This window comes from Curtobacterium sp. ME12 (assembly GCF_903970855.1).
Taxonomy (GTDB): Bacteria; Actinomycetota; Actinomycetes; order Actinomycetales; family Microbacteriaceae; genus Curtobacterium; species Curtobacterium poinsettiae_A.
This window is the reverse complement of record NZ_CAJCKD010000011.1, coordinates 1-99095: the sequence shown is the minus strand read 5'-3', so window position 1 is coordinate 99095 and position 99095 is coordinate 1. Positions and strand designations below refer to the sequence as shown.

The following is a 99095-nucleotide window of genomic DNA, read 5'->3' as shown; positions in this document are numbered from 1 at the left end:
CCTCACACGACGACGCCTCACTCTCACCTCTCATCCCCATCCCACACCACCTCCGGCGCATGTCACTCTGCTCCGCCGTCCGCGCAGGTACCCCCAGACCTGACCACTCGCCCACGCCCTGCCCCCCCCCCCCCCCCCCGTCCCTCCCGGTGCCCCCGCGCCCCCCCGTGCAGCCGGTACCGACGACGGCCTGGAGGCGCGGTGCGGGCCCGCCACGGGCCTCCCGGCCGTCGTCCCGCCGGTCGCAACACCCCGCTCACCTCCGCCGAGGGGTCACGAACCGTCGCCTGGCGGCGCCGCCGCCGACAGTTCGCGACCACTCGACGCCCGCAGGCGGGGTGTCCTGACCAGCCAGCGGCCGGGCCGTCAGCGTGTCGACAGGTGCCGCACAGACGTTCCAGGACCGCTCGCCGCTACGGTGGTGGCGTGTTCGGACGCCGCCGCTCCCCCAGTCCCCGCCCCGACGACAGTCCCGGTCTCGGCATCGGGGCCCTCGTGCAGGTCGTCGACACCGATCGGGGTGGCGAGCAGTGGGCCGACGAGCCGATCGGGGTGATCGTGGCTCCCGGCGGCAGCCAGATCGGAGGGACGCAGCGCACGTGGACCGTCGCCTTCGAGGAGCCCGTGTACACGAAGGACGGCCGCGGCCCCTTCGAGCGCGCGACCGTCCTGAGTCGTCAGCTGGTGCCGGTCACGACCGACAGCGGCGAGTAGTCCGGGTCAGGGACTCAGTACTCCTCGGAGCCGCTCTTCATCATGGCCGCGACGGCCATGCAGCACCCGACGCCGCCGAGGACGCCGACGCCGATGATGATCCCTGCGATGAGTTCGAGCATGGGTGGTGACTCCTTGGTTGCGTCGGCGTGTGGCTCCGCTCAGGTTACCGGATGCCGCGCATGAGCCGCAGCACCGGCTTGGCCAGGAGCAGCAGGACCACGCCCACCACGACGGCGACCAGGCCGAGGATCGTGAAGTACGGTGCCTCGTTCGTCGGGTCGTAGTAGCGGGACAGCACCCCGGTGACGGCGGTGCCGAGCGACACCGACAAGAAGAACAGCGCGACCATCTGCGTCTGGAACTTCGGCGGCGCGAGCTTCGTGGCGACGGACTGGCCGACGGGCGAGAGCAGCAGCTCCGCGAGTGTGAAGACCAGCAGGATGCCGACGAGCGCGAGCAGGGGCGTGCCGTTCTCGCCCGAGCCGGTGAACGGCAGGAAGAGCAGGAACGCGAGCCCCATGATCCCGGTGCCGAGCGCGAACTTCGTCGGGGTGGACGGCTGGCGGTCGCCGAGCTTGGTCCACAGCGCCGCGAAGACGCCGGACAGCACGATGATGAAGACCGGGTTGATCGACTGCACCCACGAGACCGGCATCTCCCAGCCGAACAGCGAGCGGTCGAGACGCTCGTCGGAGTAGACCGTCACGACGGTGAACTGCTGCTGGTAGAGCGACCAGAACACGGCACTGCCGATGAACAGCGGGATGAACGCGAAGACCCGCGACCGCTCGTCACGGGTGATGCCACTCGACAGGATCACGACGAAGTAGCCGATGGTGGCCAGCACGACAACCGCCACCACGACGGTGGGCAGGTTGCCGACGGTCAGCAGGCCGGTCAGCACGGCGACGACGATGACGACCAGCGCAACGACCACGCCGGCACCGATGAGCGGCAGGCGGCGGCGGTCGACGGGGTTCGCCACCTGGCGGACGACCTCGGGCAGCTTCCGCCGCCGGATCGCGTACTGCACCAGACCCGCGGCCATGCCGACGGCGGCCAGACCGAAGCCCCAGTGGAAGCCGAGCGAGCTCTGCAGCAGCCCGGTGAGCAGCGGTCCGAAGAACGCCCCGAGGTTCACGCCGAGGTAGTAGAGCGAGAAGCCGGCGTCGCGGCGCGGGTCCTCGCGGCTGTAGAGGCCGCCGACGATCGTCGTGGCGGTGGCCTTGAGTCCGCCGGAGCCGAGCGCGATGAGCACGAGGCCGACCCCGACCCCGGCCACCCCGGGGATGAGCGCGAGGGCGATGTGCCCGAGCATCACGACGATCGCGCTGCCGAACAGGGTCCGGTCCGCACCGATCAGCCGGTCGGCGATCCACGCCCCGATGATCGTGAACAGGTAGACCGCGCCGCCGTAGGCACCCATGATCCCGGTGGCGATGCCCTTGTCGATCCCCAGGCCGCCCTGCGTGACCGTGTAGTACATGTAGATGAGGACGATGCCCTGCATGCCGTAGAACGAGAACCGCTCCCAGAGCTCCACGGCGAACGGTGTCGAGAGCTCGAACGGTTGCCCGAAGAAGGTGCGTCCGGGACGGCTTCCGCGGTCCGCGGGGGTGGTACGTGACATGGCGGCCAGTCTGCCCCTGGCGGGGTGCGCACGCCGAATCGTCGAACACGGCTCAGGTCTTTGGAGGGTTCCCACGACCTCGTGACGGCACCGACGACACGGGCTTGTGCGGCCCGCACGGCGTTCCCGCCACTGTCGGCACCGGTGTCTAGCGTGGACGGTGCAACACGGACACCGCAGTTCAGGAGGACTCCGCCCATGGTCGACACCGCACCCGCCCAGCGCACCACCCCCGCCAGCGGCAACGACACCGCGACGGACGTCGACGCGCCGAACGCCGACGCCGCCGGCGACCCGGCAGCGGGCACCCCGACCGCCGGCACGGACACCGACGTCCGCATCGACGTCGAGCTGGTGCAGGAACTCCTGCTCGGACGCTGGGCCGAGGACCGCCGGATCTCCCGGCGGCTCGCGCTCGACCCCGCGATGCAGAAGATCGAGGGCCAGCCGATCCCCGAGCACCGGGCCCGCGTGCTCGAGCAGCTCCGGACCCTGGTGGACGCCGGGGCGATCCAGCGCCCCTACCCCGCCGAGTTCGGTGGCCAGAGCAACCACGGCGGCAACCTGGCGGCGTTCGAGGAGCTCGTCACCGCCGACCCGTCGATGCAGATCAAGGCCGGGGTGCAGTGGGGACTGTTCGGGTCCGCCGTGCACCACCTGGGCACCGAGGCGAACCACCGCGAGTTCCTGCCGGGCATCGTCTCGTTCGAGGTCCCCGGCTGCTTCGCGATGACCGAGACCGGCCACGGCTCGGACGTGCAGAGCATCGCCACGACGGCCACGTACGACCCCGCGACCGAGGAGTTCGAGATCCACACGCCGTTCCGCGGTGCCTGGAAGGACTACATCGGCAACGCGGCCCTGCACGGCCACGCCGCCGTCGTGTTCGCGAAGCTCGTGACCGCGGGCGTCGACCACGGCGTGCACGCCTTCTACGTCCCGCTCCGCGACGCCGACGGGGCGTTCCTGCCCGGCGTCAGCGGTGAGGACGACGGTCCGAAGGGCGGCCTGAACGGCATCGACAACGGCCGGCTCGCGTTCGACCACGTCCGGGTCCCGCGCACGAACCTGCTGAACCGCTACGGCGACGTCGCCGCGGACGGCACCTACTCGTCTCCGATCGCCTCGCCCGGCCGCCGGTTCTTCACGATGCTCGGCACCCTGGTGCAGGGCCGGGTCTCGCTCGACGGCGCCGCGGTCGTGGCGCAGAAGATCGCGCTGCAGATCGCCCTGACGTACGCGATGCAGCGCCGTCAGTTCCCGACCGGTGACGGCACCGAGGGCGTGCTGCTCGACTACGGCCGGCACCAGCGCCGTCTCATCCCGCGCCTGGCGACGGTGTTCGCGCAGTCGTTCGCGCACGAGAAGCTCCTGCGCACCTTCGACGACGTCTTCAGCGGGCGCGAGGACACCCCGGAGCGACGGGAGGACCTGGAGACCCAGGCGGCGGCGTTCAAGTCGATGTCGACCTGGTCGGCGCTCGACACCCTGCAGGAGGCCCGCGAGGCCTGCGGCGGTGCCGGGTTCCTCGCCGAGAACCGTCTGACCGGGCTCCGCGCCGACCTCGACGTCTACGTGACGTTCGAGGGCGACAACACCGTGCTGCTGCAGCTCGTCGGCAAGCGCCTGCTGACCGAGTTCCGTGCGAAGGCCCCGAAGGACCCGGCGTCGACCGCGAAGTTCGTGGCGGCCGTCGCGGCGTCGAAGCTGGCCGACGCGTCCGGGATCCGCCGCCTCGGCCAGACCGTGGCCGACCGCGGCTCGCTGGCCGCGAGCGTCGCCGACCTGCAGGACCCCCGCACGCAGCGCGAGCTGCTCGCCGGTCGGGTCGACACCATGGTCGCCGAGATCGGCATGCGCCTGGCGTCGGCCGGCAAGGACCGAGCCCGCGCCGCCCGACTGCTGAACCGCTCGCAGCACGAGCTCATCGAGGCGTCGAAGGCGCACGCCGAGCTCATGCAGTGGGACGCCTTCACCGAGGCGCTCGACGAGGTGACCGAGGGCGACACCCGTCGTGTGCTCGTCTGGCTGCGCGACCTGTTCGCGCTCGGCCTGCTCGAGCAGCACCTGGACTGGTACCTGCTGCACGGCCGTCTGTCGGCGCAGCGTGGCCGTGCGGTGTCGGCGTACATCGACCGGCTCGTCGCCCGGGTCCGGCCCATCGTGCCGCAACTGATCGAGACCTTCGGGTACGAGCCCGGTCACGTCCGCGCACCGATCGCGCTCGGTGCCGAGCAGGCCCGGCAGGACGAGGCACGCGCCTGGTTCGCCACCGAGGCCGCCGCGGGCCGGCTGCCCGAGCAGGAGAAGAAGCCCCGCCCGTGACGAACGCGCAGCGCCGTCCGTGAACGACGCGCGGCCGCGCCCGTGACGGGCGTGGCCGCGTCGGCCGCTAGGAGTCGGTCGGCTCCGGCGGAGTCGGGCCGCCCGCGGCAGCCCCACCGCGGGCCCCGAGCGCCGCGCGCAGCTGCGCCTCGGCGTCGTCACCGGCAGCGGCGGCCTCGGCGTTCGCCTCGGCGACCGCACGCACGACCTCTTCGCGCTGGATCTTCACGCCGCGCGGGGCGTCGATGCCGATCCGGACGCCGTCGCCCCGGGAGTCGAGCACCGTGATGACGATGTCGTCGCCGACGAGGATCCGCTCGCCGACCTTCCGCGTGAGTACCAGCACCCGTTCAGCCTAGCGACACGACGGGGAGCCCCAGCAGGTCCACCGACCCGGGCGTGGCGGTCTCGCCCGCACCGATCGCGACGACGCCGACCACGGGCAGCCTCGATGCCACCGCGTCCACCATCGCGGCCGAGTCCGCAGGCTTCCGCCCGACGTCGACCACGACCCACACCTGGTCGGCCTGCAGCGCGTCGCCGGTCACCCGGTCGTCCCACGCGGCGACGGCGAGCACGGCGTGACCGTCGCGGACACCGTCGGCCCGCGCCAGGATCGCCGCACGGCGGTCGGCGGCGTCCGTCGGCCGGAGCGCGTGCCGCACCGCGAAGAGCCCGGCGGCCGCGTCGACGTCGTTCGGCCGCCCGACCAGGAGCACCAGGTCACCGTCCGCGGACCGGACGGCCGGCGCGGTGGAACGGGCCACCGGTGCGGGCGAGGGCGCGTCGAGGACGCGGGACGGGCCTCCCGACCGGGTCTCGACGACCGGCTGCGCGACGGCCGCCGCCTGCGTGTCGACCGCCGTCTGCGCGTCGACGGCGGCCTGGAGGCGCGGGTCGACCCCGGCTGGCACGTCCGGATCGGACGGCGCGCGCGCCGGGCGCGGGGCGCTCGGCGTGATCCCGTCCGCCTGGAACCCGTCGAGCACCGACGCGAAGGCGTCGGCCCGCGTCGTCGCGGTGCCGTCGGTGCCCGCGATGCGTGCCTCGGCCGCCTCGGCGTCGGCGAGCAGTGCGGCGATGCCGACGCGCTGCACGGGCGAGTCGGCGATGGCCACACGGGCGACTGGCTGGTCCCCCGGTTCCGGCACCTCGACGGTGGCCTCGACGTGCGCCTTGCGGAACAGTCCGCCGAAGCCCGGCGTGGTCACGCGTTCGGCCGCGACGATGCGCGCACCCGCGCCGAACTCGGTCCGGACCGCGTCGCGGACCGACTCGAGCGTGGCGCCGCTACGCTGCAATCGGGTCGGCGGCACGGACCACTCCCACGGTCTCGATGGTGGCGCCCGCGGCGGTGGCTTCCTGGTACGACAGCACCGGGAGCCCGTTCGACTGGGCGGCGACCATGCGGTGCACGGCCGGTCGGAGCTGCGGGGCACAGACCAGGACGGCGGAGAGCCCCTGGTCCTCCACGGAGCGGACGGCGTCGCGGACGGAGCCCAGGACCTGCTCGATGCGGTGCGTGTCGAGCACGATCTGACTGCCCTGCTCGGACGGCCGGAGCCCCTCGAGCATCGACTGCTCGAGCATCGGGTCGATCATGATGACACGCAGGGTGCCGGCGTCGGTGTGCCGGGCGGCGAGGGCCGGCCCGAGGGCCGCACGGGCGGACTCGACGAGCCCCTCGGGGTCGGTCGACACCTTTGCGCGGAGCGTGAGGGCCTCGCAGATCCGTCCGAGGTCGTTGATCGGCACGCGCTCGGCGAGCAGGCCCTGCAGCACACGCTGCAGTTCGGCCATCGAGAGCATGCCGGGGACGAGTTCCTCGACCGCGGCAGGGTTGACCTGCTTGACGCCCTCGGTCAGGACCTTGACGTCCTCGCGGGTGAGCAGGCGTGCCGCGTTGTCGCCGATGACCGCCTGCAGGTGGGTGACGAGCACCGAGACCCGGTCGATCACGGTCGCGCCGGTCATCTCGGCGGCGTGCCGGAGCTCGGCGGGCACCCACTTGCCGGTCAGACCGAAGACCGGCTCGACGGTCGAGGTGCCGGGCAGGCCGTCCAGGTGGTCGCCGAGCGCCAGGACGCTGCGGGCGGGCGCGGTGCCCCGACCTGCCTCGACGCCGGCGATCCGGATGGCGTAGGTCGACGGCGGCAGGTCGATCGAGTCGCGGGTGCGCACCGGCGGGACGACGATGCCCATGTCGATCGCGATCTTGCGGCGGAGCGCACGCACCCGACCGAGCAGGTCGTCGGAGGCGCCGGACACCATGTCGACGAGGTCGGGCGCGAGCAGGATCTCGAGGGCGTGCACGCGCATCTGCTCGAGCAGGTCCTCCGGGGTGTCGCCGGTCGGTGCAGCCGCCGCGAGTGCCTGCTGCTGGGCGGCGTCGGCCTCGGCCCGGGCGGCGTTCCGGCCGATGCGCCAGCCCGTGACGAGCAGGGTCGCACCGACGAGCAGGAAGGGCAGGATCGGCATGCCCGGGATGAAGCCCATCGCGATCGCGGCGACACCGGCGATCATCAGCGCGTTCCGGGACTGCGACAGCTGCGTCGCGGCCGAGGAACCCATCTCGGACTCCGCGCCGGACCGGGTGACGATCATGCCGGTCGACACCGCCATGAGCAGCGCGGGGATCTGCGTGACCAGGCCGTCGCCGATCGTCAGGATGCCGTACTTCGACAGCGCGTCGGTGACGGACAGCCCGTTCTGCAGCATGCCGATCGCGATGCCGCCGACCAGGTTGATGATGATGATGAGGATGCCGGCGATCGCGTCGCCCTTGACGAACTTCGACGCACCGTCCATCGCGCCGTAGAAGTCGGCCTCGGCGGACACCGCGGCGCGGCGCTCCTTCGCCTGCTCGTCGGTGATGAGCCCGGCGTTCAGGTCGGCGTCGATCGCCATCTGCTTGCCCGGCATCGCGTCGAGGGTGAAGCGTGCCCCGACCTCGGCGACGCGCTCGGCGCCCTTCGTCACCACGACGAACTGGATGACGATGAGGATCAGGAAGATGACCGCGCCGATGATGATCGACCCGGAGACGGCGACGTGGCCGAACGCCTGGATGACGTCACCGGCGAACCCCTCGCCGAGCACCAGCCGGGTGGACGCCACGTTCAGGCCGAGCCGGAACAGCGTCGCGACGAGCAGCAGGGACGGGAACACCGAGAAGTCGAGCGGCTTCTTCACGAACAGCGTCGTGAGCAGGATCACCAGTGCCAGCAGGATGTTGATGATGATCAGGAAGTCGAGCAGGAAGGACGGCACCGGCAGGATCAGCAGCAGGATGATGCCGACGATGAACACCGGGACGACGAGCTTCGGCAGGTCCTTGCGGTTCATGCGGGGAGTCCTTCGGTCTGGTTCTCGGCGATGCGCGGTGTGCGGAGCTTGCGGGGGCGGAGGTCCCCGGTCAGGGTGGCGGGGTCGATGACGCTCGCGACCTCGTCCGGTGTGGTCGGTCGCGGCGGCGCGTGTGTGCCGGCCGCGGTGCCGCGGGCCTTGAGCGCCATCACGAAGGACAGGACGCGGGCCACCGGGGTGTACAGGTCGACGGGGATCTCGTGCCCGAGCTCGCACGCGGCGTGCAGTGCCCGGGTCAGCGGGACGTCGCGGACGATCGGCACCCGCTCCTCCTCGGCACGGGAGCGGATGACGTCGGCGACCGGGCCGGCCCCCTTCGCCACCACCCGTGGCGCGGACTTCCCGGGCTCGTACTTGATCGCGACGGCGTAGTGGGTGGGGTTCGTCATCACGACGTCCGCGGTGCCGATGGCCTGGATCATCCGGTTGCGGCTCATCGCGAGCTGACGGGACCGGCGCTGCGACTTCACCAACGGGTCGCCGTCGCTCCGCTTGTTCTCGTCCTTGACCTCGCGCTTGGTCATCATCGTGCGCTTCCGGTTGCGGCGGATCACGACGAACACGTCGAGTGCCGCGAGGACGAGCCCGGCGACGATCGCGGCGCGCAGCAGGGTGCCCGACCCGGCGGCGGCGGCCTCGAGCACGGCCGACAGCGGCAGCGAGCCGCTCGTCATCAGCACCGGCATGAGTCCCTGCACCGCGAACCACAGGACGAGCCCGACGACGGCGGTCTTCAGCAGCGCCTTCGCCCCGTTCCAGAGCGCCTGGGTGCCGAACACGCGCTTCAGTCCGGCGACGGGATCGAAATGGTCGGGCTGCGGCGTCATCTTGCGGAAGTGCACCCCGCCCTGCGTGACGGCGGCGGCGAGCACCGCGACCGCGACGACCGCGAGCATCGGGCCGAGGGTCGCCCCCATCGATCCGAGGGCGTCGGCGAGCAGGGCCTGCACGGCACCGAGCTCCGGGTCCTCGATGACCCGCTGCACGGCGAGGAGCTGGTCCTGCCCGGCGGCCGCGGCGTTGCCGATCGCGGCCGGGATCATGAGCGCCGCGACGGCGATCCCGATCCATGCCCCGAGGTCCTGCGAGCGACCGATCTGGCCCTTCTCGTGGACCTCGCGCATCCGCTGCTGGGTTGCCTGTTCGGAACGTTCCCCGCTGTCGGACACGTCGTCACCCCCGTCCCGTGATCGCCTCGACGGCGTCGCCGGTCAGCGACGACACCACCGAGGGCAGGGCCATGAAGAGCGCGCCGGCGAACAGGACGGTCAGGCCGATCTTGATCGGGAAGCCCATCTGGAACGCGTTGAGCGCCGGTGCCACGCGGGTCAGCAGCCCGAGGCCGACGTCGGCCAGGAACAGCACGACGACGAGCGGACCGGCGATCTGCAGGGTGGCGAGGAACATCTGCGACATCGCGGTCACGAGCATCGACGCGAGCCCGTCCACCGCGAAGGTGCCGGTGAGCGGCACGGCGTCGAACGACCGCACCAGACCACCGACGATGAGCTGGTAGCCGCCCGAGGTGAAGAGCAGCGCGAGCGCGGTCATCTGGAACAGGCGGGTGAACTGGGCGCCGTTGACCTGGGACTGCGGGTCGAACGCCTGCGCGAGCGTGAACCCGCCGAACAGGTCGATGAGCGCACCCGCCGACTGCACGGCGGCGAACACCAGGAACACCAGGAACCCGAGGGACAGCCCGACGACGAGCTGGGTGAGCAGGGCGAGCAGGAACGGCCCCGTGTCGAGTGACTCGTAGCCGACGGCGACGCGCGGGGCGACACCGATGGCGAGCCCCAGCCCGAGGATCACCTTGACCGTGCCGGGGAACGCCCGGTACGAGAACGGCGGTGCGATGACGAAGAACGCGACGAGCCGGACGCCGGCGAGCATGGTCGCCTCCAGACGGTCGGCGTCGATGCTGAGCTCCATCAACCGGCCCCGAGCAGCTTCGGGATCATGTCGAAGGCGACGTGCGTGAACGCGATCATCTCCGAGATCATCCAGTTGCCGCAGATCACCAGGGCGATCGCGACGGCGACGGCCTTCGGCACGAACGAGAGCGTGACCTCCTGGATCTGCGTCACCGACTGGAACAACGAGATCGCGAAGCCGACGACGAGCGAGGTGACGAGGACCGGGGCGGCGAGCTTGCCGGACACCAGGAGCGCCTGGAGCACGAGGTCGATGACGGCCTGCTGGTTCATGCGTGCCCCCTAGACAACGTGGTAGCTCTCGATGAGCGACGTGATGATGAGGCCCCAGCCGTCGACCAGCACGAAGAGCAGGATCTTGAACGGCAGCGAGATCATGACCGGCGGGAGCATCATCATGCCCATCGACATCAGGGCCGCGGAGACGACGAGGTCGATCACCAGGAACGGGATGAAGATGACGAACCCGATGATGAACGCGCTGCGGAGCTCGGAGATGATGAACGCCGGGATCACCGTCGTCATCGGCACGTCCGCCATCGACTTCGGGTTGTCGAGCCCGGCGGCGCGGGTGATCAGGGCGACGTCCTCGTCGCGGGTCTGGTGGAGCATGAAGGTCCGCAGGGGCTTCGTGCCGATCTCGACCGCCTGGTTGAAGTCGAGGTGCCCGGCCAGGTAGGGCTGCAGGGCGTCGTCGTTGATGTGCCCGAGCACCGGTGCCATCACGAACAGCGACAGGAACAGTGCCAGTCCGGCGATCACCTGGTTCGGCGGGATCGACTGCAGCCCGAGCGCGTTCCGCGTCATCGCGAGCACGACGAAGATCTTCGTGAACGACGTCATCATGAGCATCAGCGCGGGCGCGACGCTCAGCAGCGTGATGCCGATGAGCGTCACCACGGCCGACGACGGGGTGCCGTCCGGGCCGTTCACGCTGACGCTGAAGTCACCGGTCGCGGGGGCGGTCGGGGTCGCCGGGGCGGTGGGTTCGACGACACCGGCGGCGTGGGCACCGGTCGTCGTGAGCATCAGGAACCCGGCCACGACCGCCAGACCGAGCAGGACGAGGGCGACGAGTCGACCCGACCGTGCAAGCTGGTGCGGCCCTGCCGCGGTCACCCGGCCCGCCGGTTCCGCAGCGCCGCCGCGGCCTGGCGCCAGGTGTCGGCCGACAGGATCGAGCCCTGCAGCTGCTGCGCGGTCGGCACGGCGCGCTGCGGACGACGGTTGCGCGGGCGCATCGGCAGTGGCGCGACGGGGGTGGTCGCGTCGGCGGTGGTCGCGTCGGTCGCCCGGGTCACGTCGTCTGTGCCTGCCGGGAGGCCCGTGGCCGAGTCCGACTGCTGTGCGAGTTCGCGACCGAATGCGTCGGCCGACGGGGCGGGACGCACGGGCAGCGCCACCGGTCCGGTCACGATGGTGAGTTCCGGCGCGGGCGCCTGCCCGCTGGTGAGCAGGTTGACGCCGTGCTCGGACACGCCGAGCACGAGCCGCTCCCCCTCGACGTCGACCACGACGACGCTCGCCTTGCCACCGATGCCCTGCCGACCGACGACCTCGACGGTCGCCGCACGACGGCCAGACGGCTTGCCCGAGAAGCGCTTGCGGCTCGCGCGGTGCAGCACCCACATGAGGGCGAGCACGACGCCGAGCGAGAGCGCGACGCGGAGGGTGACGACCAGGGTGTCCACGTGCGGGTCAGACCGTTTCGGCGACGTCGAGGATGCGGGTGATCCGGACCGCGTAGTCCTGGTCGACGACGACGACCTCGCCGTGCGCGATGAGGCGGCCGTTCAGCAGGACGTCGGCGGGGGCGCCGGCACTGCGGTCGAGCTCGACGACGGCGCCGGGCTCCATGCCGAGCACGTCGCGGACCGACATCCGGGTGCGACCGATCTCGACCGTCAGGGTCATCTCGACGTTGTTGATCCGGCCGAGGTTGCCGGCGGGCAGGTTCGCCACGACCGGTGCGGACACCGTGCCGTTCTCGCGGACCCGGATGCCGAACCACCCGGCGGGCAGGCCACCGGCGGTCAGTTCGAACACGACGGTGTCCGGGTCGGCCAGCAGCGACGCGGACGACTCGCGGTTCGCCTCGCCGAGCACCCCGACGCCGAGGACCCCGGCCGCGGCCTCGAGCGACGGACGCAGCACGTCCGTGACGGCCACGATGCCGTGGTCGGTGCCCCCGGCGGCCGTGATCGACTCGAGGTCGGTGAGCACGAGCGCCAGGTCGGCCGACAGGCCGCCGACGAACGACGCGACCACGGCGTCCGTCGCGGCGTCGAGCACGACCGGTGTCGCGCCTCCAGGCAGGAGCACCGCGGTCAAGGGGGCGGCCGTCGGGAGCTGCGCCGCGAGCGACTCGGCCGCTGCGGTGTGGAGGGTGGTCGTTTCGGTCATCAGTGCTGCTCCGTGCTCGTGGTGGTGACGACGATGCCGGCGAGGCGCGAGCCGTTCGCGCCGACCGCGGCGGTGCCGACGGGTTCGCCGTCGACCGCGATGGTGAGGGGCCGGTGCTGCGGGTGCGGCAGCGGCAGGACGTCGCCGACCGCGAGCCGCAGGACCTGCGTCGGCAGGACCCCGGCCGGGGCGAAGCGCAGGCTGACGCCCACGGGCACGCTCTCGAGCTGCGCGTCGAGCAGGGCTCGGGCGTCGGCGGGCGACACGTGCGCGGCGGCCTCGCCGAGCTGCGGCAGGACGGCCTCGGCCGGCAGCGCCAGCGTGCCGGGGGCGATGCGGTCGCCGACCCGGATCGAGAACGAGGCGACGATCATCAGGTCGCCCTTCTGCGCGGCCTGGGCGAACTGGCTGTTGAACTGGAACCCGCCGACCGTGACGTCCTGCGCGAGCAGCCCGCCGAACGAGTAGCGGAGGTCGTCGAGGGCGTCCTCGACGATCTTGCGGACCAGGGCCTGCTCGATCGGCGTGAAGGTGCGGTCCGGCGTCGGCAGCGGCTTCGAGGCGCCCAGCGCGTGCGACACCCACGTCAGCGCGGCGTCGAGCGGGACCTGCAGCACGCCCTTCGGGGTCAGGCCGGTGATCGGCAGCAGCACCATGCCGGTGAGCGCGGGCAGCGACGCGGCGTACTCGTCGTACGTCGTCATCGCCACCTGCTCACAGGTGACCTGGCTGACCGCGCGGACCTTCGCCGTCAGCTGCGTGCCCCACTGGCGGGCGAACGTCTCGAAGGCGAGCTCGAGGACCCGGGCGTGCTCACGGGCCAGCGTCGACGGGCGCGCGAAGTCGTACACCTCGGGCGCTGGCAGGGTCTCGGTCACGGGTGCGTCTATCGGTCACCTGTGGGCCACCCGTCAGTGCTGTACCCCGTAGTGGGGCGGTGGCGTCAGCGCTGCTGCGCGCCGCGCGCTCCGTGGCTCAGACCTGTTGCACCCCTGTCTCGGCCCTGCCGCGCTCCCTGTCTCGGCCCTGCTGCGCTCCCTGTCTCAGCCCTGCTGCGCTCCGTCCTGTGCCTTCGCCAGCGCCGGCATGAGTGCGCTGACGTCCTGATCGGCGTTCGACAGGACCACGATGTCGACCCGACGGTTCAGCGCGAGGTCCTGTTCGGTGCCGCCCTTCGCCAGCGGTCGGCTCGACCCGAAGCCGACGCTCTGCACGTGGTCGCCGGGCATCCCGCCCCGCTCGACCAGGTCGCGCAGGACCCCGGTCGCCCGGGCGGCGCTGAGCTCCCAGTTGGTGGCGTACGGCGCGGTCGAGTTCCGCTGGTCGGCGTGCCCCTCGACGCTGACGTCGTGGTCGGAGGTCTTCAGCACCGGCGCGATGGCGTCCATGATCGACCGCGCCTGGTCGGACAGGTCCGCGCTGTTCGTGCCGAAGTACGTCTCGCTGCCGACCAGGCGGACGATGAGGCCGCGGGCATCGACCGTGAACTGGACGTTCTCGGTCTGGCCCGCACGCCGCAGGTTGTGCTGGATCGCACGCTCGAGCTTCGTCAGGTCGTCGAGCTCCCGCTTCGCCTCGGCGAGGTCCTGCTTCGTCGCAGTCGTCGGCACCACCGTCGACGCGGGGTCGACGTTGGTGTCCTTGGTACCCGACGAGGCGGTCGAGTGGTCGGCCTGGGACTTGTCCGTCGAGTAGCCGGAGCCGTCCTCGACCTGGTCCTTCGTCACGACCGTCCCGCTCGCGGTGTCGATCTTCTGCGAGTCGACCTCGCCGAAGCCGGTGGCGAGCGACTGCTTCAGCTGGATGTACTTCTCCTGGTCGACGGTGGACATCGCGAAGAGCACGAGGAACATGCACATCAGCACCGTGATCATGTCCATGTACGACGCCATCCAGCGCTCGTCGGGGTGCTCGGCCTCGTCGTGGGACTTCTTCGCGCGACCGCGGCCGCGGCCCCGGGGGTTGGCGCTCACAGTCAGGCCGCCAGCTGCTGGTCGTCGGCCGCGTCGGCCTTCTTGCCGGCCTTGCCGGCCTTGCCACCCGTGTCGGCGCGGGCGGCGGGCGGGACCATGGCCTTCAGCCGCTCACCGAGCAGGCGGGGCTGGCTGCCCGCCTGCACCGCGAGCAGCCCCTCCATCAGGAGCGTCTGGCGGTCCGACTCGAGCTGGGCGAGCTTGCGGAGCTTGCCGCCGATCGGCAGCCACATGAAGTTCGCGGTCAGCAGGCCCCACAGGGTGGCGACGAACGCGCTGGCGATCAGTGGCCCGAGCTCGTCCGGCTTGCCGAGGTTCGCGAGCACGTGGGTCAGCGAGACCACGGTGCCGATGATGCCGACGGTCGGGGCGAAGCCGCCGAGGCCCATGAAGAACGCGCTCGCGCTCCGGGTCGGAGCCGCGTTCGACTCGATCTCGTCCTCGAGCAGGATCCGCAGCTCGTCGCCGTCGGTGCCGTCCGCGATGTTCTGCAGTGCCTTCTTCATGAACGGGTCGTCGTGCTTGTCGGCCTCCTGCTCGAGGGCGAGCAGGCCGTTGGCGCGGGCGGTCTCGGCGAGACCGACGACGTCGTCGATGACCGACGCCGGCGGGGTGACCTTGCCGGTGAACGCCTTCGGGACCGCCTTGAAGCTGGCGATCGCGTCCTTCAGCGTGGTGCTCGCGATGCCGCAGCCGATGGTGGCGCCGAACACGAGCAGCATCGGGGCGGGCAGGAAGAGTCCACCGAGCTCGACGTGCTCCATCTGGACCATGCCGAACAGGGCGCCGAAGGCGAGCAGGATGCCGACGATCGTTGCGATGTCCACGTCAGCGACCCCCGTCCAGCGCGCGGCCGTGCTGCGTGGAGCGGAGCGCGGCGACCGGGGCGAGCGTGGGCTGCGGGCCGGTGTTCGTGTTCGAGCGGGGGGCCTGGTCGGTGCCGTAGGCCATGCCGACGATGCGTGCGCGGTACGCGGCGATCAGGTCGATGACGTCGGCCATCGACTCCCGCACGATGTACTTCGCGCCGTCGACCATGATGAGCGTCGTGTCCGGCGTCTCCTGGATGCGCTCCACGAGATCGGGGTTCACAGCGAATCCGCTGCCGTTCAGTCGTGTGACGACGATCATGGCCCGTCCTGGTTCTCGATCGTCCCGCCGCCGTCCGTGGGGCGGGATGCGGGCCCGTCCGTGGGCCTGCACGGAGGACTATCGGCGGGTGCGGCGGGTGCGTTAGCGGCCGTCACTAGCCTGGTTCGGTGATCGATGCCTCGGACCTGCTCGCCCACCCGCGTGGCCGGCGCTTCTGCCTGGAACTCGTCAGCGGTGTCCAGGACCCCGACGACCCGGCCGCCCAGCGACTCGGCGACCTGCTCTTCTGGGCGGAGCACCATCTCGGCGTCGAACGCGGCGACGGCCGAACGCTCTTCGGCATCGGTGGTGCGGTCGAACCCGAGCCGGCTCCGGACCTGGCAGCAGTGGCGAGCGCGCTCGCGGCGGTGTCCCTGCCGCCGGTGGGCGAGGACGACGTCGTGGTCGCGCTCGAGTCGACTGCGGACAGTGCGCTGTGGTGGCAACAACCCGATGCGCTGGACGCGCTCCTCGCTCGGACGGAACTGCTTGCCGCGCTCCGACGGCTCGCTCGGTGGGCTGTCGACAGCCCGGTCGTGCGCCGGCTCTTCGACCCGCAGGGCGGAGCATGGACCGTCGAGTTCGACGAGGACGACCAGCCCCGACGTCCGGGAGCGGCAGAGGCGCTCGCCGACTGGTCCCAGGAGCTGCGTCGTGAGGACTCCGGAGGGAACCCGGGGGTGGCCAGCGGGGTGTGGTGGACGACCCCGCCGTGGCCGCTCGCGCAGCACACGCGAGCGCCGTTCCCGTCCGCCGGGCCGCTGGCACTCTGGGCGGTCGAGGACTCCTTCGGGCAGGAACACGCCGTCGTCTCGGCCGTGCCCCCCGATGCCGCGGCGCGCGTGTGCACCGTCGACGGTCCCGCCGACTGGGCTGCGCTGTGCCGCCGATGGCCGCTCGACGTGACGCGGACCACCCGACGGAACGACTGGGCCGTGGCGACCGGACGGCAGGGTGACTGGGTGCTGCCGGACTGGTCCGCGGTGGCCACCGAGTACGACGTCGTGCACCTGACCGTCGCGGGCTGGTTCCGCACGTCCGGGCTCGCCGTGCCGGTCGACGGCAGCCGCGCGAGCGTCGTCGCAGGGTGGACGCCGGACTCCGCGTACCGGCTCACCGACCGGGGAGCCGGGGACGAGGCCGTCACGGGCGATCCCGAGACCTGGTCGCGTCCGGGCAACGCAGGGGCCTGGCGCCGTCTCAGGTGATCCCCAGGAGATCGCTGCATCCGATCGGGGTGCTCCGGCGGTAGTGGGGGTACGACGTCGAGGACGACGTCGTCCGCACCGGCCCGGACAGGCCCGAAGGAGACACGTCATGCGCAAGACACTCGCCACCGGCCTCAGCGCCGGTGTCCTGTTCGCCGCCGCTGCGGCCGTACTGCCCGCGACCGCTGCGACCGCCGCCACCGGCGAGGCGACGCTCTCGGTCCTCCACGCCGTGCCGGACGTCACCGTCGACGTCTACCTCGACGGCGAACGTGCCATCGACGACTTCACCCCGGGCACCCTCGCCGGCCCGATGATGGTGCCGGCCGGTGCACACCAGCTCGCGATCACCGCCTCGGACGCCACCGACGCGTCGAAGCCGATCATCGGCCCGGCGGACGTCTCGTTCGACGCCGGTGGCAACTACACCGCCGTTGCCCACGACGCCACGGACGGGTCGCCGACCGCCACGGTGTTCACCAACGACACCTCGGCCGTCGCGGCCGGCCAGGGACGCCTGGTCGTCCGCCACGTCGCCGCCGCACCGGCCGTCGACGTCCTCGCCGGTGGGAAGGCCGTCGTGTCGAACCTGTCGAACCCCGACGAGCAGGCACTCGAGCTGCCGGCCGGCACCGTGTCGGCGACCGTCGCCGCCACCGGGACCACCGACCCCGTGATCGGCCCGGCGGACGTCGCGGTCACCGCGGGCTCGTCGACCATCGTCTACGCCTGGGGCAGCCTGGACGACGACGACCTCGCCCTCGCCACGCAGACGATCGCGGACCTGGGTGGCACGCCGAACGGCGTCCCCGCCGGGAACGCCGGTCTCGTGGCCACGAACGACCAGGGCCCCCTGCCCCTGGTCGGCGCAGCGGCGGCCGCACTGGCCGCCGCTGCCGCGATCGGGGCCGTGGTGCTCCGCCGCCCGCACGCAGCGACCCGCCGCTGAACGTGCCACGCCCCGTGCGGTCCGCCACGGTGACGCTCGTCGTCGCCGTGGCGGCCGCCGCCCTGACCGGGTGCTCGTCGGCCGGGACCACCCCCGGCGGGCAGCCGTCCGTCCTGCCGACCACCACGCCCACACCGGTCCCGTCCGCGTTCTCGACCGAGGTACCGCAGCAGGCCGCGACCATCCCCCCGGTCCGGGACGCCCCCGCCCCGACCACCATCACCGTCGACCACGCCGGCATCAGCGCGCCGATCCGCCCCGAGGGGGTCGACGAGGACGGCGCGATGGCGCTCCCGCCCGACCCGGCGACCGCGGGCTGGTACCGCTTCGGTGCCGCACCGTCGTCCGCCGAGGGCACCGTCGTCATCGCGGCCCACGTCGACGCGGTCGGCTACGGCATCGGCCCGTTCTCACGGCTCGGCGACGCCCCGTCCGGCACCCGGGTCACCCTGACCGACGCGGACGGTGCCGAGACCACGTGGCGGATCGACTCCGTCAGCATGCTCGAGAAGCAGGGACTCCCCTGGGGCGAGGTGTTCCGTGACGACGGACCACGACGGCTCGTCCTGGTGACCTGCGGCGGGACCTTCGACGCAGCCACCGGACACTACGAGAGCAACCTCGTCGTCACCGCGGTCCCGGCCTGACCGTGGCGACGATCCGCCCCCTACGATCGGATCGTGGTCGACGACGACCACGCCAGCGACAGGAAGACGTGACGACCATCCTCCCGGACGACAGCGAGCTCTCCGACGCGTTCCGCGCCGGGGGCGAACACGCCCTGCGGGCCGTCTACGAACGGTGGTCGTCGCTCGTGTACTCGCTGGCCCTGCGTGCCCTGGCCGACCCGGCCGCCGCGGAGGACGTCACGCAGCAGGTCTTCGTGAAGGCCTGGCAGCGCAGCACGAGCTACGACCCCGGCCGCGCCCCGCTCGGCGCATGGCTGGTCGGCATCACCCGGAACTGCATCGCCGACGCGCAGAACGAGCGCCGACGGCACGCCAGCGCCGCCGACCCGGACGTGGTCGAGGAGACCACCCCGGCGCCGGAACCGGCCTTCGACCTGGCCGAGCGCGCACTCGTCGCCGGCGAGCTCGAGCGGCTCGACGAGGTCCCACGACGCGTGATGCGACTGGCGTTCTACGACGACCTCAGCCATCGTGAGATCGCCGAACGGCTCGAACTGCCGCTCGGCACCGTCAAGAGCCACATCCACCGAAGTCTGGCCCGGCTCCGAACACGTCTGGAGGTGATCGAATGAAGCACGTCGACGACGAGACGCTGGCGATGCTCGCGGTCTCCGACCAGGTCGCCGCGGACGACGTCGCCGAGCACCTGGCGTCCTGCGACCGGTGCCGCGACGAAGTGGCCGCGCTGCAGCGGGTCGCCGCGGTGACCCGTGCGTCCGAGGACGTCACGCTCGCGGCGCCCCCGGAGCACGTGTGGGACCGGATCGCGGCCGAGATCGCCCGGACGCCACAACAGGCTGCGGTGCCGGCGACCGAACCCGGACGAGCGGGCGAACACGCATCCGAAGGGGCGGCCGACGGGACCCGGTCTGGCGCCCAGCACCAGGCCGTGGCCCGCCGACCGCGATCCCGTCCCCGTCGTCGCCGAGCCCTCGCCACCGCGATCGCCAGCGTCGGCGTGCTCGCCGTCGTTCTCGGCATCGGTGTGGCGTCGGGGATCGTCCCCGGACTCCCCCGCGGCGACACCGAGACCGTCCTGGCGAACACCGAGCTCGAAGCGCTGCCCGGTTGGTCGGGGACGACCGGCCGTGCCGAGCTCGAACGTGACCGGGACGGCCGGGTGACCCTGCTCGTCGACCTGCACGGAGAGCGTGGTCGCTCCGGTACCGGTCCGCTGCGCGAGGTCTGGATGATGCGGTCGGACCTCGGCGGACTGGTGAGCGTCGGCTACCTCGACGGCGACCAGGGCCGCTTCACGGTGCCCGACGGCGTCGACACCGCGGAGTTCCCGGTCGTGGACGTCTCGGCCGAGGCCGACGACGGTGATCCGGCGCACTCCGGTGACTCCATCGTCCGGGGCACCCTGACCGATCCCTGAGCAGTTTCGTCCCCCGAAATTCCCAACTGTGACGTATTCGAGACCTCCGGGCGCGCGTCGGGGGTCGATCTTCCACTGGTTTATCTCATGAGCGTGTTAGCGTGGCGCGCATGACCGACACCACCACCGTCGTCTCGCCGGCATCTCCGGCGACCGCAGCACCCCTCCGTGAGGTCGGCGCCCTGATCCGGGGCGCCCGTAAGGGCCGCAGCATGACGCAGGCCCAACTCGCCGAACGCGTCGGCACCAGCCAGAGCGCGATCAACCGCATCGAGCAGGGCGGCCAGAACCTGTCCCTCGAGATGCTCACCCGCATCAGCGACGCCCTCGACCAGCAGATCGTCTCGATCGGCGGCGCCCCGCAGCGTGCCCACCTGCGCGTCCAGGGCGGCCGGAAGCTCAGCGGCTCCATCGCGGTGAACTCGAGCAAGAACGCCGCCGTGGCCCTGCTCTGCGCCTCGCTGCTCAACCGCGGCGTGACCCGACTGCACAAGGTCGCCCGGATCGTCGAGGTCGACCGCATCATCGACGTGCTCCGCAGCCTCGGCGCGAGCGTCACCTGGTCGGAGGACGGTGAGACCCTCGAGATCGTCGCCCCCGACGACCTGCACCTCGACGCGATCGACGCCGACGCCGCCCGCCGCACCCGCAGCGTGCTCATGTTCCTCGGCCCGCTCAGCGGCCGGTACGAGTCCTTCCGTCTGCCCTACGCCGGCGGCTGCGACCTCGGCACCCGAACGGTCGAGCCGCACCTCATCGCGCTCCGTCCGTTCGGCGTGGACGTCGAGGCGACCTCCGGTTGGTACGAGGTCGACGTCGCCAACCAGGCCGTCCCCACCAAGTCGGTCGTGCTCACCGAGCGCGGCGACACCGTGACCGAGAACGCGATCCTGGCCGCTGCTGCCCGCGACGGCGAGACCGTCATCCGGAACGCCAGCCCCAACTACATGGTGCAGGACCTCTGCTTCTTCCTCGAGCTGCTCGGGGTGCAGATCGAGGGCATCGGCACCACCACGCTGCGCATCACCGGCAAGAGCCGCATCGACGAGGTCGTGGACTACTGGCCGAGCGAGGACCCGGTCGAAGCGATGAGCCTGCTGACCGCCGGGATCGTCACCGCTTCGACCCTCACCGTGACCCGGGCACCGATCGAGTTCCTCGAGATCGAGCTCGCGACCCTGGCCGAGATGGGCCTGCGCTTCGACGTCACCGAGGAGTACGCCGCCGCCAACGGCCGCACCCGCCTCGTCGACATCACGGTGTACCCGTCCGAGCTGCACGCGCCGATCGACAAGATCCACGCGATGCCGTTCCCCGGCCTGAACATCGACAACCTGCCGTTCTTCGTGGTCATCGCGGCCATGGCGGAGGGCACGACGCTCGTGCACGACTGGGTCTACGAGGGCCGGGCGATCCACCTGCTCGACCTCACCCGCCTGGGCGCGAGCGTCACGCTGCGTGACCCGCACCGCCTCGACGTCACCGGGCCGACGCACTTCTCCGGTGCCGAGATCAGCTGCCCGCCGGCGCTGCGGCCCGCCGTGGTGATCCTGCTGGCGATGCTCGCGGCGAAGGGTGAGAGCGTCCTGCGCAACGTCGGCATCATCGCCCGTGGCTACGAGCAGCTGCAGGAGCGCCTCAACTCGCTCGGTGCGTCCATCGAGACGTTCCACGACTGACGCTGGACCCCCGCTCGACACCGGTGTTCGCGTGTTGAACACGCGCAGACCGCGGTTCAACACGCGAACACCGGTGTTTTGCGTTCCCCCCCCTTCCCCCGTCCCCGCAAGTGGGGACGGGGCGTCACCCGTTTGACGGGGTCCCCACGCGCCTCCAGGCCGATGCCCAGGAGCGCTCCATGCGCCGCCCAGCCCGACCGTGCTGGATGGGCAGATGGCCACGAGATCTCTCCTGACCGTCCCCCTGCTCATCACCGTCGCGGCCGCCGCGGCGGCCTGGCTGGTGCTCGGCCCCGCCGCAGCGCTGGCCTTCGTCGCCCTCGCGTGCCTCGAGATCGCGATGGCCGCGGACTCGTCCGTGCCGATGGCCGGCATCGCCGGCCGGCTGCACTCCCCCGCCCGGCGACTGTTCCTGTCGCTCGGGATCGTCGCGGGCGTGCTCGCGATGCGCCTGCTGCTGCCGCCGGCCGCCGTCGCGGTCGGTGACGCGACCGACCCGGCGAGCTCGGTGGAGGAAGCCGTCTTCGCGCCCGGCTCGTTCTCCGCGCACCTGGCCGAAGTGCGTCCCGCCCTCGCCGCCTTCGGCGCCGCGTTCATCTGGCAGGTCTTCGCCGAGTACCTGTTCAACACCGACCGCGCGTCCCGCAGGTCGTGGCTGGGCAGCCTGGAGGCGCGGCTCGCCTCCGTCGCGCGACCCCGCGTCTGGTCGCTGGTCACCGCTGCGACCGGGGTCGTCGTGACCTCCGTCCTCGTCGGGTCGCGTTCCGGGTGGGCCGCCGGTGCGCTGCTGCCGGTCGCGCTCGGCGGGGTGGCCGGCATCGCCGCGTACCTCGTGTCGAAGCGGACCGCGTCGTGGGCGCTGCGCAGCGGCCCCCTCGGCGGAGGGTCGGACACGGCGTCGATCGGGGTCGGCCGCGGAGCCTGGCGCATCCACCTGTACGCGTCGACGGTCGTGTTCGAGCGGGGGCTCGTCGTGTTCATGCTGTTCGAGATCCTCGACGGCGTGTACAGCCTGTCCGGGTCCGGGCCGCTCGGGTCGGACGGGCTCGGGGCACTCGAGCAGGCCGCGGTCGCCATCGGGGCGATCGGGGTGGGCGCGGTGTTCCTGGCCCGCCTGACCTCGCGGGTCGACGAGGCCGCTGGCCTCAAGCGGCTGCGGTACCTGAAGGCCGGTGCGGCGTACGTCCTCGGGGTGCTGTCGGTGCTGCTGTGGGCGAGTCTGCTCGTGCCGATCCCGGGCGTCGTCGTGGGGTGGTTCGGGACCGTCGTGATCGGGTCGGCGCTGGTGAGCTCCCTGCCGTGGCGAGCGTGGTGGCGGCGGGTGGTGCGGCGGCCGCGGGCGGTGTGAGCGGCGGCTCGTGACGCGTCGTGCGGTGTCGTGCGGCGCGTCGTTCGGCTGTGGTGCGGCGCGTCGTCCGGCTGTGGTGCGGCGCGTCGTCCGGCTGTTCTGGAAGGATCCACCGTGGATCGGCGTTGACTGGCGGGTCGGACGACGATCGGAGTGCACGTGCTGGGACCGGAACTGGTGGTCGTGCTCGGCCTCGCCATCGCACTGACGGCGGCCGTGGCCGACCGGATCCGGATCGCACCACCCGTGCTGCTCCTGGTCTTCGGCGCGCTGCTCGGGCTCGTGCCGGAGTTCGCGGACGTCGAGCTCCCCGCCGAGGCCGTGCTGCTGCTGTTCCTGCCGGCGCTGCTCTACTGGGAGAGCCTGACGACGTCCCTCCGCGAGATCCGGAAGAACCTGCGCGGCATCGTCCTGATGGGCACCCTGCTCGTCGTGGTCACCGCCGGCGCCGTCGCCGTCCTGCTGCACCTGCTCGGGATGCCGTGGGGGCCGGCCTGGGTGCTCGGCGCCGCGGTCGCCCCGACCGACGCGACCGCGGTCGGCGTGCTCACGAAGATGCTGCCCCGGCGGAACGTCACGGTGCTCCGCGCCGAGAGCCTGGTGAACGACGGCACCACCCTCGTCGTCTACGGCATCGCGGTGGCCGTCACCGTCGGCACGCAGGAACTCACCTTCTGGGGTGTGTCCGGCATGCTCGTCCTGTCCTACATCGGCGGGGTCGCAGCCGGCCTCGCCGCCGCCTGGATCGGGACGATGGTGCTGCGGCGCGTCGACACCGTCGTGCTCGAGAACCTCGTCACCCTGCTCGTGCCCTTCGCGGCCTTCCTGGCCGCCGAGGCCATCGGCGCCTCCGGCGTGCTCGCCGTCGTGGCGGCCGGCATCGTCGTCAGCCAGGTCGGCCCCAAGCTCGACCGTGCCGAGACCCGCCAGCAGGTGCGCGCGTTCTGGTCGTTCCTGACCTTCCTGCTCAACGGCGCACTCTTCGTCCTGGTCGGCATCGAGGCGATGGTCGCCGCACGCGCGCTCGACCCCGCAGACCTGCTGCGCGGGACCGGGATCGTCTTCGCGGTCGCGGTGCTGCTCGTCGTCGTGCGGTTCGCGTTCCTGAACGCCGCGGGCGGGACCATCTGGCTCGTCACCCGACGCACCGGCGGGGAACCGCGCGAAGGGCACCGCGACCGGCTCGTCAGCGGGTTCGCCGGGTTCCGGGGCGCGGTGTCACTCGCCATGGCCGTCGCCGTCCCGCGCACGCTCGAGTCCGGCGGTGACTTCCCCGAGCGCGACCTCATCGTCTTCGTCACCGCCGGCGTGGTCATCGTCACGATCGTCGGGCAGGCCCTCGTGCTGCCGGCCGTCCTGCGCCGCGCCGCGCTGCCCGAGGACGAGTCCGTCAGCGAGGAACGTCGCTACGCCGAACGCACCGCGATCGAGGAGGCACTCGATGCGCTCCCCCGTCTCGCACGGTCGACCGGAGCCGATCGTGCCACCGTCGATCGCCTGCGGAAGGAGTACGAGGCGCACCTCGACGTGATCGAGGCCCGCGAAGGGGACGACGACGACCACCCGGCGCTGCAGCGGCACGACAACGCGGTCGCCCTCGAGCTCGCACTCGTCCAGCACAAGGCGAGGACCCTGTTGCGCCTGCGCGACGCCGACGAGATCGACGACCTGGTGCTGCGTCAGGTGCGCGCCGGGTACGACGCGGAAGAGGCGCGGCTGGACGGCATCGAATCGGTGGCCTCACCGCCCTCGTCGTCGTAGGGCGACTCCGGGCACACCTGGTCGAATCGGGCGTACCCGGTCTGTCGTTCTGCCCGCTACGCCCGTTTCCTGTTCCCGTCGCAGCCGTGAGGGGAAGGAACGCTCTCGCTCGGCCGGCCGGTCAGGGCCGCGCGTCGAACCGTCGGCGGTAGCTCGAGGGCGTGCTGCCGAAGGCCACGGCGAAGTTCTGCCGCAGCGTCACCGGGTTGCCGAACCCGCACGCTGCGGCGATCCGGTCGACGGGCAGGTCGGTGGTCTCGAGCAACCGACGGGCCTCGTCCAGACGGCGACTCCGTACCCAGGCCGCCGGGGTGGTGCCGGTCGACACCCTGAAGGCCCGGACGAAGCTGCGGCGGCTCATGTGGGCCGCCGCAGCGAGTCGGTCGACACCGAGCTCCTCGTCCAGGTGCTCGACCGCCCAGGCCGATGCCGTCGCCACCGGGTCGTCGCCCCTGTGCTGCACGACCGGCCGCTCGATGTACTGGGCCTGCCCGCCTTCGCGGTGCGGCGCGACGACCAGGCTCCGCGCGACCCGGTTCGCCGCCTCGGCGCCCAACCGCGTCCGCACGACGTGCAGGCACGCGTCCAGCCCGGAGGCCGTGCCCGCCGAGGTCAGCACGTCCCCGTGATCGACGTAGAGCACGTCGGCGTCCACGGTGACGTCGGGGTGCGCGGCGGCGAGCCGGTCGACCTCGCGCCAGTGCGTGACGGCGCTGCGTCCCGCGAGGAGCCCGGCACCGGCGACCGCGATCGACCCGAGGCACAGACCGACCACGACCGATCCCCGCGCGTGCGCCTCGACGACCGCCCGCTCCGTCGGTGTCGGCAGGCGGGTGCCGTCGTCGGTCCAGGACGGCACCACGACCAGGTCGGCGTCCGCCGCGGCGTCGAGCCCCTGAACCGGGCCGAGCGTCAGCCCCTCGGCAGTCCGGACCGAACCGGGCCGGTCGGAGAAGACGACGGTCTGCCAGTCGGCGAGCCCGAGGCGGGTGACCTCGTCGAACACCATCTGCGGGACCGACAGGTGGAACATCGTGATGCCGTCGAAGGCGTAGATGGCGATCCGCACGCGGGACTCCTCCGGTTTGGCCTGGATCCATCGTACCGGTGCACACGTGCCAATCGCGCCGAGCGCATCGTAGGACGAGGATCGGCGAGTACGCCCACCGACCCAAGGAGCTCCCGTGTCCGATCCCCAGCGCGTCCTCGTCCTCGTCGACATCCAGCTGGAGTACTTCAGCGGTCCGCTCGAGGTCCGGTTCCCGCCCGTCCGCGACGCACTCGCGCAGATCACGACCGCGATCGACGCCGCGACCGCTGCCGGCACGCCGATCGTCGTCGTCCAGCACACCGCCGGCGACGCTGCGCCGGTGTTCAACCCGACGACGGAGGCGTTCGCCCTGCACCCCGAGATCGAGCGACGACGGACGCCCGAGTGGCACCAGGTCACGAAGCAGTTCAGCTCGGTCTTCGCCCACACGGACCTGCTGGCCTGGCTACAGGAGCGGGGGGTCGACACGGTCACCCTGGTCGGCTTCATGACGAACAACTGCATCATCGCCTCGGCCGCCGAGGCGGAGGCGCTCGGCGTCGCGGTCGAGGTGTTGTCCGACGCGACCGGCGCGATCAACATCGCCAACGCCGGCGGGGCCGTGTCCGCCGAGACGGTGCACCGCACGCTGATGGCACTGCTGCAGTCGAACCTCGCCGCCGTCGCACCGACCGCGGAGTGGACATCGGCACTCGCCGCCGGAGTGGCGATCCCCCGTGACGCCCTGCCGGCCTCGGCCACCGCGGGCGCCCAGCGCTTCCCCGCCTGACATCGGTCGAGCACGCCCAGCACGGCGACCGCCACGACGAGCACTGATCCACAGCGGTCAGCCACCTGCGCGAGGCCGAAGCCGGCTGAGTTCCCGATCGCCCTCGGACACCGCTCAGCAGCAGTCGCAGCCGTCGCCCTCGCGCTCCCCCGTCAGGGCCGAGACGGGCTGCTTGCACGAGTCACCGCGCCAGGCTTCGAACCCCTCACGCACGGCGAAGACCACCACGACGAGTCCGGCGAGCGGATCGGCCCACCACCAGCCGAACAGGCTGTTCGCGAGCAGGCCGAGCAGCACCGCCGCCGACAGGTAGCTGCAGATCAGCGTCTGCTTCGAGTCGGCGATCGCCGACGCCGAGCCGAGTTCACGTCCGGTCCGCCGTTCGACCAGGCTCAGGAACGGCATGACCGCCAAGCTCACCGCCGCCAGGACGATGCCGACCGGACTGTGCTCCGGGGACCGGACACCCGTGAAGGTCAGGACGGCATCGACACCGACCACGACGGCGAGCCCGAAGAACGAGACCGCGATCACCTGCAGCGCCGTTCGTTCCCGGGCCTCCGGGTCGCGCCCGGCGAACTGCCATGCGACGGCCGCTGCCGACAGGACCTCGACGATCGAGTCGAGCCCGAAGCCGATCAGCGCGGTGGAGGAGGCAACCGAGCCGGCGGCGATCGCCACGACGGCCTCGATCACGTTGTAGGCGATGGTCGCCGCGACGATCCACCGGATCCGCCGCCGCAGCACCACGACGCGGACGGGCGAGAGCGACAGCGCAGCGGTGGTCACCGCTCGACCGCGCATCCGTCGTCCGCGGTCCGGCCGTCGTCGGCGACGTCCACCGCCAGCACCACGTCGACCAGGGACTCGAGCGCGCGGGTGAGGTTGCGGTCCGCGATCTCGTACCGGGTCCGACGCCCCTCGGGCACGGCGACGACGATCCCGCAGCCGCGCAGGCACGCCAGGTGGTTCGACACGTTCGTCCGCGTCAGCTCGAGTTCCTCGGCGAGCCGCGCCGGGTAGCCGGGTTCGTCGAGCAGCCGGAGCAGGATCCGCGCACGCGTGGGATCGGAGAGGGCCCGCCCGAGACGGTTCAGCACGTCGTGCCGCGAGGCAATGGTCAGCATCTGCTGACCATACCCGTGCCGTGCCCTGGACGCCACCGTTCCGGACGACGCGTGGTGCACCGGACAGCACTCCGGCTCAGACGTCCGAGAACCGCCGCCCGGTCAGCGCGTCGTTCCAACTCGTACGGGCGCCGGGAGCACGCGACTCGTGCACGCCGTCGTGGCCGCGTGGTCGATCGCACCGCGAGCGGTCGAAGACGCTGCGGCAGCGGTGGTCGGACTGGTGGTCGGTTTCGGGGTTGTCGCGCATCGCACCGATGAGACGTGACGACGCAGCGCCTCGTCACGAACCGGCGCGGATCTTCCTGCACCGCGGACGATGGTGAGCAGGAACGGTCGAGTCCCCCTTCAGCACCCGACCGTTCCTGCTCACCAAGCGCCCGCGACGCGAGCGCCCGGCGACGCGAGCGCCCGCGACGCGGACCCCCGCGCCTATCGCTTCAGGTTCGTCAGCTCCTGCAGCACCTCGTCCGAGGTGGTGATGATGCGGGCGTTCGCCTGGAACCCGCGCTGCGCGACGATCAGGTTCGTGAACTCCTGCGACAGGTCGACGTTCGACATCTCGAGCGTCCCCGCCGCGAGCGAACCGACGCCCGCCGAGCCGGGACCGCCGACCGTCGCGCCACCCGAGTTCGCCGTGGCACGGTAGCCCGACGCCCCGGTCTTCTCGAGGCCGGCCGGGTTGGCGAACGTGGCCAGCGCGATGCGGCCGAGGGCGAGCGACGCGCCGTTCGAGAACGTGCCGGTGACGGTGCCGTCCTTCGAGATCGAGTAGCCCTGCAGCGCCCCGGCCTCGCGGCCGTTCTGCGAGCCGATCGCCGCGGTGTTGAGCGAGGCGAACCCGGTCAGGTCGCCCATGTCGACCCGGATGCCCCCGACGGCGAGGGTGCCGCCGGCGGTCAGCTTGCCGTCGGTGCCGAAGGTCAGCGAGGTCGTCGCCGTGGTGCCCTGGCCGTTGCGCCCGGTGACGTCCCAGCCGTCGGCGGTACGCGTGTAGGCGAGCGACATCGTGTGCTTGGCACCCGATGCGTCGTACACGGTGGCCTCGCGCGTGATGGTCTGGCCGACCGCGGTCTCGGACGGCAGGTTGCCGGCGACCGTGGCGGCGGTGGTGCGGACCGCCGGGGCCGCGGCGTCGAGCGGCAGCGTGATGTCGGACAGCTGGCCGTTCTCGTTGACGACGCCGTTGGTGGCCGGGTAGCCCTGCACGATCTTGCCGTCGGCGGTGACCAGGCGGCCGTCCGCGTCGAAGTCGAACGCACCCGCGCGGGTGTAGACGGTGTCGTTGCCCAGGCGGGTGACGAAGAAGCCGTCGCCCGAGATCATCAGGTCGGTGGCCTTGCCGGTGGCCTGCGCCGAGCCCTGGGAGAAGTTCGTGGAGACCCCGGCGACCTGCACGCCCAGGCCGATCTGGGCCGGGTTCGTGCCGCCGATGCCGGTCTGCGGCCCACCGGCACCCTGGGTCATCTGCGACAGGGTGTCCTGGAAGACGGTGGTCGACGACTTGAAGCCGACGGTGTTGACGTTGGCGATGTTGTTGCCGGTGACGTCGAGCATCTGCTGGTGGGAGCGGAGGCCGGAGATCCCGGAGTAGAGCGAGCGGAGCATGGTGCGTCCTTTCGGAGAGGCAGGAAGTGCGAGGAAGTACGAGGAAGGAGGAGCGGGCGTCAGGACGCCGGAGCGGTGGTGGTGATGCCGGAGATCACGTCGAGAGCGACCTCCTTCCCGTTCACGGTGACCGTGGGGACGCTGTTCGCGTACGACACCGCCGAGGCGGTCCCGGTGACGGACTTGCCCGAGTCGGCGTCGGTGTAGCTGACCTGCTTGCCGACGAGGTTCGCTGCGGCGATGCGCATCTGGAGCGAGAAGTTCTCGTTCCCCGTCGTGGTCTGGTTGGTGATCTGCTCCATCATCGCGAGCTGCGTCTGCTGGCCGATCATCTGGTTGGTGTCCATCGGCGACGACGGGTCCTGGTTGCGCAGCTGCGTGACGAGCAGCTTCATGAAGACCTCGGAGTCCATCGTCTGGGACTTCTGGGCGGTGGAGTTCGCGGCGAGGGCCGCGGCCTGCGCGGTCGGGTCCACGCTGCCGGTGATGCCGTCGATGGGCATGGTGCGTTCCTGTTCGTGAGCCGGATCAGGCGAGGACGTCGAGTCCCGCGGTGCGGATGGAGGGCGTGTGGGCGGTGGGCTGCGGACGCGGGGTGACCCGCGCCTCCAGGCCGGGGTCGCCAGGCAGTGCACGCGTACCCGGACGCTCGTCGCGACCCGGCGCGTCCTGCGGCTGGTTCTGCGACGACAGGTCGAGCGTGGTGCTCACACCGGTGCCCGCCGCGTCGCGCCGCAGGTCCGGCAGGACCTGGCGGACGGCCTCGCGGCCGGCGTCCGACGCAGCGAACAGCTCGACGTGCATGCCGTGCGCGGTGACGTGCGCGCGGACCGTGACCGGGCCGAGGCTGTCCGGCACGACCTGCACGGTGACGACGTGCTCGCCGGGGCCGGCCTGTGCGAGCGAGAACACCGGTCGCGCCAGCTGCTGGGCGAGCGGTGCCGGAGTCGGCGTGGTCGTCGCGGCCGGCGCGGTGGTCGGCGTCGTCGACATGACGAACGGCGTCTCGCCACCGCGCGTCGGAGTGACGGCCGGGAGGCCCGGATCACCCGGCGTCGACGCCTGCTGCTCCGTCCCGTGGCCGGCTCGGGAGCCGGGGCCGGCCGCCGGGGCGGCCGTGACGACCGGCGCCTGGCCCGGCGTCACGGTGGCGGTGTCGCCGTCAGCGGTGCGGTCGGCGGCGGGGGCCGCGATGGCGGCAGCGGCCGTCGGGGCGGTGGTCGCCGGGGCGGTCGCGGCTGTGGTCGTCGAGACGGCGGCCGTGGCGGGGGTGCCGCCTGCGACGGTCGTCGCGGCAGCGGCCGGAGACGCGGTGCCAGCGGACGTCACGGCAGGGGTCGCCGCGGCGGTGGTCAGCGGGCCCGCCGTCGCTGCGACAACGGTCTCCCGTGCCCCGCCCGATCCCGGTGCCTGCCGCGGGGCCGACGTGGTGGGGGCGGTGGTCGGCGCCGGGGTCGACGGGACGGGCGTCGAGGTGTCCCCCTCCGGCGACAGCGGAGTCGTGGTCGTGGTCGTTCCGGCGGTCGCCGCTGCGGCCACGACGACGTGTGGGTCGCCGTGGGGCGTGTCGGCAGTGCTCGGGGCCGACTCGTCTCCCGTGTCGTCCGGGAGGGCCGCTGGAGCGACCGGTGCGGCCACGAGTCCGGCTGCGAGCAGCGCCTGCGCATCGACCGACGGGGAACCGGTCGCGGGCACCGTCTGGCCCGACGTCGACGTGGACGTGGAAGTGGGCACCGGAGCAGCCGTGCTCGGCGTCCCGGCCGAAGCGTCCGCCGTGCGGCCGTCGGTGTCGTCCCGGTCGGCGGCGCCGTCGCCGGGACGCCGCTCGGTCGCGGCGGCGGCGGTCAGTGCCGCGCCGAAGGACCCGGCAGCAGCGGGGTCGGACGGTGCACCCCGGGTGGAGCCCGGTGCGGTGGGCAGGGACGGCTGGGTGGCGATGGTCAGGCTCATGCGGCGCTCCCGGACTGCATCATGGACAGCAGCGCGGCGGTCTGCAGGTCGGTCGCGGAGCGCGCTGCCGAGGCGACGGCCGCCGGGGCCGCCTGTGCGGGGACGATCCGGCGGATGGTCGCGATGTCGGCGTCGGAGTACCAGTTGTCGACGATCCGGACGTCCTTGCCGGGGCGCGGCGCGTGCAGCACCTTGCCGTCGCCGACGTAGATGACGACGTGGCCCTCGCCCTTCGGGATGATCAGGTCGCCGGGCTGCGCGTCCTTCAGGGAGCCGACCTCGACGCCCATCTTCGCCTGGTCCGGCACAACCCGGGGCATCGTGACCCCGAGGTCCTTGAAGACCGTCTGCACCAGGCCCGAGCAGTCCATGCCCGCGGTCGTCTCCCCGCCGAACACGTACGGCACGCCGAGGTACTTCTTCGCATCGGCCACCACGTCGGCCCCGGTCGCACCGCTGCCGGTGGCGAGGGTGCCGGCCCCGGCGTCGACCGAGGTCGCGGGGGCACGGGTGCCAGTCGGGCTCGCTGCGGCGGTCGCACCGGCAGCGCTCGCGGCGCCGGTCGTGCCGTCGGCGGTGGCGAGGGCGTCGGCGAAGGCCGAGGACCCTGCGGCGCCGCTGGTGGCCGAGGCGGTCGGGGCAGCCGTGGCCGTCCCGCCACGCAGCGTGTCGATCTGGGACCGGATCTCCGAGATCCGGGAGAGCACCGCTTCGACGCTCATCGGGCACCACCTTCCGTGCGGCGTCGTGCCGCGATCTCGTCGAGGGCGTTCTGTTCGGTTCGGAGTTCCTCGGCCGCCTGCTGCTCGGTGTGCTTGCCCTCGAGCTTCTCGAGGCCGACGGCGGCACGACGGGCGGCGGTGTACTCCTGCTGCGCCCGGTCGGCGTCGGCACGGCGGTTCTGCACCACGGCGTCGAGCTCCTCGAGCATCCCGCGGGTCGCGGCACGGGCTGCGGCGACGGCGCTCAGGGTGGCGGCGTCCTGGATGGGCTGGGCGTCCTCGCTGTCGGCGAGGCTGCGGCGTGCGGCGATCCGGGCGTCGGCCGCGTCGCGGACGCGTTCGTTCGCGGCGGCCAGCGTGGCGGCGGCACGGTCCTGTTCGGTGTGGCGCAGGCGCAGGAGTCCGGCGAGCGGGAAACGGCGGGCCATCACGACACCCCCAGCTGCTGCACCAGGCCACCGAGGCGCTGCCAGGAAGCGTCGGCGGTCGCCCGCTCGTCCATGCCCTGGCGCAGGAACGCGTCGATCGATCCCTGGTGGTCGACGGCCGCGTCCACGAGCGGGTTCGACCCGCGCTGGTACGCACCGACGTCGAGCAGGTCCTGGGCGCCGGCACGGGCGGCCATCACCTTCCGCAGCGCGGTGGCGGCGGCACGCTGCTCGGGTCGGGTGACCTTCGAGGCGACGCGGGACACCGAGCCGAGGGCGTCGACCGACGGGAAGTGTCCGGTGATCGCGAGCGTGCGGTCGAGCACGACGTGGCCGTCCAGGATGCTCCGGGCTGCGTCGGCGATCGGCTCGTTGTGGTCGTCGCCGTCGACCAGCACGGTGTACATGCCGGTGATGCTGCCGACCCGGTCGGTCCCGGCGCGCTCGAGCAGTCCCGCGAGCACCGAGAACGTCGACGGCGGGTAGCCCCGGGTGGCCGGCGGCTCCCCCACCGACAGGCCGATCTCGCGCTGCGCCATCGCGACGCGGGTGAGCGAGTCCATCATGAGCACGACGTCCTGCCCGGCGTCGCGGAACGACTCGGCGATGCGGGTGGCCACGAATGCGGCGCGCAGGCGCATCAGCGCTGGTTCGTCGGAGGTCGACACGACGACGATCGAGCGGGCGAGCCCCTCGGGTCCCAGGTCGTCCTCCAGGAACTCGCGCACCTCACGGCCGCGCTCCCCCACCAGGGCGATGACGTTGACGGCCGCGTCGCTCCCGCGCGCGATCATCGACAGCAGCGAGGACTTGCCCACGCCGGACCCGGCGAACAGGCCCATGCGCTGCCCGCGGCCGACGGTGGTCAGGGTGTCGAGCACGCGGACGCCGAGCTGCATCGGGGTGTCGATGCGGGTCCGGGCCATCGCGCTCGGGGTGTCGTGGTCGAGCGGGACCCGGGTGACCGGTTCGCCGCCGGGGCCCTCGAGCGGGCCGCGGTCGTCGATCGGTCGGCCGAGTCCGTCGAGCACGCGGCCGAACAGACCGGGTCCGGTCGGCACGAGCACCGGACGGCCGGTCGGACGCGCCGGGGTGCCCGCGGTCACGCCGGTCAGGCGGCCGAGCGGCATGCAGCGGACGCCGGAGGCATCGGTGGCGACGACCTCGACCGCGGTCTGTTCGCCGTCCTCGGTGCCGACCGTGACGACCTCGCCGACGCGGGCGTCGAGTCCGGCGATCGTCAGCCCCAGGCCGACGGCGCTCGTGACGACACCGACCCGCTGGGGTGCGGCCCGCAGGAGCGCCTCGTCGAGACCCCGCGGACGGAGCAGCGTGGCGGTCACCGGCCGGCTCCCGACGCGTCGACTCCGAGGGCGGTGCGTGCGCGGTCGAGCGCTGTGGCGATGCGCGCGTCGAGCATGCCGTCCGGCAGGTCGACGACGGCGTCGCCGTCGCGCAGGGCGCCGTCCGCGACGACCGGCACCGGCAGGTCGAGGCCGGCGACGCGCGCGGCGTCCGCCGGGCTCAGCCGGACGGCCACCGGGACCGTGCGGTCCACGGACGCGAGCGCCCGCCGGACGGTGACTTCGGCGCCGGACGCGATCCGGGCCTCCCGGCTGCTCTGTCCGTCCGGACCGTCGGTGACGGTCGCGTCGTGGGCTGGCCTGGAGGCGCGGACCACGTTGCCGACGATCGCCTCGGCCAGGTCGACTGCCGCACTCGCGACGGACGCCTCGGCGTCCGCCAGGACGGGTGCGACCGTGGAGAGCATGGCGTTCGTGGCGGCGTCGAGGACCGCGATCCGGCGTGCGGTGTCGGCCTGCAGGGCGGTGATCCGCGCGGCGTGCTCGGCCTCGAGCCGGGCGCGCAGGGCGTCGGTCTCGGCCTGCGCGGCCCGCAGACCGGCGGTGTAGCCGGCCGCGTGCCCGCGGACGTCCGCGCTCGACGCGCGCTCGCGGCCGGCGGCGTCGGCGAGCACCGGGAAGTCGACGCGGTGCACGAAGGTGTCAGTCAACGAGCTCGTCCTCCTCGGCGCGGTGCACGGTGACGACGCCCTGTGCCTCGAGCTCGCGCACGGACCGGACGACCTCGGCTCGGGCTTCCTCGACCTGCGAGACGCGGACCGGACCCATGGCCTGCAGTTCGTCGTCGAGCAGTTCGCGGTTGCGCTCGGACACGTTCGCGCGGATGGTCTCCACGACCGGTCCGGCTGCGCCCTTCATGGCGGTCGCGAGGATCTTCGAGTCGATGCCGCGCAGCACCTGCTGGATGTCGCGGGACTCGAGCTTCACGATGTCCTCGAAGGTGAGCATGCGGGAGCGGATGTCCTCCGCGAGCTCCGGGTCGCGGGCTTCGAGTCCCTCGAGCACGGCCTTCTCGGTCGCGACGTCCGAGCGGTTGATGATGTCGACCAGGGGCGCGATCCCACCGACGACCTCGACGCTCTCGCGCGGCGACACGACGGCCCCGGCACGCTGGCGCAGCACACCGGCGACGATGCCGACGGCCTCGGGGGTCGCGCTGCCCATGGTCGCGAAGGCCTGGGCGACGTCGGTGCGGACACGCTCGTCGATCCCGGCGAGCACGGCACTGGCCTGACCGGGGCCCAGGTGGGCGAGCACGAGGGCGATCGTCTGCGGCAGCTCGCCCTCGAGCAGGGAGATGACCTGGCCGGGTTCGGCGTCGTCGAGGAAGTCGAACGACTGGCCGGCGAGGTTCGAGGCCAGACGGTCCATCACCCCGGCGGCCCGCTCGGCGCCGAACGACGCCTCGAGCAGCCCGAGGGCGGTCTCCTTGCCGCCGCGCTTCTGCAGCCGGCCGCTCATCGTGATCCGGTGGAACTCGGACAGCGTCTGGTCCACCACGGTGTCCTCGACGCGGCGCATCCGGACGATCTCGGCGGAGATCTCCTCGGCCTCCATCTCGGTGAACTGCTTCATCACCTCGGCGGCGCGGTCGGTCTCCATCTGCATGAGGATGAGCGCGACCTTCTGCGCACCGGTCAGGGCACGGTCGCTCGGTCCGGAACCGCCGCCGGGGCTCGGCATGAGCGCGCTCACACCGGTGCCCGGTCGTCCAGCAGCCCGCGCAGGAGCTCGGCGGTGCGCTTCGGGTCGCGCTCGGCCAGGGCGGAGATGTCCTGACGGCGGCGCTCGGCGGTGATCTCCTCGGTCGTGAGCACCTCGGTGGGGGCGTCGCCGGCGGGCATCGCCGACAGCACGGCGGTCGGGGCGTCACCGGCGCCGAGCGTGGCGCGGTCGTCGACGCCGTCCATCGCGAGGGGCAGCTGGAACGTCTCGCCGGCGAAGGCGTCGAGCTCGCCGAGGTCGACGGCCTCGCGCTCCTGCTTCCGGTTGCGGCGGGCGACGAAGAACATGACCGCGATGACGGCGAGGACGATGCCGATCACGATCCCGGCGGTGCGGATCGACGACCACAGTGCTTCCTGCTGGTCGGCCTTCTGCTGCGCCTCGAGGGCCTTGGCGGCCTGGTCGGAGGCGCTCGTGTCGAAGTCCATCATCGCGACCTTGACCTGGTCGCCACGGTTCTGGTCGACACCCGCGGCGGCCGAGACCAGGTCGTTGATGCTCTGCAGGTTCGCGTTCTGCACGGCGGCGGCCTTCGAGTTCAGCGCGACCGAGATGGTCTGCCGGTCGAGCCCGCCCGAGGGGATCTGCGTGGTCTCGGTGGTGTGGTCGACGGCGTTGTTCTTCGTCGCCGACTCGTTCTTGTACCCGTCGTCGCCGGTGCCGCTCGTCGCGGTGCCGTTCGGGACGGCGATGTTGTCCGGGCCGAGGACCCCCGTCGCGCCGCTCCCTGCGCCCGAGCCCGCGCCGTACTCCTCGGTGGTGCTCGACTCGTTCAGTGCGACCGGGCCCGACGTGGGAGACGTGTAGCTCTCGGACGTCCGGGTGCCGGACTCCTGGTTCATCGTCCCGGAGACCACGACGGTCGCGTTGCCGACGCCGAGCGTGGTGTCGAGCAGGTCCTGGATCTTCTTGCTCGTCGCCGCGTCGTAGTCGGCGGCCTGGTCGGCGCCGCTGCCGGTCGCACCGGTGCCGACCGCGGACAGGGTCTGGCCCTTCGCGTCGACGACCGAGACGTCGGTGGGCTGCATGCCCTCGACCGAGGCGCTCGTCAGGTGCACGATGGCCTGCACCTGGTCGGTGCTCAGCTGCGTGCCGTTCTCGGTCGCGATGAACACCGACGCGGTCGGGTCCTTCTCCTCGGAGACGAACACCGACTTCTCCGGGATCGCGAGCTGCACGGTGGCGGTCTGCACGCCGTCCATCGCACCGATGGTCTTGGCGAGCTCGCCCTCCATCGCGCGCTTGTAGGTGACGTCCTGCTGGAACTCCGAGCTCGTCACGCCCATCTTGTCGAGCAGCGAGTAGCCACCCTCGTTCGACGACGGCAGGCCGTTCGACGCCGCCTTGAGCCGCTCCGAGTACACCTGCGCCTGCGGCACGAGGATCGTCGCACCGCCGTCGGTGAGCTGGAACGGCACGCCGTCGGTCTGCAGCTGGTCCGTGATGGAGCTCGCGTCGGCCGCGGCGAGCCCGGTGAAGAGCGGGGCGTAGGACGCTTTGCCGAGCCAGGACGCGAGGGCGATCCCACCGAGCACGAGCGCCGCGATCGCCAGGATCGCGATGGTGCGCTGGGCGGCGGAGAAGCCCTTCACGTAGGCGCTGAGGCGCGCGAAGACGTTCTTGACGGCGACGGGCATCAGGCCTGCATCCTCATGATCTCGTTGAAGGCGTCGACGCCCTTGTTGCGGACGGCGGAGACGAGCTCGAGCGTGACCTGCGCGCGGGTGGCGGCGATCGTGGCGTCGTGGATGTCGTCGAGGTTGCCGGTCACGGCCTTGAGCGCGAGGGTCTTCGAGTCGCTCTGCAGCGACTGCAGCCCGTCGACGGCGTTGCCGAGGCTCGCGGCGAACCCGCTGCCGTCGGTCGTCGCGCCGGCGGCTGCGGTGGCGTTCGTACTGTCGCTGGACGTCCCCGAGACACTCGTCAGGGCGTTCGTCATCGCGTTGGTGGTCACACCGTTCACGGCGTCGATGGGCATCAGTTCTTCCCGATCTGCAGTGCCGCCTCGTAGGCGGTCTTGGCACGGTCGACCACGGCGGCGTTCGCCTGGTAGCCGCGCTGGGCCATGATGAGGTCCGCCATCTGCGTGCCGAGGTCGATGTCGGGCATGCGGACGTAACCCTCCTCGTTCGCGAGCGGGTTGTCCGGGTCGTAGGTCACACGGCCGGCGGCGCTGCCGAACGCCGCGCCCTTGACGTAGGCGCCGGAGACGCCGTTGCCCTCCTGCACCTCGACGTAGCGCGCCTGGAACGCGGTGTCGTCCATCGACTTCACGGTGTTCGCGTTGGCGATGTTGTCCGAGACGGCGTCGAGCCACTTCCGGTGCACGGTCAGGCCGGTGCTCGCGATGCCGATCGCGTCGAAGGTCGTCACGAGTTCGTCCGCATCGCCGCACGGACGCTGGTGAGCTCGGAGTTCATCGCCTGTGTGGCGAACTGGTACCGCAGCACGGTGTCGATGTTCGACAGCGTCTCCTCGTCGAGGTTGACGTTGTTGCCGTTCGTGTTCGTCGGCTCGAGGCTGCGCGCCATCGTCGGCGTGGTGGCACCGTCGCCGTCCACGATCGACTTCGCCAGGGCGTCCTCGAACTGGACCTTCTCGGCGTGGTAGTTCGTCGTGTTGATGTTCGCGATGTTGTTCGCGATCACCTTCTGGCGCATCGACAGACCGTCGAGTGCGCTCTGCAGCGCGACGCTCGTCACGGAATCGAACACGAAGGATCCCCTCGTCAGGCGTCGTCGGTGCGACGTCGCCGTGCGGTGGTGGCCGATCCCTGGCCGAACTGGTGAGCGATCCGTGCTCGAGTGGCGCTATCGGAGCCCGCCGTCCGCCGCGTTAGGCGTCGCCCCGAACGGGGGGCGGGTGCTGCGGGGCGGAGCACCCGAGATGCGACACAGCACCCGTCGATCGACGGGTGCTCTGTCGCAGAACTGGTGTGGGGGCGCGGGTCAGGCGGAAGCGTCGAGGTACACGGAGCCGCGGGGCTCGCGCGTGGCGTCGACGGCGCGCAGGGCACCGAGGTGCTCCAGCGTCGAGCGGCGGTCCGCCTCGAGCACCGTCATGCGGTCCCGCTGCGCGGCGAGCAGCCGGGAGGCCCGTCCCACCAGGTCACGCGGCAGCGGTCCCAGCCCGGCCGGCTCGGACCACCCGGCCACGGCCGTGGGATCGGCCGCCTGCCCGGCGGCGTCGTGCTCCATGGAGGTGAGGAGGGCCTCCCACGCGGCTCGTCCGTCCGTCTGCTCAGGCGACAGCTCTGCGGACGGCTCAGGCGACACCGAGGGCTCCCCCGGTCGGCTGCTGCGTGGCGGGCGTCGCGGGCAGCGACGCGGCCGCCTCGTGCCACGACTGACGCAGCGGCTCGAGGATCCGGATGCAGTCGCGGGTGGCCTGCACGTCGCGGTGCACGTTCGCCGTGATGAGCGAGGTGGAGGCGTAGTTGTAGACGGCGAGCAGCCCCTCACCGCCGTCCCAGACGTCGATCCGGAGGGTGCTCGAGAGTTCGCCGATGATCGCCTGGGCGTGCAGGAGCTGCTCGCGGGCAGCCTCCCAGTCGGCGGCGACCTGCGCGGCCTCGGCACGGTGCAGGTCGAGCAGCAACCGGTCGTAGAGCATCGTCACGAGCTGCGCCGGCGTCGCCGACAGCACGGCCTCGTTCGTGTACTGAGCGCGACGCTGGTCGGTGACGGTGCGCGGCTGGGCGGCCTGGCGGAAGGCGGCTGCCTGGAAGTCGAAGGTCATGGTCGTTCCCGTCAGCTCGACGTCGAGGCCAGCTGGCTGGCGAGCCAGCTCGACTGCGACTGGAGCTTGCTGAGGCTGGTCTCGAGGGATGAGTAGAGGGTCTGCAGGGCGGCCCGGCGCATCGTCAGCCGGTCGGTCCAGCTGTCGATCTGGGTGTTGAGGTCCTTGGCGACGGCCTGCTGTCCGGTGATGGACGTGGTGACCGAGCCGTCGTACTTGTCCGAGGCGGCGGTGGCCGCGGCGCCGACGTTCGCGGCGACCCCGGAGAGCATCGCCTGGGTGGCCTTCGGGTCGGCGGCGAGTGCCTTCTGGAAGACCTCGGGGTCGAAGGTGAAGCTGCCGTCCTTCGTGATCACGATGCCGATCGTCGACGGCGACTGGCCGTCGACCGGGGCGGACATCGTGCTCGTGAGCCGCTGCACGGCATCGCGGGACGCACCGTCGCCGAGCAGGACGCCGGCCTTCGTCGTCGTGGTGCCGCTCGTCGCGCTGGTCGAGCTCGACACCGCGGTGTTCGTCTTGTAGTAGGCCGCGACCGCGTTCATCGCGTCGACGAGGCCGGAGGCCACGGACTGGGCCTTGGTGGTGTCCTGCGCGACCGTCACCGTGACCGGGTCGGTGGTGGCCTTCGACACGGTGACGTCGAGCCCGGGGACGAGTCCGGTGAAGGTGTTCGTGGCGCTGGTGACCGTCTGCGCGGCGGCGGTGCCGGCCCAGAGGGTGACGCTGGCGTCGGTGGCCGCGGTGACGACGGCGGCACCGGTCTCGCTGAGGACGTTCGTCGCGGTGCCCGCTGCCACGTCGTCGGCGCCGCCCCGGTACACCTGGAAGCCACCGGCCGAGCCGGTCTTGGCGGACGTGAGCTGCAGGCGGTAGAGCTTGGTGCCGTCGGCGTCGGTGCCGGCGGAGACCTTCGTCGCGGTGACGCCCGCACCGGATTTGTTCAGGGCGGACACGGCGTCGTCGAGCGAACCGGACGCCGGTGTCACGGTGGTGGACTTGCCATCCGCGCCGACGATCGTGATCGGCTGCGCACCGGTCGACCACGACGACATCGCGGCCGTCACCCCGACCTGGGCCGAGGCGGTCGAACCGACGGTGAAGCTGATGGAGCCGGCGGTCGCCCCGGACCCGGTGACGGCGGTGACGCTCGGCGCGCTGCTCGTCGCGGCGAAGAGGTCGAGCGACGAGGCCTTCGCGGCGTCCGCGGCCTTGGTGGCGAGGCCCTGGATCAACCCGTTGAGCGTCTGCAGTGACGAGATGAACGAGTTGGTGGTGGTCAGCTTGTTCTTGAGCAGGGTCTGCGGGACCCCCTCGACGCTCATCAGCGAGTTGATGAGGTCGGTCGTCTTGAGACCGCTGACCAGACCGTCGATCGCGAGGCTGGTGCTCGAGGACACGGACGAGGACATCGTCGACACTCCCTGGCGTCGTGGAGGTGGTCAGGACGGCGTGGTTCGCCCTCCGCGCCCGAACGGGCCCGGAGGGCGAACCACGTGATGGCTAGCGCAGGAGCGAGAGCACGCCCTGGGTGCTCTGGTTCGCCTGCGCGAGCATCGAGGTGCCGGCCTGGCTGAGGATGTTGTCGCGCGTGTACTTGACCATCTCCTCCGCCATGTCGACGTCGGTGATGCGCGAGGAGGCAGCGGTGAGGTTCTCCTTGGCCACGTTCGTCACGTTGATGGCGTGGTCGAAGCGGTTCTGGACGGCACCGATGCTCGAACGAGCCGAGGAGACGTACTTGATCTGCTCGTCGATCGCGGTGATGGCGGCCTGAGCGTTCGTCGCCGAGTCGAAGGTGAGCGCGCCGACCGCGGTCGACACGGACTCCACGTTCGACTTCGACAGGTCCACGTCGATCTGGCTCGCCGCGTCGCCGTTCGCGCCGACCTGGAACTTCAGGACGCCTGCGGTGCCGGCGGAGCCGTCGAGCAGGTTGATGCCGTTGAAGTTGGTCGACTCCGAGATGCGGGTGAGCTCCTTGGTGAGCTCGCCGACCTCGGTGGTGATCGCCGCGCGGGAGTCCTCGTTGTTCGAGTCGTTGCCGGCCTGCACTGCCAGGTCGCGCATGCGCTGGAGGATCGAGTGGGTCTCGGTGAGGCCACCTTCAGCGGTCTGCACGACGGAGATGCCGTCCTGCGCGTTGCGGGCGGCGACCGTGAGGCCACCGACCTGGGACTTCAGCCCCTCGGAGATCGACAGACCGGCAGCGTCGTCGGCAGCACGGTTGATGCGGAGACCCGACGAGAGCTTCTCGAGGGACTTCGACAGGTCGTTCTGCGTCGCGTTGAGGTTCCGGTACGTGTTGAGTGCCGAGAGGTTGGTGTTGATGGACATACCCATGGTGGTTTCCTCCGTGAATGTGGGTCGTGCGTCGGCCCGTCCGTGGGCTGACATGGATGACTCTCGACCGGTTGCCGGGAGTCGTTAGGGGATCGGCGGAGAAGTTTCCGCCGACGTCTCAACTCGCCGCGACGGCCGGGCCGGACGCGGCGTCGTGCACGGCACGGGCGACACCGGCGGCGGCGTTCGTGGCGACACGGGCGAGGTAGGCGCTCCGGCGGGCCGCGGTGGTGCGGCTCGCCGGCTCGACGGTCGTGCCGTCGCCGTAGTGGGCGGCGAGTCCGTCGTGCAGCAGGCGCATCGCCTCGGAGCGCTGCTGCGAGACGGCCGAGTGCGTGATGCCGAGCTCGGCGGCGACGTCGGTGACCGAACGGTCGCCGAAGTACACGGCCTCGACGATGAAGCGCATCCGCTCCGGCAGGGCCTCGACCGCGGCGCGGAGGTACCGGCGCTTCTCGGTCTCGAGCAGGTCGTCCCCGGGCAGCGGCAGGTCCGCGGCCACGAGGTCGTGGACGGTCTCGTCGAGCGGCGCGACGGTCCGGGCGGCGTCGCTCATCGCGTCCACGGCGGTCTGCTTGTCGACACCCATGGCGTCCGCGATCTCCTGCGCACCGACGCTCCGGCCGAGGCGTGCGGACAGCGCCTCCTGCGTGGCCAGGGTCTCGCGGATCCGCTTCCGGGTGCCACGGGACGCCCAGTCGGCCGAGCGCATGTCGTCGGCCAGCGCACCGGTGATCCGGGTGCGGGCGTAGGCGCCGAACGGCACGCCGAGGGTGGGATCGAAGGCCTCGGCCGCTGCGACGAGTGCGAGCGAGCCGACGGCGGCGAGGTCGTCGCGGTCCAGGTGCGTCGCCCGGGAGCGGACGTCGGCCACGATGTAGCCCACGAGCGGGAGGTGCTCCACGATCATCGCGTTGCGTTCGGTGCGGTCCATGCTGTTCCCCTGGTCGACCTGACGTGTGTCGGCTCACCCGTCCGTGGGCGCGACGGACGCCGGCCTCGGATGGCCGGTACGTACGCCGAAGAGCCGCTCGGGTCCCTCCGAGCGGTGCACGCCGCATCGTTGTCGAGCGGTTCCGGGTGTCCCCCGGGGTGCGTTCCGAATGTATCGGCTGGCAATGCGCTGTACGGGGGTGGATCAGTCCCCAGTGCGGGGGTGTTCCCGGTGTTTCGCGGTCGGCATTTGTGGGGACTCCGGGAAGAGAACGGTCGTTCTCGTCCCCCAACTGGGGCCGTCGGGGCATGCGCGGGCCGATGTCCGGTCCACGCACTCCCCGGCGGGGCTTACGGCCCGTGCAGGGACGTCGATAGATCCCGGTGTCCGCAGGATGACGGACCGGGGACCACCCCCGACGAACCACCACCCGGGAGGAGCTGATGAGCGTGAACGACCTGTCCGCCGTGCTCTGGCGCGAACGCGAGCTGCTCGAACTGCTGACCTTCAAGCTCGAGGAGGAGCAGCTGCTGCTCACCGCGGGCCGCTCCCGCTGGGTGTCGCACGCCAGCCGCGAGGTCGAGCAGGTCCTCGACCGGCTCCGCAGCACCGGCCTCGAGCGTGCCGCGCAGAGCGCCGAGGTCGCCGAGGAGTGGGGCGTCCCCGCCGACGCTCCCCTGCGCGACGTCGTCGCCGCTGCACCGAACGGGCCGTGGGGCGAGATCCTGTCGTCGCACCTCACCGCGATGGTCGAACTGACCACTCAGATCGGCGCCCTGCGCGACGAGAACGACCGGTTCCTGCGTGCCGCCGCCCAGGCCACCGAGGAGACCCTGGCGGGGACCGTCACCGGCGCCGCCACCTACGACGCCAGTGGCACGTCCGGCGCGGGCCAGGACGGCGCACGCCTGTTCGAGGGGACGCTGTAGCACCGTGGTCAGCACCTTCGGATCCCTCGCGACCGCGTACTCCGGCCTCGCCGCGGCCCGTGCCGGCATCGACGTCACCGGCCAGAACATCGCGAACGCCGGCACCGCCGGCTACACGCGACAGCGCGTCACGCAGAACTCGATCCCCGCGACCCAGACCGGGTTCATGCGGGGCACCGCGGCCCTCGCCGGCCAGGGCGTCTCGGTCGACGGCATCGCCCGCCTGGCATCGCTGACCCTCGACGCCGGCGTCCGCGTCGCCGCCGGTTCGTCGGCCTACGCCGATGCCCGTGCCACGGCGCTCTCCGCCCTCGAGACCGGGTTGCACGAGCCCGGCAAGGACGGCCTGAGCGCCAAGCTCGACGCGTTCTGGTCGTCCTGGAGCGAACTCGCCAGCCACCCCGACGACCCGGGTGCCGCCAGTGCCGTGCTCGGGGCCGCCGGCACCGTCGTCGCCGCCCTGGCCGCCGGTTCGAAGGCCGTCGACGCGCAGTGGTCCTCGGTGCGCGGCACCCTGACCGGACAGGTCGCGCAGCTGAACGGCGCCGCGGAGCAGGTCGCCGACCTGAACGGCCGGATCCGCACCGCGCTCGCCTCGGGCGGCAACGCGAACGAGCTGCTCGACCAGCGTGACCAGCTCACGCAGCAGATCGCCACGCTCGCCGGCGGCACCACCCGGACGAACGCCGACGGCACCGTCGACGTGCTCCTCGGCGGCAACCCGATCGTGCAGGGCACCGACGCCCGCTCGGTCGCCCTCGGTGGCGGCGAGCGTCTGGCCGACGGCACAGCGGTCACCCTGACCTGGACCACCGGTACGGCCGGGGCGGTCGGGCTGAGCGGCGGGTCGATCGGTGGAGCACTCGCGGTCCTCGCACCCGCGTCCGGCACCGGTACCGGCGGCGCACTCGCCGAGGCCGCCGCGTCCTACGACGCCGTGGCCACGCGACTCGCCACCACCGTGAACGCCCTGCACGCCGCCGGGACCACCCCGGCCGGCACCACCGGCGCACCCTTCTTCTCCGTGGCGGCCGGAGTCCCCGCCGCCCAGGCACTCGGCGTCGTCCCCACGGACGCCAGCGGGCTGGCCACGCGGAACGCGGCGGGGGAACTCGACGACTCGTTCGCCGACGCGCTCGCACGACTCGGGGCGTCGTCGGACGGTGCCGACCAGGTCTGGGCGACGTTCGTGGCGGGGGTGGGCACCGCCTCCAGGTCGGCGACGTCGGAATCGACGATGACCGGGCTCGCGCTCACCAACGCGCGCAACCAGCAGCAGTCGAGCGCGGGCGTCGACCTCGACGAGGAGAACGTCAACCTGCTGAGCTACCAGCACGCGTACCAGGGCGCGGCGCGCGTCCTGACGGCGGTCGACGAGATGCTCGACACCATCATCAACCGCGTCGGACTCGTCGGGAGGGGCTGATCGTGATCACCCGTGTGACCACCCAGATGTCGATGGCGGCCGCCTCGGCCCGGCTGCAGGCCGGTGCCGCGCGGGTCGCCGAGCTCACCGACCAGGCCACGACGCTGCGTGCGATCCAGAAGCCCTCGGACGACCCGGTCGGCACCGCGTCGTCGATGCAGGTGCGCAAGGAGCAGGCCGCAGCCGCCCAGTACTCGCGGAACGCGAACGACGCCGCGGCGTGGCTCGCGACCACGGACAGCGCGCTGTCCGGCGTGTACTCGGTGCTCAACAACGTCCGCGACCTCACGGTGCAGGCCGCGAACTCGGGCACCATGAGCGACACCGACCGCGACGCGTTCATCACGCAGTTCCGGTCGCTCAAGGCCGACCTCGAGGCACATGCCAACACCACCTACGGCACCCGTTCGGTGTTCGCGGGATCGTCGACCGCCGCTGTCGCCTACGACCCCGCGACGGGTTGGGCGGCATCGGGCACCGACGTGTCCCGTCGGGTCGGCGACGGCACCACGGTGCGGGTCGACACCGCCGGCACCGCGGTCTTCGGGTCCGGCGACGACTCGGTGTTCGGCATGATCGACTCCATCGTCAGTGACCTGCAGAACGGGGTGAACGTGAACGCTCGCATCGGGGACGTCGACACGGCGCTCGGGACCGTCCGCGGCGCCCAGGCCGACGTCGGCGTCCGGCACGCCGCCGCACTCGCGGCGCAGGACTCGCTGAAGTCCGCGACCGTCTCGCTCGAGAGCCGCCGTGCGGGCATCGAGGACGTGGACCTCGCGAAGGCCGTCCTCGACCTGCAGGTGCAGCAGACCAACTACCAGGCAGCCCTCGCCGTCACCGCGAAGGTCCTGCAGCCGACCCTGATGGACTACCTCCGATGAGCATCTCCCTGACCTTCGCCGTCCCGCCGTTCGGGCTCGCCCCCGCCGCGGCCTTCGAGCTGTCGCCGGTCGACGGTGCCGAGGGGCTGTTCACGCTCGTCGGCGACGACGCACGGCTGTTCCTGCTCGACGCCGCGGTGCACCTGCCGACGTACGCGCCGGAACTCACCGACGAGCAGGCCGCCGGGCTCGAGCTGACCGACCCCGCCGACGCGATGCTGCTCGTCGTCGCGAACCCCGGCGCGTCCGGCACCACGGTGAACCTGCTCGCGCCGATCGTCGTGAACGCCCGGACGGCCGTGGGCGCGCAGGTCATCCTCGAGGAGCAGGACCTGCCGCTGCGGGCGGAGCTCGCGCGGGTGTAGCCGCGGCGGTGCGCGGCGCGGCTTCGCACGCGTTCTGCGACATTCCACCAGTCGTTCGACGCGTGGATCGTCGGAAGATGTGCACGCAGATGGTGCGCGTGCATGTGACGACAAGACACGAGTCGTTCGACGCGTGGATCGTCGCAAGATGCACGCGCATTGCAGCTGATCAGTCCTGCACAGGTCATCGTCGCCGGCCGGCCCTCCACAGATCCGGCGATGACGAGCGCTGGGCCACGAGGCTCGGCGAGCCTGGTGCCATGTCCAGAGCGAACGACGTCGAACTGATCCGCACGACGGGTGCGACCTCCGCCGAACGCCGTGCACTCGAGCGCGATGTCCGCCGCGGACGGTACGAACGCCTCCGCCCCGGCGTCCTCGTCCGCCCGGACGCACTCGACGGGATGCATCCCGGCGAGCAGCACCACGTGCTCGTCCGAGCCTCGGCGCACCGACTCCGAGCAACCGATGTCGTCTCACACCAGTCTGCGTGCGCAGTCCTCGGACTCCCGCTGATCGGGACAACACCACCCAAGGTGCACCTCGCCGATCCGACCACGACGCACACCCGCGTCACGGCGTGGTTCGTCCGGCACGGTGCACAGGGGCGGCCACCCGGAGTCCTCGTCGATCAGCAGGCGACACCCGTGACGACGGCCGCGAGGACCGCCATCGACGTCGCTGCGACGCGCTCCTTGCTCGAAGCACTCCCCGTCGTCGATGCCGTGCTCTCCCGTGGGCTCGCCGACCGTGCGGCGCTGGACGCGGAACACGCGTCGCTGGCCTCGGCCCGGACCAAAACGGGGATCGCGGTGGGGATGGGGTCGGCGCTGTCGGGGTCACCAGCGGAGTCGGTGTGCCGCGTGCGCTTCCGGGAACTCGGGGTGCCGGAACCGGTGCAGCAGCACGTGTTCGCCCGGGCCGGATCGGTCACGGCGATCGTGGACTTCTGGTTCCCCGACCAGGGCGTCGTGGTCGAGGTCGACGGCCGCGCGAAGTACGAGGACCCCGCGCTGCTCGACGGGCGATCCACCTCCGACGCGCACTGGCGCGAGAAACGTCGTGAGGACTTCATCCGGTCGTTCCCCGAGGTCCGGGCGGTCGTGCGGCTCTCGTGGGCGGACCTGATGCAGCCCGACCGGGTGCGGGCTGCCCTCCGGCGCGCGGGCGTCCCGTGCTGAGGGTGCGTGCCCGACGATCAGCTCGGGCGGTGTGGCGCATCCGGGCGGTGCGGCGCATCCGGGTGGTACCTGCGCTGACGCTCGACCGTCGGCCGAGCGGACGATCCCCCGGTGTCGACCGCCCCGGTGTCCACCACCCCACCGACCACCACCTCGCCGACTCCCACGCGCACGCCGCGGATCGGCCCGGTGCCCTTGACCACGCCGCCGCGGTGGTCCGGGTCGGGTTCGCGGTGGTCGCCGCCCTCCTCGAGCTCGACGTCCCGCACGGACACCGGACCGAGCACCTGCGCCGCCGCGCCGATGCGAGCCGGCCCCTCGACGAGACACCCGGCGGTCAGGCGAGCCCGACCACCGACCACGACGTCGGACCCGTCCGCGACGATGGTCACCGGTCCCGGACCGAGTTCGGCTCCCTCGCCGATGTGCACGGCCGCCGCCGACGCGACGACGGTCACGGATCCGGGGCCCAGGCGTGCCCCGGATGCCACCGTGATCGCCCCACCGTGCCGGGTCTCGAGCGTCGTGGACGGGTACAGCACCACGCCGGGCAGGACCGACACGCCCACTCCGACCAGGACGGACGCCGGGTCGAGCACCCGGACCGCGGGCGCGAGGGCGGTGACCTCTGCGACGGGCAGGAACCCGGCTGCACGACGGGCATCGTCGAGGGCTGGCTGCGCGGGGTCGGTGTCCATCCAGCGACCCTCTCACGTGCGCGGCGTACGGTGAAGCCATGGCCCGAGCCCCGAAGGACCAGTCGATCGTGCCCCTGCCGACCGCACCGGTCTCCCCCTCCCCGTCCGACTCCCGTACGCAGCAGGTCCAGCCCACCGGCTGGGCGAAGTGGCTCGACCGGGTCATCAGCGTGCAGCGCCCCGTCGTGGTCGCGCACGTCAACGCGATCCGTCGTCGCAAGCCCGACGCGACCCCCGCCGAGGTGATCCAGATCCTCGAGCGGCAGTACCTGGCCGCGGTCACCACCGGTGGCGCCGCGGTCGGTGCGAGTGCGGTGATCCCCGGCGTCGGGATGGCCGCCGCGCTCGGCCTGAGCGGTGCCGAGACGGTCGGGTTCCTCGAGACCACCGCGCTGTTCGCACAGTCGGTGACCGAGGTGCACGGCATCGCGCTGGACGACCCGGAGCGCGCCCGCACACTCGTGATGGCGATGATCCTCGGCGCGCCGGGCACGCAGCTCATCAACCAGCTCGCCGGACAGGCAGCCGGCGGTCAGGCCCGGACGGCGTTCTGGGGGGAGATGGTGACGTCCTCGCTCCCGAAGCAGGTGGTCAACGGCATCGGCGGACAGGTCCGTGACCAGTTCATCAAGCGATTCGCCGTCCGGCAGGGCGGTTCCGTCCTCGGACGGGCACTGCCGTTCGGCATCGGCGCGGCCGTCGGCGGCCTGGGGAACCACGCACTCGGGCGCAAGGTGATCCAGGCGTCGCGGACCGGGTTCGGTATGCCGCCGGCGGAGTTCCCGATCGTGCTGACCATGACCCCCGCGCCGGAGAAGACCCGCCGCGCCCTGCTGTGGAAGCGCGGCGCGGGCGGGGACCAGGACCTCTGGACCGAGCCGGGCCAGGACGACGCCCGCTCGAAGCGTTAGCCGAGACGACCGAGAGGGGCCCGGGCACCGATGCTGAGCAGCCGAGCCCGGGCCGATCGTGCAACGGTGCTTAGAAGGACCGCACCGGCGTCGTCACGACCTGGCCGGCGTGGGCGAACCCGCCACCGAACCCGAACAGCAGCGCAGGCACCCCCTCCGGCAGGTCACCACGCTCCCACGCCTTCGACAGCCCGAGCGGCACACTCGCCGCCGAGGTGTTCCCGGACTCGACGACGTCGCGGATGACGAACTTCGACTCCCCGCCGAGCGCGGTGACGAGCGGCTCGATGATCCGCAGGTTCGCCTGGTGGAACGCGAACACCTCGATGTCGTCCATCGAGAGCCCGGCGGCCTCGACGACCTTGCGGGCGTGCCCCTCGGCCTCGGTGATCGCCCACCGGTAGATCGAACGCCCCTCCTGGTTGAAGCGCCCCGGCGACCCCTCCACACGGACGGCGTCGAGCAGGTGCGGCACGCTCCCCCACGACACCGGGCCGATCTCCGGCGTCTCGGCGACCCCGAGCACGGCGGCACCGGCCCCGTCGCCGACGAGCACGCACGTCGACCGGTCGGTCCAGTCGTCGATCCCGGACAGCACCTCCGACCCGATGACGAGGGCGACGTCGGCCGAACCGGTGCGGATGGACTGGTCGGCGAGCCCGAGCGCGTACTCGAACCCACTGCACGCGGTGTTGATGTCGATCGGCGCCGGACCGTTCGTCATGCCCAGCGCGGCGGCCACCCGACCTGCCGTGTACGGTGCGCGGTCCTGGTGGGTCGTGGAGGCGACGATGACGAGTCCGACGGCCGAGGGTGACACCCCGGCGTCGGCGAGGGCACGGCGTCCGGCCTCGACGGCCATCGACGTGACGGTGTCGTCGGGCCCGGCGATCCGACGGGTCTGGATGCCGGTCCGTGTGCGGATCCACTCGTCGTTCGTGTCGACCATCGTCGAGAGCTCGTCGTTGGTCAGGACGCGTTCGGGCTGGTGGTGACCGAACCCGAGGATCCGGCTGCCGCGGAGTGCTGGGATGTTCATCGTCGGCACGTTACCCCCTCACGCCACCGCCGCATGCCGACCCGGGAATGGACGGGCCTCACCCGCCGTCACTTCCGCGCAGCAGCGGTCGCTCGGTCGTTCGCCCTGCCGATCGCCTCGACCAGCTCGTCCTTCGTCATCTTCGAGCGGCCGCTGACGTCGAGCCGCTTCGCGACGTCCAGCAGGTGCGCCTTCGAGGCGTTCGCGTCGACACCGCCCTCGGTCTTCCCGGAACCGCGGGAGCCGGCAGCACCGGAATCGGAGGGCCCGGAGGACTCCTTCTCCTCCCAGTGGTCACCGACCTTCTCGTACTCGTGCTTGACGGCGGCGAACGCCGTGCGGTGCGCCCGCTCGCCCGGGCCGTACGTCTCGTTCGCCGAGTCCAGGGTCTTCTCGAAGATCTCCTGCGCGTGCTCCGGGGACCGCTGCAGGGTGCTGGGGATCTCGTCCTTGGCTGGCATGGCTGCTCCTCTCGAGTGGTCCCCCCTGACTACTCCGACCAGCACAACGAGCACCAAGCACGGACGAGCACGGGCACCGAGCACGGAGCACCGAGCACCGAGCACGGAGCACCGAGCACCGAGCACCGGGCACCGGCCACCAGCCACCAGCCACCAGCCACCAGCCGCCGACCGGTACTCCCAGGGCCTGGCGCCACCAGCGCGTCACGAGTAGACCCGTCTCATGGACTACACACACCTCGGTCGCACCGGTCTGTCCGTCTCCCGCGCCGTGCTCGGCACGATGAACTTCGGCCCGGAGACCAGCGAAGACGACTCGCACGCGATCATGGACCGGGCCCACGAGCTCGGCGTCAACTTCTTCGACACCGCCAACGGCTACGGCGGCTCGGTGGGCAAGGGTGCCACCGAGGAGATCATCGGACGGTGGTTCGCCAAGGGTGGCGGTCGCCGCGAGAAGACGGTCCTCGCCACGAAGGTCTACGGCGACATGACCGACTGGCCGAACGGCGGCAAGCTCAGCGCCCTGAACATCCGGCAGTCGCTCGACGCGAGCCTGCAGCGGCTGCAGACCGACCACATCGACCTGTACCAGTTCCACCACGTCGACCGTGCGACGCCGTGGGACGAGATCTGGCAGGCGATCGACGTCGCCGTCCAGCAGGGCAAGGTCCTGTACGTCGGCTCGTCGAACTTCGCCGGGTGGCACATCGCCCAGGCGCAGGAGGCCGCGAAGCGCCGGGACACCTTCGGCCTGGTCAGCGAGCAGTCGATCTACAACCTCGTGGTCCGCGACGTCGAGCGCGAGGTCCTGCCGGCCGCGCGTGCGTACGGCCTCGGCGTGATCCCCTGGTCGCCGCTGCAGGGCGGTCTGCTCGGCGGCGTCATCGAGAAGACCGAGAACGGCTCGCGTCGCCTGTCCGGCCGCAGCGCCGAGTACGTGGACGCCCACCGCGACCAGCTGCAGTCCTACGAGTCGTTCGCGAAGGAGCTCGGCCACACGCCGGGCGAGCTGGCCCTCGCCTGGCTGCTGCACCAGCCCGGCGTCACCGCGCCGATCACCGGCCCCCGCACGATGGAGCAGTGGGAGTCCGCGGTCCGTGCCGTCGACATCCGCCTCGACCAGCGTGCGCTGGACCGTCTCGACGAGATCTTCCCGGGGCACCAGACGTCACCGGAGGACTACGCCTGGTGACGGGACCGGCGGGACCACCGGAACCGACGGGACCGACGGGACCGACGGGTCGCTGACGCGACCAGCTGCCTGGAGGCGCGGTGCGGGTCCGACCCGCACCGCGCCTCCAGTCCGTGGTCACGACCAGGACGCGACCAGCGAGACGACGACGGGCCCCGCGCTGCTGTGTGCGCGGGGCCCGTCGTCGTGCGGGTGGTGCCTGGTGTCTAGCGGACGCTGACCGGGCTGTCGTCGGTCTGCTCGTAGAGGACGTAGCCCTCTTCGCCGTGGACGGCGGTGTCGATGCCGGCGACCTCGTCCTCGGTCTTGACGCGGAAGCCCATCGTCTTCTCGATCACGAACCCGATGACCAGGGCGAGCACGAACGAGTAGACGCCGACGGCGAGGGCCGCTGCGGCCTGCTTGCCGAGCTGCTCGAACGAGCCGGAGTAGATCAGGCCGGTGTCGTTGGCGAAGAAGCCGAGGAACAGCGTGCCGAAGATGCCGCCGACCAGGTGGACGCCGACCACGTCGAGCGAGTCGTCGAAGCCCAGGCGGTACTTCCAGTCGATGGCGAAGCAGCAGACGATGCCGGCGAGGAAGCCGAGCAGGATGCCCCAGCCCGGGGTCAGCGCGGCACAGGCCGGGGTGATCGCGACGAGGCCGGTGACGGCGCCCGATGCGGCACCGACCGAGGTGGCCTTGCCGTCCTTGAGCTTCTCGATGAGCAGCCAACCGAGGATGGCGGCGGCCGGGGCGGCGAGGGTGTTCACCCAGGCGATCGCGGCGATGCCGTCAGCGGCGCCCTCGGAACCGGCGTTGAAGCCGAACCAGCCGAACCACAGGATGGCGGCACCGAGCAGGACGAACGGCGGGTTGTGCGGCTTGTGCGCACCCTTGGCGAAGCCGACGCGCTTGCCGAGCACGATCGCCAGGGCGAGACCCGCGGCACCGGCGTTGATGTGCACCGCGGTGCCACCGGCGAAGTCGATGACGCCCCACGTGGCGGCCCAACCCGAGGTCAGGTTGAAGACCCACGAGGCGACCGGGAAGTAGACGACCGTGACCCAGACGCCGGCGAAGACCATCCACGCGCCGAACTTGGCGCGGTCGGCGATGGCGCCGGAGATGAGCGCGACGGTGATGATCGCGAACGTCGCCTGGAACCCGACGAAGGCCATCGACGGGTACGCCGCCTGGATGTCCGAGGACTGTGCTTCCTCGAAGGCCTGGCCGAGGCCGATCTGGTTCCAGTCGATGCTGAAGAACCCGACCACGCCGGAGACCGCGGTGCCGTCGCCGTGGTTGGCGAAGGCGATCGCGTAGCCGTAGACCACCCAGAGCACGCTCACGAGCGCGATCGCACCGAACGACATCATCATCATGGAGATGACGGACTTGGCCTTCACCAGACCGCCGTAGAAGAAGGCCAGGCCGGGTGTCATGAACAACACCAGCGCAGCCATCACCAACACGAACGTCGTGTTGCCCTGATCAAGCATCTGCTCACCTCTCGATTGCACGAGCGGCTCTTGGACCGCCTCGGGTGTCACAGAGTCTGGCGAGGCGAGGTTTCACGAGGGAGCACGAACTGTTTCGCGGATGTAACGCGACCGCGCCGTTTGTAAACGTCGTGTTTCCGCCGGCCCGATGTCCCCTGCGCGAGGGGCAGGAGACCGCCGTGGACAGATCGGTCTGACGGCGAAGGAGGCTCAGGCCCGGGTGAGCGCCACCACGCGGGACGCCGCGCGCAGGTACTTCTTGCGGTAGCCGCCCTCGAGCATCGCGTCGGGGTACACCTGGTCGAGCGGGGTCCCCGAGGCGACGATCCGCACCTGTGCGTCGTACAGGCGGTCCACCAGTGCGACCCAACGCAGCGCGTCGGTCTGGTCGGTGAACGCCCGGACGTCGGTGAGCCCGACGGCGTCGAGGTCCTCGACCAGGGCGACGTACTTCGACGGGTGCACGGAACCCAGGTGGGCGACCACCGCACCGAAGTCGTCGAGCGTCACAGTGCCGGGCGGCAGCGCGGCGGGCACGTCGGACACCACCTGCGCCGACTCGTCCACGGCCCGTCGGCGGTAGTCCAGGCCGTCGATGCGCATGGTGTCGAAGCGGTCCGACATGGCCTGGATCTCGCGCAGGAAGTCCTGCGCGGCGAAGCGACCCTCGCCCAGGGCGCCCGGGGGCGTGTTCGACGTGGCGGCGAAGCGCGTGCCGGTCTCGGTCAGCTCCTTGATGAGCCGGGTCATCACCATCGTGTCGCCCGGGTCGTCGAGCTCGAACTCGTCGATGCACACCAGTGCGGTGCCGCGGAGCAGGTCGACCGTGCCCTGGAACCCCAGGGCCCCCACGAGCGCGGTGTACTCGATGAAGGTGCCGAACGTCTTCCGGCCGGTGGCCGCGTGGTAGGCGGCTGCGAGCAGGTGGGTCTTGCCGACACCGAACCCGCCGTCCAGGTACACGCCGGACTTCGCCGCGGGTTCCGCCGACTGCTTCCGGCGCCCGAACAGCCCGCGCCGCGGGGCGTCCGCGGGACCGGCGGCCACGAACGCGGCGACGGCATCGCGGACCGAGGCCTGCGAGTCGTAGTCCGGGTCCGGCCGGTACGAGTCGAACGACGCGTCCGTGAACTGCGGCGGGGGCACGAGCGCCGCAGCCATCTGCTGCGGGGTCACCTGGGGATCACGGTCGACGAGGTGAGCGGGCAATCGGGGAACCCTTCCGGGAAGCATGTCGTGGGGTGTCACGTTGCGGCAGGGGAACGGTACGTCCGCGTACCGTTGCCCACAGGCACCGACGCCCGATCCTAGTCCGGCGCCGGCAGCTCGCACCGGGCACCACGCTCGCCCCGCACCACGCTCCCCCGCACCCCTGGAGGTACCCCCGATGACCGCACCGGTCGACCCGTCCGAGAAGTTCGCCGCCTACGCGCACCCGGAGCGCCTCGTCTCCACCGGTTGGCTGCAGGAGCAACTCGACGCCGGTGCCGGCGCGCCCGACCTGGTGGTCGTCGAGTCCGACGAGGACGTCCTGCTCTACGAGACGGGGCACATCCCGGGAGCCGTGAAGATCGACTGGCACACCGACCTCAACGATCCGGTGCAGCGCGACTACATCGACGGCGCCGCGTTCGCCGAGCTCCTCGGCGGCAAGGGCATCGGCCGCGACACCACCGTCGTGATCTACGGCGACAAGAACAACTGGTGGGCCGCGTACGCACTCTGGGTGTTCACCCTGTTCGGCCACGAGGACGTCCGCCTGCTCGACGGCGGCCGTGCCAAGTGGATCGCCGAGGACCGCGCCCTGACCACCGACGAGACCCCGGTCACACCCGTCGACTACCCCGTCGTCGAGCGCCACGACGAGCCCGTCCGCGCCTTCAAGGACGACGTCCTCGCGCACCTCGGCAAGCCGCTCATCGACGTCCGCAGCGCCCCGGAGTACAGCGGGGAGCGCACGACGGCACCCGACTACCCGGAAGAGGGCGCGCTGCGCGGCGGCCACGTCCCCACGGCCGTGAACATCCCCTGGGCGACGGCCGCAGCCGCCGACGACACGTTCAAGTCGCGGGACGAGCTCGACGCCGTCTACCGCGACGGCGCCGGCATCGGTGACGCCGACGAGGTCATCGCCTACTGCCGCATCGGTGAGCGCTCGAGCCACACCTGGTTCGTCCTGCAGCACCTGCTCGGCTACGACAACGTCCGCAACTACGACGGCTCGTGGACCGAGTGGGGCAGCGCCGTCCGCGTCCCCATCGTGCAGGGATCCGAGCCGGGTACTGTTCCGAACCGATGAACGCCAGCACCGACGCACCACTCCCCGCCACCCTCGCCGAGATCCGCGACGACTTCCTCGCCCTCGGGCAGAAGGACCGCCTGCAGCTCCTGCTCGAGTTCTCGAACGAGCTACCCGCGCTGCCCGAACGCCTGCAGGGGCACGAGGACGAGCTCGAACGCGTCGAGGAGTGCCAGTCCCCCGTGTTCATCACGGTGACGGTGGGTGAGGACGGCGACGCTCCGGACGTCGTCCGCATGCACGCCACCGCCCCGCGCGAGGCGCCGACCACGCGCGGCTTCGCCTCGATCCTGGCGCAGGGGCTGTCCGGCCTGACGGTCGAGCAGGTGCTCGCCGTCCCGACGGACTACCCGTTGACCATCGGCCTGTCCGAAGCGGTCAGCCCGCTGCGGATCCGCGGCATGGTGGGCATGCTCGGTCGCGTGCAGCGGCAGGTGCAGGCGGCGGTCGCGTAGACGCGACCCGGTGACGGACGGGAGGCCCGTGGCGACACCGCCACGGGCCTCCCGTCCGTCACGCCGTCGGCACGCAGGCCGTCCTCTGGCACCTCACGCTCGCGCCGTGACAGGATGAGGCCGTCAACATCTGGGGGGAATGACGATGGCGAAGATCCACGGGAACGATCCGACCGGCTACTCGTACAGCGCGGCGGATGCACTCAAGTCGGCGTCGACGGCGCTCGCGTCGGCGATCGGGGGACAGTCCGGCTCACGGTCGTCGTCCGTGACGACGGCGGGCGCGGAGTTCCGGGGGTACTTCTCCGAGGTCTTCGCGGACAACGCCGACATCGCCTCGCGGAGTGCGACGAAGCTCGTCGAGTCGCTGCAGAGCCTGTCCGGCTTCGTGCAGGAGCTCCGCGACGCCGCGAAGGACGAGGACGACCGGCGGAAGCGGGCGAAGGAGTGGGAAGCCCGCAAGCGTGAGCGCGAGGAGAACTTCTTCGTCGGCGCCGGGCACGAGATCTCGACGTGGTTCGGCGGCGGGGACGACCCGAAGCCGCCGGAGCCCGAGCCGGAGCCGCGACTGCAGGCGGACGAGGTCAGCGTGAAGGGCCGCGAGATCCCCGCAGGCGGTGGAGCCAGCGGTGGGACGTCGTCGGCCGCCCCCGCAGACCTCCGCTCCTTCGAGGCGACCACCCGCACGCTCGACGCCGACCTGTCGGGTGCCGTCTCCACGTTCCGCAACGCCCTGGCCGACTACGAGGCCGAGTGCAACCCCTGCTGGGGCACGCTGAACGCCCAGTCGCTGCTGACCGCCGTCAACGACTGGCTCACCGCGAACGGGCAGGACGCCGACTGGGCGGGCACCGTCGCCGCGCAGTTCGAGGCCGCCGGTGGTGGTGCCGGGCCTGCGACGCTGTCGGACGCGGCGATCGCGGCGGCCCTGTCCGCGGCGGGGATCGACGCCGGACGTGACGACTTCACCATCGGACCGTTCTCGGCGATGGGGACGCCCCCGACCAACGGGTTCGCCGACGACCCGGTCAACACGGCCACCGGCAACTTCCTCGAGCCCGAGACCGACCTGTCGTTCGCTGGGCGGGCCGCGTCGCTCCGGCTCACGCGCATGTACAACTCGCTCGACGGCCGCTCCGGGGTGTTCGGGCTCGGGTGGTCCTCGATCCTCGACACCCGGCTGAAGATCACCGACGAAGCCGCCTCGGTCGTGCTCGACGACGGTCGGCAGGTCGACTTCCCGCGACAGGGTGACGGGTGGAGCCGCGGCGTCGGCGAGGACCTGTGGCTCCGGGCCGAACAGGACTCGCTCGTCGTCCGGGACAACGCCGGCGGTCGGTGGGCGTTCACGCCGTCCGGACTGTGGCTGAGCAGCGATCGTGGAGCGGGCACCGCCGTGACGGTGCGCCGCGACGAGCAGGACCGGATCACTCGTCTCGCGCACGTGTTCGGGCGGTTCGTCGACATCGAGTACCGCGGCGACCGGGTGGCGTCGGTGACGGCCTCGGACGGACGCCGCGTGGAGTACCACTACGACGACGCCCGCCGGCTGGTCCGGGCGACCGATGCCGTCGGCAGTCGTCGATACCGCTGGAACGCGGACGGGCTGATCGACCGCGTGACCGCTGCCACGGGTGTGGTCGAGTGCGAGAACACCTACGACGACCGCGGCCGGGTCGTCGAGCAGCGCACACCGTTCGGTCGACGGGTCCGGTTCTCGTACCTGCCGGGTCGGGTCACCTCGGTCTCCGACGTCGACGGGGAGCACGCGAACACCTGGATCGCCGACCGGAAGGGCCGCGTCGTCGGGATCATCGACACCGACGGGCAGCGCCAGTCGATGTCGTACGACCCGCACGGCAACCTCGTCTCGGTGACCGAGCGCGATGGTCAGGTGACCGTCCACGGGTACGACGAGCGGGGACGGCGCGTCCGGACCGTGACACCGGAGGGCGCCGACCTGACCTTCGGGTACGACGAGCAGGACCGCATGACCACGGTGGTCACCGCGAACGGCGGGGTCGTCGAGTACGAGTACGCGGGCGACGACCGGAACCCCTCCGTCGTCATCGACCCTGTCGGCGGTCGCACGCTGCTCGAGTGGCGGGACGGCCTGCTCGTGGAGACGACCGATCCGATGGGCGTCGTCGTCTCCTTCCACCACGATGTGTCCGGTGATCTCACCGGGGTCGAGAACGCCGTCGGCGGCACCGCGCAGCTGGTCCGCGACCCCGGAGGCCGGATCATCGAGGCGGTCACACCGCTCGGCAACCGGACCCGGTACCGCTACGACGCCGCCGGACTGCTCACCGCACGTGAGGACCCGGACGGCGGTCTGTGGCGGTTCGAGCACGGCGACGGCGGTCGGATCACGGCGACGATCGATCCGACCGGTGCCCGCACCGAGGTCACCTACGGCCAGCACGGCGAGATCGTGTCCACCACGGACCCGCTCGGTCGCGTCATCACCAAGGACTTCGACGCGTTCGGCAACGTGACGACGATGACCCTGCCCGACGGCGCCGAGTGGGCGTTCGTGCACGACGCGCTCTCCCGGCTCGAAGCCGTGGTCGACCCGGCCGGCGGCACCTGGAAGCGGGAGTACGACGCGGTCGGAGCCCTCGGTGCCACGGTCGACCCGACCGGTGTCCGCACCGAGGTGCGTCGCTCGCGCGCGGACGGCGTCTCCACGGTTCGCGACGCCTTCGACGCCGTTTCCGTGACGACCGACGAGTTCGGGCGTCCGACCCGGCTCGAGCACGCGGACACGTCCGCCGAACTCACGACGTACGACGCCTGCGGTCGCGCGGTCGAGCTCGTCGACGCGGACGGAGGCCTCACCCGGATCGAACGTGACCTCGCCGGACGCGTCGTCGCCGTCACCACCCCGGCGGGCCGAACCACCCGGTACGAGTACGACGCGTGCGGTCGCCCGGTCAGCGCGATCGACCCCGCCGGCGCACGCACCACGTTGACCTACGACGCCGATTCCCGGGTCGTCGCGCGCACCCTGCCGACCGGCGAGGTCGCCCGGACCGAGTACGACCGCCAGGGTCGGGTCGTCCACGCCGACGTCCCCGGAGTCGGCACCGCGAGGTACCGGTACGACCGGGTCGGTCGCGTGGTCTCGGTGCGGGACACCCGCTTCGGCCAGCGGAGCTTCCGGTACGACGCCGCCGGACAGCTCGTCGCCGCGGTGAACGGGCTCGGCGGCACCACCCGCTACGAGTACGACCAGCGTGGACGACTCGTCCGCACCGTCGATCCGCTGGGTGGGGTGACCGTCCGCACGTACACGCAGCTCGACAAGGTGGCCTCGTCCACCGATCAGCTCGGTCGCACGACGACGGCGACCTACGACGCGGCCGGGCGCCAGCTCACCCAGACCGACCCGGACGGCGCCGTGCTGCGGTGGGAGTACGACGCGGCCGGGCGCGAATCCGCGCAGTACGCCGGTGACCGGTTGATCGGCCGCATCGACCGCGATGCGCGTGCTCGCACGGTGACGATCACCGACGAGACCCGTCCCGACTCCCCCGCCACCCACGTCCTCGAGTTCAGCCGACTGGGCCAGCTCGTCCGCCGTGCCACCGGCGCGCGCGAGACCCGGTGGACCCACGATGCCGACGGACTCCGCACCTCGGTGCAGTCCCCCGACGGGTCCACGACCCGGTACGAGCACGACGCCACCGGACGGGTCGTCCGCGTCGACCACTCGGCCTTCGGCGAGGTCCGGTACGAGCACGACGCGGCGGGGCGGCTCCTGCAGGCCCGCGCCGGCGATCAGCTGCAGACCTGGGAGTACGCGAACGGACACGTGGTCCGGCACGCGCGCATCGACGCGGACGGCACGAACGCCAGCACGATCGAACGCGATGCCGACGGGCGCATCACCCGGGTCGACGGACCCGGTGGGAGCACCACCTACGAGCACGACGATGCCGCGCAGCTGGTGGCGTCCGTCCAGGAAGCCCGTCGCACGGACTGGGTCTACGACGTCGCTGGCCGTCTGGCCGAGGAACGGACGGACTCCGGGGCCCGACGGTTCTCGTACGACGCCGCCGGACAGCTGACCAGGGTCGACGCTCCGGACGGGGCGCCCGAGGCGGAGTACGCCTACGACGGCGCAGGTCGACGGGTCCAGACGGTCCGAACGGACGGCGTCGCGACCACGTACCGCTGGACCCCGCAGGGTCGCCTCATCGGGGTGGCGGAGACCACCGCGGCAGGCAGCACCACGACCGACCTACACGTCGACGCCCTCGGCGAACTCGCCGATGTCGACGGCGTCCCGATCGACTGGGACACCGCCGCGTTCGCACCGACGCTCTTGGCCGTCGGTGACGAGCCGGTGCTCCGCGCTCCCGGCGGCCTGATCGGGGTGGACGACCGCTGGATCGCCAGCGGTCGGCGCACCACGAGAGCAGCCGACGACGCCGACCCGTGGCAGACGCTCGTCGACCTCGGCGGCTCCGGCCTGCCCGGCGGCATCGCACTCGGCGCCGACGGTTCGCTGCAGGTCGCCGGCCTGGAGTGGATGGGCGCCCGCGCCTACGACTCGTCGTCGCGCGGCTTCCTGTCCGTCGACCCGGTCACCGCGCCCGCGGGAGCAGCCTGGGCGGGCAACCCGTACTCGTTCGCCGGCAACGACCCCCTGCACGCCATCGACCCGCTCGGACTCGCGCCGGTCACCGACGCCGAGCTCGAGGCCTACGCAGCGGCTCAGCAGGGGCCGCTCGCACGTGCCGCAGCCGCGACCGGTGACTGGTTCGCGGACAACTGGGAGTACGTCGCCGGTGGCGCGATGGTCGTCGCCGGCGGTGTGCTCGTCGCCACCGGCGTCGGCGGTCCGGTCGGCATGATGCTCATCAGCGCCGGTGCCGACACCATCATCCAGAAGGCCACCACCGGCGAGGTGAACTGGGGCCAGGTCGCCGTCAGCGGGGCCTTCGGTGCTGTCGGCGGTGGTGCCGGTGCCCTGATCGGCAAGCAGCTGGTCAAGAACGCAGCAGAAGGTGCGGCCGAAAACGTCGCCAACTACGCGGTGAGTGGCCAGCCCGTGACCCCCGGTGGTCTGCTCCGGAACGCGGCCGAAGGTGCCGCGACGTCGGCGGCCACCGGCGGCACGATGGCGAAGGTCCATCTGCCGACAGCCGTGAACAAGCTCGGGGACGAACTCCCCGTTCCGAAGACTCCTGACGGGAGTTGGTTCCCTCATCGACCGCTACCAAGCTCACAGAAGGGAGTTCGGTTGCCGGAGTCGGAGTACCCGCACACGGAACTTGGTTGGCGCGAGAGCAAGAGCGGGACTAGCTATCCTCAGGCGCGAGAATTTGACGGGGATGGTGAGATCGTTCGAGACATTGATTTCACTGACCACAACCGACCAGCAATCCATCCAAACCCACATTTCCACCCGTACGAGCCCAATGCGACGGGCGGAAGCCGCACGCGCAGCAAGACCGCCCTACCCCTCTTCTAGTTGAATCGGATCCAATGCTGCGACTTTTTTCTCATGAATCCGAGCAGGGCGATACCGAATGGTTCGACCTCGCCGACGTTGTGGCCTCCCTTCATCTGCCCGAGCTTTCATGGACGGCTGAGGACATATTCGTCAACGTGTCGACAGATCCCGGACTGGACGTCGCGGAACTGGAGCAAGTGTCTAGCGCGCCCCACTTGCCAAATCCGGTACTCGACAGTGCCTCGTTCGCGCGACTCGCCGAAGCCACACATCAGTTCATCGAGGGCGAGTTCGTCGGATTCCACCCATCCGATGTCGGCAAAATCGACAAAGCAGTCATCCGCCTCGACATGAGTGACGGCTCGTTGTGGACGATCATCATCGACACAGATCAGGTCAAGATAGGGGCCACATTTTCTCGAGTGTTCGGGTCGGGAACGCAAGTACCGGCGATGACCACCCGCGCTCCAGGACCTTCGACCGAAATGCCCTCGTAAGCACCTGACGGTCGCGAGCCGGGAGCCTGAGGAGAGCGGGACGGCAACCGAGGACGAACTTTACTTTCTTGGCCCTATCGGTCCGCGCGGGGAAGCACTGCTGGGGGGATCTCTCGCGTCGGCACTGTGTACATCCCCAAAGAGGCAGCTACAGGATGTAGGACGATATGTTGACGTGGACAGAAGATGAATCACGGCTGCACGATCTCGTGCGCATCTGCCTGAGTCATCTCAAAACACCCGAATCAATGGCATTGCAGCATCAGGCACAAACGATTCGGGGCATCGAACAATTGCTCCGAGAATCTGGCAAATAGACCTTGACGACCACCCTATCGCCAAGCTGCCGGACGGGCCCCTCCCCAGCAGATCCTATTACCTGGATGGGCAGGCGGAAATCGGCGGGGAGATCCTCATATGGGCGAAAAATGGAAAGATTTACAGTCTCGAACTCCCTGGTTCAGCCACGCAATGCCGCGGGAAATCCCCCGGACCAACCAAGTTGCATTCGAGGAATGATCGATTGCTTCGCAATCTCCTGGCGCAGAAATGTTCGGCCTGTGGATCCCAACATCCTTGTCAGCGACTGCGTGCCGGTCCCCAGATGCCGGTCGGAGTCCGTGCAAGAAGGGCTCCGTCATTACCAGGGGGGAATGACGCGCAGGGGGGCGAGGGCATGAGGAATTCCGAAGAGGCGATCCCGGCGGTCATCCCTGCAGACACGCTCGACTTCATCGGCGTCGACTTCCGGCTCGAGCTGCGCTTCACCGACGGTTCCGGCGTGCAGCTCGAATCTGCGTTCACCGTCACGGACCGATCCGGGGGCAGCGTGGTCGTCGATCCGGAGCGGAAGGACTCGCTGCTCCCCATCCTGCGGCTGTTCGGCACAGAACTCGTTCGGCGATCCGTCGAGGGCGACACGCTCACGCTGGTCTTCGCTGAAGGAGCGACCCTCGTCGCTGGTCCGGACGCCGAGTTCGAGTCCTGGCACGTCTCGGAGCCGAAGGGTCGCCCGGTTCGTGTCGATCCGCCGACCGGAAGGACGAGCACAGGTACGGAAGGAGATCGAGGATGAGCGGCGTTCCGCGCCAACCCTTCGCGCTGGACATCGCCGGCGACACCGTCGACTTCATCGGCCTCGAATCCGACGTGACGATCCGCTTCTCGAACGGTGCGTCGCTCCGGTTCGAGACCGACTTCGCGCTGACCGGCTCTGACGGGGAGCACGAGTTCCTCGATCCCGGTGACAAACCGTCCCTGCTCGGCCTCCTCGCGCTGCACACCGAGGTCGTGTCGGACGGTGCAGTGACGGGCGGGCGGATCGCCATTCGGTTCGCCTCGGGTGCGTTGCTCGAGGGCTGGCCGAACCGCCGAGGTCCGTCCTGGCACTACAGCGAACCGGGGCGCGCACGGGTCGACATCGACGCCCTGCCCGACGGCGACGTGCAGTACCGACACAGCCCGTCGTCCGCGGAGGTCCGACGGTGACAAGCGCTCCCCCGCACATCTCGATCGGTCATCTCCGAGCGGTCACCAACGATCCGACCGTGGAGCTCCCGGACCGTGTCGTCGACATCCTCGCCGCTGTCGGTCCGGACACCAATGTGCTCGTCTACGACGTGTCCGCACGGTCGTTCGCAGCGGTCATCCGGCGGACCTACTCGAAGAAGCAACCGAACCTCGTACCGTTCATCGACCCGCTCGAAGCCCTCGGGGACGAACTCGTCCTGATCTGCCAGGTCGAGCACGGCGATGAACTCGTGACGGTCGTGTTGCGTGCGAGGGACCGAACGCTCGTGGCGGCCACGGCGATCGACCGATCCGTGGGTCTCGTCCACATCACCGTCCAGGAACTGTGCTCGCGGCTCCGCGCATCAGACGCTCCGGGGGCGGGACTGGCGCTCGAGGTGGTATCGCAGTGTCCGGCCGACGAACGGGTCCGCATCTTCGAACAGGGCGCGCTGTCGACAGCACGGACCTTCCTGACGAAGTACACGATGGCCGCCGAAAAGGGCTTCGACGTGCGCGGACTCGACGGGTTCGCCCGTGCGCTCGTGCCGCTCGGCGACGAGCAGCTGGGGCTCTGCATCGTGCAGGCTGACACCTCGGTCGGAATCACGGCGTTCGCGCCCGGCAGGACTGACGTCCTCGCTGCCATGAGCGTGGGCGGGCTCTCGCCGGGTCCACGCCCGACACAGGAGACCGGATGACCTCCGACCTGACGCACGGCCCAGCGCAGCCGCGCCGACCGGCGACTCGTCTCGAGGAGTTCGGGCCGCGACAGCAGCCGACGCTCTAGATGCTCGCTTCGTAGCCGTCCCACTGCGCGCCGGGCGTCTCGGCGGTGATGCTCGCGAAGAACTGCACCGCCTCACCCAGTCGGGCGTCGTCGACGAGCACGTTCTGCTGATCGGCGGCGACGTACCACTCCGCACCCGACGGCTTGACTGCGACGTTCCACCCGGCGGCGGCGATCTGATCGGAGGCTGCCCTGGCGGTGCCTTCGTCCGGGAAGTACACGAAGTGCACCCAGTCACGCGGCTCCGACAGGTCGCCGCCCCGCAGCACGATCTGCTGCAGCACGGGGTTCGTCGGCAACGAGGGCACCGGCTCGGGGCGGTTGCGGAACGGCCACATGGTTCGAGTCTCGCAGACGGCATCATGGACGGACGGGAGGCGCGGTGTCAGCTGGCACCGCGCCTCCCGTCCGTCTGCTCTTGCGTCTACCGCAGCCTGGCCGCCCGCGACGCTGGACCACCTCGGTGAGCCACGCGAGGATCCGGGCGTCGTGTCTCCGGCGGAGATGCCCAGGCGACCGGTGCCTCGTGGTCGCCGTCCTACCCTGTTGCAAACCACCGCGACGTCGCAGGACTACCGTCAGCGAAGACCGCGCCCGATCACCGCGTGGGATCGGGGCAGTTCCTGCTCGAAGGAACGTCGCGCGGCCCCTCCCGAACGGCATCGAGAAGGGAGCGACCCAGCTCGGTCGCGTCAGCGGCGTCAACCCGGAGTTCTGACATGCAAGAAGTCTTCTTCCTCTCGTCCATGGACAGCAAGCGGTTCTCGTCCGTCTTCCGGTGCGAAGTGGAACGACCGATCGAGCTCACGAACGGTCACCATGCGCTGATGGTCAGCTGCGATCCGCCGCTGAACGGTCAGGAGCTCGGCCACCCGCTGGGTGTCGGGGAGCTGTTGCTCTGGAGTCGCTTCGAGGACGAAGACCTCTGGACCTTCCCCACATTCCCGCACTTCGTGCAGATCTGTCTCCCTGACGTCGATCCGCCTGTCCGTGCCATGCCTCCGAGCATTGCATGTGGCGAGATCTACAAGACCGAAGCAGATGCGTACGCCCACGAGATGAGCGCTCGTCCGCGCTCTTCGACGAAGTGATCGATCCGTGAGAGCGAGCGGATGAAGACCGTGACGTTCCGGCCGGACCACCCCCTTCGTGAGCAGGAATGGTCGAGCGCGTGATCGCGACCCGACCATTTCTGCTCACGATGCGACCGAACGGACGCAACGACGGACGGGAGGCGCGGTGCCAGCTGGCACCGCGCCTCCCGTCCGCCCTTCGGTCGCGTCTACCGCGCGCTGGCCGCCCCGCGCCGCTGGACCACCTCGGTGAGCCACGCGAGGATGCGGGCGTCGAACCAGTCGGCGTCGTGGTTCCAGAGCTTGGTGTGTCGGGCCGTGGTCTGCACCTCGAGCCGGACCAGGTCGGGTCGGGCGCGGGCCAGGTCGTGCGACGCGGAGGACGGCACGAACCCGTCGTCGTCGCTGTGCAGCAGCAGGATCGGCACCGTCAGCTCGGCGGACCGGGTGACCATGTCGAGCTCCCGCAGGTCCACCGGCTGCTGCAGGCCGGCGAGGCGGTGCAGCACCGGGGTGCGGAGCAGCCGCTGGGCGACCTTGCGGACCGGACGCGGCAGGCGCAGGAGCTGGCTCTGCGACTTCAGGACGGCGTGCCAGTCGACGACGGGTGACTCGAGCACGACGCCGTCGACCAGGCCGGCGAAGCGCGAGCGGAGCAGGGTCTGCAGCACGACGGCGCCGCCCATCGACCAGCCCATCAGCACGACGCTCTGGGCGTCCTGCGCGGTGAGCCAGCGGAGCACGGAGTCGACGTCCTCCCACTCGGTACTGCCGAGGCCGTAGCGGCCGTCGACGCTCGGCGGGGCGACGCCGTCGTTCCGCCACGAAGCGAGGACGACCGAGTAGCCGGCGGCGCGGAAGACCGGGACGGCGCGGATGGTCTCGGCGCGCGTGACGCCACGGCCGTGCACCAGGACGGCCCACGGCGCTGCCGGGTCGTCGGCGCGGACGACCCAGGCGGGGGCGGGACCGTTCGGGGTGGGGATGTCGACGTCCTCCACGGGCACGTCGAGCTCGCCGGGTGTCAGGTAGAACCAGCCGCCCCAGCGACCGCGGCGGGCGGCCGTCGCGTCGCCGGCGTCGATCGCGATGATGCGGCGCGTGACGGTGGTCTCGGTCGTGCCGAGCACCTCGCCGACGCGCATGTGGCCGGTGCCGCCGCCGAACCAGAGCGAGTAGCGGCCCTGCAGCTCGGTGTCCGCGGTGCGTTCGATCGTGACGGTCTTCCGGACGGGGTCGACGGCGTGGATCGGGACGCGTTCGTTGCGCTTGCGGTCGGGGGTGACGACGGCACGGGCGACGGCGGCGACGAAGCCACCGATGACGGCCGTCCCCACCGCGGCAGCTGCCAGGCCGGCGCCGAGTGCGATGAACCCGGCCGATCGAGCGGTCTCCTGGACGACGTCCTCGGCGGGTCGCGCGGATCGGGACATGGCCCGGAGCCTAGTCTGCATGTGTGTCCGAATCCCGAGAGCCCGACGCCTTCGCGCGGCTCCGCGCGTTCGTGTCCGGCGGCAGCGGCCGCGCCGAGACCACCGTCACCGAGATCCCCTCGCCGACCCGGATCGCACCGTTCTCGATCGCCTTGGCGGCGGACGTGTCCGGCACCGCGCACGGCGTCGAGTCGGACCTGGGCACCGGCCGGTTCATCGCCCTGTACGACCCGGAAGAGCCCGAGGGCTGGGGCGGCGCGTTCCGTGTCGTCTCCTTCGCGCAGGCGCCGCTCGAGCCTGAGATCGGCGTCGACGAGTTCGTCGCCGACGTCACCTGGAGCTGGCTCGTCGACGCGCTCGAGTCACACGGTGCGACGTACGACCACGCCTCGGGCACGGCCACCAAGATCATCTCGCGCGGCTACGGCGACCTCGCCGCACAGGGCGACGGCGCCCAGCTGGAACTCCGCGCGTCGTGGACACCACGCGGCGACGACCTCACCGCACACGTCCGGGCCTGGCAGGACATCGTCGCCATGCTCGCCGGTCTGCCTCCCGCATCGGACGGCGTGACCCTGCTGGCCCCGAGGAGGCTCGCCAAGTGACCGACCCCGCTCCCCAGGACGCCGCCGGCCCCGCTGCCGGCTCGGCCGCTCCAGCTGCCGGCTCGGCCGCTCCGGCCGCCGCTGCCGGCCCCGCCTTCGAGGCCTCGCACGATGCCGTCAAGGTCATCGACACGCGTGAGGACTACCTCGAGGCAGTCGCCGCCATCGCCGCCGGCCACGGCCCCGTCGCGGTCGACGCCGAACGAGCCAGCGGCTACCGCTACTCGCAGCGCGCGTACCTGATCCAGGTGTTCCGCCGTGGTGCCGGTGCCTTCCTGTTCGACCCGATCCCGATCGGCGACTTCTCGGAGCTGCAGGCCGCCATCGTCGACGAGGAGTGGCTGTTCCACGCCGCCTCGCAGGACCTGCCGTGCCTGCAGGAGGTCGGCCTCGTCCCCACGCGCATCTTCGACACCGAGCTCGGCGCCCGGATCGCCGGGTTCCCGCGCGTCGGCCTCGGCGCCGTCGTCGAGCAACTGCTCGGCATCACCCTCGCGAAGGCGCACTCGGCGGCCGACTGGTCGACCCGACCGCTGCCGCAGTCGTGGCTCATCTACGCCTCGCTCGACGTCGAGCTGCTGCCCGACCTCCGCGACGCCCTTGCCGAGAAGCTCGACGAGGCCGGCAAGACCCGGATCGCCCACGAGGAGTTCGACGCGGTCCTGCACCGCGCGCCGAAGCCCGCCCGAGCCGAGCCCTGGCGTCGACTGTCCGGCATGCACGCGCTCCGTGGGGCGCGAGCCCTGGCGATCGCCCGGTCGCTCTGGCTCGCTCGTGACGAGTACGCCCGACAGGCGGACATCGCCCCCGGGCGCACCATCCCCGACGCCGCCATCGTCGCCGCGGCGGCCGCCGCACCCGAGTCCCGCGCCGAACTCGGTGCGCTGAAGGCCTTCACGGGTCGCGCCAGCCGTTCCGAGCTCGACCGCTGGTGGGCCGCCGTCGAGGAAGGTCGCACCACCGAGGACCTCCCCCGTCTGCGCGGTGCCGGCGAGGCGACCCTGCCCCCGCCCCGCGCCTGGGCGGACCGCAACCCGGCGGCCGACCGCCGGTACAAGGCCGCACGTGCCGAGGTGACGAAGCGTGCCGAGGAGCTCGACATCCCGCTCGAGAACCTGCTCACACCGGAGACGCTCCGGCTCGTGTCGTGGGCCCCGCCGTCGCCGCCGTCGACCGAGCTGGTCGGAGCCGCCCTCGCCGAGCACGACGCCCGTCCGTGGCAGGTCGAGGAACTCGCGTCGATCATCGCGTCGGCCTTTGTCGCTGCCGCACAGCGGCCCGCCGCGACGAACGACGACGAGTCGTAGGAACCACCCAACCGGCATGCGGCCGCCCAGGCTGGGGGCATAGCGTCGGGAGGGTCGCCGGGCGAGGCCCGGCCAGGCCGGAGCGACCTGCGTTCCGGCCCGATCGATGAGGATCTGGGAGGCCCGGATTGCCAAAGGCATCAGACGTCGTGTTCGTGGACGGCGTTCGCACACCGTTCGGACGAGCCGGCGAGAAGGGGGTGTTCTGGAAGACCCGGTCCGACGACCTCGCGGTGCACGCGATGCGCGGCCTGCTCGACCGGAACACCTTCGACACAGCAGCGGTGGACGACGTCGCCGTCGCGGCGACCACGCAGCAGGGTGACCAGGGGCTGACGCTCGGGCGCACGGTCGGCATGCTCGCGGGTCTGCCGAAGTCGGTGCCCGGCTACGCGATCGACCGGATGTGTGCCGGTGCCATGACGAGCGTCACGACGCTCGCCGGCGCCATCGCCTTCGGCGCCGCGGACATCGCGATCGCCGGTGGTGTCGAGCACATGGGTCGGCACCCGATGGGCTTCAACGCCGACCCGAACCCGCGTTTCGTCGCGGAGCGCATGGTCTCGAGCGACGCCCTCGTCATGGGCGCCACCGCCGAACGCCTGCACGACCGCTTCCCCGCGATCACGAAGGACCGCACGGACGCCTACGCCGTCCAGTCCCAGCAGCGCTACGCCGCCGCTTGGGCGAACGGCAAGCTGCAGCCGGACGTCATCCCGGTCGAGGTCAACAAGGGCGACGGCTGGGACATCGTTTCGGCGGACGAGCCGCCGCGTCCGGGCACCACACTGGAGGCCCTGGCCGCGTTGAAGACGCCCTTCCGGCCCCACGGACGGGTCACCGCCGGCAACGCCGCGGGCCTGAACGACGGCGCCACCATGAGTCTGCTCGCGTCCGAGGACGGTGCGAAGCAGCACGGACTGTCGACGAAGATGCGCATGGTCTCGTTCGCCTTCGCCGGCGTCGAGCCCGAGGTCATGGGCGTCGGGCCGGTCCCCGCGACCGACAAGGCCCTGGCGAAGGCCGGCCTGTCGATCGACGACATCGGCCTGTTCGAGATCAACGAGGCGTTCGCCGTCCAGGTGCTCGCGTTCCTCGACAACTACGGCATCGCCCAGGACTCCCCGGACGTGAACGCGTGGGGCGGCGCGATCGCCGTCGGCCACCCGCTCGCGTCGAGTGGTGTCCGGCTGATGAACCAGCTCGCCGCACAGTTCGCCGAGCGACCGGACGTCAAGTACGGCATCACCACGATGTGCATCGGGCTCGGCCAGGGCGGCACCGTCATCTGGGAGAACCCGAACCACAGCAAGTCGGCCGAGCGTTCGGCTCGGAAGGGGGCGTGACCATGACCATCGTCGACAACGACCGACTGGCCGAACTCAGCGAGGACGAGGTCGTCACGCACTCGTTCGTCAAGCACGTCACGATGCCCTCGGGCGGCACGCTGGCGCTCATCACGCTCGACAACGGCAAGGACTACAAGCGGCCGAACACCCTCGGGCCGCGCACGCTCCGTGAGCTGTCCGGCGTGCTCGACACCCTGAAGACCGAGGCCGCCGCCGGCACGATCCAGGGCGTCGCGATCACCGGCAAGGAGTACTGCTTCGCCGCGGGGGCCGACCTGTCCCAGGCAGCGGCGGTCCCGTCGCGCGAGGCCGCGCACGATCTGGCCGCCCTCGGGCACGCCACGCTCCGCAAGTTCTCGGACCTGGGAGTGCCCTCGTTCGCGTTCGTGAACACCCTGGCGCTCGGCGGTGGGCTCGAGATCGCGCTGCACTGCACGTACCGGGCGTTCTCGTCCGCGGCGCAGGGCATCGGTCTGCCCGAGGTGTTCCTCGGCATCATCCCCGGCTGGGGCGGCGCGACGCTGCTCCCCCGCCTGATCGGCCCGGAGCGCGCGCTCCGCGTCATCGTCGAGAACCCGCTCAAGAACAACCGCCTGATGGACGGTCCGGCCGCGGTCGAGATCGGCATCGGTGACGTGCTCGTCCCGTCCGTCACGTTCCTGCCCTCGGCAGTGGCATGGGCGGATCGCGTGATCAGCGGAACGACCAAGGTGGTGCGCAAGAACGAACCGGGCATGCTCGAGAAGGCCGCCTGGGGCACCGTCGTCAAGGTCGCCCGCGGGCAGGTCGCCTCGAAGATCGGCACCGTGCCGAAGTCGCCGTTCCGGGCGCTCGACCTCGTCGCCGCCGCCAAGTCGGGTTCGCTCGACGAGCGCTTCGCCGACGAGGACGAGGCCCTCGCCGCCCTCATCTCGGGCGACCAGTTCGCGGCCTCGATGTACGCCTTCGACCTCGTGCAGAAGCGTGCGAAGAAGCCCGTCGGCGCTCCCGAGGGTGTCGAACCGAAGAAGATCACGAAGGTCGGCGTCCTCGGTGCCGGGCTGATGGCGTCGCAGTTCGCGCTGCTGTTCGCCCGTCGCCTCGGTGTCCCCGTCGTCATCACCGACGTCGACCAGTCCCGAGTCGACGCCGGCGTCGAGCGGATCCGCGGCGAGGTCGCGAAGCTGCTCGACAAGGGCCGGGTCTCCCCCGACGACGCGAACCGCATCACCGCGCTCGTCAGCGGGTCGGTGTCCTACGACGCCTTCGCCGACGCCGACTGGGTCATCGAGGCCGTCTTCGAGGAGATGACCGTCAAGCAGGAGGTCCTCCGGAAGATCGAGCAGGTCATCGCACCGGACGCCATCCTCGCCACGAACACGTCGTCCCTCTCCGTCGACGAGATGGCGTCGGTCCTGACGAACCCGGAGCGGCTCGTCGGCTTCCACTTCTTCAACCCGGTCGCGGTCATGCCGCTGCTCGAGGTGGTGCGCGCGGCGAAGACCTCGGACGAGGCCCTCGTCACCGCCCTCGCCGTCGCGAAGACCCTCAAGAAGACCGCGATCATCACCGCAGACCAGCCGGGCTTCGTCGTCAACCGGGTGCTCGCCCGGGTGCTCGGCGAGGCGATGCGCGGCGTCGAAGAGGGCACCTCGTTCGACACCGTCGCCCAGGGTGCCGCGCCCCTCGGCCTGCCGATGTCGCCGTTCGAGCTGCTCGAACTCGTCGGCCTGCCCGTCGGCGCGCACGTGCTCGACTCGCACCACGCGGCCTGGCCCGAGCGCTTCTACCCGGGCGACGGCCTGAAGAAGATCGCCGAGCACGGGACCATCCTGACCCGCGACAAGAAGGGCAACGCGACCGGGTACGACCCCGCCGCCGTGAAGCTCGTCGCGCCGTCCAAGAAGGACGCGAAGCCGGTGGACGCCGCGGAGATGCAGCGCCGGTTCGAGGACGCCCTGGCCGACGAGCTGCACCGCATGCTCGAGGACCAGGTCGTCGAGCACGTCGAGGAGATCGACCTCGGGCTCATCCTCGGTGCCGGCTACCCGTTCCAGGCCGGTGGGATCAGCCCGTACCTCGACCGCTCCGGGGCCTCCGAGCGTGTCTTCGGCGGCACGTTCCACGACCCGCGGATCGTGGGCCCAGCCTCCCGCTAGAGCCCAGTACGCAAAACACCGGTGTTCGCGCACCGAACACCCGCAAACCGCGGTGTGGAGCGCGAACACCGGTGTTTTGCTGTCCGGGCCCGGGCCGGCTCGGGCCGAGCGGTCAGCGGTCGGACGCCGCGGACTCGCGGGACCGCGCGGGCTTCGCCTGCGGCAGCTTCGTCCCGACGACCTGGTCGATGACGTCGCGGGCGATGGCCTGCGCCGTCAGGCCCGCGTCGGCGAGGATCTGCGACCGGGTCGCGTGGTCGATGAACGCGTCGGGCAATCCGAGCTCGTTCACCCCCGTGTCGACCCCGGCGGCACGGAGGTCCTGCCGCAGGCGCGTTCCGACGCCGCCGACCCGCACGCCGTCCTCGATGGTGATCACCAGTCGGTGCGTCCGCGACAGCTCGATGAGCGACACCGGGATCGGCACCACCCAGCGCGGGTCCACGACGGTGACCCCGATGCCCTGCGCCTCGAGCAGCGCAGCGGCCTCGAGCGCGGTCGGCACCATCGACCCGACGGCCACCAGCAACACGTCCTCGACGGCGTCGGCGGCTTCGTGCAGGACGTCCACTCCGTCGGACAGCCGGCGCACCGCGGGGATGTCCGGCCCGACCTGGCCCTTCGACCACCGCAGCACGGTGGGGGCGTCGTCGACGGCGATCGCCTCGCGGAACTCCTCGCGCAGGGTCGCGGCATCACGAGGCGCCGCGATCTGGATCCCCGGCACCACCTGCAGCAGTGCGAGGTCCCACATGCCGTGGTGCGAGGGGCCGTCCGGACCGGTGATCCCGGCCCGGTCGAGCACGAACGTCACGCCGGCCCGGTGCAGGGCAACGTCCATCAGCACCTGGTCGAACGCACGGTTCAGGAACGTCGCGTAGAGCGCCACGACCGGATGCAGTCCCCCGTAGGCCAGGCCCGCGGCGGTCGTCACGGCGTGCTGCTCGGCGATCCCGACGTCGTAGACCCGGTCGGGGTGCTGCTCCTGGAACAGGTGCAGTCCCGTGGGCCGGAGCATCGCCGCCGTGATGGCGACGATCCGCGGGTCCGCATCACCGGCCTCGGCCAGGGACGATGCGAACACCGACGTCCACGACGGACCCGACGCCGCGTCGAGCGACTCCCCCGTCTCTGGGTCGATGTGCCCGACGGCGTGGAACTGGTCGGCCTGGTCGCGCAGGGCGGGCTCGAAGCCGTGGCCCTTCTCGGTGATCGCGTGCACGATCACGGGCGCGCCGTACTCCTTGGCCTGCCGGAGTGCTGCCTCCATCGCCTGCTGGTCGTGCCCGTTCACCGGGCCGATGTACTTGATGTCGAGGTTCGAGTACAGCGCCTCGTTGTTCGTCAGCCGTGACAGGAAGCCGTGCAGGCCGCCGCGCATGCCGCGGTACACCGCACGACCCGGAGCGCCGAACCGCGCCGCCACGGCCTGCGTGCCCTCGTACAGGGCCCGGTACTCGCGCCGGGTGCGCACGGAGCTCAGGAACCGTGCCATACCCCCGATCGTCGGGGCGTACGAGCGGCCGTTGTCGTTGACGACGATGACCAGGCGACGGTCGTTGTCGTCGGAGATGTTGTTGAGCGCCTCCCACGTCATGCCGCCGGTGAGGGCGCCGTCACCGACCACCGCGACGACCGTGCGGTCGGTCTGCCCGGTCTGCCCGAACGCGCGGGAGATGCCGTCGGCCCACGACAGGGACGACGACGCGTGCGATGACTCGACGATGTCGTGCTCGGACTCGCTCCGCTGCGGGTAGCCAGCGATGCCGCCGCGTTCGCGCAGCTTCGAGAAGTCCTGGCGCCCGGTGACGAGCTTGTGCACGTACGACTGGTGCCCGGTGTCGAAGACGAACGGGTCGTTCGGCGAGTCGAACACGCGGTGCATCGCGAGCGTCAGTTCCACGACGCCCAGGTTCGGCCCGAGGTGCCCACCGGTCTTCGCGACCTCGGCGACCAGGAACCGCCGGATCTCGGCGGCGAGGTCGGTCATCTGCGCGTCGGACAGACGCTTCAGGTCGCGCGGCGACGTGATGCTGCTGAGCAGGCTCACGAGCGCTCCTTTCGTGGGGCTGTCGGCCCACTCTATTCTCGGGGACCGACAACGGACGGGAGGCCCGTGGCGGTGTCGCCACGGGCCTCCCGTCCGGTGTGTGGTCGCGTCAGCGGCCCGTGCGCCCGTCGGTCAGACGAGCGAACGGAGCACGTACTGCAGGATGCCGCCGTTGCGGTAGTAGTCGGCCTCACCGGGGGTGTCGATGCGGACGACCGCGTCGAACTCGACCGGCTGCTTGCCGGCCGGCGAGTGCTCGCTCGGCGTCGCGGTGACGTGCACCGTCTTCGGGGTGCGGCCTTCGTTCAGCTCGGTCAGCCCGGAGATCGAGACGACCTCGGTGCCGTCGAGCCCGAGGGACTCGACCGTCTCCCCCGCCGGGAACTGCAGCGGGACGACGCCCATGCCGATGAGGTTCGAGCGGTGGATCCGCTCGAAGCTCTCGGTGATGACCGCACGGACACCGAGCAGGTTCGTGCCCTTGGCCGCCCAGTCGCGGGATGAGCCGGAGCCATACTCCTTGCCGCCGAAGATGACGAGCGGGATGCCCTGCTCCTGGTAGTGCTGCGAGGCGTCGTAGATGAACGACTGGGCACCGTCGGGCGTCGTGAAGTCGCGGGTGTAGCCGCCCTCCACGCCAGCGCCGTCGTTGGCGGACGCGAGCAGCTGGTTGCGCAGACGGATGTTCGCGAACGTGCCGCGGATCATGACCTCGTGGTTGCCGCGACGCGAGCCGTAGGAGTTGAAGTCCTTGCGGTCGACGCCGTGCTCGGCGAGGTACTGGCCGGCGGGGCTGTCGGCCTTGATCGAACCGGCCGGCGAGATGTGGTCGGTCGTGACCGAGTCGCCGAGCTTCGCGAGCACCCGGGCACCGGAGATGTCCGACACCGCGTCGGGCTGCATCGTCATGCCCTCGAAGTACGGGGGCTTCCGGACGTAGGTCGACTCCTGGTCCCACTCGAAGGTGTCACCCGTCGGGGTCGGCAGGTTCTTCCAGCGGTCGTCGCCCTCGAACACGGAGCCGTACTCGTGGGTGAACATCTCGGTGTCGATCGAGGTGTCGATGACCTGCTGCACCTCGGCCGCGTCGGGCCAGATGTCGGTCAGGTAGACGTCGTTGCCGTCCTGGTCCTGCCCGAGGGCGTCCTTGTCGAAGTCGAAGTGCATCGACCCGGCGAGGGCGTAGGCGATGACCAGCGGCGGGGACGCCAGGTAGTTCATCTTGACGTCGGGGTTGATCCGGCCCTCGAAGTTGCGGTTGCCCGAGAGCACCGCGGTGACGGCGAGGTCGTTGTCCTGCACGGCCTGCGAGATCTCCTCGGGCAGCGGGCCCGAGTTGCCGATGCAGGTGGTGCAGCCGTAGCCGACCGTGTAGAAGCCGAGCTGCTCGAGGTAGGTGGTGAGACCGGCCTTCTCGTAGTAGTCGGTGACGACCTTCGACCCGGGCGCGAGGGTGGTCTTCACCCAGGGCTTCGCGGTGAGGCCCTTCTTCGCGGCGTTCCGGGCGAGGATGCCGGCGGCCATCATGACCGACGGGTTCGACGTGTTCGTGCACGACGTGATGGCGGCGATCGCGACGGCACCGTGGTCGATCGTGAACGGGTCGGCCCCGTCCATCGCGACCTTCGTCGGCGCCGAGGCGGTCGACGGTGCGCTCGACACGTGCACGTGCTCGTGCAGCGCCGTGTCCTCGTTCGTCGAACCGGCGGCGATCGGGTCGGAGGCCGGGAACGTCTCCTCGACCGCGTCGTCGAGGTCGGTCTGCTCGGACGGCGTCGTGTAGTTGTTCAGGTCGAGCTCGAACTGGCTCTTCGCGTTCGTGAGCTCGATGCGGTCCTGCGGGCGCTTGGGGCCCGAGATGGAGGGCACGACCGTGGAGAGGTCGAGCTCCATGTACTCGGAGTAGTTCGGCTCGACCGTGGCGTCGTGCCACAGCCCCTGGGCCTTGGAGTACGCCTCCACCAGGGCGATCTGTGCCTCGTCGCGACCGGTCAGTCGCAGGTAGTCCAGCGTGACGTCGTCGACCGGGAAGATCGCCGCCGTCGAACCGAACTCGGGCGACATGTTGCCGATGGTGGCGCGGTTGGCGAGCGGGACGGCGCCGACGCCCTCGCCGTAGAACTCGACGAACTTGCCGACGACGCCGTGCTTGCGGAGCTCCTGCGTGATGGTGAGCACCACGTCGGTCGCGGTCACGCCGGCCGGGATCGCACCGGAGAGCTTGAAGCCGACGACCTTCGGGATGAGCATCGACACGGGCTGGCCGAGCATCGCGGCCTCGGCCTCGATGCCGCCGACGCCCCAGCCGAGCACGCCGAGGCCGTTCACCATCGTGGTGTGCGAGTCGGTGCCGACCAGGGTGTCCGGGTACGCGTAGGTCTCGCCGTCGAAGTCGCGCGTGTAGGTGACCTTCGCCAGGTACTCGATGTTCACCTGGTGGACGATGCCGGTGCCCGGCGGGACGACCTTGAAGTCCTCGAACGCGGTCTGGCCCCAGCGGAGGAACTGGTAGCGCTCACCGTTCCGCTCGTACTCCAGGTCGGTGTTGCGCTGCAGGGCGTCCGTGCTGCCGAACAGGTCGGCGATGACGGAGTGGTCGATGACCATCTCGGCCGGGGACAGCGGGTTGATCTTGTTCGGGTCGCCACCGATGTCCGCCATGGCCTCGCGCATGGTGGCGAGGTCGACGATGCACGGCACACCCGTGAAGTCCTGCATGACGACGCGTGCCGGGGAGAACTGGATCTCGGTGTCGGGCTCCGCGTCGGGCCGCCAGGAGCCGAGCGCCCGGATCTGTCCCTCGGTGACGTTCTTGCCGTCCTCGGTGCGGAGGAGGTTCTCGAGCAGCACCTTCAGGCTGTAGGGCAACTTCTCGTGCCCGGGAACCGAGTCGATCCGGTGGATCGCGTAGTCGACACCCCCAACCGACAGTGTGTCCTTCGAGCCGAAGCTATTGACTGCAGCCACCGTGCCGCCTCCCTACTGATCGGTTTGCCCTCATCCTCGCGGGCCGTGGACCGTCCCACCAGCAAGGCAAACCTAATCCCGAGGACGCGTGCGCGCCCTGCGAGAACTATCTTGATGTCGAGAGAACTCTACACCGGGGCGACGTCGTCGCGTCGGACGAACACGGTGCGGACCAGCAGCCACGTCACCCAGAGCACCGCCGCGTACAGCGGTACGCCGAGGATGAGCTTCAGCCCGGCGAGCAGTTCGACCTGCGCCGTCAGGTACAGCGGGACCTCCACCGCGAGCCGGACCGCGAACAGCCCGACCCAGATCCAGGTGGCGACCGTCAGCACGCGACGCTTGACGGGATCCGCGCGCCAGTCGACGTGCGATCCGTCCTCGTTCGCCGGCAGCAGGAACCCGACGACGAGCCCGATGAGCGGCCAGCGGATCGCCAGCGTGATCAGCAGCCCGACGAGCCAGACCGCGTTGATGACGATCCCGGGGATGAAGTTGCTCTCCGCTCGGCCGGTGATCAGTGCGAGACCGGCCGACACCGCGACGCCGAGGATGCCCGCGAACGACATCGTCACCGACTGCCGCTGCAGCAGCCGCAGCACCACGAACACCAGGCCGACGGCCACCGGGATCACGACGCTCGGCACGAGCTCCTTCGTGATCGCGTAGACGACCAGGAACGCGAACCCGGGCAGCACCGACTCGCAGAGCCCGCGCACCCCGCCGACCGCGCCGAGCAGCGCGCGGCCGGACGGTGCCTCACCGGGCGCGACGCGGGCGATGCCCGCGTTCTGCACGGCGTCGCGGAACTGCGCGGAGAAGGACGGCGCGGCCGACGGCGTCGCCGATGACGCAGCTGCCGGTGCAGCGGGGTCGGAGCCAGCCGTCTCGGGTCGTGGGGTGTCGTCGTGGTCCGGCACCGTGCCTCCAGGCGGGGTTGGTCGTCAGTGCGTCAGATCGCGGTCTGCGTCGACTTGGGCATGTGCAGCGGGATGAGGTCGCGCGGCGGCATCGGCGTCGTGCCGCGCACGACGACGACGCTGCGGAACAGCTCCTCGATCTCGCTCGCGTCGTCGGGCTGCTCGGCGGCCTTGCCGGCGATCACGCCGCGGAGGAACCAGCGCGGGCCGTCGACGCCGACGAAGCGGGCCGGACGGGAGCCGGCCGTGCCGCCGTCGCCGTCCACCGCGACCGGGACGGACGCGCGGAGCTCGGGGCCGAACGGCCCGTCGACCTCGGTCACGACACCGCCCTGGCGCTCGATCTGCTCGGCGATCTGCGCGCGGATCTCGTGCCACAGGCCGGTGGACCGGGGCGCCGCGAACGGCTGGACCTGCAGCGTGGACTCGTCGTAGTCGAGCCCGACCGCGACGACGCGCTGCGAGCCCTCCTCGACCTCGAGGCGCAGGTGCAGGCCCTCGCGCGGGAGCACCTTCACTCCGCCCAGGTCGACGTAGGGGCGGACCAGGTTCGCCTCGGTCTCGTCGTGGGGGCCGTTCTCGGCGCGGTCCTCCGGGGCGGACTTGTCCGTCGGGGCGACCGCGTCGACCTCGTCGAGGTCCGCGTCGGCATCCGTCGCGATGTCGACCTCGGGGGACGTGTCCGCGACCTCGATGTCGTCGGCGACGGCGTCCGCCACCTCGACCTCGTCCCGCTTGCGTCGGCCGAACTTCATGCGCGCGTTCCTTCCTGAGCGTCTGCGGCGGCACCGGTCACGGCGTCGCTCCGGTCACCGTAGCCCGACGAGCCGAACCCGCCCTGTCCGCGGACGCTGTCCGGCAGGTCGTCGACCCGGGTGTAGGTCACCTGCGGCACCGGCATCACGATCAACTGGGCGATGCGGTCGCCGACGTGCACCTCGTACGGTTCCGTCTGGTCGGTGTTGAGCAGGGCGACCTTGATCTCCCCGCGGTAGCCGGAGTCGACCGTGCCGGGGCTGTTCACGATCGTGATGCCGTGCTTCGCCGCCAGGCCGCTCCGCGGGACCACGAACGCGGCGTACCCCTCGGGCAGCGCGATGCGCAGCCCCGTGGCGGCCAGGTGTCGCTCGCCCGGCTGCAGCACGAAGGCCTCGGTGGAGACGAGATCGGCACCCGCGTCGCCGGGGTGGGCGTGGCCGGGAGCGTGCTCCCCGGTCCAGAGGACGTCGACTGGTTCGGTCACGTGACGAGGGTAGTGCAGCCGTGACCGTTCCGTGACCTCGCTCGCTCGTGATCGAATGGACCCGTGACCCTGTACCGCGAACGACTCTGGGCCCCGCCCGCCCTCTACCTGGCGACGGCGCTCGTCATCCCCGCCACCCTGCTCGTCTTCCTCCCCATCAGCGTCCTGGCCGGCGTCCTCGTGGCGATCGGGATGGAGCTCGGGGTCCTGGTCCTCCTGTGGGCACTCGCACCCACCATCGAGGTCACCGACACCGAGTTCAGGGCGGGCAGGGCACACCTCCCCCGCACGCTGGTCGGCACGACCGAGGCGTTCGAGGGTGCAGCGGCCACCGAGCAGCGCGGGCCGGCACTCGACGCCCGCGCCTGGACCCTCTTCCGCGGCTACGTGCGCGGGGTCGTCAAGGTCGAGGTGCGCGATGACGCGGACCCGACCCCCTACTGGTTGGTCAGCGTCCGACACCCGGGCAAGGTCGTCGAGGCGCTGCGGTCCTGACGGACCACGGCCCACGGCCTGGAGGCGCGGCTCGGCCCCGCCTCGCAGCACACGACGAAGGCCCCGCATCCCTGGAGGATGCGGGGCCTTCGCTGATCGTTGCGTCGAGAGCGACGCGGCTGCGCTCGATCGAAGCGGCTGTGCTCGCTAGAGCGAAGCGCACTCCGCGCAGACCGGTCCGAGCTTCGACTCGTGGTCGAGCTGGGAGCGGTGCTTCACGAGGAAGCACTCGACGCAGGTGAACTCATCGACCTGCGGGGGCAGCACCACGACGTCGAGGTCGACGTCGCTGAGGTCCTGTCCGGCGAGTTCGAAGCTGCCGGGGTTGTCGGAATCATCGTCGACGACCCCCGACATCTTGTCGGGAACGCGCTCCTTGAGGGCCTCGATCGACTCTGAGTCAGAGTTGTCGTCGGTCTTCCGGGGGGCGTCGTAATCGGTGGCCATGCCCATCCATTTCTCGTATCGAGAGGTCGTCGCCGGGTGATCGGCGGCGACAGTTTGCACCACGCCCCGCCAGAGCGCAAACCGAGTGCTGCGGCGGGTCGTGCTGGCTGTGCAACCCAGGGCCGGAACCGGACATTCCCGACACCCGTTGCCGGAGCGCCGTGTGCCCGGGATCAGCCGTGCGGATGTCCGCGGCACGCCCGTGCGCCTCCCCGGAAACCGCCCGTCGTCCCTGCATACTCACGGGGTACGACAGCAGGACCGTACGCGACGCTGGGAAGGCGGAACCATGCAAGACGTGAGAGTCATCGGAGTCGAGTCCGGCGCACTCCTCCTGGCGACCGACGGCGGCACCGAGTTCCGGTTGCCCGTCACGTCGTCGCTGGCAGGCCAGGTGCGCCAGGCGAACCCCGACGCCGGTCCGCAGAAGCGGGTCTCCCCCAAGGACGTCCAGGCGCGCATCCGTGGTGGCGCCGACGCCGCCGACGTGGCCGCCGCGCTCGACGTCGACGTCGAGTACGTCCGCCGCTTCGAGGGCCCGGTCCTCGCCGAGCGTGCCTTCATCCTCGACGCCTCGCACCGCGTGCCGGTCACCCCGGTCGACGACGAGGCCCCCGACACCTTCGGCCCCGCGATCACCGCGAAGCTCGAGGCCGGCGAGGCCACCGCGATCACCTGGGGTTCCTGGAAGCACCCGGAGAGCGGCTGGCAGGTCCGCGTCCGCTACACCGCTGGCGAGGTCGAGCACGACGCCCAGTGGCACTTCGACCCGAAGACCTCGACCCTGGCGCCGGACAACGGTGACGCACACCGGCTGTCGCACACCGACGACGAGGGCATCGCCCCGCGGCTGCGTGCGGTCGAGTTCGAGCAGCAGGACGACGACGGCACCCGGTTCGACTCCGGCGCCTTCCGCGTCGACGAGCCGGAGCAGCCGGCCGCCGAGCCCGAGCCGTCCCAGCACGCGCCGCTCCGTGCACCGCTGCCCCGCATCGGCCAGGCCGCTGTGGAAGAGCGCGCTCCCGGCAACGAGACCGCCGACCTGCTCGAGGCGCTCCGCCGTCGCCGGGGTGAGCGCGAAGCAGCGTCCTTCGGCGAACAGCGCGACGAGCCAGCCCGCGGCACCTCCATCAGCGTCGTCGACATCCCGCTGCAGGGCTTCGAGGACGGCGGCGCCCACGACACCGCACCGCAGTCGTCCGACGCCCGCCCGGCCTCGGCGCCGGAGCCCGAGAGCCGCGGCGAACGCAAGAAGCGCAACCGCCGCTCGATGCCGAGCTGGGACGAGATCGTCTTCGGCACCCGTCCGGACGACGACCCGGCCTGACCGGCACGCCCACCGACCGTCGGCGCTGACGCCTCGCGCGGGCGCTGGCGACGCTAGTGGGAGAACGCGCCGGCGAGCCGGAGCGGGACGATAGTCTCCTCGTCGGTCATCGCCCCGTGCTGGCCGACCATGCGCTTCGGCGTCTCGTCCTCGCGCAGGGCACGGTCGTCGTTGAACGCCCACGAGCCACGCGCCACGACGAGCACGTCGCCGATCCGCGGCAGCACCTGGTCGGACACCTGCCCGAACCACCCGGCCTCGATCGCCTCGGCACGGCTGGCGACGTACGCCTTCTTGCCGTAGCGGGCCCGGAACGCGCCGACGAGGGCGCGGACGTCCGTGCCGGGTGCGACGGTGAGCTGGCGGCAGCGAGGGTCGCCCGCGACGCCGACCACGTCGGTGAGCAGTAGCGGGTCGATGGCGATGTTCGCGTGGTCCGGCACGTCGAGCACACCGTGGTCCGCCGTCACCAGGACCCCCACGTCGGCGGCGGTCCGGGCATCGAGGCGGACGAGTTCCCCGTCGAGCAGCTCGAGGGCAGCCGTCCACCGGTCGGACTGCCAGCCGTGCTTGTGTCCGATGGAGTCGAGCTCCGGCACGTACAGGTAGACGAGCGAGCGGCCGGTGGCGGTCTCGGCCAGTGCCGCGTCGATGCGCTGTGGGATCGTGTCCGCCGACACGTACCGTGCGCCGCCGAGCACGTTCGCGGTCATCCCGGACGAGCGGTACCGGTCCGGCCCGACGACGACGGGGTCGAGCCCGAGCTCCGCGGCCCGGGTGAACAGGGTCCGGGTCAGGAACCAGTCCGCGGGGACCTCGGTGTCCCAGCCGCCGAGCAGGTTCATCACGGCACCGGTGTCCGGGTTCCAGCCGCTGTAGCCGATGACGCCGTGCGTGCCGGGCGACCGGCCGGTGGTCAGGGTGCTCAGCGCGGCCGCGGTCGTGGTCGGGAACCCGCTCCGCAGCTTCTTCGCGGTGCCGGTGCCCTTCGCGCCGGTCAGCCAGCGGGCATGCCCGGCGCGGGCCGCCAGCGCGGCGGAACCGAGGCCGTCGACCAGCACGACGATCGCCGAGCGGGCGGGGCGGAGGGTGATCCGGGCCTCCAGGCCGTCGTTCCGCAACCACGCGTCGTCCGCAGCGCCGAGCGCCACGAGGCAACTCGGGAAGACGTCGGCGAGGTTCGCGACGGCGTCGGGGGCCGTCGGTACGCTTGTTCCCATCCCACGAGTCTCCCAGACGACTCCGGTTCTCCAGAAAGGTGCCATGGCACGCACGGACGTAGTCGGCCTGCCCGACGGTGAGCGCATCGAGGACGTCGACGTCTCCGAGGAGATGCAGGGCTCCTTCCTCGAGTACGCGTACTCCGTCATCTACTCGCGGGCGCTGCCCGACGCCCGCGACGGCCTGAAGCCGGTGCAGCGTCGCATCCTGTACCAGATGGCCGAGATGGGGCTGCGGCCCGATCGCGGACACGTCAAGAGCGCCCGCGTCACCGGCGAGGTGATGGGCAAGCTGCACCCGCACGGCGACGGCGCGATCTACGACGCGCTGGTGCGGATGGCCCAGCCGTTCACGATGCGCGTGCCGCTCGTCGACGGCCACGGCAACTTCGGCTCGCTCGACGACGGCCCCGCTGCCGCCCGGTACACCGAGGCCAGGCTCGCCGAACCGTCGATGGCGATGACCGAGGGCCTCGGCGAGGACGTCGTCGACTTCGTCCCGAACTACGACAACCAGATCATGCAGCCGGGCGTGCTGCCGGCGGCGTTCCCGAACCTGCTCGTCAACGGCGCCTCGGGCATCGCGGTCGGCATGGCGACGAACATGGCGCCGCACAACCTGGGCGAAGTGGTCGAGGCGGCGAAGCACCTGCTCATGAACCCGCAGGCCAGCCTCGAAGAGCTCATGGAGTTCGTGCCCGGCCCCGACCTGCCGTCCGGCGGCACGATCGTCGGGCTCTCCGGGGTCCGCGACGCCTACGCCACCGGCCGTGGTTCGTTCCGCACCCGCGCGAAGGTGAGCGTCGAGAACCTCACGCCGCGCAAGGTCGGGCTCGTCGTCACCGAGCTGCCGTACCTCGTCGGCCCCGAACGCGTCATCGAGAAGATCAAGGACGGCGTCCAGTCCAAGAAGCTCGTCGGCATCTCCGACGTCAACGACCTGACCGACCGCAACCACGGGCTCCGGCTCGTCATCGGCATCAAGAGCGGCTTCAACCCCACCGCCGTCCTCGAGCAGCTCTACAAGCACACCCCGCTCGAGGACGGCTTCGGCATCAACAACGTCGCCCTGGTCGGCGGGTCACCGCGCACCCTCGGGCTCCGTGAGCTGCTCGACGTCTACGTGCAGCACCGGCTCGACGTCGTCACCCGGCGGTCGCAGTACCGGCTGGCACGGCGCAAGGAACGGCTGCACCTGGTCGAGGGCCTGCTCATCGCGATCCTCGACATCGACGAGGTCATCCAGGTCATCCGCACCTCCGACGACTCCGAGGCGGCGCGCAACCGCCTGCGCGACGTCTTCGACCTGTCCGAGGTGCAGGCCGAGTACATCCTCGAGCTGCGCCTGCGCCGCCTGACGAAGTTCTCGCGGATGGAGCTCGAGGCCGAGCGCGACCAGCTGCTCGCCGACATCGCCGCCCTCGAAGAACTCCTGGCATCCGACGAGCGGCTCCGCGCGCAGGTCGCCCTCGAGCTGACCGAGGTGTCCGACAGGTTCGCGACCCCGCGCCGCACGCTGCTCACCGAGGCCGACGCCCCGGTCAAGGGCGGTCGGAAGGCCGCGGTCGACCCGGAGTCCCTGCAGATCGCCGACTCCCCCTGCCGCGTGCTGCTCTCGACCACCGGACGGCTCATCCGCGTCGACATCCCGACGTCGGAACTCGGCATCGTCCGCGTGCCGAAGCGCTCCAAGCACGACGCCGTCCGCTCCGCCGTGGTGAGCACGGTGCGGGGGCAGATCGGCGCGATCACCTCGACCGGTCGGGTCCTACGACTCTCCCCCGTCGACGTCCCCGCCGTGCCGCCCGCCGCGGTCCGGCTCGACGCCGGCGTCCGGGTCACCGACTTCCTGGCGCTCACCAAGGGCGAGACCGTCGTGGCGATCGTCGACCTGTCCGGCGCGTCGTCGGACTCGCTGGCGATCGGCACCGCGCAGGGCGTCGTCAAGCGCGTCGTCCCCGGCGTCTGGCCGGACAAGCCCGAATTCGTCGCGATCGGTCTGAAGCCCGGCGACCACGTGGTCGGTGCCGCGCAGGCGCCCGAGTCCGACGATCTCGTGTTCATCAGCTCGAACGCGCAGCTGCTGCGGTTCCCGGCGTCCGTCGTCCGCGCGCAGGGGCTGCCCGCCGGTGGAGTGGCCGGCATGGCCCTCGCCGACGGTGCCTCGGTGATCTGGTTCGGCTCGGTCGCACGATCCGACGACGCCGTGGTCGCCACGGTGTCCACCACCTCGACAGCCCTGCCCGGCACCGACGCCGGCCGTGCCAAGGTCTCCGCCCTGTCGGAGTTCCCGGCGAAGGGCCGTGCCACCCAGGGTGTCCGGGCGCACGCGTTCCTGAAGGGCGAGGACGGGCTCACCGTGGGATGGGCGGGCATCGCGCCGCCGCACGCCGTCGGCACGGACGGCGCCGCGCGGACCCTGCCCGACTGGCTGTCGAAGCGCGACGGGTCCGGCGCCCCGCTCGAGGCGGTCATCGGCTCGATCGGTGGCAGCGCCGCGACGCTCGACGGCACCGCAGGCGAGGCGTAGGCGCGCGCTGGCGTCCGCCACGTTCAGCGTCTGGCGCCACCTCACGCGCTCGGCACCCCGTGGCGCGTCGCCCCGCGCCTGAGAACGCAGACGACAGCGGCCAGGAGGCGCGGGACGGCACCGCCACGGGCCTCCGGTCCGCCGTCCCAGAAGCGACAGAACCCCGCCAACGGTCGGCGGGGTTCTGTCGCTCTTGCGGGATGGACCGCGTGCGTCGGCCGAGCGGTGTCGCTTCCGCCGCGCGCTACGCGTCGATGCGGTCGCGGTCCAGGCCGTCGCCCGCCAGGATGAACTCCTTGCGCGGTGCCACGTCGTTGCCCATGAGCAACTCGAACACCTTCGCCGCGCCCTCGGCATGGGTGACGTTGACCCGGCGCAGGGTGCGGTGCGCGCGGTCCATCGTGGTCTCGGCCAACTGGTCCGCGTCCATCTCGCCGAGGCCCTTGTACCGCTGGATCGGCTCCTGGTACTTCTTGCCCGTCTTCTCGAGCTTCTTCAGCACCGTCTGCAGCTCCTGTTCGGAGTACGTGTACAGCGTGTCGTTCGGCTTGCCGCGGTTCACCACGACGACCCGGTGCAGCGGTGGCACGGCGGCGAAGACGCGGCCCTGCTCGATCATCGGCCGCATGTACCGGAAGAACAGCGTCAGCAGCAGCGTGCGGATGTGGGCACCGTCGACGTCGGCGTCCGACATGATGATGATCTTCCCGTAGCGGGCCTGGTCGATGTCGAACGTGCGGCCGGAACCGGCGCCGATCACCTGGATGATCGACGCGCACTCGACGTTCGAGAGCATGTCCGACACGGACGCCTTCTGCACGTTGAGGATCTTGCCGCGGATCGGCAGCAGTGCCTGGTACTCGCTGTTGCGGGCGAGCTTCGCGGTGCCCAGCGCCGAGTCACCCTCGACGATGAAGAGCTCGGTGCCTTCGGTCTCCTGCGAGCGGCAGTCGGCGAGCTTCGTCGGCAGCGAGGAGTTCTCGAGCGCGTTCTTGCGGCGCTGCGTCTCCTTGTGGGCCCGCGCCGAGATGCGCGTCTTCATCTCGGACACGACCTTCTCGAGCAGGGCCGCCGACTGTGCCTTCTCGGTGCGCTGCGTCGAGGTGAGGATCTCGGTGATGCGCTTCGACACGACCTGGTCGACGATCTTCCGGACCGCCGGGGTGCCGAGGATCTCCTTCGTCTGCCCCTCGAACTGCGGCTCCGGCAACCGCACGGTCAGCACGGCGGTCATGCCGGCGAGGACGTCGTCCTTGTCGAGCTTGTCCTGCCCGACCTTGAGCTTGCGGGCGTTCGCCTCGACCTGGGCGCGGACCGCCTTGACGACGCCGGACTCGAACCCGGCCTGGTGGGTCCCGCCCTTCGGCGTCGCGATGATGTTGACGAAGCTGCGGAACACCGTCTCGTAGCCACTGCCCCAGCGGAGCGCCAGGTCGACCTCGCACTCGCGCTCGACCGAGGTGGAGACCATGTGGCCCTTGTCGTCGAGCATCGGCACGGTCTCGGTGAAGGTGCCGGTCCCCTGCACGCGCCAGACGTCGGTGAGGGGGCTGTCAACGGCGAGGTGCTCGACGAACTCACCGATCCCGCCCTCGTACCGGAAGCGCTCCACCACCGGCCCGGCGCCCACCGTGGTGCCCGTCGCCTCGGCCCGCGCGGCAGCGGCGTCGATCGACGCCGCGCGCTCGTCGGTGATGGTGATGCCGAGGCCGGGCACGAGGAACGCGGTCTGCCGTGCACGGGTGACCAGGTCGTCGGTGCTGAACCGGGCGTCGGCGGTGAAGATCTGGCGGTCCGCCCAGTAACGGATCCGGGAACCGGTGACGCCCTTCTTGACCTTGCCCACCACTCGCAGCTCGCTGCCCGAGGTGAAGGGCGCGAACGGAGCGTCCGGTCCGATGCCCGTGCTGTCGTCGAAGATGCCGGGCTCGCCGCGGTGGAACGACATGGCGTACGTCTTGCCGGCCCGGTCGACCTCGACGTCGAGGCGCTCCGACAGCGCGTTCACCACCGAGGCGCCGACGCCGTGCAGGCCGCCCGAGGCCGCGTACGACCCCGAACCGAACTTGCCGCCGGCGTGCAGCTTGGTGAACACGACCTCGACCCCGGTCAGACCGGTCTTCGGTTCGACGTCGACGGGGATGCCTCGCGCGGTGTCCCGGACCTCGACCGAGCCGTCGGCGTGCAGCACGACACCGATCTCGTCGCCGTGCCCCGCGAGGGCTTCGTCGACCGAGTTGTCGATGATCTCCCACAGGCAGTGCATGAGGCCCCGGGAGTCCGTCGAGCCGATGTACATGCCCGGCCGCTTCCGGACCGCCTCGAGCCCTTCGAGGACGGAGAGATGGCGTGCGGAGTAGTCGGAGCTCACCGTCGGAGTTTACCGAGCGGCACCGACAGCACCGTGTGGACACTCGCACTGGGGCCAAGCGATCCGCGCTGAGCGAAACAGGCCCCGACAATGCGTCGCTCTCAGGCATCACGTGTTGAAATGGTGCAACCACCCGGCACCACCTGCGATCCGTGAGGAGCACAGCAATGACCCAGACCGTGCAGGACCCCTCCATCGACGAAGTCAGCAACCACCAGCTGACCGCCGCCGACCGTTGCGACAGCTGCGGGGCGCAGGCCTACATCCGAGCCACCATGTCGAGCGGCGAGCTCTACTTCTGCGCCCACCACGGCGCCGAGTTCAAGGACAAGCTCGCGGCGACCGCCATCGAGTGGCACGACGAGAGCAGCCGACTCTACGAGTCGAAGTAGTCGCGACCGACACGAAGACGGGAGGCGCGGTGCCAGCTGGCACCGCGCCTCCCGTCTCTGCGTGGACGCGCTCGACGTCCACGGCGAACCGCCGTCAGGCGATGCGCTTGAACGCCTTGTCGACGTAGCGGTCGACCGTCGCGCGCGCTTCGCGTGCGTAGCGGTCGATGGTCGCCGTCTGCTCCGGGTCCGGCGCGTACTCGCGGCCCAGCCGTGCGGTGGCCGCGGCGAGGACACCGTCGGTCAGCTGCGGGTTGAGCGGCAGGATCGGACCCTGCGTGTGTGTGCCGAACGACGTGCCGACGATCGCACCCTCGACCGGGGCTCCCGCCTGGTTGCCGCCACCGGACACGACGTCGGCGAACGGGCTGACCCCGGCCGCGAGCTCGATCGTGGTGGCGTGGTCCTCGAAGCCGGCGAGACGCTTCGGTGCGCCGGGGAGCAGCGGGTACCGGGTCTCGAGGACGAAGTAGTTCACGCGGCGCTCGGCACCACGGACGGCTCGGGCGTCGAACACGCCGAAGCCCGCGACCGGCCCGCCCTCGGTCGGCACGACCTCGTTCGTCGCGAGGTCGAACCCACCGCCGACGGCGAGCACCGGCACACCATCGGTCGCGAACGCACGGAGCGCGCCGCCGATGCGGGTGACGTCGTCACCCAGGGAACGCATCGCGCTGAGCGGTCCGTTGCCGATCACGACGACGTCCGCCATGGTCGGAAGCTCGTCACCGGGCGCGTACTCGAGGACCTGGGTCTCGATGTCCGCGGCGGCCGCACGGCGGGCCAGGGCCGCGACGTTGCCACGGTCACCCGAGACGCCCATCTGCCGGGGGTAGACGTGCAGGATGGTCAGCCGGTCGGCCGTCATGCGGTCTTCTCCATGTCCGGGTGGCCCAGGGCCTTGCGGGCGATCATCATGATCTCGTAGTTGACGATGAAGTTCTTCGTCCCGCGGGTCGTCGAGCCGAGCTGCTCCATGTGCTTGATGGCTGCCTCGACGTCGGGCTCGACCCGGCCGATGCGGACACCGGCGTGCTCGAGCGCGATCGCGATCTGCCACGCCTTGTCCCCGGAGACGACGTCCACGTGGTCGAGCTTCGAGAAGTCGATGTCGTAGATCCAGGAGATGTCGGGCGTGCCCTCGTCGATCGCCATGAGGACCTGTTCGGGCTGGTCCGGCAGGGCGTCGAGGTTGAGCTGCAGGCTCGCGGCGTTCTTGAACATCGTGAACTCGGCGGACTCACCCGCGATCGGCAGACGCTCTCCGCGGCCGTAGGCGGGCTTCATCGTGCCGAAGGCCTTGGTCACGGCGTCGGCACGGAACTGCGCGCCGAGGGCCGCACTGGCCGTCGCGGTGGCCGCAGCGGCGTCGACCGCGTAGTGCAGGCCGCGGGCGGGCAGCCGGACCGGGATCTCGGCGCCGTCGAAGCGGATCGTCGCGCCGTCGCCAGTGTGGGCCACGACCTCGGCGTCGGCGGTGTGCTGGGCACGGTCACCGGCGTCGAACGAGTCGGCGTTCTGCAGGCCGTTCGGTGCCGCGGCGATGACCTCGTCGCTCGCACCGAACCGCAGGACGCGCTGCCCGGGGGTGCCGGAGTAGCCATCGAGGAACTGGTCGTCGTGGTTCGTGATGACGTTCGCCGTCGACAGTGCGGCGGTGTCGAGCATCATCGTCGCCACGCGCTCGGTCTCGAAGAACCGGTACAGCTGGTCGACCTGCACGTTGAGCATCGTCACCGTCGAGGGCGACAGGATGCCGGCTAGCTCGACCGCGAAGGCCTCGTCCACCTCGAGGATGCCGATGTCGGCCTTGAGCCGCCCGGTCAGCGACACCTCGGACAGCAGGGCCGACGCGATGCCCTGCGGCAGGTTCGCGCCGGACGGGTTCGTGAAGACCCGCAGCCCGTGCGCCCGGACGATGTCGGAGATCATGTGCGTCGTCGTCGACTTGCCGTTCGACCCGAGCACGAAGACGACGCCGTTCGGGAACTGCTTCGTCACGTGCTGCAGGAAGTCCGGCACGAGCTTCAGGACGATGTACCCGGGGTAGGCGGACCCGCCGCCCCTCGCGCGGGCGAGGGCACGGAGGATCCGCCCGATCAGGATCGGGATGAAGAAGCGCATGCCGGCTTACTCGAGGTAGTCGCGCAGCGACTGCGACCGCGACGGGTGGCGGAGCTTCGCCATCGTCTTGGACTCGATCTGACGGATGCGCTCGCGCGTCACGCCGAACGTGTCACCGATCTGGTCGAGGGTCTTCGGCTGGCCGTCACCGAGGCCGAAGCGCATGCGGATGACGCCCGCCTCGCGCTCGGACAGGGAGTCGAGCAGGCTCTCGAGCTGCTTCTGCAGCATCGTGAAGCCCACCGCGTCAGCCGGCACGACCGCCTCGGTGTCCTCGATGAGGTCACCGAACTCCGAGTCGCCGTCTTCACCCAGGGGCGTGTGCAGCGAGATCGGCTCGCGGCCGTACTTCTGGACCTCGACGACCTTCTCCGGGGTCATGTCGAGCTCGCGGGCGAGCTCTTCCGGAGTGGGTTCGCGACCGAGGTCCTGCAGCATCTGGCGCTGGACACGGGCGAGCTTGTTGATGACCTCGACCATGTGCACCGGGATGCGGATGGTGCGGGCCTGGTCGGCCATGGCACGGGTGATGGCCTGACGGATCCACCACGTCGCGTAGGTCGAGAACTTGAAGCCCTTCGTGTAGTCGAACTTCTCGACCGCACGGATCAGGCCCAGGTTGCCCTCCTGGATGAGGTCCAGGAACTGCATCCCACGACCGGTGTAGCGCTTCGCGAGCGAGACGACCAGGCGGAGGTTCGCGCCGAGCAGGTGCGACTTCGCACGCTGTCCGTCACGGGCGACCCAGCGCAGTTCGCGCTCGGCGGGCTTCGACAGCCCCGTCGCGTGCTGCAGCTTGTCCTCGGCGAACAGGCCGGCCTCGATGCGCATCGCGAGCTCGACCTCCTGCTCGGCGTTGAGCAGGGCGACCTTGCCGATCTGCTTGAGGTAGTCCTTCACCGGGTCGGCCGTGGCGCCCGTGATGGTCGTCGAGTAGACCGGCGCCTCGTCGTCGTCGGTCTGCGAGATGACGAGCGCACCGGCGGCGACCGCGGCAGCGGCGTCCGGCTTGGCCGTCTTGTCGTCGGTGTCGTCGGCCTCGTCGGTCGGCTCCTCGACGGGCTCGTCGGAGGCGATCGCCTCGTCGACGGCGTCGGTCTTCTTCGCCTTGGGTGCTGCCTTCTTGGCGGGCGCCTTCTTGGCGGGGGCCTTCGTGGCACGCTTCTTCGGCGCTGCGGTGCCCTCGGTGTCCGTGGCGTCCTCTGCCACGGCGCCCTCGGGCTCGGTGTCCTTCGTGGGATCGATCGTCGTGCTCCGGGCAGCCATGCGATCACCTCTCTCGTCGTGCCACGTTCGTGGGGTCGTGGCCTCCCTCGCCGCCCAGGTCCCGCGCCGCAGTCCCCCGCGTCGTACGAGTCCTACCGTTCCGGGCAGCACTAGGACCCATGTCAAGTCCCCCGAGTTCACCGGCGCACCGAAGTGTTCCGACAGACAGGGGGCCCGAACGGGTCCGTGATCATTATTGCACGTGCCGCTTCCGCAGGCGTGCAACGAGTGCAACCCAGAGCGGCCCGACGCGTATTCCCTCTTCCGAGTGCAGCACCCGGCGGGTCCGACGGCGCGCGTGCAGCAGCATCCCGACGCCCAGACCGACCACGACGTACTGCACGGTGAGGGCGATCCGGAAGTTCTCCCAGGCGAACACCTCGGTGCCCGACGCCCGCGCAGCAACGTCGAGGAGGACGCCGATCAGGTACATCATCACGAAGGCCGCCAGGAACCCGCCGACGTTCACGACGCCGTTCGCCGAGCCGAGCGAGCCGACCGGGTTGAAGGACCGGGCGAAGTCGAAGCCGATCAGGGAACCGGGCCCGCCGATCCCCATCGCGACGACGAGCAGCACGAGCAGCCACGTCGGCGGGTGCCCGGGCCAGAGCAGGATCGCCGTCCAGAGCACCGCGAGCAGGACGACGACGCCGAGCACCAGGTTCGACCGGCGCATCGGGAACCGCGCGCAGAGCACGCCGAGCACCGGACCGGCGACGAACCCGACGACCACGATGATCGTGAGGAAGCCCGCCGCCTCACCCGGGGAGTACCCGAGCCCCCGGAGCATCGGGACACCCCACAGCAGCGAGAACACCGTGCCCGACGACTGCGTGACGTAGTGCGACCAGAACCCGAGCTGCGTGCCCGGGCGCCGGAGCGCGTGCCCGAAGGTGCGGAACGCGGCGCCCCACGAGTGCGGCAGCGGGATCGTGTCCGTCCGCACCGGCACGGGACCGTTCCGCACGAAGACCGCTGCGAGCACCATGCCCACGGCGCTGGCAGCGGCCGCGACGCCGAACGCCGGCGTCCAGCCCACCGTGTGCAGGAGCACCGCGAACGGGAACGCCGACAGGATCTGGCCGATCTGCCCGAGGTTGCCCGTCCACTGCGAGATCTGCGGGAGGATCCGGCCGCTGAACCACATCGGCACCAGACGGATGACCGAGATGAAGGTCATCGCGTCACCGGCACCGACGAGCACCCGCCCCGCGATGGCCGGCCCGATGGACGGGGACACCGCGACGATCGCCTGTCCGACGACCAGCAGCGCGGCGCCGAGGAGCACCAGCCGGCGCGGGCCCACGCGGTCGAGGGCGATCCCCACCGGGATCTGGAGCCCCGCGTAGACGGCGATCTGCACCACGGCCAGGGTGGACAGGACCGCGGCGGAGACGGCGAACCGGTCCTGCGCGTCGACTCCGGAGACCCCGAGGGAGGACCGCTGCACCACGGCGAGGACGTACGCGAGGACCGCGACGCCCCAGATCAGGAAGGCACGACGGGAGTTCACCGGACCAGGCTACCGACGCCTCCCCGCGTCGATGCGCGACGAGCGTCGTCGACGCGCGCCACGTCGTGCGGGCGACCAGGGGACGGCCTGGAGGCGCGGTGCGGGGCCGCCACGGGCCTCCAGGCCGCCCTGGGGGACGTCCGGACCCCGCGACGGTCAGTCGGTCGCGTCGCCCTGGGTGCGTCGGTCGGCGAGGAAGCGCTCGAGCTCGGCCGCGATCGAGTCGGCGGTCGGCACCTCGCCGTCCACGCCCGTGAGCGGCGACGCGACGGGGTTGCCCTCCATGTACGTGTCGTGCCGCTCCTCGAGCACGGACACCAGGCGCTGCAGCTCGGGGTTCCCGGCCACCTGCTCCTCGACGCGGGCGAGGAACTCGCGACCCGACTCGCGCAGGGCGTCCGTCGGGAAGATGAGCCCGGTCGCGGCGGCGATGCCGGAGAGCGCCGCGACGGCGGCGTCGGGGAACTCGGTGTCGGACAGGTAGTGCGGCACGAGCAGCACGAGCCCGGTGACCTGCGCGCCCGTCTCGGCGAGGCGGTGCTCGACCAGGTGCAGGACGTTCGCCGGCGCCTGGGTCTCGGGCTTCCAGACGCTCATCTGCTCGACCAGGTCGGCCCGGGTGCCGGAGACGGTGAGGCCGATCGGACGGGTGTGCGGGACCGGCATCGGGATGGACTGCACCCACGTGGTGTCGGCCACCTGCAGGTCGGCGGCGAGCCCGGTGACGGCGCGGACGAAGCGGTTCCACTGGAAGTCCGGCTCGTAGCCCGACAGGAACAGGAACGGCTGGCCGATCTCGTCGCGCACCAGGTGCAGCGCCAACCGTGGCGGCTCGACGGCGCTGATGTGGTCGTGCTCGAAGGTGATGACCGGGCGACGGGCCCGCCAGTCGAGCAGCACGTCGGGGTCGAACTCGGCGACGAGCTCGGTGTCGAGGTCCTCGAGGACGGAGTTCGTCACCTGCGCGACCGCCGATCCGGCATCGGCGAAGCCGGTCAGCCCGGCGATCAGGTGCAACCCTGCTGGCACGGTCGGGGCGTCCGCGTCGAACGTGTAGAGCTCCTCGGGGTGGTTCACCGTCCCCATGCTAGGCGGGGCCTCCGACGTCACCGGTGCGCGACGACCACGCCGACAGCGAACAGGCCGTCGGTAGGGTTGGAGCATGGTCCGACCGACGCTCTCCACCACCAGTTCACCACCCGAGGCCACCACCGCCGACGTGCTCGTCGTCGGGGTCCGTCCGGGCTCGTCCGGCGAGGCCGACAGCACCGCCGTGCTCGCTCCCACCGCCCTGGGCGCGCTCGACGCCCTCGCCGGCCTCGACCTCGCCGCGATCGGGGTCACCGGCGCGAAGGACCAGCTCGTCCGCCTGCCCGCCACCGGCGTCGGTGCGAAGTCGGTCGCGCTGATCGGGCTCGGGTCCGCCACGGGTGCCGCGGCGATCCGTGCTGCGGCCGGCAGCGCCGTCCGCCAGCTCCCCCGGGTCGACTCGATCACGCTCGCCCTGCCCACCGACTCGGCCGAGCTCGTCGACGCCGCCCTCGAGGGCGCGGCGCTCGGTGCGTACGCCTTCACCCGGCACAAGGGCGCCGGCACCAAGGCCCCGGCCCGCGGCGACCAGCGCATCGAGGTCGTCGCACCCGCGGACGTCGCCGCCGACGCCGCCGTGCGTCCCGCCATCGTCGCCGACGCCGCGTCGCTCGTGCGCGACCTCGTGAACACCGCCGCGGGCGACCTCGGGCCGCAGGACGTCGCCGACGTCGCGAGCGGGTTCGCCTCCGACCTGCCGCTGACCGTCGAGGTCCTCGACGAGCAGGCGCTCGAGGAGCAGGGCTTCGGCGGCATCCTCGGCGTCGGCCGTGGTTCGGCGCGTCCCCCGCGCCTGGTCGTCGTCCGGTACTCGCCGGAGTCCGCCACGAAGCACCTCGCCCTCGTGGGCAAGGGCATCACCTTCGACTCGGGCGGCCTCTCGCTCAAGCCGGCGGCGTCGATGCTCGGCATGAAGACCGACATGACCGGTGCCGCCACGGTGCTCGCCGCGACCGTCGCCGCCGCCCGCCTGGGCCTCGACGTGCGCGTGACCGCGTGGCTCGCCCTCGCCGAGAACATGCCCTCCGGCACCGCGACCCGCCCGGGCGACGTCCTGACGCTGAAGAACGGCACCACGGTCGAGGTCACGAACACCGATGCCGAGGGCCGCCTGGTGCTCGGCGACGGGATGGCCGCCGCGTCGCTCGAGCAGCCCGACGCGCTCGTCGACGTCGCCACGCTGACCGGTGCCCAGGTCGTCGCGCTCGGCGACCGCACCACCGGCCTGATGGGCAGCGACGACCTCGTCGCGAAGGTCCGCGCCGTCGCCGAGGGCGTCGCGGAGCCGATCTGGCCGATGCCGCTGCCCGAGGAACTCGAGGCCCGGCTGTCCAGCGACGTCGCCGACATCGTCAACGCCACGGTGGGCAACCCGGCCGGCGGCATGCTGCTCGCGGGCAAGTTCCTCGAGCGCTTCGCCGGCGAGGGTGTCCCCTGGGCGCACCTCGACATCGCGGGTCCGTCGGAGAACAAGGGCGGCGGGTACGCCTGGTTGGGCAAGGGTGCGACGGGCGTGATGGTCCGGACGCTCATCGCTCTCGCAGAAGACCTCCAGTCCGAGTAGTAGGTTTGGTACCGGTGGGATCGGCGCACCGACGCGCCTCCCACCGGTACTGCACGGGACGGGACCGGAACCACGCGGTCCGACCGTCGGACGCCGCCCTCCGCGGTGTCCACGTAGGGCCCGATCGGCCCGACACGCACGAGGGAGTTGCACCAGGTGACGGAACAGACTTACGACGTCGTTGTCCTCGGTGGCGGGAGTGGTGGGTACGCCGCTGCGCTCCGGGCCGCCGAACTCGGCATGAGCGTCGCGCTCATCGAGGGCGACAAGCTCGGAGGGACGTGTCTGCACCGCGGCTGCATCCCGACCAAGGCGCTGCTGCACGCCGCGGAGATCGCCGACGGCACGCGTGACGCCGAGAAGTACGGTGTGATCGCTGAGTTCGCCGGGGTCGACGTGCCCAAGGTGATCGACTACCAGCAGGGCGTCATCAACTCCAAGTACAAGGGCCTGCAGGGCCTGATCAAGGCCCGCGGCATCACCGTGGTCGAGGGCTGGGGTCGTCTGACCTCCCAGAACACCGTGCAGGTCGGCGACCAGACCGTCACCGGCAAGAACATCGTGCTCGCGACCGGCTCCTACTCGAAGTCCCTGCCCGGGCTCGAGATCGGCGGCCGCGTGATCACCAGCGAGACCGCGCTCCGCATGGACTACGTCCCGAACAAGGTCGTCATCCTGGGCGGCGGCGTCATCGGCGTCGAGTTCGCCAGCGTCTGGAAGTCCTTCGGGGCCGAGGTCACCATCGTCGAGGGCCTGCCGCACCTGGTCCCCGCCGAGGACGAGTCGATGTCGAAGCAGCTGGAGCGCGCGTTCCGCAAGCGCGGCATCGAGTTCTCGCTCGGTGTCCGGTTCCAGGGTGTCGAGCAGCACGAGAACGGCGTCGTCGTCACGCTGGAGGACGGCAAGACCTTCGACGGGGACGTCCTGCTCGTCGCCGTCGGCCGTGGCCCGGTCACGCAGAACGTCGGCTACGACGAGGTCGGTGTGGCGATGGACCGCGGGTTCGTCACCACGAACGAGCGTCTCGCCACCAACATTCCGAACGTCTACGCCGTCGGCGACATCGTCCCCGGCCTGCAGCTCGCGCACCGCGGCTTCCAGCAGGGCATCTTCGTCGCCGAGGAGATCGCCGGCCTCAACCCGGTGGTCATCGAGGACAAGAACATCCCGAAGATCACCTACTCCGACCCCGAGGTCGCGTCGGTCGGGCTCTCGCAGGCCAAGGCCGAAGAGCAGTACGGCGCCGACAAGGTCGACTCGTACGAGTACAACCTGGCCGGCAACGGCAAGAGCCACATCATCGGGACCTCCGGTTCCGTCAAGGTCGTGCGCGTCGTGGACGGACCCGTCGTCGGCGTCAGCATGATCGGTGCCCGCGTCGGCGAGCTCATCGGCGAAGCCCAGCTCGCCGTGAACTGGGAGGCCTACCCCGAGGACATCGCTCCCCTGGTGCACGGTCACCCGACCCAGAACGAAGCCCTCGGCGAGGCGTTCCTGCACCTCGCGGGCAAGCCGCTGCACGCGCTGTGACCGGCACCGGTCAGCGCGCTGTGACAACCACACCAACAACCACTGCAATCCCCCGCGAAGAGGAGTCCACCCGATGAGCGAATCCGTCAACCTCCCGGCGCTCGGCGAGAGCGTCACCGAGGGCACGGTGACCCGATGGCTGAAGAACGTCGGTGACCGGGTCGAGGTCGACGAGCCGCTGCTCGAGGTCTCGACCGACAAGGTCGACACCGAGATCCCGTCGCCGATCGCCGGCGTCGTCGAGGAGATCCTCGTGCCGGAGGACGAGACCGTCGAGGTCGGCACCGCCCTCGTGAAGATCGGTGACGGCTCCGGCTCGTCGGACGGCGGTTCGGACTCGTCCGACTCCGGCGCCGACGACATGAACGCCGCCGCTGCCGACGCCGAGGAGCCCGAGGCCGCTCCGAGCACGGAGCAGGAGGCCGAGACCCCCGCGCCCGAGCCCACGGAGCCCGAGCCCGCTCCCGCCGGTCAGACGCAGCCCGCCGCCCCGCAGGCACCGTCCGCCCCGCCCGCGGCAGCGCCGGTCCCGGCCGCCGCGCCGGTCCCGCCGCCCGCAGCCGCTCCGCCGGCAGCCGTGCCGGCCCAGGCCGCTCCGGCAGCCGCGCCGGCTCCGGCTTCCGCGCCGAGCGCCACCGCCGCCGCCGCGGTGCCGAACCCCACGCAGGACGGCGCGGCCTCCGGCTACGTCACCCCGCTGGTGCGCAAGCTCGCCAACGAGCAGGGAGTCGACCTGTCCACGGTCACGGGTTCCGGTGTCGGGGGGCGCATCCGCAAGGAGGACGTCCTCGCCGCCGCTGCGAAGGCCCCGGCCGCCCCGGCTGCAGCAGCACCCGCCACCGCGTCCGGCCCGTTCGTCGCCGAGGTCTCGCCGCTGCGCGGAACCCGCGAGAAGATGACCCGCCTGCGCAAGGTGGTGGCCGAGCGTGCCGTGCAGTCGATGACCTCGACCGCGCAGCTCACGAGCGTCGTCGAGGTCGACGTCACGAAGGTGGCGCAGTTCCGCGACGCGCACAAGGCGGAGTTCCTCGAGAAGACCGGCTCGAAGCTCTCCTTCATGCCGTTCTTCGCCCTCGCGGCGTCCGAGGCGCTCAAGGCCCACCCGAAGATCAACTCCACGGTCGAGGGCGACGAGATCGTCTACCCGGAGACCGAGAACGTCTCCATCGCGGTGGACACCGAGCGCGGCCTGCTGACCCCGGTCATCAAGGACGCGGCCTCGCTGGACCTGGCGCAGTTCTCGAAGTCCATCGCGGACCTCGCCGAGCGCACCCGGAACAACCAGCTGAAGCCCGACGAGCTGGCCGGCGGCACGTTCACGCTGACCAACACCGGTTCGCGTGGCGCGCTGTTCGACACCCCCGTGGTGTTCCTGCCGCAGTCGGCGATCCTCGGCACCGGCATCGTCACGAAGCGCCCGGCGGTCGTGAAGGTCGACGGCCAGGAGGCCATCGCCATCCGCTCGTTCGTCTACCTGGCACTGTCGTACGACCACCGGATCATCGACGGCGCGGACGCCTCGCGGTACCTCGTCGCGGTGAAGAACCGTCTCGAAGAGGGCAACTTCGCCCCGAACCTCGGGTACTGATCCCAGCAGCACGGCCGACGGCCCCGGTTCCCCTCGTGGGAGCCGGGGCCGTTCCCGTTCCGGGGGCGACGTCATCCACCGCGTCACCCGCCGCGTCACCCATCGCGTCACCCCCCGCCGAGCAGGGTCAGGGCGGCGACCACCGACCCGACGGCGACGACGAGCCCCACGAGCACACGGCGGAGCGGGAGTCGTCGATCGGCTCCGAGCGGGACCCCGTGCTCGACCACGTCGCGGAGACGCTCGAGCAGTCCCTCCTGCCCGTCCGGTGTCGGCGGTTCGGCGAACACGAGGTCGCTCGGCACAGGGGTCCAGCGGAACGGCCGGGGCGCGGCGGCGGCACGGACGACGTCGAGCGCTGCTCGTGCGCTCGGCCCGTCACCGTCGAGGGCGTCCTGCAACGCTCCGAGCACCGGGGCCTGGGCAGGGTCGGCCGGGTCGACACGGTCCCACACGGTCCGAGCCGCGAGCACGAGGGTCCGGGTCGCATCCGCCGGGTGCGCGGGGCGCGGCGGGGTCGTCGCGTCGGTTTCAACGGTCGGGTTCGTCGCGCTCGTCGGGCGGTCGCAGAGCACGACGGCACCGGGGAGGGCGGGAGAGAGTCGCGGGGGGCAAGAGAGGCCGGGGCCGTGTTCAAGTCTGAGCGTGGGGGATCGCAGTGAACCGACAGACAAACAGAAGTCGAGATCTCCGTGTGATGCACCGCGGAGTCCACAGCAG

At 71.2% G+C, this 99095-nt stretch carries 92 protein-coding genes; 37 read left to right on the top strand and 55 right to left on the bottom strand.

Translation table 11 applies throughout. The features are described 5' to 3' along the window. Window positions 1-426: 426 nt before the first annotated feature. The gene (locus H7A73_RS07875) at window positions 427-714 is read left to right on the top strand and encodes a hypothetical protein (protein WP_182065459.1); all 288 of its coding nucleotides are present in this window, start codon (window positions 427-429) and stop codon (window positions 712-714) included. 166 nt (window positions 715-880) lie between these two features. Here H7A73_RS07875 and H7A73_RS07870 read toward each other — a convergent pair whose 3' ends face one another. Beyond that, window positions 881-2347 (bottom strand): peptide MFS transporter, encoded by a 1467-nt coding sequence (locus H7A73_RS07870; RefSeq protein ID WP_182065457.1) that lies wholly within the window; start codon window positions 2345-2347, stop codon window positions 881-883. Window positions 2348-2545: 198 nt separating this feature from the next. On the opposite strand from H7A73_RS07870, the gene H7A73_RS07865 reads away from it, so the two are divergent. Next, the gene (locus tag H7A73_RS07865; protein WP_182065455.1) at window positions 2546-4672 is read left to right on the top strand and encodes an acyl-CoA dehydrogenase; all 2127 of its coding nucleotides are present in this window, start codon (window positions 2546-2548) and stop codon (window positions 4670-4672) included. Window positions 4673-4739: 67 nt separating this feature from the next. Here the strand turns inward: H7A73_RS07865 and csrA are convergent, their stop codons facing one another. The 13 genes from csrA to H7A73_RS07800 all read right to left on the bottom strand — a co-directional run bounded on the left by csrA (window position 4740) and on the right by H7A73_RS07800 (window position 15479). After that, on the bottom strand, window positions 4740-5018 hold the full coding sequence (gene csrA, locus H7A73_RS07860) for a carbon storage regulator CsrA (RefSeq protein ID WP_182065453.1): 279 nt from the start codon (window positions 5016-5018) through the stop codon (window positions 4740-4742). 4 nt (window positions 5019-5022) lie between these two features. After that, window positions 5023-5988, bottom strand: coding sequence for a hypothetical protein (locus H7A73_RS07855; protein WP_182065452.1), 966 nt, complete (start codon window positions 5986-5988; stop codon window positions 5023-5025). Then, window positions 5963-8017: a flagellar biosynthesis protein FlhA gene (locus tag H7A73_RS07850; RefSeq protein WP_182065450.1), complete on the bottom strand. Its 2055-nt coding sequence runs from the start codon at window positions 8015-8017 to the stop codon at window positions 5963-5965. The genes H7A73_RS07855 and H7A73_RS07850 overlap by 26 nt, the downstream gene beginning before the upstream one ends. Continuing rightward, on the bottom strand, window positions 8014-9207 hold the full coding sequence (locus H7A73_RS07845) for a flagellar biosynthesis protein FlhB (protein ID WP_182065449.1): 1194 nt from the start codon (window positions 9205-9207) through the stop codon (window positions 8014-8016). Before H7A73_RS07845 ends, H7A73_RS07850 begins: the two co-directional genes overlap by 4 nt. Before the next feature lie 4 nt (window positions 9208-9211). Next, window positions 9212-9970, bottom strand: coding sequence for a flagellar biosynthetic protein FliR (locus H7A73_RS07840; RefSeq protein WP_071403902.1), 759 nt, complete (start codon window positions 9968-9970; stop codon window positions 9212-9214). Continuing rightward, the gene (gene fliQ, locus H7A73_RS07835) at window positions 9970-10245 is read right to left on the bottom strand and encodes a flagellar biosynthesis protein FliQ (protein WP_182065447.1); all 276 of its coding nucleotides are present in this window, start codon (window positions 10243-10245) and stop codon (window positions 9970-9972) included. Before fliQ ends, H7A73_RS07840 begins: the two co-directional genes overlap by 1 nt. Window positions 10246-10254: 9 nt before the next feature. Then, window positions 10255-11091, bottom strand: a complete 837-nt coding sequence (gene fliP, locus H7A73_RS07830) for a flagellar type III secretion system pore protein FliP (protein WP_182065445.1) — start codon at window positions 11089-11091, stop codon at window positions 10255-10257. Next, window positions 11088-11663 (bottom strand): FliO/MopB family protein, encoded by a 576-nt coding sequence (locus tag H7A73_RS07825; protein ID WP_182065443.1) that lies wholly within the window; start codon window positions 11661-11663, stop codon window positions 11088-11090. Before H7A73_RS07825 ends, fliP begins: the two co-directional genes overlap by 4 nt. Window positions 11664-11670: 7 nt before the next feature. Next, window positions 11671-12375, bottom strand: coding sequence for a flagellar motor switch protein FliN (gene fliN / locus H7A73_RS07820; protein WP_182065441.1), 705 nt, complete (start codon window positions 12373-12375; stop codon window positions 11671-11673). Further along, entirely contained in the window at window positions 12375-13253 is an 879-nt protein-coding gene (locus tag H7A73_RS07815) for a flagellar motor switch protein FliM (protein ID WP_182065439.1), read from the bottom strand. The genes fliN and H7A73_RS07815 overlap by 1 nt, the downstream gene beginning before the upstream one ends. Window positions 13254-13418: 165 nt before the next feature. Next, on the bottom strand, window positions 13419-14348 hold the full coding sequence (locus tag H7A73_RS07810; protein WP_182065437.1) for a flagellar motor protein MotB: 930 nt from the start codon (window positions 14346-14348) through the stop codon (window positions 13419-13421). Window positions 14349-14350: 2 nt separating this feature from the next. Beyond that, on the bottom strand, window positions 14351-15175 hold the full coding sequence (locus H7A73_RS07805; RefSeq protein ID WP_071244627.1) for a motility protein A: 825 nt from the start codon (window positions 15173-15175) through the stop codon (window positions 14351-14353). 1 nt (window position 15176) lies between these two features. Then, window positions 15177-15479: a flagellar FlbD family protein gene (locus tag H7A73_RS07800; RefSeq protein ID WP_182065435.1), complete on the bottom strand. Its 303-nt coding sequence runs from the start codon at window positions 15477-15479 to the stop codon at window positions 15177-15179. A gap of 128 nt (window positions 15480-15607) precedes the next feature. Between H7A73_RS07800 and H7A73_RS07795 the strand changes: the two genes are divergently transcribed. From H7A73_RS07795 to H7A73_RS07760, 8 genes are all read left to right on the top strand, one after another. Then, window positions 15608-16687 (top strand): hypothetical protein, encoded by a 1080-nt coding sequence (locus H7A73_RS07795; protein WP_182065433.1) that lies wholly within the window; start codon window positions 15608-15610, stop codon window positions 16685-16687. Window positions 16688-16796: 109 nt separating this feature from the next. After that, window positions 16797-17636, top strand: coding sequence for a DUF4397 domain-containing protein (locus H7A73_RS07790; protein ID WP_182065431.1), 840 nt, complete (start codon window positions 16797-16799; stop codon window positions 17634-17636). 14 nt (window positions 17637-17650) lie between these two features. After that, entirely contained in the window at window positions 17651-18283 is a 633-nt protein-coding gene (locus tag H7A73_RS07785) for a class F sortase (RefSeq protein ID WP_182065429.1), read from the top strand. A 68-nt stretch (window positions 18284-18351) separates the two neighbouring features. Continuing rightward, entirely contained in the window at window positions 18352-18897 is a 546-nt protein-coding gene (locus H7A73_RS07780) for an RNA polymerase sigma factor (protein WP_071244624.1), read from the top strand. After that, window positions 18894-19703, top strand: a complete 810-nt coding sequence (locus H7A73_RS07775) for an anti-sigma factor domain-containing protein (protein WP_182065427.1) — start codon at window positions 18894-18896, stop codon at window positions 19701-19703. The genes H7A73_RS07780 and H7A73_RS07775 overlap by 4 nt, the downstream gene beginning before the upstream one ends. 110 nt (window positions 19704-19813) lie before the next feature. Continuing rightward, window positions 19814-21382: a helix-turn-helix domain-containing protein gene (locus H7A73_RS07770; protein ID WP_181431587.1), complete on the top strand. Its 1569-nt coding sequence runs from the start codon at window positions 19814-19816 to the stop codon at window positions 21380-21382. 214 nt (window positions 21383-21596) lie between these two features. Continuing rightward, a complete protein-coding gene (locus H7A73_RS07765) occupies window positions 21597-22730 on the top strand; it encodes a DUF475 domain-containing protein (RefSeq protein ID WP_182065425.1) in 1134 nt (377 codons plus the stop codon). Between the two features lie 159 nt (window positions 22731-22889). Beyond that, a complete protein-coding gene (locus H7A73_RS07760; RefSeq protein ID WP_259362768.1) occupies window positions 22890-24491 on the top strand; it encodes a Na+/H+ antiporter in 1602 nt (533 codons plus the stop codon). 121 nt (window positions 24492-24612) lie between these two features. On the opposite strand, the gene H7A73_RS07755 is transcribed toward H7A73_RS07760, so the two are convergent. Then, window positions 24613-25560 carry a GlxA family transcriptional regulator gene (locus H7A73_RS07755; RefSeq protein ID WP_182065421.1) on the bottom strand — a complete coding sequence of 316 codons (948 nt, stop codon included), beginning with the start codon at window positions 25558-25560 and terminating at the stop codon, window positions 24613-24615. Between the two features lie 115 nt (window positions 25561-25675). Here H7A73_RS07755 and H7A73_RS07750 point away from each other — a divergent pair, with 115 nt between their 5' ends. Then, entirely contained in the window at window positions 25676-26311 is a 636-nt protein-coding gene (locus tag H7A73_RS07750) for an isochorismatase family protein (RefSeq protein WP_182065419.1), read from the top strand. Between the two features lie 114 nt (window positions 26312-26425). On the opposite strand, the gene H7A73_RS07745 is transcribed toward H7A73_RS07750, so the two are convergent. From H7A73_RS07745 to H7A73_RS07655, 19 genes are all read right to left on the bottom strand, one after another. Then, a complete protein-coding gene (locus H7A73_RS07745; protein ID WP_371830588.1) occupies window positions 26426-27100 on the bottom strand; it encodes a cation diffusion facilitator family transporter in 675 nt (224 codons plus the stop codon). Further along, on the bottom strand, window positions 27097-27438 hold the full coding sequence (cmtR, locus tag H7A73_RS07740) for a Cd(II)/Pb(II)-sensing metalloregulatory transcriptional regulator CmtR (protein ID WP_182065415.1): 342 nt from the start codon (window positions 27436-27438) through the stop codon (window positions 27097-27099). The genes H7A73_RS07745 and cmtR overlap by 4 nt, the downstream gene beginning before the upstream one ends. 432 nt (window positions 27439-27870) lie before the next feature. Continuing rightward, the gene (locus H7A73_RS07735; RefSeq protein WP_110859846.1) at window positions 27871-29046 is read right to left on the bottom strand and encodes a flagellar hook protein FlgE; all 1176 of its coding nucleotides are present in this window, start codon (window positions 29044-29046) and stop codon (window positions 27871-27873) included. A gap of 59 nt (window positions 29047-29105) precedes the next feature. After that, the gene (locus tag H7A73_RS07730) at window positions 29106-29549 is read right to left on the bottom strand and encodes a flagellar hook assembly protein FlgD (protein ID WP_071403921.1); all 444 of its coding nucleotides are present in this window, start codon (window positions 29547-29549) and stop codon (window positions 29106-29108) included. A gap of 25 nt (window positions 29550-29574) precedes the next feature. Beyond that, on the bottom strand, window positions 29575-30996 hold the full coding sequence (locus H7A73_RS07725) for a flagellar hook-length control protein FliK (RefSeq protein WP_182065413.1): 1422 nt from the start codon (window positions 30994-30996) through the stop codon (window positions 29575-29577). Then, entirely contained in the window at window positions 30993-31718 is a 726-nt protein-coding gene (locus H7A73_RS07720) for a C40 family peptidase (protein WP_182065411.1), read from the bottom strand. The genes H7A73_RS07725 and H7A73_RS07720 overlap by 4 nt, the downstream gene beginning before the upstream one ends. Then, a complete protein-coding gene (locus H7A73_RS07715; protein ID WP_182065409.1) occupies window positions 31715-32146 on the bottom strand; it encodes a flagellar FliJ family protein in 432 nt (143 codons plus the stop codon). Before H7A73_RS07715 ends, H7A73_RS07720 begins: the two co-directional genes overlap by 4 nt. Then, a complete protein-coding gene (locus tag H7A73_RS07710) occupies window positions 32146-33489 on the bottom strand; it encodes a FliI/YscN family ATPase (RefSeq protein WP_182065407.1) in 1344 nt (447 codons plus the stop codon). Before H7A73_RS07710 ends, H7A73_RS07715 begins: the two co-directional genes overlap by 1 nt. Continuing rightward, a complete protein-coding gene (locus H7A73_RS07705) occupies window positions 33486-34160 on the bottom strand; it encodes a hypothetical protein (RefSeq protein ID WP_182065405.1) in 675 nt (224 codons plus the stop codon). Before H7A73_RS07705 ends, H7A73_RS07710 begins: the two co-directional genes overlap by 4 nt. Next, a complete protein-coding gene (fliG, locus tag H7A73_RS07700) occupies window positions 34153-35193 on the bottom strand; it encodes a flagellar motor switch protein FliG (protein WP_071244891.1) in 1041 nt (346 codons plus the stop codon). Before fliG ends, H7A73_RS07705 begins: the two co-directional genes overlap by 8 nt. An 8-nt stretch (window positions 35194-35201) precedes the next feature. Continuing rightward, window positions 35202-36872 carry a flagellar basal-body MS-ring/collar protein FliF gene (fliF, locus tag H7A73_RS07695; protein ID WP_182065403.1) on the bottom strand — a complete coding sequence of 557 codons (1671 nt, stop codon included), beginning with the start codon at window positions 36870-36872 and terminating at the stop codon, window positions 35202-35204. Continuing rightward, window positions 36872-37213 (bottom strand): flagellar hook-basal body complex protein FliE, encoded by a 342-nt coding sequence (gene fliE, locus H7A73_RS07690; RefSeq protein ID WP_071244597.1) that lies wholly within the window; start codon window positions 37211-37213, stop codon window positions 36872-36874. The genes fliF and fliE overlap by 1 nt, the downstream gene beginning before the upstream one ends. Next, window positions 37213-37608, bottom strand: a complete 396-nt coding sequence (locus H7A73_RS07685) for a flagellar basal body rod protein FlgC (protein WP_071244596.1) — start codon at window positions 37606-37608, stop codon at window positions 37213-37215. Before H7A73_RS07685 ends, fliE begins: the two co-directional genes overlap by 1 nt. After that, a complete protein-coding gene (locus tag H7A73_RS07680) occupies window positions 37605-37949 on the bottom strand; it encodes a flagellar basal body protein (RefSeq protein ID WP_017886135.1) in 345 nt (114 codons plus the stop codon). Before H7A73_RS07680 ends, H7A73_RS07685 begins: the two co-directional genes overlap by 4 nt. Window positions 37950-38183: 234 nt before the next feature. Further along, a complete protein-coding gene (locus H7A73_RS07675) occupies window positions 38184-38432 on the bottom strand; it encodes a hypothetical protein (RefSeq protein ID WP_182065401.1) in 249 nt (82 codons plus the stop codon). 67 nt (window positions 38433-38499) lie between these two features. Beyond that, window positions 38500-38973, bottom strand: coding sequence for a flagellar export chaperone FliS (gene fliS / locus H7A73_RS07670; RefSeq protein ID WP_182065400.1), 474 nt, complete (start codon window positions 38971-38973; stop codon window positions 38500-38502). Window positions 38974-38984: 11 nt separating this feature from the next. Further along, the gene (fliD, locus tag H7A73_RS07665; protein WP_259362767.1) at window positions 38985-40373 is read right to left on the bottom strand and encodes a flagellar filament capping protein FliD; all 1389 of its coding nucleotides are present in this window, start codon (window positions 40371-40373) and stop codon (window positions 38985-38987) included. A gap of 103 nt (window positions 40374-40476) precedes the next feature. Then, window positions 40477-41316, bottom strand: a complete 840-nt coding sequence (locus H7A73_RS07660; RefSeq protein ID WP_182065398.1) for a flagellin — start codon at window positions 41314-41316, stop codon at window positions 40477-40479. 118 nt (window positions 41317-41434) lie between these two features. Beyond that, a complete protein-coding gene (locus tag H7A73_RS07655) occupies window positions 41435-42250 on the bottom strand; it encodes a sigma-70 family RNA polymerase sigma factor (RefSeq protein WP_182065397.1) in 816 nt (271 codons plus the stop codon). 443 nt (window positions 42251-42693) lie between these two features. Between H7A73_RS07655 and H7A73_RS07650 the strand changes: the two genes are divergently transcribed. The 5 genes from H7A73_RS07650 to H7A73_RS07630 all read left to right on the top strand — a co-directional run bounded on the left by H7A73_RS07650 (window position 42694) and on the right by H7A73_RS07630 (window position 47035). After that, a complete protein-coding gene (locus H7A73_RS07650) occupies window positions 42694-43179 on the top strand; it encodes a flagellar protein FlgN (protein ID WP_071403931.1) in 486 nt (161 codons plus the stop codon). A gap of 4 nt (window positions 43180-43183) precedes the next feature. Further along, window positions 43184-44605, top strand: a complete 1422-nt coding sequence (gene flgK / locus H7A73_RS07645; RefSeq protein WP_182065396.1) for a flagellar hook-associated protein FlgK — start codon at window positions 43184-43186, stop codon at window positions 44603-44605. 2 nt (window positions 44606-44607) lie between these two features. Next, window positions 44608-45489 carry a flagellar hook-associated protein FlgL gene (gene flgL, locus H7A73_RS07640; RefSeq protein ID WP_182065395.1) on the top strand — a complete coding sequence of 294 codons (882 nt, stop codon included), beginning with the start codon at window positions 44608-44610 and terminating at the stop codon, window positions 45487-45489. Continuing rightward, window positions 45486-45854: a flagellar assembly protein FliW gene (fliW, locus tag H7A73_RS07635; RefSeq protein ID WP_182065393.1), complete on the top strand. Its 369-nt coding sequence runs from the start codon at window positions 45486-45488 to the stop codon at window positions 45852-45854. The genes flgL and fliW overlap by 4 nt, the downstream gene beginning before the upstream one ends. 260 nt (window positions 45855-46114) lie before the next feature. Then, entirely contained in the window at window positions 46115-47035 is a 921-nt protein-coding gene (locus H7A73_RS07630; RefSeq protein WP_182065391.1) for a hypothetical protein, read from the top strand. Window positions 47036-47052: 17 nt separating this feature from the next. Here the strand turns inward: H7A73_RS07630 and H7A73_RS07625 are convergent, their stop codons facing one another. Then, a complete protein-coding gene (locus tag H7A73_RS07625) occupies window positions 47053-47733 on the bottom strand; it encodes a hypothetical protein (protein ID WP_182065389.1) in 681 nt (226 codons plus the stop codon). 38 nt (window positions 47734-47771) lie between these two features. Here H7A73_RS07625 and H7A73_RS07620 point away from each other — a divergent pair, with 38 nt between their 5' ends. Further along, on the top strand, window positions 47772-48644 hold the full coding sequence (locus H7A73_RS07620) for a hypothetical protein (RefSeq protein WP_182065387.1): 873 nt from the start codon (window positions 47772-47774) through the stop codon (window positions 48642-48644). A 70-nt stretch (window positions 48645-48714) separates the two neighbouring features. Here the strand turns inward: H7A73_RS07620 and H7A73_RS07615 are convergent, their stop codons facing one another. Both H7A73_RS07615 and H7A73_RS07610 read right to left on the bottom strand, forming a co-directional pair. After that, window positions 48715-49683, bottom strand: coding sequence for a beta-ketoacyl-ACP synthase III (locus tag H7A73_RS07615; RefSeq protein ID WP_182065385.1), 969 nt, complete (start codon window positions 49681-49683; stop codon window positions 48715-48717). A gap of 68 nt (window positions 49684-49751) precedes the next feature. Continuing rightward, entirely contained in the window at window positions 49752-50144 is a 393-nt protein-coding gene (locus tag H7A73_RS07610) for a ChaB family protein (RefSeq protein ID WP_182065383.1), read from the bottom strand. 223 nt (window positions 50145-50367) lie between these two features. Between H7A73_RS07610 and H7A73_RS07605 the strand changes: the two genes are divergently transcribed. Continuing rightward, on the top strand, window positions 50368-51339 hold the full coding sequence (locus H7A73_RS07605) for an aldo/keto reductase (RefSeq protein ID WP_182065381.1): 972 nt from the start codon (window positions 50368-50370) through the stop codon (window positions 51337-51339). A gap of 206 nt (window positions 51340-51545) precedes the next feature. Here the strand turns inward: H7A73_RS07605 and H7A73_RS07600 are convergent, their stop codons facing one another. Both H7A73_RS07600 and zapE read right to left on the bottom strand, forming a co-directional pair. Then, the gene (locus tag H7A73_RS07600) at window positions 51546-52820 is read right to left on the bottom strand and encodes an ammonium transporter (protein ID WP_182065379.1); all 1275 of its coding nucleotides are present in this window, start codon (window positions 52818-52820) and stop codon (window positions 51546-51548) included. A gap of 210 nt (window positions 52821-53030) precedes the next feature. Further along, entirely contained in the window at window positions 53031-54053 is a 1023-nt protein-coding gene (gene zapE / locus H7A73_RS07595; protein WP_182065377.1) for a cell division protein ZapE, read from the bottom strand. A 154-nt stretch (window positions 54054-54207) separates the two neighbouring features. Between zapE and H7A73_RS07590 the strand changes: the two genes are divergently transcribed. From H7A73_RS07590 to H7A73_RS07560, 7 genes are all read left to right on the top strand, one after another. Then, entirely contained in the window at window positions 54208-55119 is a 912-nt protein-coding gene (locus tag H7A73_RS07590) for a sulfurtransferase (RefSeq protein WP_182065375.1), read from the top strand. Further along, window positions 55116-55574, top strand: a complete 459-nt coding sequence (locus H7A73_RS07585; protein WP_027465483.1) for a SufE family protein — start codon at window positions 55116-55118, stop codon at window positions 55572-55574. Before H7A73_RS07590 ends, H7A73_RS07585 begins: the two co-directional genes overlap by 4 nt. A 145-nt stretch (window positions 55575-55719) precedes the next feature. Then, window positions 55720-61056 carry a DUF6531 domain-containing protein gene (locus tag H7A73_RS07580; protein WP_182065373.1) on the top strand — a complete coding sequence of 1779 codons (5337 nt, stop codon included), beginning with the start codon at window positions 55720-55722 and terminating at the stop codon, window positions 61054-61056. Between the two features lie 14 nt (window positions 61057-61070). Continuing rightward, the gene (locus H7A73_RS07575) at window positions 61071-61535 is read left to right on the top strand and encodes a hypothetical protein (RefSeq protein ID WP_182065371.1); all 465 of its coding nucleotides are present in this window, start codon (window positions 61071-61073) and stop codon (window positions 61533-61535) included. A gap of 676 nt (window positions 61536-62211) precedes the next feature. Beyond that, entirely contained in the window at window positions 62212-62610 is a 399-nt protein-coding gene (locus H7A73_RS07570; protein WP_182065370.1) for a DUF6188 family protein, read from the top strand. Next, a complete protein-coding gene (locus tag H7A73_RS07565) occupies window positions 62607-63023 on the top strand; it encodes a DUF6188 family protein (RefSeq protein ID WP_182065369.1) in 417 nt (138 codons plus the stop codon). The genes H7A73_RS07570 and H7A73_RS07565 overlap by 4 nt, the downstream gene beginning before the upstream one ends. Window positions 63024-63082: 59 nt before the next feature. Beyond that, window positions 63083-63745, top strand: a complete 663-nt coding sequence (locus tag H7A73_RS07560; protein ID WP_182065368.1) for a hypothetical protein — start codon at window positions 63083-63085, stop codon at window positions 63743-63745. Window positions 63746-63830: 85 nt separating this feature from the next. On the opposite strand, the gene H7A73_RS07555 is transcribed toward H7A73_RS07560, so the two are convergent. Further along, window positions 63831-64172, bottom strand: coding sequence for a ribonuclease E inhibitor RraB (locus H7A73_RS07555; RefSeq protein ID WP_182065367.1), 342 nt, complete (start codon window positions 64170-64172; stop codon window positions 63831-63833). Between the two features lie 381 nt (window positions 64173-64553). On the opposite strand from H7A73_RS07555, the gene H7A73_RS07550 reads away from it, so the two are divergent. Then, window positions 64554-64925 carry a hypothetical protein gene (locus H7A73_RS07550; RefSeq protein ID WP_182065366.1) on the top strand — a complete coding sequence of 124 codons (372 nt, stop codon included), beginning with the start codon at window positions 64554-64556 and terminating at the stop codon, window positions 64923-64925. A 191-nt stretch (window positions 64926-65116) separates the two neighbouring features. Here H7A73_RS07550 and H7A73_RS07545 read toward each other — a convergent pair whose 3' ends face one another. Further along, window positions 65117-66340 carry an alpha/beta fold hydrolase gene (locus H7A73_RS07545; RefSeq protein ID WP_182065365.1) on the bottom strand — a complete coding sequence of 408 codons (1224 nt, stop codon included), beginning with the start codon at window positions 66338-66340 and terminating at the stop codon, window positions 65117-65119. Between the two features lie 23 nt (window positions 66341-66363). Here H7A73_RS07545 and H7A73_RS07540 point away from each other — a divergent pair, with 23 nt between their 5' ends. The 4 genes from H7A73_RS07540 (at window position 66364) to H7A73_RS07525 (ending at window position 71739) form a co-directional block, all read left to right on the top strand. After that, complete coding sequence (locus H7A73_RS07540) at window positions 66364-66945, top strand: DUF3000 domain-containing protein (RefSeq protein WP_182065364.1); 582 nt, start codon at window positions 66364-66366, stop codon at window positions 66943-66945. Next, complete coding sequence (locus H7A73_RS07535; protein ID WP_259362766.1) at window positions 66942-68252, top strand: HRDC domain-containing protein; 1311 nt, start codon at window positions 66942-66944, stop codon at window positions 68250-68252. Before H7A73_RS07540 ends, H7A73_RS07535 begins: the two co-directional genes overlap by 4 nt. Before the next feature lie 128 nt (window positions 68253-68380). Then, a complete protein-coding gene (locus tag H7A73_RS07530; RefSeq protein WP_182065363.1) occupies window positions 68381-69598 on the top strand; it encodes a thiolase family protein in 1218 nt (405 codons plus the stop codon). Window positions 69599-69600: 2 nt separating this feature from the next. After that, window positions 69601-71739 (top strand): 3-hydroxyacyl-CoA dehydrogenase NAD-binding domain-containing protein, encoded by a 2139-nt coding sequence (locus tag H7A73_RS07525; protein ID WP_182065362.1) that lies wholly within the window; start codon window positions 69601-69603, stop codon window positions 71737-71739. 112 nt (window positions 71740-71851) lie between these two features. Here H7A73_RS07525 and dxs read toward each other — a convergent pair whose 3' ends face one another. From dxs to dut, 5 genes are all read right to left on the bottom strand, one after another. Then, window positions 71852-73789 carry a 1-deoxy-D-xylulose-5-phosphate synthase gene (dxs, locus tag H7A73_RS07520; RefSeq protein ID WP_182065361.1) on the bottom strand — a complete coding sequence of 646 codons (1938 nt, stop codon included), beginning with the start codon at window positions 73787-73789 and terminating at the stop codon, window positions 71852-71854. 132 nt (window positions 73790-73921) lie between these two features. Further along, the gene (acnA, locus tag H7A73_RS07515; RefSeq protein WP_182065360.1) at window positions 73922-76756 is read right to left on the bottom strand and encodes an aconitate hydratase AcnA; all 2835 of its coding nucleotides are present in this window, start codon (window positions 76754-76756) and stop codon (window positions 73922-73924) included. Window positions 76757-76884: 128 nt separating this feature from the next. After that, window positions 76885-77676: a DUF3159 domain-containing protein gene (locus tag H7A73_RS07510; RefSeq protein WP_182065359.1), complete on the bottom strand. Its 792-nt coding sequence runs from the start codon at window positions 77674-77676 to the stop codon at window positions 76885-76887. Window positions 77677-77708: 32 nt separating this feature from the next. Next, window positions 77709-78431, bottom strand: coding sequence for a DUF3710 domain-containing protein (locus tag H7A73_RS07505; RefSeq protein ID WP_027465470.1), 723 nt, complete (start codon window positions 78429-78431; stop codon window positions 77709-77711). Continuing rightward, on the bottom strand, window positions 78428-78919 hold the full coding sequence (gene dut, locus H7A73_RS07500; protein WP_071403948.1) for a dUTP diphosphatase: 492 nt from the start codon (window positions 78917-78919) through the stop codon (window positions 78428-78430). Before dut ends, H7A73_RS07505 begins: the two co-directional genes overlap by 4 nt. A gap of 63 nt (window positions 78920-78982) precedes the next feature. Here dut and H7A73_RS07495 point away from each other — a divergent pair, with 63 nt between their 5' ends. Continuing rightward, complete coding sequence (locus tag H7A73_RS07495; RefSeq protein ID WP_182065358.1) at window positions 78983-79414, top strand: DUF3093 domain-containing protein; 432 nt, start codon at window positions 78983-78985, stop codon at window positions 79412-79414. Window positions 79415-79561: 147 nt separating this feature from the next. Here H7A73_RS07495 and H7A73_RS07490 read toward each other — a convergent pair whose 3' ends face one another. Next, complete coding sequence (locus H7A73_RS07490; protein ID WP_017886098.1) at window positions 79562-79861, bottom strand: DUF4193 domain-containing protein; 300 nt, start codon at window positions 79859-79861, stop codon at window positions 79562-79564. A 298-nt stretch (window positions 79862-80159) separates the two neighbouring features. Between H7A73_RS07490 and sepH the strand changes: the two genes are divergently transcribed. After that, window positions 80160-81188, top strand: coding sequence for a septation protein SepH (gene sepH / locus H7A73_RS07485; protein WP_182065357.1), 1029 nt, complete (start codon window positions 80160-80162; stop codon window positions 81186-81188). A 53-nt stretch (window positions 81189-81241) separates the two neighbouring features. On the opposite strand, the gene H7A73_RS07480 is transcribed toward sepH, so the two are convergent. Further along, window positions 81242-82408: an alkaline phosphatase family protein gene (locus tag H7A73_RS07480; RefSeq protein WP_182065356.1), complete on the bottom strand. Its 1167-nt coding sequence runs from the start codon at window positions 82406-82408 to the stop codon at window positions 81242-81244. Between the two features lie 43 nt (window positions 82409-82451). On the opposite strand from H7A73_RS07480, the gene H7A73_RS07475 reads away from it, so the two are divergent. Further along, window positions 82452-84938, top strand: coding sequence for a DNA topoisomerase (ATP-hydrolyzing) subunit A (locus tag H7A73_RS07475; protein ID WP_182065355.1), 2487 nt, complete (start codon window positions 82452-82454; stop codon window positions 84936-84938). 244 nt (window positions 84939-85182) lie between these two features. Here H7A73_RS07475 and H7A73_RS07470 read toward each other — a convergent pair whose 3' ends face one another. Continuing rightward, window positions 85183-87309, bottom strand: coding sequence for a type IIA DNA topoisomerase subunit B (locus H7A73_RS07470; protein ID WP_182065354.1), 2127 nt, complete (start codon window positions 87307-87309; stop codon window positions 85183-85185). A 167-nt stretch (window positions 87310-87476) separates the two neighbouring features. Here H7A73_RS07470 and H7A73_RS07465 point away from each other — a divergent pair, with 167 nt between their 5' ends. Continuing rightward, window positions 87477-87701, top strand: coding sequence for a hypothetical protein (locus H7A73_RS07465; RefSeq protein ID WP_017886093.1), 225 nt, complete (start codon window positions 87477-87479; stop codon window positions 87699-87701). A 94-nt stretch (window positions 87702-87795) separates the two neighbouring features. Here the strand turns inward: H7A73_RS07465 and H7A73_RS07460 are convergent, their stop codons facing one another. From H7A73_RS07460 to H7A73_RS07440, 5 genes are all read right to left on the bottom strand, one after another. Next, on the bottom strand, window positions 87796-88569 hold the full coding sequence (locus tag H7A73_RS07460) for a type 1 glutamine amidotransferase (RefSeq protein WP_182065353.1): 774 nt from the start codon (window positions 88567-88569) through the stop codon (window positions 87796-87798). Continuing rightward, entirely contained in the window at window positions 88566-89825 is a 1260-nt protein-coding gene (locus H7A73_RS07455) for a MurT ligase domain-containing protein (RefSeq protein ID WP_176708723.1), read from the bottom strand. The genes H7A73_RS07460 and H7A73_RS07455 overlap by 4 nt, the downstream gene beginning before the upstream one ends. A 6-nt stretch (window positions 89826-89831) precedes the next feature. After that, the gene (locus H7A73_RS07450) at window positions 89832-91091 is read right to left on the bottom strand and encodes an RNA polymerase sigma factor (RefSeq protein WP_027465462.1); all 1260 of its coding nucleotides are present in this window, start codon (window positions 91089-91091) and stop codon (window positions 89832-89834) included. 193 nt (window positions 91092-91284) lie between these two features. Next, window positions 91285-92604, bottom strand: coding sequence for an MFS transporter (locus H7A73_RS07445; RefSeq protein ID WP_182065352.1), 1320 nt, complete (start codon window positions 92602-92604; stop codon window positions 91285-91287). A gap of 156 nt (window positions 92605-92760) precedes the next feature. Next, window positions 92761-93690, bottom strand: a complete 930-nt coding sequence (locus tag H7A73_RS07440; protein WP_182065351.1) for a proteasome assembly chaperone family protein — start codon at window positions 93688-93690, stop codon at window positions 92761-92763. A gap of 76 nt (window positions 93691-93766) precedes the next feature. On the opposite strand from H7A73_RS07440, the gene H7A73_RS07435 reads away from it, so the two are divergent. The 3 genes from H7A73_RS07435 (at window position 93767) to sucB (ending at window position 98375) form a co-directional block, all read left to right on the top strand. Further along, complete coding sequence (locus H7A73_RS07435) at window positions 93767-95257, top strand: leucyl aminopeptidase (protein WP_182065350.1); 1491 nt, start codon at window positions 93767-93769, stop codon at window positions 95255-95257. A gap of 156 nt (window positions 95258-95413) precedes the next feature. Then, window positions 95414-96787: a dihydrolipoyl dehydrogenase gene (gene lpdA, locus H7A73_RS07430; RefSeq protein ID WP_027465458.1), complete on the top strand. Its 1374-nt coding sequence runs from the start codon at window positions 95414-95416 to the stop codon at window positions 96785-96787. A 73-nt stretch (window positions 96788-96860) separates the two neighbouring features. Beyond that, window positions 96861-98375 carry a 2-oxoglutarate dehydrogenase, E2 component, dihydrolipoamide succinyltransferase gene (sucB, locus tag H7A73_RS07425; RefSeq protein ID WP_182065349.1) on the top strand — a complete coding sequence of 505 codons (1515 nt, stop codon included), beginning with the start codon at window positions 96861-96863 and terminating at the stop codon, window positions 98373-98375. A gap of 107 nt (window positions 98376-98482) precedes the next feature. Here the strand turns inward: sucB and H7A73_RS07420 are convergent, their stop codons facing one another. Continuing rightward, window positions 98483-98950 (bottom strand): hypothetical protein, encoded by a 468-nt coding sequence (locus H7A73_RS07420; protein WP_182065348.1) that lies wholly within the window; start codon window positions 98948-98950, stop codon window positions 98483-98485. Window positions 98951-99095: the final 145 nt, after the last annotated feature.

Bases quoted from the DNA above. Each gene is read 5' to 3' on its own strand.
- H7A73_RS07850 (WP_182065450.1), bottom strand. From the start codon at position 8,017: ATGAACCGCAAGGACCTGCCGAAGCTCGTCGTCCCGGTGTTCATCGTC.
- H7A73_RS07715 (WP_182065409.1), bottom strand. From the start codon at position 32,146: ATGGCCCGCCGTTTCCCGCTCGCCGGACTCCTGCGCCTGCGCCACACC.
- H7A73_RS07440 (WP_182065351.1), bottom strand. From the start codon at position 93,690: ATGGGGACGGTGAACCACCCCGAGGAGCTCTACACGTTCGACGCGGAC.
- H7A73_RS07525 (WP_182065362.1), top strand. From the start codon at position 69,601: ATGACCATCGTCGACAACGACCGACTGGCCGAACTCAGCGAGGACGAG.
- fliS (WP_182065400.1), bottom strand. From the start codon at position 38,973: ATGACCTTCGACTTCCAGGCAGCCGCCTTCCGCCAGGCCGCCCAGCCG.
- H7A73_RS07465 (WP_017886093.1), top strand. From the start codon at position 87,477: ATGACCCAGACCGTGCAGGACCCCTCCATCGACGAAGTCAGCAACCAC.
- H7A73_RS07600 (WP_182065379.1), bottom strand. From the start codon at position 52,820: ATGCTTGATCAGGGCAACACGACGTTCGTGTTGGTGATGGCTGCGCTG.
- H7A73_RS07800 (WP_182065435.1), bottom strand. From the start codon at position 15,479: ATGATCGTCGTCACACGACTGAACGGCAGCGGATTCGCTGTGAACCCC.
- H7A73_RS07570 (WP_182065370.1), top strand. From the start codon at position 62,212: ATGAGGAATTCCGAAGAGGCGATCCCGGCGGTCATCCCTGCAGACACG.
- fliG (WP_071244891.1), bottom strand. From the start codon at position 35,193: ATGCCGAGCCCCGGCGGCGGTTCCGGACCGAGCGACCGTGCCCTGACC.
- H7A73_RS07735 (WP_110859846.1), bottom strand. From the start codon at position 29,046: ATGCTCCGCTCGCTCTACTCCGGGATCTCCGGCCTCCGCTCCCACCAG.
- H7A73_RS07720 (WP_182065411.1), bottom strand. From the start codon at position 31,718: ATGAGCGTCGAAGCGGTGCTCTCCCGGATCTCGGAGATCCGGTCCCAG.
- H7A73_RS07770 (WP_181431587.1), top strand. From the start codon at position 19,814: ATGACCGACACCACCACCGTCGTCTCGCCGGCATCTCCGGCGACCGCA.
- H7A73_RS07765 (WP_182065425.1), top strand. From the start codon at position 21,597: ATGGCCACGAGATCTCTCCTGACCGTCCCCCTGCTCATCACCGTCGCG.
- H7A73_RS07840 (WP_071403902.1), bottom strand. From the start codon at position 9,970: ATGGAGCTCAGCATCGACGCCGACCGTCTGGAGGCGACCATGCTCGCC.
- H7A73_RS07475 (WP_182065355.1), top strand. From the start codon at position 82,452: ATGGCACGCACGGACGTAGTCGGCCTGCCCGACGGTGAGCGCATCGAG.
- H7A73_RS07605 (WP_182065381.1), top strand. From the start codon at position 50,368: ATGGACTACACACACCTCGGTCGCACCGGTCTGTCCGTCTCCCGCGCC.
- H7A73_RS07460 (WP_182065353.1), bottom strand. From the start codon at position 88,569: ATGACGGCCGACCGGCTGACCATCCTGCACGTCTACCCCCGGCAGATG.
- H7A73_RS07435 (WP_182065350.1), top strand. From the start codon at position 93,767: ATGGTCCGACCGACGCTCTCCACCACCAGTTCACCACCCGAGGCCACC.
- H7A73_RS07775 (WP_182065427.1), top strand. From the start codon at position 18,894: ATGAAGCACGTCGACGACGAGACGCTGGCGATGCTCGCGGTCTCCGAC.
- fliQ (WP_182065447.1), bottom strand. From the start codon at position 10,245: ATGAACCAGCAGGCCGTCATCGACCTCGTGCTCCAGGCGCTCCTGGTG.
- zapE (WP_182065377.1), bottom strand. From the start codon at position 54,053: ATGCTTCCCGGAAGGGTTCCCCGATTGCCCGCTCACCTCGTCGACCGT.
- H7A73_RS07655 (WP_182065397.1), bottom strand. From the start codon at position 42,250: ATGGACCGCACCGAACGCAACGCGATGATCGTGGAGCACCTCCCGCTC.
- H7A73_RS07590 (WP_182065375.1), top strand. From the start codon at position 54,208: ATGACCGCACCGGTCGACCCGTCCGAGAAGTTCGCCGCCTACGCGCAC.
- cmtR (WP_182065415.1), bottom strand. From the start codon at position 27,438: ATGCTGACCATTGCCTCGCGGCACGACGTGCTGAACCGTCTCGGGCGG.
- H7A73_RS07625 (WP_182065389.1), bottom strand. From the start codon at position 47,733: ATGGACACCGACCCCGCGCAGCCAGCCCTCGACGATGCCCGTCGTGCA.
- H7A73_RS07630 (WP_182065391.1), top strand. From the start codon at position 46,115: ATGTCCAGAGCGAACGACGTCGAACTGATCCGCACGACGGGTGCGACC.
- H7A73_RS07545 (WP_182065365.1), bottom strand. From the start codon at position 66,340: ATGTCCCGATCCGCGCGACCCGCCGAGGACGTCGTCCAGGAGACCGCT.
- H7A73_RS07455 (WP_176708723.1), bottom strand. From the start codon at position 89,825: ATGCGCTTCTTCATCCCGATCCTGATCGGGCGGATCCTCCGTGCCCTC.
- H7A73_RS07615 (WP_182065385.1), bottom strand. From the start codon at position 49,683: ATGAACATCCCAGCACTCCGCGGCAGCCGGATCCTCGGGTTCGGTCAC.
- H7A73_RS07620 (WP_182065387.1), top strand. From the start codon at position 47,772: ATGGCCCGAGCCCCGAAGGACCAGTCGATCGTGCCCCTGCCGACCGCA.
- fliE (WP_071244597.1), bottom strand. From the start codon at position 37,213: ATGCCCATCGACGCCGTGAACGGTGTGACCACCAACGCGATGACGAAC.
- H7A73_RS07730 (WP_071403921.1), bottom strand. From the start codon at position 29,549: ATGCCCATCGACGGCATCACCGGCAGCGTGGACCCGACCGCGCAGGCC.
- H7A73_RS07555 (WP_182065367.1), bottom strand. From the start codon at position 64,172: ATGTGGCCGTTCCGCAACCGCCCCGAGCCGGTGCCCTCGTTGCCGACG.
- H7A73_RS07660 (WP_182065398.1), bottom strand. From the start codon at position 41,316: ATGGGTATGTCCATCAACACCAACCTCTCGGCACTCAACACGTACCGG.
- fliW (WP_182065393.1), top strand. From the start codon at position 45,486: ATGAGCATCTCCCTGACCTTCGCCGTCCCGCCGTTCGGGCTCGCCCCC.
- H7A73_RS07480 (WP_182065356.1), bottom strand. From the start codon at position 82,408: ATGGGAACAAGCGTACCGACGGCCCCCGACGCCGTCGCGAACCTCGCC.
- H7A73_RS07865 (WP_182065455.1), top strand. From the start codon at position 2,546: ATGGTCGACACCGCACCCGCCCAGCGCACCACCCCCGCCAGCGGCAAC.
- H7A73_RS07490 (WP_017886098.1), bottom strand. From the start codon at position 79,861: ATGGCCACCGATTACGACGCCCCCCGGAAGACCGACGACAACTCTGAC.
- H7A73_RS07675 (WP_182065401.1), bottom strand. From the start codon at position 38,432: ATGGAGCACGACGCCGCCGGGCAGGCGGCCGATCCCACGGCCGTGGCC.
- fliN (WP_182065441.1), bottom strand. From the start codon at position 12,375: ATGACCGAAACGACCACCCTCCACACCGCAGCGGCCGAGTCGCTCGCG.
- fliF (WP_182065403.1), bottom strand. From the start codon at position 36,872: ATGCCCGTCGCCGTCAAGAACGTCTTCGCGCGCCTCAGCGCCTACGTG.
- H7A73_RS07580 (WP_182065373.1), top strand. From the start codon at position 55,720: ATGGCGAAGATCCACGGGAACGATCCGACCGGCTACTCGTACAGCGCG.
- H7A73_RS07585 (WP_027465483.1), top strand. From the start codon at position 55,116: ATGAACGCCAGCACCGACGCACCACTCCCCGCCACCCTCGCCGAGATC.
- H7A73_RS07870 (WP_182065457.1), bottom strand. From the start codon at position 2,347: ATGTCACGTACCACCCCCGCGGACCGCGGAAGCCGTCCCGGACGCACC.
- H7A73_RS07550 (WP_182065366.1), top strand. From the start codon at position 64,554: ATGCAAGAAGTCTTCTTCCTCTCGTCCATGGACAGCAAGCGGTTCTCG.
- sucB (WP_182065349.1), top strand. From the start codon at position 96,861: ATGAGCGAATCCGTCAACCTCCCGGCGCTCGGCGAGAGCGTCACCGAG.
- H7A73_RS07565 (WP_182065369.1), top strand. From the start codon at position 62,607: ATGAGCGGCGTTCCGCGCCAACCCTTCGCGCTGGACATCGCCGGCGAC.
- H7A73_RS07790 (WP_182065431.1), top strand. From the start codon at position 16,797: ATGCGCAAGACACTCGCCACCGGCCTCAGCGCCGGTGTCCTGTTCGCC.
- H7A73_RS07725 (WP_182065413.1), bottom strand. From the start codon at position 30,996: ATGAGCCTGACCATCGCCACCCAGCCGTCCCTGCCCACCGCACCGGGC.
- H7A73_RS07450 (WP_027465462.1), bottom strand. From the start codon at position 91,091: ATGGCTGCCCGGAGCACGACGATCGATCCCACGAAGGACACCGAGCCC.
- H7A73_RS07505 (WP_027465470.1), bottom strand. From the start codon at position 78,431: ATGAAGTTCGGCCGACGCAAGCGGGACGAGGTCGAGGTGGCGGACGCC.
- H7A73_RS07650 (WP_071403931.1), top strand. From the start codon at position 42,694: ATGAGCGTGAACGACCTGTCCGCCGTGCTCTGGCGCGAACGCGAGCTG.
- H7A73_RS07610 (WP_182065383.1), bottom strand. From the start codon at position 50,144: ATGCCAGCCAAGGACGAGATCCCCAGCACCCTGCAGCGGTCCCCGGAG.
- H7A73_RS07575 (WP_182065371.1), top strand. From the start codon at position 61,071: ATGCTGCGACTTTTTTCTCATGAATCCGAGCAGGGCGATACCGAATGG.